This window comes from Nocardia nova (assembly GCF_002933465.1).
GTDB classification, from domain to species: Bacteria; Actinomycetota; Actinomycetes; order Mycobacteriales; family Mycobacteriaceae; genus Nocardia; species Nocardia nova_B.
Genome location: NZ_PSZE01000014.1, coordinates 57007 through 159854, shown reverse-complemented (window position 1 = coordinate 159854; position 102848 = coordinate 57007). Strand labels below are relative to the sequence as shown.

The 102848-nt window shown below is 68.3% G+C and carries 96 protein-coding genes, 1 tRNA gene and 3 pseudogenes (1 of these 100 running past the window's edge); 67 read left to right on the top strand and 33 right to left on the bottom strand.

The features are described from left to right. Positions 1 to 893: 893 nt before the first annotated feature. The 4 genes from C5E41_RS18590 to C5E41_RS18575 all read left to right on the top strand — a co-directional run bounded on the left by C5E41_RS18590 (position 894) and on the right by C5E41_RS18575 (position 4371). Positions 894 to 2042, top strand: coding sequence for an 8-amino-7-oxononanoate synthase (locus tag C5E41_RS18590; protein ID WP_104377053.1), 1149 nt, complete (start codon positions 894 to 896; stop codon positions 2040 to 2042). A gap of 32 nt (positions 2043 to 2074) precedes the next feature. Further along, the gene (bioD, locus tag C5E41_RS18585) at positions 2075 to 2755 is read left to right on the top strand and encodes a dethiobiotin synthase (protein WP_030514668.1); all 681 of its coding nucleotides are present in this window, start codon (positions 2075 to 2077) and stop codon (positions 2753 to 2755) included. Positions 2756 to 2813: 58 nt separating this feature from the next. Beyond that, a complete protein-coding gene (locus C5E41_RS18580; RefSeq protein ID WP_104377052.1) occupies positions 2814 to 3152 on the top strand; it encodes an MmcQ/YjbR family DNA-binding protein in 339 nt (112 codons plus the stop codon). A 73-nt stretch (positions 3153 to 3225) separates the two neighbouring features. Then, positions 3226 to 4371 (top strand): alpha/beta fold hydrolase, encoded by a 1146-nt coding sequence (locus tag C5E41_RS18575; RefSeq protein WP_104377082.1) that lies wholly within the window; start codon positions 3226 to 3228, stop codon positions 4369 to 4371. Between the two features lie 10 nt (positions 4372 to 4381). Here the strand turns inward: C5E41_RS18575 and C5E41_RS18570 are convergent, their stop codons facing one another. From C5E41_RS18570 to C5E41_RS18555, 4 genes are all read right to left on the bottom strand, one after another. After that, positions 4382 to 5404 (bottom strand): ABC transporter substrate-binding protein, encoded by a 1023-nt coding sequence (locus C5E41_RS18570; RefSeq protein WP_104377081.1) that lies wholly within the window; start codon positions 5402 to 5404, stop codon positions 4382 to 4384. Between the two features lie 225 nt (positions 5405 to 5629). Next, the gene (locus tag C5E41_RS18565) at positions 5630 to 6457 is read right to left on the bottom strand and encodes an ABC transporter ATP-binding protein (protein ID WP_258081055.1); all 828 of its coding nucleotides are present in this window, start codon (positions 6455 to 6457) and stop codon (positions 5630 to 5632) included. Between the two features lie 32 nt (positions 6458 to 6489). Further along, entirely contained in the window at positions 6490 to 7521 is a 1032-nt protein-coding gene (locus C5E41_RS18560; RefSeq protein ID WP_104377051.1) for a FecCD family ABC transporter permease, read from the bottom strand. A gap of 186 nt (positions 7522 to 7707) precedes the next feature. Then, complete coding sequence (locus C5E41_RS18555; protein WP_104377050.1) at positions 7708 to 8292, bottom strand: TetR family transcriptional regulator; 585 nt, start codon at positions 8290 to 8292, stop codon at positions 7708 to 7710. 173 nt (positions 8293 to 8465) lie between these two features. Here C5E41_RS18555 and bioB point away from each other — a divergent pair, with 173 nt between their 5' ends. The 4 genes from bioB to C5E41_RS33940 all read left to right on the top strand — a co-directional run bounded on the left by bioB (position 8466) and on the right by C5E41_RS33940 (position 10733). Beyond that, complete coding sequence (gene bioB, locus C5E41_RS18550) at positions 8466 to 9479, top strand: biotin synthase BioB (RefSeq protein ID WP_030514661.1); 1014 nt, start codon at positions 8466 to 8468, stop codon at positions 9477 to 9479. Between the two features lie 83 nt (positions 9480 to 9562). After that, positions 9563 to 9787 (top strand): biotin synthase auxiliary protein BsaP, encoded by a 225-nt coding sequence (gene bsaP / locus C5E41_RS18545; RefSeq protein WP_258081054.1) that lies wholly within the window; start codon positions 9563 to 9565, stop codon positions 9785 to 9787. After that, positions 9787 to 10413, top strand: coding sequence for a DUF2567 domain-containing protein (locus C5E41_RS18540; protein ID WP_104377048.1), 627 nt, complete (start codon positions 9787 to 9789; stop codon positions 10411 to 10413). Before bsaP ends, C5E41_RS18540 begins: the two co-directional genes overlap by 1 nt. A 143-nt stretch (positions 10414 to 10556) precedes the next feature. Beyond that, the gene (locus C5E41_RS33940; protein WP_181063295.1) at positions 10557 to 10733 is read left to right on the top strand and encodes a hypothetical protein; all 177 of its coding nucleotides are present in this window, start codon (positions 10557 to 10559) and stop codon (positions 10731 to 10733) included. A gap of 16 nt (positions 10734 to 10749) precedes the next feature. Here C5E41_RS33940 and C5E41_RS18535 read toward each other — a convergent pair whose 3' ends face one another. Together C5E41_RS18535 and C5E41_RS18530 are read right to left on the bottom strand one after the other, a co-directional pair. Further along, positions 10750 to 11394 (bottom strand): DedA family protein, encoded by a 645-nt coding sequence (locus C5E41_RS18535; protein WP_104377047.1) that lies wholly within the window; start codon positions 11392 to 11394, stop codon positions 10750 to 10752. Between the two features lie 123 nt (positions 11395 to 11517). Then, complete coding sequence (locus tag C5E41_RS18530; RefSeq protein ID WP_104377046.1) at positions 11518 to 12294, bottom strand: NUDIX hydrolase; 777 nt, start codon at positions 12292 to 12294, stop codon at positions 11518 to 11520. Between the two features lie 94 nt (positions 12295 to 12388). Between C5E41_RS18530 and nadA the strand changes: the two genes are divergently transcribed. From nadA to nadC, 3 genes are read left to right on the top strand one after another with little or no spacing between them, the layout of a single operon-like run. Next, the gene (gene nadA / locus C5E41_RS18525; RefSeq protein ID WP_104377045.1) at positions 12389 to 13420 is read left to right on the top strand and encodes a quinolinate synthase NadA; all 1032 of its coding nucleotides are present in this window, start codon (positions 12389 to 12391) and stop codon (positions 13418 to 13420) included. Positions 13421 to 13464: 44 nt separating this feature from the next. Further along, positions 13465 to 15210, top strand: coding sequence for an L-aspartate oxidase (locus C5E41_RS18520; RefSeq protein ID WP_104377079.1), 1746 nt, complete (start codon positions 13465 to 13467; stop codon positions 15208 to 15210). 34 nt (positions 15211 to 15244) lie between these two features. After that, positions 15245 to 16105, top strand: a complete 861-nt coding sequence (nadC, locus tag C5E41_RS18515) for a carboxylating nicotinate-nucleotide diphosphorylase (RefSeq protein WP_181063300.1) — start codon at positions 15245 to 15247, stop codon at positions 16103 to 16105. 6 nt (positions 16106 to 16111) lie between these two features. Here the strand turns inward: nadC and C5E41_RS18510 are convergent, their stop codons facing one another. Next, on the bottom strand, positions 16112 to 17284 hold the full coding sequence (locus C5E41_RS18510) for a winged helix DNA-binding domain-containing protein (protein WP_104377043.1): 1173 nt from the start codon (positions 17282 to 17284) through the stop codon (positions 16112 to 16114). 243 nt (positions 17285 to 17527) lie between these two features. Between C5E41_RS18510 and C5E41_RS18505 the strand changes: the two genes are divergently transcribed. From C5E41_RS18505 to hisH, 7 genes are all read left to right on the top strand, one after another. After that, positions 17528 to 18394 carry an arylamine N-acetyltransferase family protein gene (locus C5E41_RS18505; protein WP_104377078.1) on the top strand — a complete coding sequence of 289 codons (867 nt, stop codon included), beginning with the start codon at positions 17528 to 17530 and terminating at the stop codon, positions 18392 to 18394. Positions 18395 to 18458: 64 nt separating this feature from the next. Further along, positions 18459 to 20228 (top strand): penicillin-binding transpeptidase domain-containing protein, encoded by a 1770-nt coding sequence (locus tag C5E41_RS18500; RefSeq protein WP_181063293.1) that lies wholly within the window; start codon positions 18459 to 18461, stop codon positions 20226 to 20228. A gap of 230 nt (positions 20229 to 20458) precedes the next feature. Then, complete coding sequence (locus C5E41_RS18495; protein ID WP_104377042.1) at positions 20459 to 22024, top strand: serine/threonine-protein kinase; 1566 nt, start codon at positions 20459 to 20461, stop codon at positions 22022 to 22024. A gap of 208 nt (positions 22025 to 22232) precedes the next feature. Next, entirely contained in the window at positions 22233 to 23570 is a 1338-nt protein-coding gene (hisD, locus tag C5E41_RS18490) for a histidinol dehydrogenase (RefSeq protein ID WP_104377041.1), read from the top strand. After that, complete coding sequence (locus tag C5E41_RS18485; protein WP_104377040.1) at positions 23567 to 24700, top strand: histidinol-phosphate transaminase; 1134 nt, start codon at positions 23567 to 23569, stop codon at positions 24698 to 24700. The genes hisD and C5E41_RS18485 overlap by 4 nt, the downstream gene beginning before the upstream one ends. Next, a complete protein-coding gene (gene hisB, locus C5E41_RS18480) occupies positions 24697 to 25329 on the top strand; it encodes an imidazoleglycerol-phosphate dehydratase HisB (protein ID WP_104377039.1) in 633 nt (210 codons plus the stop codon). Before C5E41_RS18485 ends, hisB begins: the two co-directional genes overlap by 4 nt. Continuing rightward, positions 25326 to 25955 carry an imidazole glycerol phosphate synthase subunit HisH gene (gene hisH, locus C5E41_RS18475; RefSeq protein WP_030514644.1) on the top strand — a complete coding sequence of 210 codons (630 nt, stop codon included), beginning with the start codon at positions 25326 to 25328 and terminating at the stop codon, positions 25953 to 25955. The genes hisB and hisH overlap by 4 nt, the downstream gene beginning before the upstream one ends. Before the next feature lie 3 nt (positions 25956 to 25958). On the opposite strand, the gene C5E41_RS18470 is transcribed toward hisH, so the two are convergent. Continuing rightward, positions 25959 to 26450 (bottom strand): hypothetical protein, encoded by a 492-nt coding sequence (locus C5E41_RS18470; protein WP_146097597.1) that lies wholly within the window; start codon positions 26448 to 26450, stop codon positions 25959 to 25961. Positions 26451 to 26681: 231 nt separating this feature from the next. Here C5E41_RS18470 and priA point away from each other — a divergent pair, with 231 nt between their 5' ends. The 4 genes from priA to hisI all read left to right on the top strand — a co-directional run bounded on the left by priA (position 26682) and on the right by hisI (position 29437). Beyond that, positions 26682 to 27413: a bifunctional 1-(5-phosphoribosyl)-5-((5-phosphoribosylamino)methylideneamino)imidazole-4-carboxamide isomerase/phosphoribosylanthranilate isomerase PriA gene (gene priA / locus C5E41_RS18460; RefSeq protein WP_104377036.1), complete on the top strand. Its 732-nt coding sequence runs from the start codon at positions 26682 to 26684 to the stop codon at positions 27411 to 27413. Between the two features lies 1 nt (position 27414). Beyond that, positions 27415 to 28257: an inositol monophosphatase family protein gene (locus tag C5E41_RS18455; RefSeq protein WP_104377035.1), complete on the top strand. Its 843-nt coding sequence runs from the start codon at positions 27415 to 27417 to the stop codon at positions 28255 to 28257. Further along, complete coding sequence (gene hisF, locus C5E41_RS18450) at positions 28254 to 29027, top strand: imidazole glycerol phosphate synthase subunit HisF (RefSeq protein ID WP_104377034.1); 774 nt, start codon at positions 28254 to 28256, stop codon at positions 29025 to 29027. The genes C5E41_RS18455 and hisF overlap by 4 nt, the downstream gene beginning before the upstream one ends. 62 nt (positions 29028 to 29089) lie before the next feature. After that, positions 29090 to 29437 carry a phosphoribosyl-AMP cyclohydrolase gene (gene hisI, locus C5E41_RS18445; RefSeq protein ID WP_030514639.1) on the top strand — a complete coding sequence of 116 codons (348 nt, stop codon included), beginning with the start codon at positions 29090 to 29092 and terminating at the stop codon, positions 29435 to 29437. 6 nt (positions 29438 to 29443) lie between these two features. Here the strand turns inward: hisI and C5E41_RS18440 are convergent, their stop codons facing one another. The 3 genes from C5E41_RS18440 to C5E41_RS18430 form a co-directional block, all read right to left on the bottom strand. Further along, positions 29444 to 29968 (bottom strand): MarR family winged helix-turn-helix transcriptional regulator, encoded by a 525-nt coding sequence (locus C5E41_RS18440; protein WP_258081053.1) that lies wholly within the window; start codon positions 29966 to 29968, stop codon positions 29444 to 29446. A gap of 176 nt (positions 29969 to 30144) precedes the next feature. Further along, complete coding sequence (locus C5E41_RS18435; RefSeq protein WP_104377033.1) at positions 30145 to 30741, bottom strand: permease; 597 nt, start codon at positions 30739 to 30741, stop codon at positions 30145 to 30147. Positions 30742 to 30870: 129 nt separating this feature from the next. After that, entirely contained in the window at positions 30871 to 31347 is a 477-nt protein-coding gene (locus C5E41_RS18430; RefSeq protein WP_104377032.1) for a peroxiredoxin, read from the bottom strand. A gap of 96 nt (positions 31348 to 31443) precedes the next feature. Between C5E41_RS18430 and C5E41_RS18425 the strand changes: the two genes are divergently transcribed. The 9 genes and pseudogenes from C5E41_RS18425 to C5E41_RS18385 all read left to right on the top strand — a co-directional run bounded on the left by C5E41_RS18425 (position 31444) and on the right by C5E41_RS18385 (position 41301). Continuing rightward, on the top strand, positions 31444 to 33021 hold the full coding sequence (locus C5E41_RS18425) for an anthranilate synthase component I (RefSeq protein WP_439956380.1): 1578 nt from the start codon (positions 31444 to 31446) through the stop codon (positions 33019 to 33021). Further along, complete coding sequence (locus C5E41_RS18420; protein WP_104377031.1) at positions 33018 to 33902, top strand: TIGR02234 family membrane protein; 885 nt, start codon at positions 33018 to 33020, stop codon at positions 33900 to 33902. The genes C5E41_RS18425 and C5E41_RS18420 overlap by 4 nt, the downstream gene beginning before the upstream one ends. 151 nt (positions 33903 to 34053) lie before the next feature. Continuing rightward, positions 34054 to 34878 (top strand): indole-3-glycerol phosphate synthase TrpC, encoded by an 825-nt coding sequence (trpC, locus tag C5E41_RS18415; RefSeq protein WP_030514633.1) that lies wholly within the window; start codon positions 34054 to 34056, stop codon positions 34876 to 34878. Beyond that, positions 34875 to 36149: a tryptophan synthase subunit beta gene (gene trpB / locus C5E41_RS18410; RefSeq protein WP_104377030.1), complete on the top strand. Its 1275-nt coding sequence runs from the start codon at positions 34875 to 34877 to the stop codon at positions 36147 to 36149. The genes trpC and trpB overlap by 4 nt, the downstream gene beginning before the upstream one ends. Beyond that, positions 36146 to 36937 (top strand): tryptophan synthase subunit alpha, encoded by a 792-nt coding sequence (gene trpA / locus C5E41_RS18405; RefSeq protein WP_104377029.1) that lies wholly within the window; start codon positions 36146 to 36148, stop codon positions 36935 to 36937. Before trpB ends, trpA begins: the two co-directional genes overlap by 4 nt. Positions 36938 to 37020: 83 nt before the next feature. Continuing rightward, a pseudogene (lgt, locus tag C5E41_RS35170) lies at positions 37021 to 37867 on the top strand (prolipoprotein diacylglyceryl transferase); the annotation flags it as partial. Between the two features lie 516 nt (positions 37868 to 38383). Then, positions 38384 to 38869 carry a TM2 domain-containing protein gene (locus tag C5E41_RS35750; protein WP_308706038.1) on the top strand — a complete coding sequence of 162 codons (486 nt, stop codon included), beginning with the start codon at positions 38384 to 38386 and terminating at the stop codon, positions 38867 to 38869. 103 nt (positions 38870 to 38972) lie between these two features. After that, positions 38973 to 40394, top strand: a complete 1422-nt coding sequence (gene pyk / locus C5E41_RS18390; protein WP_104377026.1) for a pyruvate kinase — start codon at positions 38973 to 38975, stop codon at positions 40392 to 40394. Position 40395: 1 nt separating this feature from the next. Continuing rightward, positions 40396 to 41301, top strand: coding sequence for an acyl-CoA thioesterase (locus C5E41_RS18385; RefSeq protein WP_258081052.1), 906 nt, complete (start codon positions 40396 to 40398; stop codon positions 41299 to 41301). Between the two features lie 22 nt (positions 41302 to 41323). Here C5E41_RS18385 and C5E41_RS18380 read toward each other — a convergent pair whose 3' ends face one another. The 4 genes from C5E41_RS18380 to C5E41_RS18365 form a co-directional block, all read right to left on the bottom strand. Beyond that, complete coding sequence (locus C5E41_RS18380) at positions 41324 to 41728, bottom strand: hypothetical protein (protein ID WP_104377025.1); 405 nt, start codon at positions 41726 to 41728, stop codon at positions 41324 to 41326. Positions 41729 to 41835: 107 nt separating this feature from the next. Next, complete coding sequence (locus tag C5E41_RS18375; protein ID WP_104377024.1) at positions 41836 to 42465, bottom strand: arsenate reductase/protein-tyrosine-phosphatase family protein; 630 nt, start codon at positions 42463 to 42465, stop codon at positions 41836 to 41838. Positions 42466 to 42612: 147 nt separating this feature from the next. Further along, a complete protein-coding gene (locus C5E41_RS18370; protein ID WP_104377023.1) occupies positions 42613 to 43194 on the bottom strand; it encodes a phenylacetaldoxime dehydratase family protein in 582 nt (193 codons plus the stop codon). Positions 43195 to 43308: 114 nt separating this feature from the next. Further along, a tRNA-Leu gene (locus tag C5E41_RS18365) sits at positions 43309 to 43395 on the bottom strand. A 196-nt stretch (positions 43396 to 43591) separates the two neighbouring features. Here C5E41_RS18365 and C5E41_RS18360 point away from each other — a divergent pair. The 4 genes from C5E41_RS18360 to C5E41_RS18345 all read left to right on the top strand — a co-directional run bounded on the left by C5E41_RS18360 (position 43592) and on the right by C5E41_RS18345 (position 49016). Beyond that, the gene (locus C5E41_RS18360) at positions 43592 to 44218 is read left to right on the top strand and encodes an ANTAR domain-containing response regulator (protein WP_030514623.1); all 627 of its coding nucleotides are present in this window, start codon (positions 43592 to 43594) and stop codon (positions 44216 to 44218) included. Positions 44219 to 44530: 312 nt separating this feature from the next. Further along, positions 44531 to 47311, top strand: a complete 2781-nt coding sequence (gene polA / locus C5E41_RS18355; protein WP_439956540.1) for a DNA polymerase I — start codon at positions 44531 to 44533, stop codon at positions 47309 to 47311. A gap of 221 nt (positions 47312 to 47532) precedes the next feature. Beyond that, positions 47533 to 48177, top strand: coding sequence for a class I SAM-dependent methyltransferase (locus C5E41_RS18350; RefSeq protein ID WP_104377022.1), 645 nt, complete (start codon positions 47533 to 47535; stop codon positions 48175 to 48177). Positions 48178 to 48584: 407 nt separating this feature from the next. Next, positions 48585 to 49016, top strand: coding sequence for an alpha-isopropylmalate synthase regulatory domain-containing protein (locus C5E41_RS18345; protein WP_104377021.1), 432 nt, complete (start codon positions 48585 to 48587; stop codon positions 49014 to 49016). A 123-nt stretch (positions 49017 to 49139) separates the two neighbouring features. Here C5E41_RS18345 and trxA read toward each other — a convergent pair whose 3' ends face one another. Both trxA and C5E41_RS18335 read right to left on the bottom strand, forming a co-directional pair. Beyond that, positions 49140 to 49505: a thioredoxin gene (gene trxA, locus C5E41_RS18340; RefSeq protein WP_030514619.1), complete on the bottom strand. Its 366-nt coding sequence runs from the start codon at positions 49503 to 49505 to the stop codon at positions 49140 to 49142. Positions 49506 to 49581: 76 nt separating this feature from the next. Beyond that, positions 49582 to 50103, bottom strand: coding sequence for a 2'-5' RNA ligase family protein (locus C5E41_RS18335; RefSeq protein ID WP_104377020.1), 522 nt, complete (start codon positions 50101 to 50103; stop codon positions 49582 to 49584). Between the two features lie 164 nt (positions 50104 to 50267). Here C5E41_RS18335 and C5E41_RS18330 point away from each other — a divergent pair, with 164 nt between their 5' ends. From C5E41_RS18330 to C5E41_RS18315, 4 genes are all read left to right on the top strand, one after another. After that, on the top strand, positions 50268 to 51350 hold the full coding sequence (locus C5E41_RS18330) for an isocitrate/isopropylmalate dehydrogenase family protein (protein WP_104377072.1): 1083 nt from the start codon (positions 50268 to 50270) through the stop codon (positions 51348 to 51350). Between the two features lie 119 nt (positions 51351 to 51469). Further along, positions 51470 to 52411 (top strand): ABC transporter substrate-binding protein, encoded by a 942-nt coding sequence (locus tag C5E41_RS18325; protein ID WP_104377019.1) that lies wholly within the window; start codon positions 51470 to 51472, stop codon positions 52409 to 52411. A gap of 6 nt (positions 52412 to 52417) precedes the next feature. Continuing rightward, positions 52418 to 53368 carry an amino acid ABC transporter permease gene (locus tag C5E41_RS18320; RefSeq protein WP_104377071.1) on the top strand — a complete coding sequence of 317 codons (951 nt, stop codon included), beginning with the start codon at positions 52418 to 52420 and terminating at the stop codon, positions 53366 to 53368. Then, the gene (locus C5E41_RS18315) at positions 53365 to 54153 is read left to right on the top strand and encodes an amino acid ABC transporter ATP-binding protein (RefSeq protein WP_104377018.1); all 789 of its coding nucleotides are present in this window, start codon (positions 53365 to 53367) and stop codon (positions 54151 to 54153) included. The genes C5E41_RS18320 and C5E41_RS18315 overlap by 4 nt, the downstream gene beginning before the upstream one ends. Before the next feature lie 244 nt (positions 54154 to 54397). Here the strand turns inward: C5E41_RS18315 and C5E41_RS18305 are convergent, their stop codons facing one another. Beyond that, a complete protein-coding gene (locus C5E41_RS18305) occupies positions 54398 to 55309 on the bottom strand; it encodes a LysR family transcriptional regulator (protein ID WP_104377017.1) in 912 nt (303 codons plus the stop codon). Positions 55310 to 55380: 71 nt separating this feature from the next. On the opposite strand from C5E41_RS18305, the gene C5E41_RS18300 reads away from it, so the two are divergent. From C5E41_RS18300 to C5E41_RS18290, 4 genes and pseudogenes are all read left to right on the top strand, one after another. Next, positions 55381 to 56745, top strand: coding sequence for an FAD-binding oxidoreductase (locus tag C5E41_RS18300; protein ID WP_104377016.1), 1365 nt, complete (start codon positions 55381 to 55383; stop codon positions 56743 to 56745). Positions 56746 to 56758: 13 nt separating this feature from the next. Next, positions 56759 to 56904 (top strand): annotated as a pseudogene (locus tag C5E41_RS36220) (SPFH domain-containing protein); the annotation flags it as partial. Between the two features lie 78 nt (positions 56905 to 56982). After that, positions 56983 to 57090, top strand: a pseudogene (locus tag C5E41_RS36215) (SPFH domain-containing protein); the annotation flags it as partial. Positions 57091 to 57299: 209 nt separating this feature from the next. Next, positions 57300 to 58202, top strand: coding sequence for a hypothetical protein (locus C5E41_RS18290; RefSeq protein WP_181063292.1), 903 nt, complete (start codon positions 57300 to 57302; stop codon positions 58200 to 58202). On the opposite strand, the gene C5E41_RS18285 is transcribed toward C5E41_RS18290, so the two are convergent. Continuing rightward, a complete protein-coding gene (locus C5E41_RS18285) occupies positions 58177 to 59058 on the bottom strand; it encodes a class I SAM-dependent methyltransferase (RefSeq protein ID WP_104377070.1) in 882 nt (293 codons plus the stop codon). The genes C5E41_RS18290 and C5E41_RS18285 overlap by 26 nt on opposite strands. A 473-nt stretch (positions 59059 to 59531) precedes the next feature. Here C5E41_RS18285 and rpsA point away from each other — a divergent pair, with 473 nt between their 5' ends. Together rpsA and C5E41_RS18275 are read left to right on the top strand one after the other, a co-directional pair. Further along, positions 59532 to 61001, top strand: a complete 1470-nt coding sequence (gene rpsA, locus C5E41_RS18280) for a 30S ribosomal protein S1 (RefSeq protein ID WP_039777576.1) — start codon at positions 59532 to 59534, stop codon at positions 60999 to 61001. A 239-nt stretch (positions 61002 to 61240) separates the two neighbouring features. Beyond that, positions 61241 to 62770, top strand: coding sequence for a phospholipase C (locus C5E41_RS18275; RefSeq protein WP_104377014.1), 1530 nt, complete (start codon positions 61241 to 61243; stop codon positions 62768 to 62770). Positions 62771 to 62824: 54 nt separating this feature from the next. Here the strand turns inward: C5E41_RS18275 and C5E41_RS33355 are convergent, their stop codons facing one another. Then, positions 62825 to 63031, bottom strand: coding sequence for a hypothetical protein (locus tag C5E41_RS33355; RefSeq protein ID WP_146097596.1), 207 nt, complete (start codon positions 63029 to 63031; stop codon positions 62825 to 62827). A gap of 290 nt (positions 63032 to 63321) precedes the next feature. Here C5E41_RS33355 and coaE point away from each other — a divergent pair, with 290 nt between their 5' ends. Further along, positions 63322 to 64518 carry a dephospho-CoA kinase gene (coaE, locus tag C5E41_RS18270; protein WP_104377013.1) on the top strand — a complete coding sequence of 399 codons (1197 nt, stop codon included), beginning with the start codon at positions 63322 to 63324 and terminating at the stop codon, positions 64516 to 64518. Between the two features lie 64 nt (positions 64519 to 64582). Here coaE and C5E41_RS18265 read toward each other — a convergent pair whose 3' ends face one another. From C5E41_RS18265 to C5E41_RS18255, 3 genes are all read right to left on the bottom strand, one after another. Next, positions 64583 to 65545, bottom strand: a complete 963-nt coding sequence (locus tag C5E41_RS18265; RefSeq protein WP_104377012.1) for an aldo/keto reductase — start codon at positions 65543 to 65545, stop codon at positions 64583 to 64585. A gap of 125 nt (positions 65546 to 65670) precedes the next feature. Continuing rightward, positions 65671 to 66195 carry a DUF402 domain-containing protein gene (locus C5E41_RS18260; RefSeq protein WP_104377011.1) on the bottom strand — a complete coding sequence of 175 codons (525 nt, stop codon included), beginning with the start codon at positions 66193 to 66195 and terminating at the stop codon, positions 65671 to 65673. Positions 66196 to 66281: 86 nt separating this feature from the next. Continuing rightward, complete coding sequence (locus tag C5E41_RS18255) at positions 66282 to 66845, bottom strand: hypothetical protein (RefSeq protein WP_104377069.1); 564 nt, start codon at positions 66843 to 66845, stop codon at positions 66282 to 66284. 857 nt (positions 66846 to 67702) lie between these two features. On the opposite strand from C5E41_RS18255, the gene uvrB reads away from it, so the two are divergent. Further along, positions 67703 to 69886, top strand: a complete 2184-nt coding sequence (uvrB, locus tag C5E41_RS18250; RefSeq protein WP_104377010.1) for an excinuclease ABC subunit UvrB — start codon at positions 67703 to 67705, stop codon at positions 69884 to 69886. Between the two features lie 71 nt (positions 69887 to 69957). On the opposite strand, the gene C5E41_RS18245 is transcribed toward uvrB, so the two are convergent. Next, positions 69958 to 70428, bottom strand: a complete 471-nt coding sequence (locus C5E41_RS18245) for a VOC family protein (RefSeq protein ID WP_104377009.1) — start codon at positions 70426 to 70428, stop codon at positions 69958 to 69960. 142 nt (positions 70429 to 70570) lie between these two features. Here C5E41_RS18245 and C5E41_RS18240 point away from each other — a divergent pair, with 142 nt between their 5' ends. The 3 genes from C5E41_RS18240 to C5E41_RS18230 all read left to right on the top strand — a co-directional run bounded on the left by C5E41_RS18240 (position 70571) and on the right by C5E41_RS18230 (position 72818). Beyond that, a complete protein-coding gene (locus C5E41_RS18240) occupies positions 70571 to 71410 on the top strand; it encodes an AraC family transcriptional regulator (RefSeq protein WP_258081051.1) in 840 nt (279 codons plus the stop codon). A 104-nt stretch (positions 71411 to 71514) separates the two neighbouring features. Then, complete coding sequence (locus tag C5E41_RS18235; protein WP_104377008.1) at positions 71515 to 71931, top strand: DoxX family protein; 417 nt, start codon at positions 71515 to 71517, stop codon at positions 71929 to 71931. A 434-nt stretch (positions 71932 to 72365) separates the two neighbouring features. After that, positions 72366 to 72818 (top strand): universal stress protein, encoded by a 453-nt coding sequence (locus C5E41_RS18230; RefSeq protein WP_104377007.1) that lies wholly within the window; start codon positions 72366 to 72368, stop codon positions 72816 to 72818. 27 nt (positions 72819 to 72845) lie between these two features. Here C5E41_RS18230 and C5E41_RS18225 read toward each other — a convergent pair whose 3' ends face one another. Together C5E41_RS18225 and C5E41_RS18220 are read right to left on the bottom strand one after the other, a co-directional pair. Then, positions 72846 to 75224, bottom strand: a complete 2379-nt coding sequence (locus tag C5E41_RS18225) for a HelD family protein (protein WP_439956379.1) — start codon at positions 75222 to 75224, stop codon at positions 72846 to 72848. A 199-nt stretch (positions 75225 to 75423) separates the two neighbouring features. Continuing rightward, complete coding sequence (locus C5E41_RS18220) at positions 75424 to 76764, bottom strand: diguanylate cyclase domain-containing protein (RefSeq protein ID WP_308706037.1); 1341 nt, start codon at positions 76762 to 76764, stop codon at positions 75424 to 75426. A 306-nt stretch (positions 76765 to 77070) separates the two neighbouring features. Here C5E41_RS18220 and C5E41_RS18215 point away from each other — a divergent pair, with 306 nt between their 5' ends. Beyond that, positions 77071 to 78213: a beta-ketoacyl synthase N-terminal-like domain-containing protein gene (locus C5E41_RS18215; RefSeq protein WP_104377005.1), complete on the top strand. Its 1143-nt coding sequence runs from the start codon at positions 77071 to 77073 to the stop codon at positions 78211 to 78213. Positions 78214 to 78318: 105 nt separating this feature from the next. Next, the gene (gene uvrA / locus C5E41_RS18210) at positions 78319 to 81282 is read left to right on the top strand and encodes an excinuclease ABC subunit UvrA (protein WP_104377004.1); all 2964 of its coding nucleotides are present in this window, start codon (positions 78319 to 78321) and stop codon (positions 81280 to 81282) included. Positions 81283 to 81425: 143 nt separating this feature from the next. Here the strand turns inward: uvrA and C5E41_RS18205 are convergent, their stop codons facing one another. Next, complete coding sequence (locus tag C5E41_RS18205) at positions 81426 to 81701, bottom strand: hypothetical protein (RefSeq protein ID WP_104377003.1); 276 nt, start codon at positions 81699 to 81701, stop codon at positions 81426 to 81428. A gap of 315 nt (positions 81702 to 82016) precedes the next feature. Between C5E41_RS18205 and C5E41_RS18200 the strand changes: the two genes are divergently transcribed. After that, positions 82017 to 82985, top strand: a complete 969-nt coding sequence (locus tag C5E41_RS18200) for an NAD(P)H-dependent flavin oxidoreductase (RefSeq protein ID WP_104377066.1) — start codon at positions 82017 to 82019, stop codon at positions 82983 to 82985. Between the two features lie 342 nt (positions 82986 to 83327). Here C5E41_RS18200 and C5E41_RS18195 read toward each other — a convergent pair whose 3' ends face one another. After that, the gene (locus C5E41_RS18195) at positions 83328 to 83702 is read right to left on the bottom strand and encodes a DUF1844 domain-containing protein (RefSeq protein ID WP_030518933.1); all 375 of its coding nucleotides are present in this window, start codon (positions 83700 to 83702) and stop codon (positions 83328 to 83330) included. Positions 83703 to 84078: 376 nt separating this feature from the next. Here C5E41_RS18195 and infC point away from each other — a divergent pair, with 376 nt between their 5' ends. The 4 genes from infC to C5E41_RS18175 all read left to right on the top strand — a co-directional run bounded on the left by infC (position 84079) and on the right by C5E41_RS18175 (position 86413). Further along, entirely contained in the window at positions 84079 to 84759 is a 681-nt protein-coding gene (gene infC / locus C5E41_RS18190; RefSeq protein ID WP_036500642.1) for a translation initiation factor IF-3, read from the top strand. A gap of 66 nt (positions 84760 to 84825) precedes the next feature. Beyond that, positions 84826 to 85020 (top strand): 50S ribosomal protein L35, encoded by a 195-nt coding sequence (gene rpmI, locus C5E41_RS18185; protein WP_030518931.1) that lies wholly within the window; start codon positions 84826 to 84828, stop codon positions 85018 to 85020. 71 nt (positions 85021 to 85091) lie between these two features. Then, complete coding sequence (rplT, locus tag C5E41_RS18180) at positions 85092 to 85472, top strand: 50S ribosomal protein L20 (protein WP_025348785.1); 381 nt, start codon at positions 85092 to 85094, stop codon at positions 85470 to 85472. A 71-nt stretch (positions 85473 to 85543) separates the two neighbouring features. Continuing rightward, entirely contained in the window at positions 85544 to 86413 is an 870-nt protein-coding gene (locus tag C5E41_RS18175; protein ID WP_104377065.1) for a TrmH family RNA methyltransferase, read from the top strand. A gap of 42 nt (positions 86414 to 86455) precedes the next feature. Here the strand turns inward: C5E41_RS18175 and C5E41_RS18170 are convergent, their stop codons facing one another. The 3 genes from C5E41_RS18170 to C5E41_RS18160 form a co-directional block, all read right to left on the bottom strand. Continuing rightward, positions 86456 to 87001 (bottom strand): SMI1/KNR4 family protein, encoded by a 546-nt coding sequence (locus C5E41_RS18170; RefSeq protein WP_104377002.1) that lies wholly within the window; start codon positions 86999 to 87001, stop codon positions 86456 to 86458. A gap of 95 nt (positions 87002 to 87096) precedes the next feature. Then, a complete protein-coding gene (locus C5E41_RS18165) occupies positions 87097 to 89511 on the bottom strand; it encodes an MFS transporter (RefSeq protein ID WP_219823190.1) in 2415 nt (804 codons plus the stop codon). Between the two features lie 187 nt (positions 89512 to 89698). Then, positions 89699 to 90271, bottom strand: a complete 573-nt coding sequence (locus tag C5E41_RS18160; protein WP_104377000.1) for a TetR/AcrR family transcriptional regulator — start codon at positions 90269 to 90271, stop codon at positions 89699 to 89701. Between the two features lie 144 nt (positions 90272 to 90415). Here C5E41_RS18160 and C5E41_RS18155 point away from each other — a divergent pair, with 144 nt between their 5' ends. From C5E41_RS18155 to C5E41_RS18120, 8 genes are all read left to right on the top strand, one after another. Continuing rightward, positions 90416 to 91897 carry an MFS transporter gene (locus C5E41_RS18155; RefSeq protein ID WP_104376999.1) on the top strand — a complete coding sequence of 494 codons (1482 nt, stop codon included), beginning with the start codon at positions 90416 to 90418 and terminating at the stop codon, positions 91895 to 91897. Positions 91898 to 92305: 408 nt separating this feature from the next. Beyond that, positions 92306 to 93454: a phenylalanine--tRNA ligase subunit alpha gene (gene pheS, locus C5E41_RS18150; RefSeq protein WP_104376998.1), complete on the top strand. Its 1149-nt coding sequence runs from the start codon at positions 92306 to 92308 to the stop codon at positions 93452 to 93454. A 54-nt stretch (positions 93455 to 93508) separates the two neighbouring features. Then, complete coding sequence (pheT, locus tag C5E41_RS18145; RefSeq protein ID WP_104376997.1) at positions 93509 to 96010, top strand: phenylalanine--tRNA ligase subunit beta; 2502 nt, start codon at positions 93509 to 93511, stop codon at positions 96008 to 96010. 49 nt (positions 96011 to 96059) lie between these two features. Further along, complete coding sequence (locus C5E41_RS18140) at positions 96060 to 96272, top strand: ribbon-helix-helix protein, CopG family (RefSeq protein WP_104376996.1); 213 nt, start codon at positions 96060 to 96062, stop codon at positions 96270 to 96272. Next, positions 96272 to 96616, top strand: coding sequence for a type II toxin-antitoxin system PemK/MazF family toxin (locus C5E41_RS18135; protein ID WP_104376995.1), 345 nt, complete (start codon positions 96272 to 96274; stop codon positions 96614 to 96616). Before C5E41_RS18140 ends, C5E41_RS18135 begins: the two co-directional genes overlap by 1 nt. Positions 96617 to 96666: 50 nt before the next feature. Beyond that, on the top strand, positions 96667 to 97449 hold the full coding sequence (locus tag C5E41_RS18130; protein ID WP_104376994.1) for an alpha/beta hydrolase: 783 nt from the start codon (positions 96667 to 96669) through the stop codon (positions 97447 to 97449). A 39-nt stretch (positions 97450 to 97488) separates the two neighbouring features. Further along, positions 97489 to 97986 carry a hypothetical protein gene (locus C5E41_RS18125; protein ID WP_104376993.1) on the top strand — a complete coding sequence of 166 codons (498 nt, stop codon included), beginning with the start codon at positions 97489 to 97491 and terminating at the stop codon, positions 97984 to 97986. 41 nt (positions 97987 to 98027) lie between these two features. Then, positions 98028 to 99068: a hypothetical protein gene (locus tag C5E41_RS18120; RefSeq protein WP_104376992.1), complete on the top strand. Its 1041-nt coding sequence runs from the start codon at positions 98028 to 98030 to the stop codon at positions 99066 to 99068. A gap of 70 nt (positions 99069 to 99138) precedes the next feature. Here C5E41_RS18120 and C5E41_RS18115 read toward each other — a convergent pair whose 3' ends face one another. Continuing rightward, positions 99139 to 99624, bottom strand: coding sequence for a carboxymuconolactone decarboxylase family protein (locus C5E41_RS18115; protein WP_104377064.1), 486 nt, complete (start codon positions 99622 to 99624; stop codon positions 99139 to 99141). Between the two features lie 478 nt (positions 99625 to 100102). Between C5E41_RS18115 and C5E41_RS18110 the strand changes: the two genes are divergently transcribed. Beyond that, positions 100103 to 101659 (top strand): amino acid permease, encoded by a 1557-nt coding sequence (locus tag C5E41_RS18110; protein ID WP_104376991.1) that lies wholly within the window; start codon positions 100103 to 100105, stop codon positions 101657 to 101659. Positions 101660 to 101743: 84 nt separating this feature from the next. Further along, positions 101744 to 102391: a hypothetical protein gene (locus tag C5E41_RS18105; RefSeq protein WP_104376990.1), complete on the top strand. Its 648-nt coding sequence runs from the start codon at positions 101744 to 101746 to the stop codon at positions 102389 to 102391. Between the two features lie 29 nt (positions 102392 to 102420). Here the strand turns inward: C5E41_RS18105 and C5E41_RS18100 are convergent, their stop codons facing one another. Beyond that, positions 102421 to 102848: the 3' end of a Fic family protein gene (locus tag C5E41_RS18100; RefSeq protein ID WP_104376989.1), read on the bottom strand. 763 nt of this gene lie beyond the right edge of the window; 428 of the gene's 1191 nt are visible here — the last part of the coding sequence; the start codon falls outside the window, past its right edge — the gene reads right to left on this strand; it ends in the stop codon at positions 102421 to 102423.

Below are 102848 nucleotides of genomic sequence, written 5' to 3'. Positions count from 1 at the left end.
GAGATCTACACCTATTAAGTCGTCGGCAGCGTCAGATGTGTATAAGAGACAGGCCCCAGCGCGCGACGGGCGAACATGGCGGGCGGGGAGCGCGGGTTCTGTATGCCGGGGGAGCGGAGACCGCGGATCTCGTGATCGGGGCCGACGGCCTGCGCAGTGTCGTGCGTGCTGCGGTCTGTCCGCGCGCCCGCCCGCCCCGCTATGCCGGATACACCGCGTGGCGGATGGTCACCGCACCGCGGCCCGAGCTTCGCCAGGGTGGGCAGATATGGGGCAGCGGTGAAATCTTCGGCATCGTCCCGCTGTCCGACCATCGGGTGTACATGTTCGGCGCGGCGAACGCCGCCGAGGGTGAGCGCGGGGTCGACGGCGAATTCGCGGAAGTGCACCGGCGTTTCGGCGAGTGGCCGGATCCGGTTCCGCGGCTGCTGGCGGCGGTATCGCCGGAATCCGTGCTGCGCCACGACATCTACGAGCTTCCCGACCTGCCGACATTCGTCCGCGGTCCCCTCGCGCTGCTCGGCGACGCCGCGCACGCGATGACGCCGAATATGGGGCAGGGCGCCAATCTCGCCCTCGAGGATGCGGCCACCCTGGCCGCGCTGCTCGACGACCGTGGCGTCGACGACGCACTGCGCAGCTACGACTCGCTGCGCCGCCCGCGCACCCGCGCGCTCGCGCATCGCTCGCGGCGGATCGGGACGGTCGCGCAGTGGTCGTGGCCGCCCGCCGTCCGGGCTCGCGACACCGCGCTGCGGCTGATGCCCGGCTGGGCCATGCCGCGCGCCTTCGATCGGGCCCTCGGCTGGCAGCCGCCGCGCTGACCTGTGCGGGTGCCGTCGACGGCCCCCGCCGCAACCGTCCTGAACGGCGTTCAAGTATGCTTCCGAGCTGTGAACGAGGATCCCTTGAGCTGGTTGGACGAGCGTGCGGGTGACCGGGTGCGCGCCGGATTGCGGCGGCAGCTGCGGGCGCGACTGGCGCACAGCGATCTCATCGACCTCGCCTCCAACGATTACCTGGGTCTGTCGCGCCACCCCGAGGTGATCGCGGGCGCGGTCGAGGCGGTCCGGACCTGGGGCGCCGGCGCTACCGGATCACGGCTGGTCACCGGCACCACGGTCGCGCACGAGGAATTCGAGGCCGATCTGGCCGACTTCGTGGGGGCGCGGGCGGGCCTGGTCTTCGCCTCCGGCTACGCCGCCAACCTCGGCATCGTCACCGCATTGGCCGGGCGTGGCGCGCTGGTGGTCTCCGATGCCGGTAGCCACGCGTCCCTGGTCGACGCGTGCCGGCTCTCGCGGGCGCGGGTGGAGATCGCGCCGCATCGCGATGTCGAGGCGGTCGACCGGTTGCTGTCGCAGCGCACGGAGGACCGCGCGCTGGTGCTCACCGACTCGGTGTTCAGCGCCGACGGCGACCTCGCGCCGCTGGCCGACCTGCATCGGGTGGTCCGCGCGAACGGCGCGGTGCTGATCGTCGACGAGGCGCACGGCATCGGCGTGCGCGGCGACGGTGGCCGCGGTCTGGTGCAGGAGTGCGGCCTGGCCGGGCAACCGGATCTGATCGTGACCGCCACCTTGTCGAAAGCTCTTGCCGCGCAGGGCGGAATCGTGCTGTGCGACGAGCGGGTACGTGCCCACCTCATCGATACCGCGCGCACCTTCATCTTCGACACCGGATTGGCGCCCGCCGCGGTAGGCGCCGCGCATGCGGCCCTGCGGCTGCTGCGCAAGGAACCGGAGCTGGGCGTGCGGGTGCTCACCCGGGCCACCGATATCGCGCGCATCGCCGGTGTGCCGCAACCGGATTCGGCGGTCGTCTCGGTGGTGCTGGGGCAGGCGCAGGTCGCCTACGACGCCGCGCAGCAGTGCCGGGAGCGCGGTCTGAGCGTGGGTTGTTTCCGGCCGCCGTCGGTGCCGGAAGGGACCTCGCGGCTGCGGCTGACCGCGCGTGCCGACCTTACCGATGCCGAGATGGAGACCATCGCCACGGTGCTGGACGAGGTGCTGACCGCGGCGCGGGATCAGCAGGCCGCCTGAGAGTGATGCCAGGAACGGAGGAGCACGACGGTATGAGCAGGTTGATCGTCACGGGGACCTCGACCGATGTCGGGAAGACCGTCGTCACGGCCGCGCTGGCCGCGGCGGCGCGATCGGCCGGGCGCACGGTCGCGGTATGCAAACCCGCACAGACCGGCGTGGCTCCGGACGAACCCGGCGACCTCGCGGTGATCGAGCGGCTGTCGGGCGTGACCCGCACCCTCGAACTGGCCCGCTATCCCGAACCGCTGGCCCCCGACACCGCCGCCCGCCGCTGCGGGCAACCGTTGCTCACTCTCGGTGAAACGGTGGCCGGAATCGACTCGCTGGCCGATGCCGACCTCACGCTGATCGAGGGCGCGGGCGGATTGCTGGTTCGCGTCGGGGAGTTCACGCTGCTGGAACTGGCACAGAAACTGGACGCACCGGTGCTGGTGGTGGCGGCCGCGGGACTGGGCACCCTCAACCACAGCGAACTCACCACCCGAGCCCTCGCCGCCGCCGGCGTGCGCTGCGCGGGACTGGTGATCGGATCCTGGCCGAGCGCACCGGATCTCGCCTCCGAATGCAATCGCACCGACCTGCCGGAGGTCACCGGTGTCGAGGTCGTCGGGGTGATTCCCGAGGGCGCCGGACAGTGGCTGCCCGAGCGATTCGCCGACACCGCCTCCGGCTGGTTCCACGCGGACTGGATGCGCCGATACCTCGGCTGAGCCGCCCGCTCGCCGCGACACCCCGTTCGTGTCGGTGGGGCCTGGCAGGATGCGGGGCATGAGCGCAACCGGGGAGGATGCCCGCGACTATGCCCTGTCGCTGCCGGAGACGTCGGAGCAATTCACCTGGGGGATGCCCACTTTCCGGGTCGCGGGCAAGCTGTTTCTGACGCTGCCGGAGGCGGAGACCTCGATGGCGGTGCGCTGCCCGATCGTCGATCGCGACGAACTGGTCGTGGCCGAGCCCGCGAAATTCTGGATCGCCGCGCACGAGGCCGGTAACGCGTGGGTGCGCGCCCGGCTGGCGGCCCTGGACGACCGGGCCGAACTGGAGGCGATCATCTTCGATTCGTGGCGCCAGGCCGCACCCCGCCACCTTCTCGACGACCAGCGGTAATCGATATCGGGTATCGCCGCGCCGCGGCGCGGAACGGATGCGTCTGTCGCGAACGCCCTTACAGTGGGTGGGGATGTCCATGCGAGATCGGCACCCTTCCACGGTCGCGGATTACGACGATGCGCGACGGCGGGCCCGGCTGGCCGAAACCCGTGTGGGGCACCGCTGGCGGACGCTGGGGCGGACGCGGCGTGTGCTGCTGCGGGCGGCGCTGGTCCCGATCGTCGTACTGGTCGTTTTCGCGCAGTACTGGCATTACGACGTTTCCCCCGAGCAGGCACGGCTGGCGCGCACCGACCCCGCGGTGCTGCCCATCTCCGGCCCGGCCGCGGCGAGCGACCGCGATACCGCGGTGTTCGACCTCGTCGGCCTGGGTTCGCTCGATGCCTCCGATACCGCGCGCGCCCTGCCGTCACTGCGGCAACTGGGTTCGGTGTGGGCGGTGCGATACGACAACACCGGTATCGACACCAAGGTCATCAGCGATCTGATCATCCGCGTCACCGAGGCCGCCCGCATCCACAAGGTGGTGCTGGTCGGCCACAGCATGGGCGGGGTGATCGCCCTCGAGATCGCCAAACACATCCACACCCACAGCACCCGGACCCTGTCGGGGGTGATCCTGGACTGCACGCCGGTCAACCTGGCCGCGGTGCGGCCGGAAAGCCGCGACCAGGGCGAGGACCTGCTGCGCTGGTTCGGCTGGTTTCCGGGCGCGCGGGAGAGTCGAGGGCTGCGACTGCTGGCGGAAACCTATTCCCGGCGTGACCAATTCGTCGACTACGGCTCCAGTCCGCCCGGTATCCGGATGGCTTCGCTGCGCCGCACCGTCACCGATGTGCTGCGGCAGAAGATCTTCAACACCGCCGCCGCCAGCAACGGCCTCATCGAAGATCAGTTCAAGGCCATCGTCGCCAGCGGCGCGCTCGACGACCTGCGGGCGCTGGCGAAACCGGCGGCCGGCAAACCGCGCCCGGCCGTCGTCTTCATCCGCCCGCACAATCCGTACCGCGATTCCGTCGTGGACGACGAATACACCCATCGCGCACTGATCGACACCGTCGGCGGTGTCGACGGCACGCTCCTGGTGGTACTGACCCGCAGCACGGGGCACGCCGATCCGCGGCAGCATCCCCGCGAATACAACACGGTGATCGCGCAGCAGATCGTGCCGTTCATCGGGCTGGTGCACTCCGAGCAGACCATGGGCATGCCCTGAGCCGGTGGGTTCAGCGCACGGCGTCGTCGAAGGCCGGGCGAATTCCCGAGGGCGGCATCATGTTCCACCGCTCGAGGTGGGCCCGCACCTGCTCGGCGGCATCGATATTGAGCGGGCTCGACGTCCACAGCACATAGGGCAGATTGAGGAACCGCTGTTGTGTGACCGCGCGCAGCCGGTTGATTCCGGGTTTGGCGCGCAGCGCTTCCACCTTCTGGGCGAAGCTCTGCCCCGGATAGTCGACGAAGACGATGGCGTCCGGGTCGGCGGCGGCCAGGCGTTCCCACGACACCGTCGTCCACGTATCGGCCACATCGTCGAGTGCGTTGCGGGCACCCGCGGCCTCGAGTACGGCCTGGGGTCCGCCGAATCTGCCGCTGGAGAAGATGGTGTCGCTCGCGCTGTCGAAGACGAAGAGGGTCGGCGGTGTCGCGGCCCGAGGTGCGGTACGCAACCGCTCGAGGCGGGTATCGATGTCGGCGACGAGTGCGGTGGCCCGATCGGGACGGCCGGTGATCGCGCCCAGGTTCGACAGATCCGCGCGCAGCGCCGCCCACGGCTCGACGGTGCCGCGCTGTCGCTGACCGGCGTGCGGTCGGCAGCTCTCGGTGAGGATGTAGGGCGCGATACCGTGGGCGCGCAGCGTATCCGGGGTGAGGTCGGTGGCCTCGCTGTAGCCGTAGTTCCAGCCCGCCACCATCACATCGGGGCGGTGGGCGAGCACCGTCTCCCGCGACGGTGAGGTCGGCGCGACATTGTTCAGGCGATCGACCACGTCACCGTAGTGGCGGCGCAGGGTCGCGACGTCTTGTTGCAGACCGGCCACCGCGGCGACCGAATCCTGTGCGCCCAACGCCAGCGTCATCGCGACCATATTGGTGTCGTTGACGAACATCCGCTGTGCCGGAGCCGGAAAGCGTGCCTGTTCACCGCAATTGGTGAGGGTCAGGTTGCCGTCCGAGGGATGCGCGGGGCCGCACGCCACCACGGACGCGACGGTCGAGCCGACGGCGAGCCAACGCAGAAATTGCATATCGTCCACCTCCAACGGTTTCCGGGACTACAGCTACCGGGTTCGCGGCGGACACCGGCAAGTTCGTGAAGGGTGGACGGCCGGCATCGGCGCCGCCGTTGGCGGACGGCGGTGAGCCGGGCGGTGCCGGAATCACGATGGCCGACGTCCGCGAGCGGCGGGTGGCCCGGACCGGCGCGAGGCGGCGGTGCGGTCGACTCGGGTCACCGCGGCGATGCCGGTACCTCATTCCGCAGCCTCCGAATGCGGTTCCAGCAGAAGATGTGTCCTGCCTGTCTCCGGATGCCGCACGCGCGCCGCCCGCACACCGAAGACGGTGGCGAGGACCTCGGCGCTCAACGCCTCCCGGGGTGGACGCAGCTCCGAAGTGGATCCGTCGTGCACGACCAGAACCCGGTCGCAGTAACGGTCGGCCAAGGTCAGATCGTGCAGGGCGACCACGACGGTGCGGCCCAGTCCGCGAACCAGATCCAGCAGCGCGAGCCGGTGGGTGATGTCCAGGTGATTGGTCGGCTCGTCGAGCAACAGCAGCGGACTCGCCTGCGCCAGCGCCCGGGCCAGCAGCACCCGCTGCCGCTCACCGCCGGACATCCGCCGCACCGGGCGCTCGGCGAAGTCGTCGAGATCGACCGCCGCCAAGGCGTCGCCGACCGCGCGGCGCTCGGCCGGACTGCCGGCGCCCCACGGCGGCAGATACGGCGTGCGCCCCAAGGCGACCACCTCACCGGCGCACAGATCCGCCGGCGGCTGGTCGTCCTGTCCCACCATGGCGACCAGTCGAGCGCGCCGTCGCGGCGACATCGCGTGCAGCGCCTCGCCGTTCACCAGGACCCGGCCCTGGCGTGGGCGCAGCAGTCCGCCCAGCGTGCGCAGCAGCGTGGATTTCCCGGCGCCGTTCGGCCCGACGATGCCGACCACTTCGCCGGGCTCGACGCCGAAATCGACGGCTGTCAGCACGTCCCGGTGGCGGGGCCCGCATGCCAGTTGCCGGACCCGGAGAACAGCGGCCGCGGACTCCGCCACCTTCGCAGCGGGCAGTAGCGTTCCGTCCACAGGTTCGGGCTCGCGGGACCGGTGACGACGGTTCACGCGGCACCGAACCGGTAATGCCGGCGCCCCATCAGCAGCAGGAATACCGGCGCGCCGATCAGCCCGGTGAGCACGCCGACCGGAATTTCGGTGGGCCGCACCAGGACTCGTGCCGCCGCGTCGGCCACGACCAGGAACAGCGCACCGCACAGCGCGGCGACCGGCAGTAATCGCCGATGGGTGGAGCCCACCAATATCCGCGCCGCATGCGGCACCACCAAACCCACGAAACCGATCCCGCCGGACACCGCCACCAGGACGCCGACCAGAATCGCCAGTCCGGCGAACAGCCCGTAGCGCACGGCCCGCACCGGCACTCCCACCGACGCGGCGGTATCGGCGCCCACGCTCAACGCGTCGAGCCAGCCGTGCACGGCGAGCAGCGCTGCGCCGGCGACCGCGACCACCGTGGCGGGCACCGCGATTCGGGTCCAATCCGCTCCGGCCAGGCTGCCGAGTAACCAGAACAGCACCGACTGCGCGGCCTTCGGATCGGCGCTGCGGAAGATGAGATAGCTGCTCAGCGCCGAAAACGCCGATCCCAGCACCGTTCCGGTCAAGACAAGACGCAGCGGTGTCAATCCGCCCTGCGCCATCGCGATCGCGAAAACCGTTGCCGCCGCGATCAAGGCGCCGACGAGCGCGCCGCCCGACAGCGCCCAGATCCCCGCCCCGGCGAACAGCCCCGACGTGATCACGGCCGCGGCGCCCACCCCCGCCCCCGAGGACACGCCCAGCAGATACGGGTCGGCCAGGGGATTGCGCACCAATGTCTGCATCGCGGCCCCGGCGAGCGCCAGTCCCGCACCGACCACGGCGGCCAGTATCGTACGCGGCACCCGCAACTGCCACACGATGGTGTCGAAGGCGGAATCGACCGCACCGGCACCGCCCAAATGTCCGCCCAGCACCTCGACCACCGCTCGAATCGGAAGTGGTTCGGCACCGCACGCGGTCGCCACGACCATGGCGACGAGCAGCGACGCCAGGGTCACGGGGACGACGATCGTTGTCCGGGCGCGGTTCATCGCCGGAACTCCACAGGCATCACGCGACCTTTTCAGAGCAGTGCCCGGCGACCGAGGTCTGACTCCCGCACCGGTCCGCATCTCAGCGTCCGCCGCGGTCACAGTGGCGCGACCGTCCCGGATTCCCACCGGATTCCCGCGCCGCCGGGGATGACGGTCCCGAATACTACCGTCCGGATTGTCCGGCTAGCGCACTCGGTTCCCGAGGAGATGCAGTACCCCGCCCACGAACAGCTGCAATCCGAAGTCGAACCGCTCGGTGGCCGAGGTGTTCTCGTAGAGCGGGGAATCCTCCTCCGCCAGTGCGCCCGCGGAATCCATCTGCATCCGAGACTGTTCGTCCACCGTCTCGCCGAGTACGTAGTACAGCAGCGTGTAGGCGGCCAGATCGGCCTCCTCGCGCGTCATGCCGCCGCGAATCATCGCACTGGCCAAGCGTTCCCGGCCCTTGCTAGTGGTCAGCCGGGAAGCGTAGGTGGCCGAGACCACCTCCGCGCCGTCGCGATACGCCAGCAGGCACGAACGCAGCCGATGTGCCAGTTCGGTGATCTGGCCCGGCCAGTCCTCGGCGGCGACGGGTTCGTCCATCGGGGTGAGGATGCGGTCGGCGACCGCGCCGAGCAGCGCCTGTTTGTTCGGGAAATGCCAGTACAGCGCCCCCGGCTGCACGTGCAGAGCGGTGGCGAGGCGGCGCATGGTCAGATCGGCGAGCCCGTACTGATCGAGGATGGCGATGGCGCCGTCAATCACATCCGCCCGATGTAGCTGCACTTCTACCCCTCGCATGTTTTGACTCGCTGACCCCGTTACCCTAGCCTGAACACCGTTCAAGTTGCACGGCATGGACGCGCAGGCCCGGAAGCGGCAGCCCGCGTAACCACGGAGGGTCCAGTCCATGTCGCGATGGGCACGGCCGCACCCGGCCGGGAGAAGGGATTCGTGCTGTGACGCAGGCACCCGTGAAGACCGACATTCTGGCCACCGCGCGTGAGCAGGTGCTCGAACGTGGCGTCGGACTGACTCAGGAGCAGACCCTCGAGGTGCTGCGTCTGGGCGACGACCAGCTCGAGGCGCTGCTGGAGCTCGCGCACGAGGTACGCATGAAGTGGTGCGGCCCCGAGGTCGAGGTCGAGGGCATCATCTCACTCAAGACCGGCGGCTGCCCCGAGGACTGCCACTTCTGCTCGCAGTCGGGCCTGTTCCAATCGCCGGTGCGGGCCGCCTGGCTCGACATCCCGAGCCTGGTCGAGGCCGCGAAGCAGACCGCCAAGACCGGCGCCACCGAATTCTGCATCGTCGCCGCCGTGCGCGGGCCGGACGAGCGGCTGATGGCGCAGGTCGCCGCCGGCGTCGAGGCCATTCGCAACGAGGTCGACATCCAGGTCGCCTGCTCGCTGGGCATGCTCAACCAGGAACAGGTCGATCAGCTCGCCGCCATGGGCGTGCACCGCTACAACCACAACCTCGAGACCTCCCGCTCGCACTTCCCGAACGTGGTCACCACCCACACCTGGGAGGAGCGCTGGGACACCCTGCGCATGGTGCGTGAGGCCGGTATGGAGGTGTGCTGCGGCGGCATCCTCGGTATGGGCGAAACCCTCGAGCAGCGGGCCGAATTCGCTGCCAATCTGGCCGAATTGGAGCCCGACGAGGTTCCGTTGAATTTCCTCAACCCGCGCCCGGGCACCCCCTTCGGTGACCTCGAGGTGCTGCCCGCGGCCGACGCGCTGCGCGCCGTCGCCGCGTTCCGGCTCGCGCTGCCGCGCACCATCCTGCGCTTCGCCGGCGGCCGCGAGATCACCCTGGGCGACCTCGGCGCCAAGCAGGGCATCCTGGGCGGGATCAACGCCGTCATCGTCGGCAACTACCTGACCACGCTCGGCCGTCCGGCCGAGGCGGACCTGGACCTGCTCACCGATCTGAAGATGCCGATCAAGGCGCTCAACGAGACCCTCTGAGCGCCCGCGGCCGCGGCGGTTCGGGTATTGTCGAGCAGCTGGAGAGCTGCACTTCATAAGGGGTTTCGCGAATGGTGGTCCAGATGCCACAGCCTGATATGCAAGAGCGCTACAACCCGTACACCGGGAAGCGGATCGTCGTGGGTCTCGACGATCCGGTGCCGGCGGCCGCGGCCCTGGGCCTGGAACCGCCGCGCTACTGCGAGCAATGCGGCCGCCGGATGATCGTGCAGGTGAGTCCGGACGGCTGGTGGGCGAAATGCTCCCGGCACGGGGTGATCGATTCCCACAGCCTGGACCATCGCTGATGACCTTCCGCGGCGCCGCCGCAGCCTCTCCCGCACCGCGCGAGCTGCGCGCGGCGCTGGGAATCGTCGCGGCGGTGCTGGTGGTCAGCATCATCGGGGGCGGAGTGTGGGCCATGCTCGCCCCGACCGAGAAGGTTTTCGTCGTCGAACCGGGTAGCGGTATGGCGCTCACCGGTGAAAGCGCGCACCGCTTCGACGCGGTCGCGATCTTCGCCTGCGTCAGCTTCGTGGCCGGCTTGCTCAGCGCCGCCGCGGTGTGGCGCTGGCGCGCGATGCGGGGGCCGATCATGCTGGTGAGTCTGTTGATCGGTTCGCTGGCCGGGGCCTGGGTGATGTCGTGGTTCGGCGAACAGGTCGCGCGCTGGATCCACCCCCGCTCACACAACCCGCCCGTGCACACCGTCGTGGAGCTCGCGCCCACCGTCGAAGGCTGGACGGCTCTTCTGCTGCAACCGCTGATCGCCGGACTGGTCATTCTCCTGCTGTCGGCGCTGAGCACCGCCGAGGACCTCGGGAGCGGCCGCGGCGAAACGTCGGAACCCGCACGGCGCACGCCACTCTCCGAGGTGACCTACGGGCCCTACCATCGCCCCGGGTCCTATCAGAACGCCGATTCGCAGCGCTGAACCGCGCCGACGGCGTTGTGCCACCGGCCGATTCCGTGGTGTGAGTGACCTCTATCGCAGCCCGGATCGCCGATTATTCGATGGCGATCCGGGCTCGCGGTCGTTACTGTTGCGCCGGATCAGCCAGGAGGGGAGGTGTAGGAATGGCAGGAATGAAGGCGCGATTCGGAAGTGGTTGCGCAGCAACCGGGGCACAGGAGCGGCCCGATCTCGCCGCATGGCGGCGTCGGCACGAACTTCGCCGATCCGCTGCGGCGCGGCCGGTGGTGAACAAGCGCGGCTATCGGCGCACGGTCAAGCATCGGGATCGGCAGTGGTGAGCCGGCGGTAGGGGAGTCACCGTCCGTCGTGGGTGGCGTGGTATTCGGACTCGATCTTCTTATCCTGACGTCGTTCGCGCAGCTTCCACACGATCAAGGAGACGACGACGATCACCACGACCGCGATCGCCATATCGCGGCCGACGGTTTTCGCCACCTTCTCGTAGGAATTGCCGGCGACGTAGCCGAGGACCACGAAGGTCGTTCCCCAGATGATGCCGCCGGAGGCGTTGAACGACAGGAACCTCGGGTAGGGCATGCGGGAGGCACCCACCAGGGCCGGCATCACCGCGCGGAAGAAGGCGGTGAAGCGGCCGAGGAAGACCGCCCAGCCGCCGCGGCGAGCGAGGAAATCCTGAGCGTTGTCCAGGCGGCCGCGGTGCTTGTCCAGATAGGAGGTGGCGAGCAGACGGCTGCCGAAATGTTTGCCCACCTCGTACCCCACCGAGTCGCCGATGATCGCGGCGGCCACCACCAGCAGGATCATCACCCACAGCAGGACCTGCCCCTGGCTGGCCGCGACGCCGCCGAGGACGGCCGCTGTCTCGCCCGGAATCACGAAGCCGACGAAGATCGCGTCCTCGGCGAAGACGAGCAGGCCCACCGTCAGGTAGATCCACACCGGCGCGATATCGAGAATCCGGTGCATCAGCGATTCCATACCGCCGACGCTACCGTGCGCGGACCGCAGGCATCCGGCAGCGGTCGGGGCACACCGTTCGCAGCGCCCCTGCTGCCCGCGCGCCGACGACGTGCGGCGAGCTCGCACAGCCGCGGAGGCCGCTCACCCCGGGGGCCGCAACGCCGCGAATTCGTCGGTGACCCGAATCTCGTCGTCGGTGAACCGATAGACCGCCGCGGGCCGCCCGCCCGACTTACCCGGCGCGGCGGTCTCCCCGGTCGGTGTAATCACTTTGCGGCGGCTCAACACTCGCTGCAGATTCGTGGTGTCGACGTCGTAACCGAGTGCGGTGCAATAGATTTCACGCAGCGTCGACATGGTGAACGTCGAAGGCGCCAGGGCGAAGGCGATATTGGTGTACGACAGCTTCGCCGCCAGCCGGTTGCGGGCGTGGTGGACGACGGTGCCGTGGTCGAACGACATGTTCGGCAGCGCGGAAACCGGATGCCAGCGGGTGTCGGCGGGTAGTTGCGGATCCGCGGTCAGCGGCACCAGACCCAGGTAGGCCGAGGCGATGCGGCGCACTCCGGGCACGCGATGCGGATCACTGAAGACCGACAGCTGCTCGATGTGCCACAGCTCACGCACGTCGACCTTCTCGGCCAGTTGACGGCGAGCGGAGGTGTCGAGATCCTCGTCGTCGCGCAGCCGGCCGCCGGGCAGCGACCAGGTGCCGGTCTGCGGTTCCATCGCCCGCTGCCACAGCAGCACCCCGAGTTCGGTGCGCAGCCCGTGATTGCAGCGCGGACTCTGCGGATCCACCGGTTCGCTCGCAATTACCGAGCGATCACCCCCGGGACCTGCGGTGACGGTGTCCATGAAGCGACGAACCTGGAACACCGCGGTGAGCGATTCGTGAATGGTGCTACTATGGGCCACGTTTTCGATTGTAAGTCGAAAACCGGGTTGAAGCTAATCGGCCCGGGGTGATGCGGCCGGTGAGGGTGCCGGGCGCATGAGGAAGGAGCATGCCATGGCGTCAACGACGCAGGCATTCGCAGCGCAGGTCGTCGACGGTCCGGCCGGTTACGGCGGAGTCGAGGCCACACCGGAATGGGCGGCCGAGATCAAGCGACTCGCGCGCGAGCGCAACGCCACCATCCTGGCGCACAACTACGAACTACCGGAGATCCAGGATGTCGCCGATCACGTCGGCGATTCCCTCGCACTGTCGCGGATCGCCGCCGACGTCCCCGAGGACACCATCGTGTTCTGCGGTGTGCACTTCATGGCCGAGACCGCGAAGATCCTGAGCCCGGACAAGACCGTGCTGATTCCGGATCAGCGCGCCGGATGCTCGCTGGCCGACTCCATCACCGCCGACGAGCTGCGCGCGTGGAAGGCCGAGCATCCCGGCGCCGTGGTGGTGTCGTACGTGAACACCACCGCCGCGGTGAAGGCGCTCACCGACATCTGCTGCACCTCGTCCAACGCCGTCGACGTGGTCGCGTCGATCGACCCCGGCCGCGAGGTGCTGTTCCTGCCCGACCAGTTTCTCGGCGCGCACGTCAAGCGCGTCACCGGTCGCGAGAACATGCACATCTGGGCCGGTGAATGTCACGTGCACGCGGGGATCAACGGCGATGAGCTCACCGAACAGGCCCGCACCCATCCCGATGCGGAACTGTTCGTGCACCCCGAATGCGGGTGTGCCACGTCGGCTCTCTACCTCGCCGGCGAGGGTGCCTTCCCGGCCGAGCGGGTGCACATCCTGTCCACCGGCGGCATGATCGACGCCGCCAAGAACGCGCAATCGAAGCAGGTGCTGGTCGCGACCGAGGTCGGCATGCTGCATCAGCTGCGCAAGGCCGCGCCGGACATCGACTTCCAGGCGGTCAACGATCGCGCCGCCTGCAAGTACATGAAGATGATCACCCCCGCGGCGCTGTGGCGATGCCTGACCGACAATGTCGACGAGGTGCACGTCGATCCGGAAACAGCCGCGCTGGCCCGTAAGTCGGTGCAGCGCATGATCGCCATCGGCAATCCCGGCGGCGGCGAATAGCACCGGCACCCGCCTCCGGGCGGGCCGGAAAGGTTCGATCGATGATGATGACGCCTTCGATCGGCTGGGAAGCCGAAGCTGATCTGGTGGTGATCGGTGGCGGTGTCGCGGGTTTGACCGCGGCCCGCACCGCCTCGCTGCGGGGGTTGCGGGTCCTGACCCTGAGCAAGGGCGGCCCGACGGATACGTCCACGCAATACGCACAGGGTGGGATCGCGGTCGTCGCGCCGGACGGCGACACCGTCGACTCGCACGTCGCCGACACCGTCGACGCCGGGGCGGGACTGTGCGATGCACAGGCGGTGCGCTCCATCGTGGCGGGCGGCCGGGATGCCATCGCGGCGCTGACCGACCTGGGCGCGGTCTTCGATCTCGGCCGCGACGGCCAGGTGTCGCGCACCCGCGAGGGCGGGCACAGCACGCGCCGTATCATCCACGCCGGTGGTGACGCCACCGGCGCCGAGGTGCAGCGCGCGCTGAATGCCGCCGGCCTGCCGGTGCTGTTCGGCACCGCGGCGCTCGACCTCGTCACCGGGCCCGCCGGTGTGCGCGGTGTGATCGTGGTGTCGGACCAGGGTTTCGGCGTGGTGCACACCCCGGCCGTCCTGCTGGCCACCGGTGGCCTCGGCCAGCTCTACGCCTGCAGCACCAATCCGCCCGGGGCCACGGCAGACGGCATCGCGCTGGCGCTGCGAGCCGGTGCGCTGGTCGCCGATCTGGAATTCGTGCAATTCCACCCCACCGTGCTGTTCAGTCCCGGCGGGCTGGGCAGGCGGCCGCTGATCAGCGAGGCGGTGCGCGGCGAGGGCGCGGTGCTGGTCGACTCGGACGGTGATTCCGTGACCGCCGGTGTCGATCCGCGGGGCGATCTAGCGCCGCGCGATATCGTCTCCAAAGCCATCGCCGCCCGGATGCGACAGCTCGGCACCGATCACGTATATCTCGACGCCCGCGCGATCGACGGTTTCGCACAACGATTTCCGACGATCACGACCTCGTGCCGCGCCGCGGGCCTGGATCCGCGCAGCGACCTGATCCCGGTCGCGCCGGCCGCGCATTTCCAGTGCGGCGGGGTCGTCACCGATACGCACGGGCGCACCGCCGTCCCCGGCCTGTACGCGGCCGGCGAGGTGGCGCGCACCGGTCTGCACGGCGCCAACCGGCTGGCATCGAACAGCCTGCTCGAGGGCCTGGTCGTCGGCGAGCGGGTGGGGGCCGCCGCGGCCGAGCGGGTCGCCGCCGCTGCGGAGGTGACCGCGGTGCCGGAGATGACGTTGCCGCGCATCGATCGCTCCGCCCTCCAGCAGTTGATGTCGGCACACGCCGGCGTGGTGCGCGACGGTGACGGACTGCGTGGGGCGATGCTGCGTGTCCTGCATCTGCGCGGGGGCGGATCCGCGAAATCCGAGACCACGGATGCTATGGAAGGCGCTGCGGCACAACGGTTTCCCGACGCGGTGCCGTCCGATTCCGCGGCCGGCGGCAGCGGATGCGAGCCCGCGGCGCCGGAAACGGCCACGCCGCACGCGGTGTCGCGACTCCACGGCGAGCAGGCCGGCGTGCTGGCCGCGGTGGAGGACGCCGCCCTGACCCTGACCGCACGGACCCTGCTCCTGGCGGCCACCGCCCGCGCCGAAAGCCGCGGCTGCCATACCCGATCCGATTACCCCGATCCGCGCGAGGAGTTGCGACGCAGCGTCGCGATCCGGCTCGGCGCCGACGGCCGACCGCAGGTGGTCGCCGATCCGCTCCCCGTCGCGGACCCGCTACCGGCGGTGAGCACTCGATGACCGCCGCCACGCACCACCTGCTGAGGAGTAGATGATGGCACTGGACCCGCGACTCGACCCCGGGGAACTGCGCACCCTGATCCGCACCGCCCTCGACGAGGATCTGCGCTACGGGCCCGACATCACCTCGGCCGCAACGGTTCCCGCCGAGGCGACCGTCAAGGCCGCGATGGTCTCGAGGCAGCTGGGCACGGTGGCCGGCATCGATGTCGGGCTGCTGGTACTCGACGAGGTGATCGGCGCCGGGAATTACGAGGTGACCGATCGCGTCGCCGACGGTACCCGGGTCGGTCCCGGCGACGCGGTGCTGACCGTCGTCGCGCCGACCCGCCAGCTGCTGACCGCCGAACGCACCATGCTCAACCTGGTCACGCACATGTCCGGAATCGCCACCGCCACCGCCGCCTGGGTGGACGCGGTCGAGGGCACCGACTGCCGCATCCGCGACAGCCGCAAAACCCTGCCGGGACTGCGTGCGCTGCAGAAGTATGCGGTGCGCGTCGGCGGTGGCGTCAACCACCGGATGGGCCTCGGCGACGCCGCCCTGATCAAGGACAACCACGTCGTGGCCGCCGGATCGGTGGTCGCCGCGCTGCGTGCGGTGCGCGAACTGGATCCCGATATCGAATGTGAGGTCGAGGTCGACAGCCTCGACCAGCTCGACGCCGTCCTCGCCGAGGATGTGGAACTGGTGCTGCTGGACAACTTCCCGCTGTGGGCCACCCAGGCCGCCGTCCAGCGCCGCAACAGCCGCTCGCCGCGCACGAAACTCGAATCCTCCGGCGGGCTCTCCCTCGAGTCCGCCGCCGACTACGCGCGCACCGGCGTCGACTACCTGGCGGTCGGCGCCCTCACCCATTCGGTGCGGGTGCTGGACCTCGGCCTGGATATGTGAGGCGGATCAGCTGGTGAGTTCGCGCTCCAGCGGAGTCCGGAAGCGGGGGACGGCGCGCACGTCGCCGTACCAGGCGGCGGTGCGCTCGACCTCGGCATCGATCAGCGCCTTCGCGTCGGCGCCGACGTCTTCCATCAGCCGCCATGCGATCTCACCGTCGGCGCGCTGAGCCCAGCCCCCGACGATGCGGCCGTCCACCCAGATGCTCGGGCCGATATTGCCATTGGTGTCGAACAGGGCCGGGGCGTGCGGGCCGAGGAACCAGTCGCGCGACTGCCAGCCCATCGGAGTCGGGTCCAGGGCCGGCAGTAGCGCCGCCCACGGTTCGGTCTCGGGTTCGGGATCCGTATCGTCGGACAGGATCACTCCGGGCCTGCCGTCGAGGTCGACTTCCGTGAGGTCGAGACTCGAAAGCGTTTTGCGCACATCCGTTTTCGTCCACCCGGTCCACCAGGTCAGATCGTCGACGGGAGCCGGTCCGAAGGTGCGCAGCCAGCGGCGTGCCAGTTCGGCGCGCGCCGCGTCCAGTGCGATCGGCACGGAATCGGCGGGTAGCCACGCCTCCCGCGGCGCCCAGGTGTACTGGCTGCTGGTCCAGCCGCCGTTGGGACGGCCGCGCACGATCAACCCGTCGCAGCCGAGGATGACCAGCACCCAAGTGGTGATGTTGGTGGGTTTCGAATACGGCTTGCCAGGTGCGGTGTCGACCTGGGTGCGCAGCCGGGGCACGGCGGCCGACAGTTGCGCGCCGGTGGCACTGCCTCGGGCCAGCAGTTCGCGATGGGTCTCCTCGGCCACGTCGGCCAGCCAGGCATCGATATCGCCCTCGACGGCCTGGGCCAGATACTTCCCGTAGGTCCGGCGCTGCTTCACCGCGAGCGCGTCGGCCACCGCGGCCTGCAGGACGGGAACCAGGCCGACCGGCACGACGAACATGGTCCGGCGCATCGCCAGCAGCCGTAGCAGCGACCGATCGTCGTAGAGGGCGCGCTCCACGTCCCCGGGAGTCAGGTCCCGAGTGCGGGCGCAGACCGAGAGGTATACCGTCGCGGGATCGGTAGCGTGCAGGGCGACCATCGAATCGGCGATATCAGCGGGATTGGTACCTCGGGATTCGTAGGCGAGGCGATGGCGGCGCGCGAGCCGCGCACGTCGCTGAGCGACCGTGATCGAACGCATGGTCGAATCCTAACCTGCCTGTCCGTCACGAATGGGTTGACCGAGAAACTGCTGAGCCCGGACGGGATCGGGCCGGCAAGCCCGCGGGGGCAGCTGCCTCGAGGCCGGGTAGCGGCGGTGGTGGGAAGGATGGGAGGCGCGCGGTGGTTGATCATCGGAGTGAACGACGGCGACGCCCGGGCCGTTACCTGTCCCAGGAGTGGCCGTGCGACATCCGCCCGCGAGATCACACAGGAGAAGGTCATGACGGAACCTCCGGCCCCGGTCGCGAACTGGGACGGTGCGGCACTGGATCTGCCGGCGTATCTGGCCCGCATCGGCTTCACCGGAGAGCCGGCGCCGACCCTGGACACCCTGCGCGCCCTGCAGTACGCGCACACCACCACCATCCCGTTCGAGAACATCGAGCCGGTGTTGAAACGTCCAGTGCTGCTGGATCTTCCGTCGCTACAGGACAAGATCGTCCGATCGCGCCGCGGCGGCTACTGCTACGAGAACGTGGGCCTGTTCGCCGCCGCGCTGGAACGGATCGGCTTCGGCGTCACCGGTTTACACGGGCGCGTGAGTATGGGTGCGCGCGGTGAGATCCGCCCGGCGACGCACGCGCTGCTGCGCGTGACCACCGCCGACGACGAGCGGGTCTGGCTGTGCGATGTCGGTTTCGGTTCCGGGCCGCTGGCCCCGCTCGAGCTGAATCCGGATGCGGCGGAGGTGCGCGCCGGCGACTGGCGATTCCGGCTGGAACGCGCACGCGGCGAACTCGATTCGCAACTGTGGGTGCTGCACCACTTCGCCCGCGACGGCTGGATCGACCGCTACAGCTTCACCATGAATCCGCAGTACCGCATCGATTACGCGGTCGGCAATCACTTCGTCTCCACGTCCGCGCGCTCGCCGTTCGTGACCCGGCCGTATGTGCAGCGGTTCCGGCCGGACCGGCACGACATCGTCGACAACACCACCTGGATCACCGAATATCCGGACGGCACCTCGCACAGCCGCGATCTGCCGCCGGCCGATCTGCCGAAGATCCTGGCGGCCGAATTCGATATCGAACTCGTGGACGAGGACGCGGCGACACTGGCGGCGGGGGACTGGCTGCGCCGCTGACCGGTGGCCCGCGCGAGGCGGCGATTACCGCACCACGGCGGCGCGCGACGGTAGTCTCGGCCGCGTGCGCACCGGATCGAAGTTGTTCGCCCTGCTCGCCGCCCCGATTCTCGCTGCCGCCGCCTGTTCCGGAGACAGTTCCGCCGACCGGCTCGACCGCAGCGTGCACACCTTCGTCGAGGCGTTGAACCACGGCGACCCGGCCGCCGCGGCCGCCGTGACAAGCGATCCGGCGCAGGCCACGGCCACCCTCGGCGCACTCTTCGACAGCCTCGGCAAGAAGGTGCGCGTCGACGTGCACTCGGTGGACCGGTCCGACCACCACGCGATGTTCAGCCTCGCCACCACCTGGACTTTCGGCACGGCGGGAAATCAGTGGACCTACACCACCACCGGTGCCGCCGACGAATCCGGCGACGAGTGGAAGGTCAGGTGGAATCCGGCCACCGTGGCGCCCGGCCTCGAGACCGGGCCGCTGTCCTACGACACCGTGGCCCCGCAACCGGCCGCGCGCGTGCTCGACCGCGACGGTGCGGAATTGATGACCCAGCAGGTCGTCACCCTGGTGCAGCTGACGCCCGGCGCCGACCCGAATGCCGTTGCGGCCGTACTGGGACCGATCGATCCGAGCATCACCGCGGCGAGCCTGCGCGAGGACATGGACAGGGCCCAGGGCAAACCCGTCACCGCGATCGCGTTGCGGGCCGGTGATCTCGCCCCGGTGCAGGACCGACTCGCCGCGCTGCCGAACGTCACGCTGGCACCGCAGACCCGGCTGCTCACCGTCGACAAGACACTGACCTCACCGGCCCTGTCCGGCGTGAGCGACCTGTGGCAGCACAGTACCGATGCCGCGGCCGGCTGGGCCGTGCGCGCGCAGGCCGCCGCCGGCGCCCACACCGTGGGCGGCCAGGACCCGAAACCCGTCGCCGACATCAGGACCACGCTCGACAACGGAATGCTGCGCCGTGCCGAGGCCGCGCTCGCGCCGATCCCGACTCCGGCCGCGATGGTGGTGCTGCGACCGTCCACGGGTGACGTTCTGGCCGTGGGGCAGAACGCGGCCGCCGACGCGCAGGGGCCGATCGCGCTGACCGGCCTGTACCCACCGGGTTCGACCTTCAAGACGGTCACCGTGTCGGCCGCGTTGCAGGCCGGGCAGGTCACCGCCGACACCATGGTCGCCTGCCCCGGCACCGAGAACATCGAAGGCCGGCAGATCCCCAACGACAACAACTTCGACCTCGGCACTGTCGCCTTGCACACCGCTTTCGCGCGGTCCTGCAACACCACCATGCGACGGCTCGCGGTGAACCTGCCGCCCGATGGGCTGACCCGCGCGGCCGCGCAGCTCGGACTCGGCGTGGATTTCACCGCTCCCGGTATGACCACGGTGACCGGAAAGGTGCCTACCGCAGACACTTCCGCGCTGCGAGTCGAGGAGGGCATCGGCCAGGGCCGGGTGACCGCGTCGCCGTTCGGCATGGCGTTGGTCGCCGCGACCGTCGCCCGCGGTTCGGTGCCGGCGCCCACCATCGTGGCGGGCTCGCCGGGGACAGCGGATCGGACGCCGCAGCCTGTGCCCGCGCCGGTGCTCGATCAGGTGAAATCCATGATGCGCGAGACGATTACGAACGGCACGGCCACCAGTCTCGCCGACATTCCCGGCATGCTCGGCAAGACGGGCACGGCCGAATACATCGATGACACCCACGCGCACGGCTGGTTTGTCGGCATCGACGGCGATCTGGCACTGGCGGTGTTCGTCGGCGATGCCGGCAGCTCGACGCCGGCGGTCGAAGCGGCCGGACGTTTCCTGCGGAATCAGCAGTAGCACGCCGTGTGAGTAAGTGAAGTTCGTCACAGATACACCCGCTGTATAGCGGAGTGATCTCGACCGCATCGCACGGTGGTCACACATATTCGGCACAGATCTCGCTCCGGCGTCAAAGCGGCCCGTCACGCCCGCTACACTCGTCCGGGAACACGCGCGGGACCTGACCCCGCGCGCGGTAAGTCACGGATCGCGGAGAAACTCGGAGTAGTGCCATCGAAACCGGCCAAGTGATCGCAGGGCATTACCGCCTGGTCGAGCGGATTGGTAGCGGCGGCACAGGCGTCGTCTGGCGTGCCGTCGACGAACGACTCGAACGGTCGGTGGCGATCAAGCAGATCCTCACCCAGCCCAGTCTGCCGCCGGGTGAGAAAGAGATCGTGCGTCAGCGCGCGTCTCGGGAGGCCCGCAACGCGGCACGCTTCCAACACCCCAACGCGATCGTGGTCTTCGATATCACCGACCACGAGGGCGATCCCTGCCTGATCATGGAGTATCTGCCGTCGCAGAGCCTGGCCGTGGTGCTGTCCTCGCAGGGGACGCTGCCGCTGCCGCAGGTCGCACGCATCGGCGAGCAGATCGCCTCGGCGCTGGTGGCCGCCCATCGCGCCGGCATCGTGCACCGAGACATCAAGCCCGGCAACGTATTGCTCGGCGACAACGGCACCGTGAAGATCACCGACTTCGGTATCTCGAAGGCCAAGGGTGATGTCACCCTCACCGCCACCGGCCTGATCTCCGGCACCGCCGCCTATCTGGCCCCCGAGGTCGCCCGCGGTGCGGAACCCAGCCCGGCCGCCGATGTATTCGCCCTGGGCGCAACGCTTTTCCATGCCCTCGAGGGCGAACCGCCCTACGGCACCAATCCGAACCCCCTGGCGCTGCTGTACGCCGCGGCCAACGGTCAGCTGAGCCAGCCGCGCAACGCCGGCCCGCTCACCGATCTACTGCTGGATCTGCTGAGCTTCGAGCCGGAGGACCGGCCGAGCATGACCGACGTGCGCGATCAGCTGGCCGATTTCGCGGATCGGGCCGTCGACGCCGAATCGACCCGGATGCTGGCCACCCACCGCGGCGGTGGTCGCCGGCAGGCCACCCGCACACTGGATCGCCGTGCGGCACAGGCGGATATCTCCACCGCCGAGATGATGGCGACGCGGGCGGCGCTCTCCGAGCCGGAGATGCAGCCGGTGCGGCCCGCCGCGGCCGCCGCGCATCCGACCCGCTCCAATCCGGTGCCCGCCACCGAACCCGCACCGACCCGCAATGCGAAGCCGTGGGTCTTCGCCGGTGGTTTCGCCGCCGGTCTGGTGATCGTCGCCGCGGCGCTGTATCTGATGTTCGGCGGCGCCAAGACGGAATCGCCGGGCTCGCAGGCGAATTCGCCATCGGCGACCGCCACCGCGCAGCCGGGTCCCTCGACGCAGAGCGTCGCGGCCGTGGGACAGACCAAGAGCGCCGGGAAGACCGACGTCGGCTCGGCGGCCGGTGTCATTCAGAACTTCTACGACGCCCTCGTCGACCAGAACTCCGGCACCGCGTGGAATCTGCTCACTCCCGCGGCGCAGCAGGTGTACGGCAGCCAGCAGGCGTTCGCGACCTACTGGAAGCAGAACCAGATCACGGCGTACAACACCATCGAAGGCGCACGCGGCGGCGGCAGCAGCGCCAATTCCGACGGCTCGGTGGATATGTCGGTCGCCAGCATCACCTACGGCGGTCAGTCCAAGTCGATCGAACTCCGCGTCGTGGTGGGTGGCAGCGGGAAGCTGCTGATCGACAGCGATACGCACTGATTCGGCCGCACGCGGTGTCTCCGCCCACGGGCAGACGCTGAACACCGACCGTGTCAGCGGTATCGCCCGGCGGCCGAATGAGTCGCCGTGGCCGGGCGGCGGATATCGACTGGCGCCGACCCGATAGGCTGGGAGGCGGTCCGGAGCTTTCGCTTCGATGTGATGACCAGCACAGACCCGGCCGGACAGACAAGGATTTCACACCGCTATGACTAGCCGCATCGAGCTCGCCCGCGTGGATCTGCGCGGACGTACGCCCTCCGCTGCCGAACTGCGCGCGGCCCTGCCGCGTGGGGGAGTGGACGTGGACTCGGTGCTGCATCATGTGCGGCCGGTGGTGCAGGCGATCCGTGATCGTGGCGTCGAGGCGGCGCAGGAGTTCAGCGCGAAATTCGACGGCATCGCCCCGGTGAGCGTGCGCGTCCCGGCCGCTGAACTCGACAAGGCCCTCGCCGAGCTGGATCCGGCCGTGCGCGCGGCGCTCGAGGTGGCCATCGAACGCACCCGCACGGTGCACGCCGACCAGCGCCGCACCGACACCACCACCGAGGTGGTGCCCGGCGGTACCGTCACCGAACGCTGGGTGCCGGTCGAGCGGGTCGGGCTCTACGTGCCCGGCGGCAATGCCGTCTACCCGTCCAGTGTCGTCATGAACGTCGTCCCCGCGCAGGCCGCGGGCGTGGATTCGCTGGTGGTGGCCTCGCCGCCGCAGGCGCAGTTCGGCGGACTGCCGCATCCGACGATTCTCGCCGCGGCGAAACTGCTCGGCGTCGAGGAGGTGTGGGCCGTCGGCGGCGCCCAGGCGGTCGCGTTGCTGTCCTACGGCGGCACCGACACCGACGGCGCGCAGCTCGCGCCCGTCGACATGATCACCGGTCCGGGCAACATCTACGTCACCGCCGCCAAGCGGCTGTGCCGCGGCTTGGTCGGCATCGACGCCGAAGCCGGCCCGACCGAGATCGCGATTCTGGCCGACGCCACCGCCGATCCGGCGCACGTGGCCGCCGATCTGATCTCCCAGGCCGAACACGATGTGCTGGCCGCCAGCGTGCTCGTCACCGACAGCGCGGCGCTGGCCGATGCGGTCGACGCCGCGATCACGACCCAGCTCGCGGTGGTCAAGCACCGGCAGCGGGTGTCGGAGGCGTTGTCCGGCAAGCAGTCCGGCGTCGTGCTCGTCGACGATGTCGAGCAGGGGCTGCGGGTGGTCAACGCCTACGCCGCCGAACACCTCGAGATCCAGACCGCGGACGCGGCCGCGGTCGCCGGACGGGTCCGGAGCGCGGGTGCGGTGTTCGTCGGCGCGTGGTCGCCGGTGAGCCTCGGCGACTACTGCGCCGGCTCGAATCATGTCCTGCCCACCGCCGGTTGCGCGCGCCACTCCTCGGGACTGAGCGTGCAGACTTTCCTGCGCGGCATCCACGTCGTCGAATACAGCGAGGCCGCGCTGAAAGACGTTGCCGGACATGTGGTCTCCCTGGCCAATGCGGAGGACCTGCCTGCCCACGGCCAGGCTGTGCAGGTTCGTTTCGAGGCCCTGTCATGACCGCGACCGCCGATATCCCGGGCGCCGCGGCGACCCTCGACGATCTGCCGCTGCGCGAGAACCTGCGTGGCAAGAGCCCCTACGGCGCACCGCAACTGGCGGTGCCGGTACAGCTGAACACCAACGAGAATCCGCATCCGCCGAGCCGCGTGCTGATCGACGACGTGGCCGAATCCATTCGCGCCGCCGCCGCCGACCTGCACCGCTACCCCGATCGCGACGCGGTCGCGCTGCGCACCGACCTGGCCGTGTATCTGACCCGTCAGACCGGCGTCACCGTGCAGACGGCGAACGTATGGGCGGCCAACGGATCCAACGAGATTCTGCAGCAGCTGCTGCAGGCTTTCGGCGGGCCCGGCCGCAGCGCACTGGGCTTCGTGCCCTCGTATTCGATGCACCCGATCATCTCCGAGGGCATCGACACCGAGTGGATCGAGGCCAAGCGCAACAGCGACTTCTCCCTCGACATCGACTACGCGGCCGCGGTGATCGCCGGCCGCCGCCCCGATGTGGTGTTCGTGACCAGCCCGAACAACCCGACCGGGCATTCGATCGCCCTCGCCGATCTGGAGCGTCTGCTCGCGGCGGCGCCGGGCATCGTGGTGGTCGACGAGGCGTACGGCGAGTTCTCCGCGGCGCCCAGTGCGCTCGCGCTCATCGACCGGTATCCGGCGAAGCTGGTGGTCAGCCGCACCATGAGCAAGGCCTTCGCCTTCGCCGGTGGGCGGCTCGGCTATCTGGTCGCCGCGCCCGCGGTGATCGAGGCGATGTTGCTCGTGCGGCTGCCGTATCACCTGTCGGTGGTCACCCAGGCCGCCGCCCGCGCCGCGCTGCGCCACGCCGACGAAACCCTGGCCAGTGTCGCCGAACTCGCCGCGCAGCGGGAACGGGTGGCGAAGGCGTTGCGCGAGATGGGGTTCGAGGTGGTGACCTCCGATGCGAATTTCCTGCTGTTCGGGTACTTCGCCGACGCGCCCCGCACCTGGCAGCGTTACCTGAACGAGGGCGTGCTGATCCGTGACGTCGGCATTCCCGGCTATCTGCGCACCACGATCGGACTGGCCGCCGAGAACGACGAATTCCTGCGAGTGAGCGAGATGCTGGTGCCCACCGAGGTGATCTCCCGATGAGTACGGAAGCCAGTATGGATCGAACCGCCCGGGTGGAACGGACCACTCGCGAATCCAGCATCGTGGTCGAGTTGAATCTCGACGGCACCGGCCGGACCGACATCTCCACCGGCGTCCCGTTCTACGACCACATGCTCACCGCCTTCGGCCAGCACGGCAGCTTCGATCTGACAGTGCAGGCCAAGGGCGATATCGAGATCGAGGCGCATCACACCGTCGAGGACACCGCGATCGTCATCGGACAGGCGCTCGGCGAGGCGCTGGGCGACAAGAAGGGCATCCGCCGCTTCGGCGACTGCTACATCCCGATGGACGAAACCCTCGCCCACGCCGTCGTCGACGTGTCCGGCCGCCCGTACTGCGTACACGACGGCGAGCCGGAGCGGCTGCTGCACACCGTGATTCCCAGCGCCGGTCCCGGTGCGTCGTATTCCACGGTGCTGAACCGGCACGTCTTCGAATCGATGGCCCTCAACGCCCGGATCGCACTGCACGTGCGCGTGCTGTACGGCCGCGACCAGCACCACATCACCGAGGCCGAATTCAAGGCTGTCGCACGGGCTTTGCGTGCCGCGGTCGAACCGGACCCCCGGGTCACCGGTGTGCCGTCGACGAAGGGAACGCTGTGAAATCGGTTGTGCTGCTCGACTACGGCTCCGGCAATCTGCATTCGGCGGCGCGCGCGCTGGCCCGCACCGGCGCGGAGGTCACCGTCACCGCCGATCCGCAGGCCGCGCTCGACGCCGACGGTCTGGTCGTGCCCGGTGTCGGCGCCTTCGCCGCGTGTATGGCCGGACTGACGCAGGTGCGCGGGGAGCGGATCATCGGTACCCGCCTCGCCGGCGGCCGTCCGGTGCTCGGCATCTGCGTGGGCATGCAGATCATGTTCGAGCGCGGCGTCGAGTTCGGGGTCGAGTCCGAGGGCTGCGGGCAGTGGCCGGGCACGGTGGAACGGCTTCCGGCGCAGGTACTTCCGCATATGGGCTGGAACACCGTGCAGGCTCCCGCCGACAGTGTGCTGTTCGCCGGGATGGATCCCGAGACGCGCTTCTATTTCGTGCACTCCTATGCCGCGCAGAAGTGGGAATGGGACGACAACGGCACCATCGCGCCGGCGAAGCTGATCTGGGCCGAACACGGCGGGCCGTTCCTCGCCGCGGTGGAGAACGGGCCGCTGTGCGCCACCCAGTTCCACCCGGAGAAGTCCGGTGACGCGGGTGCGCAGCTGCTGCGCAACTGGGTCGGCTCGCTGTAGGGGCTATGTCTGCGGGGGCAGCGTATCGACTCGCCCGGCGAGCCAGCGGCCGTCGACGTTGTCGAGGAACACCCGCAGCTGGGACCGCTCGGGGCGGGGCAGGCCCAGCGTGGCATCGCTGCGTTCGGACCGGTCCACGGTCACCACGACCTGAGAATGCTCGGGGTCGGCCACGTCGGTGCGGCATTCCACCGAATTGGCTTCGGAGCGGACGTGTACCGAGGTCACGTGTGCGCGCCGATCGGGCGCCGACGCGGCGAACTGATCGTGGAACGCGCCGGTGGACAACTCCAGGACCCGGCGGTCGTAGTCGTCGTAGCCGGCCCAATCGTAGGTCGTGAACTGCCGTCCGAAATCGCAGGCCGCCAACTGAATCGGATCGGTGGGGGCGGCCACCGCCCTCGGGGTCATGAGCATCGGGGTCGTGAGCATCGCGGCGCCCGCCGCTCCGTACGACAACGCGAACATAATGGGCCGCAACGTGATCCGCGACATGGGTGAAGATCCTCTTCGTCGACAACGATGGCAGTACGTGCCCCCGACCCAGGGTACGTACGCGGAGACCGCCGGTCTGGACCTCCTGCGCACAGTGACACACGCAGTCTTCGGATTGCCCGTCGTCGTCCAGCTCAAACGTGTGATGCTCGTCCCCGCAGGCAGTGACCGCCGTCCCATTGGCGCCATCCCGGCACCGCGACGCCAACCGGTAGCCAGTAGGCTGCACACGTGAGTCTTGTGCTGCTACCCGCCGTCGATGTCGCCAATGGTGAGGCCGTGCGCCTGGTTCAGGGGGAGGCCGGCAGCGAAACCAGCTACGGCGCCCCCCGCGATGCCGCGCTGGCCTGGCAGGAGGCGGGTGCCGAGTGGGTGCATCTGGTGGATCTGGACGCGGCCTTCGGGCGCGGATCCAACCGCGAACTGCTCGCCGAGGTCGTCGGTGAGCTGGATGTGCAGGTTGAGCTGTCCGGCGGCATTCGCGACGACGACTCGCTCGAGGCCGCGATGGCCACCGGCTGCGCCCGGGTCAACCTGGGCACCGCGGCACTCGAGGATCCGCAGTGGTGCGCCCGCGCCATCGCCGAATACGGCGATCGGGTGGCGGTCGGGCTGGACGTGCGGATCATCGACGGCGACTACCGGTTGCGGGGCCGTGGCTGGGTCAGCGACGGCGGTGACCTGTGGGAGGTGCTCGAACGCCTGGAGCGTGACGGCTGTGCCCGCTACGTGGTCACCGACGTGAGCAAGGACGGCACTCTGCAGGGGCCCAACCTCGACATCCTGCGGCAGGTGTGCGCGGCCACCGAGGCGCCGGTGATCGCCTCGGGCGGTGTCTCCACCCTCGACGATCTGCGCGCCATCTCCGGGCTGGTGTCCGACGGGGTGGAAGGTGCGATCGTCGGAAAAGCCTTGTACGCCGGGCGTTTCACGCTGCCCGAGGCGCTGGACGCGGTTCGCTGACGTGACCGCCGCCGCCTCCGACCCGGCCGCGCTGCTCGCGACGGCGAGCGAGATATTGGACGGTGCGGCACCGCGTTTCGTCGAAGGGTTGGGGGCACCGAGCGCGGTCCAGAAGGGCCGCGGCGACTTCGCCACCGCACTGGATCTGGAACTCGAGCGCACCCTGTCGCAGCAGCTGGCCGACCGCACCGGAATCCCGGTACACGGCGAGGAATTCGGTGGGCCGGAACTGAGCTCGGGCACCGCGTGGGTGCTCGATCCCATCGACGGCACCTTCAACTACTCTGCGGGCCATCCGCTTTCGGCGATGCTCCTGGCGCTGGTGGCCGACGGGCAGCCCGTTCTCGGTCTGACCTGGCTGCCGCTGCTGGACCGCCGGTACGCCGCGGCGGCCGGCGGGCCGCTGCTGCTCAACGGAAAACCCTTGCCGCCCTTGGAACACGGTCGCCTCGCGGAGGCGATGATCGGCTTCGGCGCGTTCAACATCGACGCCCACGGCCGGATCCCGGGCCGGTTCCGCTTCGACCTGCTCGGCGCACTGAGCCGGCTGTCGAGCCGGGTGCGCATGCACGGATCCACCGGCATCGACCTGGCCTACACCGCGTCCGGGGTGCTCGGCGGCGCGGTCGTCTTCGGGCACCATCCGTGGGACAACGCCGCCGGAGTGGCGCTGGTACGCGCCGCGGGCGGTGTGGTGACCGATCTGCGCGGCGACGAATGGTCGATCACCTCGCGCTCGGTGCTGGCCGCCGCGCCCGGGGTGCACGAAGAACTACTGGACATGATCGACAGCGCCGTCGACCGCGCCTACGAGTGCAACGAGAATTCGGAAGGGACGCAATGACACTGGCGGTACGCGTTATTCCGTGCCTGGACGTCGACGCCGGCCGGGTGGTCAAGGGCGTGAACTTCGAGAATCTGCGCGATGCGGGCGACCCGGTGGAACTGGCCGCCGCCTACGACGCCCAGGGCGCCGACGAGCTCACCTTCCTCGACGTCACGGCCTCGAGCGGTGATCGCGGCACCATGATCGACGTGGTGACCCGCACCGCCGAGCAGATCTTCATCCCGCTCACCGTGGGCGGTGGGGTGCGCACCGTCGAGGATGTGGACCGGCTGCTGCGCGCGGGCGCGGACAAGGTGTCGGTGAACACCGCGGCGATCGCGAACCCGGAGATCCTGCGCGAGATGTCACAGCGCTTCGGCTCGCAGTGCATCGTGCTGTCGGTGGATGCTCGCCGCGTGCCCGATACCGGCTCGCCCACCCCGTCGGGCTGGGAGGTGACCACCCACGGCGGCAAACGCGGCACCGGAATCGATGCGGTGGAGTGGGCGGTGCGCGGTGCCGAACTCGGTATCGGCGAGATCCTGCTCAACTCGATGGACGCCGACGGCACCAAGGGCGGTTTCGACCTGCCGATGATCAGTGCGGTGCGCGCCGCGGTATCGGTGCCGATCATCGCCAGCGGCGGCGCCGGCGAGGTCGATCATTTCGCACCCGCGGTGCGGACGGGCGCCGACGCGGTCCTGGCCGCGAGCGTCTTCCACTTCGGCGATCTGACGATTCCCCAGGTCAAATCCGCTATGCGGGCCGAGGGCATCACCGTCCGCTGAGACCGGCCGGCATCCTCCCGCCGAGGACGAACAGCTCCGACAGGACAGGTATAACGATGGGTATGAGTTTGGATCCCGCCGTCGCCGCCCGGCTCAAGCGCAACGAGGCGGGCCTGGTCGCGGCGATCGCGCAGGAACGCGGCACCGGCGATGTGCTGATGATGGCGTGGATGGACGACGAGGCCCTGGCCCGCACCCTCGCCACCCGCAAGGCCACCTACTATTCGCGCTCGCGGCAGCAGTACTGGGTCAAGGGCGAAACCTCGGGACATACGCAGTACGTGCACGAGGTGCGGCTGGACTGTGACGGCGATGCCGTGCTGCTGATCGTCGACCAACAGGGCGCGGCCTGCCATACCGGCACTCACACCTGCTGGGATGGGGATCTACTGCTCGCCGACGCGAGCTGAACCGGGTCAGTGGGCGGCGCCGGCCGTCGCCTCGGTGGCCGGCGGGTCGGGCAGTCCGTCGGCGCGCCCGATACCCCGGGACAGGCCCGCGTCGAGCTGCGCTACCAGTGCCTCACCGAGGGTGAGCAGCTGTTCGACCTGCTCGTCGTCGATGCCGTCGAACACCAGCCCCCGCACCCCTTCCAGGTAGGCGGGGGTGGCTTGCTGCACCCGTTCGAAACCCACGTCGGTCAGCACCGCATAGGCGCCGCGGCGGCCGCGCACCACGTCGCGGCGCGCCCAGCCCAACCGTTCCAGCTTCGTCACCACATGCGACAACCGCGATAGCGAAGCATTTGCCCTACTTGCGAGCTCGCTGAGCTGCAGGCGATGTCCGGGCTCCTCGGACAGCAGTGCCATCAGCAAATACTCGAAATGCGTCATACCGGCTTCGCGTTGCAGCTGGGTATCCATTGCCGCCGGTAATCGAGTTGTCAGCGCGACCAGAGTCCGCCACGCTCGCCGTTCGGTGGGATTGAGCCATTCCGTCACTTCGCGCCCTCTCTTGCAGCCCAGTGACGTAGTCGTTGTCAAAGCTAACGACCATTGAAACTTCAATTCACCGTCACTTGCGACCAACAAGTTTGCCACGACTTCGCTCGCTGGTCAGCACTGTTGCCGGTGACGTGACAGCTATCACGCCGGAGCGCGATTGCGACGCTGTCGGTTCACTTCCTGATATCGCCTGGTGGTCGCGTGTCGTTAGCAGTGTCCGGCGCGGTGACCACGCCGGCTTCGGCACGGCGGGCCGAGCGTGCCCGCCATTGTTTGCGTAGCAGTAGCACGAGCAGAACCGCGACGATCGCGGCCGCCACGATGGCGCCGACCAGCGAGGCGCCGCGGAAGCCGGGCGCATCGACGTCGAGCACCCGTTCCCCGGCGTGCGCGGCGCTGCTGCCGCCCAGCACGATGGTCAGCGTCATCAGATTGGGCAGGGCCACGATCAGCGCCAGCACGGCCGCGGCGCCGGCGGCGAATTTGCCCGCGCGGGTGCGCCACACCCGCACCGCACCCAGCAGGAGCAGCAGGGGGATCAGCGTGCACAGGAACCCGATCGCCAGGCCCGACCAGATGCCCTGGGCGAAGCTGCCGTGCCCGGACATCCCGGCGATCCGCTGCGCCCACCAGCGCGGAATGAAGGCCGACAGCACGAAATAGGCGACGACCAGCACGATGATGACCGCGAGCAGGCCGAGGGCTCGATTCCGCCACACGGTGGCTCGGGGTTTGGTCCCGGAGTTCGTGAGGGAGCTCGTCGATGTCATGAATCCAGCGTATGCGCGAGGCGCGCGCCTACGCCGGGAGAACCGCGCCGCGTCAAGGCGTCAGTGCGCTCTCACCCGGCAAAGGCAGTGCGCACCCGGAGGCGGCCCGGGGTGTGTGCAGCGGTCGGCTCAGGCCCGATGCTCGCGCAGGGCGGCCAGCGCGGCGTCGGCGTGGACGTTCGCGCGCAGTTCGCCCGAGATCACCGCGAGTACCGTGCGGTCGGTGTCGATCACGAAGGTCTGCCGCTTCACCGGCAGGAAGTTGCCGAGCAGACCGCCGATCGCCCCGGAACGCTTGACGCCGAACCGTTCCGCCACCGCGCCGTCGCGATCGGACAGCAGCGGATAGCCGAGGGACTGCGCCTGTGCGAAACCGGCTTGGGTGTCGACCGAATCGGTGCTGATTCCCGCGCAACTCGCGCCCAGGGCCGCGAATTCGCTTGTCAGATCTCGGAAATGACAGGCCTCGGCGGTGCACACGGGAGTATTGGCGGCGGGGAAGAAGAACAGCGTCAACGGTCCGTCGGCCAGCAACGAATCGAGCGACCGGACGGTGCCGGTCTGATCGGGAAGTTCGAACCCGGGTGCGCGCTGGCCTTTTTTCACAGTCGCGAGGGTACCGGGCGGCAGGCTTGCCCGGTACCCGCCGCCGATCGTGTGGGTCGCGGCGGGGCCAGGAAATCTCGGTTGCGGCCGACTGGAATGATGAGCGATATGCACGGCGCCGCATTCGACCGTCCGGAAACCGCGACCACCACCACTCGGGACCAGTTCCGCGTACTCGCGGCCGCGCACCGCGTGGTGCCGGTGACGCGCAAGGTGCTGGCCGATTCGGAGACCCCGTTGTCCGCCTACCGGAAGCTGGCCGCGGACCGGCCGGGCACCTTCCTGCTGGAGTCGGCCGAGAACGGTCGTTCGTGGTCGCGCTGGTCGTTCATCGGCGCCGGCAGCCCCACCGCGCTGACGGTCGTCGACGGCCAGGCGGCGTGGCTGGGCGCCACCCCCGCCGACGCCCCGGCCGGTGGCGACCCGCTGGTGGCGCTGCACGACACCCTGGAACTGCTGCGCACCGAGCGCTTGCCCGGCCTGCCCCCGCTGACCGGTGGGTTGGTCGGTTATCTGGGCTACGACATCGTGCGCCGCATCGAACGGCTGCCGGAGCTGACCACCGACGATCTGCGGGTCCCGGAGATGGTGCTGCTGCTGGCCGCGGATCTGGCCGCCTTCGACCATCACGAAGGCGCCATCACGCTGATCGCCAACGCGGTGAACTGGAACGGCACCGACGAGCGCGTCGACGAGGCCTACGACGACGCCGTCGCCCGGCTCGACCGGATGACCGCGGCGCTGGCCGCGCCCGCCGAATCGACCGTGTCCGTCTTCGACCGTCCCGAACCGGACTACATCCGCCGCCGCACCAGCGAGGACTTCGGTGCGGGCGTGCGGCGGCTGGTCGGCGAGATCGAGGCCGGCGAGGCGTTCCAGGTGGTGTTGTCGCAGCGGTTCGAGATGGACTTCGACGGCGAACCGCGCGATGTGTACCGGATGCTACGCGCCTCGAATCCGAGCCCGTACATGTATCTGATGCACATTCCCGACGGTGCGGGCGGCACCGCCTTCTCCATCGTCGGATCGAGTCCGGAATCGCTGGTGACCGTGAAAGACGGTGTGGCGACGACACATCCGATCGCCGGCACCCGGTGGCGCGGCGCCACCGAGGAGGACGATGTGCTGCTCGAGAAGGATCTGCTCTCCGACGAGAAGGAGAACGCCGAACACCTCATGCTCGTCGACCTGGGCCGCAACGATCTGGGCCGGGTGTGCGAGCCGGGCACCGTCCGCGTCACCGAATACCGCCACATCGAGCGCTACAGCCACGTGATGCATCTGGTGTCGACGGTGACCGGGCGGCTGGCGGCCGGTCGCATCGCCCTCGACGCCGTGCGCGCCTGCTTCCCGGCCGGCACGCTCTCCGGTGCGCCGAAGGTGCGGGCCATGGAGTTGATCGAGGAGAACGAGCCCACCCGCCGCGGCGTCTACGCCGGAGTCGTCGGTTACCTCGACTTCGCCGGCGACGCCGATACCGCGATCGCGATCCGCACCGCGCTGCTCAAGGACGGCGTCGCCTATGTGCAGGCCGGTGCCGGCATCGTCGCCGATTCCCAGCCCGACTACGAGGACGAGGAGTCGCGCAACAAGGCGATGGCCGTGCTCAAGGCCGTTGCCGCCGCCCGCACGGTACGCACCTTCACTCCCGAACCCGACAGCACCCTGCTATGAGTAGCCCGGACCCCGACTCAGCCGAACGACATTCGGCGAACGAACCGGCCGGCAAGTCCACGCCGGGCGCGCCGATTCCGAGCGTCCCCGAGGCGGAGATTCCGAGCGTCCCCGAGGCGGATACGAGCGGCGACTCCGAGGGCACATCTGTGAAACGTGCCCGCCCGGTGCTGCCTGTCCTGCTGCTGGCCGTCGGCGCGGCGGCGCTGTGGGGCTCCTCGCGCATGACCTGGGTGACCCTGCGATCCTCCGACGGCCTGACCGAACCGCGCACCCAGCATCTCAACGGCGGCCTCTGGTTCGGCGCGCTGACTCCGCTGGCGCTGGTGCTGCTGGCCTCGATCGCGGCCGTCTTCGCCACCAAGGGCTGGCTGCGCCGGCTGATCGGGGTAGTGGTGGCGCTGGTCGCCGCCGTGGCCGCGGTGCCCGGCCTGGCCCTGCTGACCCAACACGGCAAGATCGCCGAACGGGCCGCCCGGCTCGCCGAACTGCCCGCCCGCGCGCACGTCGATGCCGCCACGGCGGCCACGTTCCCGGCCGCACTCAGCGTCGTCGGTGCGCTCGCCGCCTTCGCCGCCGGAGTGCTGCTGGCCCGCATGCCCGAAACGACCGCGCGCATGTCGGGTAAGTACGACAACCCGGTGTTCCGCCGGGCCGCGGCCGCCGAACACGTCGCCGAAGTGCGCCGCACGGGTGATGCCGAATTGCGCCGCACGGGTGATACGGAATCGGCCACCGAGGCCACCGACGCACCGCGGACGGCGACGCCGAAGTCCTCGCCGCACACCCCGGAGCCGGAGTCGGGCGAACTCTCGCAGCGCGTGCTGTGGGACGCACTCGATGCGGGCGCCGACCCGACCGACGACGAGCCGGGCCGATGAGCGCCCTGCCACGGCACGCCGGGCGGCGGGCGTCACACCCCGCCGTCTGCTCGGCTTACCCTTCCATTTACTCTTTATCAGCATCGGTGAGACAGCACCTGGGGGGATTCTCAGGTAGCAAGTCCGTCTCCCCAGAAAGGATTCGAGCCAGATGACGGTACTCGACTCGATTCTCGACGGGGTCCGTGCGGATGTGGCCGCTCGGGAAGCCCTCCTGGATTTCCAGGCCGTCAAGAAGGCCGCCGCCGCGGCACCCTCGCCGCGCGATGCGCTCGCCGCTCTGCACGCGGACGGGATCGGAGTCATCGCCGAGGTCAAGCGGGCCAGCCCCTCGAAGGGGGAGCTCGCCGACATCCCGGACCCGGCCAGCCTGGCGAAGTCCTACGAGGACGGTGGCGCGCGCATCATCAGCGTGCTCACCGAGGGCCGCCGCTTCCACGGCTCGCTCGATGATCTGGACGCGGTCCGCGCGGTCGTCGACGTGCCGATCCTGCGCAAGGACTTCGTTGTCGGCCCCTACCAGATCCACGAGGCCCGTGCCCACGGCGCGGATGTGATCCTGCTGATCGTGGCCGCCCTGGAACAGGACGTCCTGGCCTCGCTGATCGATCGCACCGAATCGCTGGGCATGACCGCGCTGGTCGAGGTGCACACCGAGGAGGAGGCCGATCGGGCACTGACCGCCGGCGCCTCGGTCATCGGCGTGAACGCCCGCAACCTGAAGACGCTCGAGGTCGATCGCGACGTCTTCGCCCGCATCGCGCCCGGACTACCCACCGAGGTCATCCGGGTCGCCGAATCCGGCGTCAGCGGCACTGCCGACCTGCTCGCCTACGCCGGCGCCGGAGCCGACGCGGTTCTGGTCGGTGAGAGCCTGGTGACCAGCGGCGATCCGCGTGCCGCTGTCTCCGAGCTGGTGACCGCGGGTACCCATCCGTCCTGCCCGCGTCCGCTGCGGCGGGGTGTCACCCGATGACCGGCGTGCACGAGCCGCTGCCCCAGGCCAGCGAGGGCGTCACCCACCGCAGCCACGAACCGGATCTCGGCGGTCACTTCGGCGTCTACGGTGGCCGGCACGTCCCCGAGGCGCTGATGGCGGTGATCGAAGAGGTCTCCGCCGAATACGACAAGTCCCGACTGGATCCCGATTTCCTGGCCGAACTCGACCGGCTGCAGCGCGATTACGCGGGCCGGCCCTCGCCGGTCTTCGAATGCAAGCGGCTCTCGGAGCACGCCGGCGGCGCCCGCATCCTGCTCAAGCGCGAGGATCTGAACCACACCGGTTCGCACAAGATCAACAATGTGCTGGGCCAGGCGCTGCTCGCCCAGCGGATGGGCAAGACCCGGGTGATCGCCGAAACCGGTGCCGGTCAGCACGGTGTCGCGACCGCCACCGCCTGTGCGCTGCTCGGCCTCGAGTGCGTGATCTACATGGGCGCGGTCGACACCGCGCGCCAGGCGCTCAACGTCGCGCGGATGCGGCTGCTCGGCGCCGAGGTGGTGTCGGTGACCACCGGCTCGCAGACGTTGAAGGACGCGATCAACGAGGCGCTGCGCGACTGGGTCACCAACGCCTCGGAAACCTACTACTGCTTCGGCACCGCGGCGGGCCCGCATCCGTTCCCGCTGATGGTGCGCGATTTCCAGCGCGTCGTCGGCCTCGAGGCGCGGGTGCAGGTGCAGGCGCAAACCGGTCGGCTGCCCGATGCCGTCGTGGCGTGTGTGGGCGGCGGATCGAACGCGATCGGCATCTTCCACCCGTTCCTCGACGACGAGGGCGTACGGCTGATCGGCTACGAGGCGGCCGGCGACGGCGTCGAAACCGGCAGGCACGCAGCCACGTTCGCTGGCGGCCGGCCGGGTGCGTTCCAGGGCGCCTACTCGTACCTGCTGCAGGACGAAGACGGCCAGACCATCGAATCGCATTCCATCTCGGCCGGTCTGGACTATCCCGGCGTCGGACCCGAACACGCCTACCTGAAGGACATCGGCCGCGCCGAGTACCGGCCGATCACCGACACCGAGGCGATGGACGCGCTGCTGCTGCTCTCGCGCACCGAGGGCATCATCCCGGCCATCGAATCGGCGCACGCGGTGGCCGGTGCGTTGCAGCTGGGCCGCGAATTGGGTTCCGGCGCAATCATTCTGGTGAATCTGTCCGGACGCGGCGACAAGGACATGGATACCGCGGCGCGCTGGTTCGGCCTGTTCGACGACGCCGCCGCCCCGGAGGAGAATCGCTCGTGAGCCGTCTGGAATCGACGTTCGCGGCCAGCCGCGGCGAGGGCCGCGCCGCGTTGATCGGATATCTGCCCGCCGGCTACCCGGACCTGGCCGGTTCCATCGAGGTGTGCACCGCGATGGTCGAATCCGGTTGCGACATCATCGAAGTCGGTATCGCCTATTCCGATCCGGTGATGGACGGTCCCACCATTCAGGCCGCCAGCGAGCAGGCCCTGCGCGGTGGCGTACGGGTGCGTGACGTCTTCGGCGTCGTCGAGGCGATCACCGCCGCCGGGGGCAATGCCGTGGTGATGACCTACTGGAATCCGGTGCTGCAGTACGGCGTCGATCGTTTCTCCCGCGATCTGGCCGCGGCCGGTGGTCTCGGGCTGATCACCCCCAACCTGATTCCCGAGGAGGCGGGGGAGTGGTTCGAGGCCTCCCGCGCCCACGATCTGGACCGCATCTTCCTGGTCGCTCCCTCCTCCACCGAGGAGCGCCTGGTCAAGACCATCGAGGCCAGTAGTGGATTCCTCTACGCCGCCTCCACAATGGGCGTTACCGGCGCGCGCGACGCGGTGTCCTCGGCCGCGCCGGAACTGTGCGCGCGGGTGCGTGCCCACTCCGATATCCCGGTCGGTGTCGGCCTGGGCGTGCGCAGCGGTGCGCAAGCGGCCGAAATCGCGTCCTACGCCGATGGAGTGATCGTCGGCTCGGCGCTGGTCACGGCCGCGGGGCAGGGGCTGGATCAGGTCCGTGAGCTCACCGCGGAACTGGCCGAGGGCGTGCGTTCGGCGACTGTCACCAGCTGATCGGAGACGCGAACTGGGCGGCGCGGGCCCCCTCCGTTACGGTGGGGCCCGTGACTTTTCCAGTCCTGGCAGACGGCGTCGATGTGCACGGTGGGGCAATACTGGCCTATGTTCCCAGTCCGCCGCGAGGCGTATGGGAGGTGGGGCCGTTCCCGCTGCGTGCCTATGCGATCTGCATCATCATCGGCATCATCGTCGCGATCTGGTGGGGTGAGCGGCGCTGGCGCGAGCGCGGCGGCGAGCAGGGCAAGGTGCTCGACGTGGCGATGTTCGCGGTGCCGTTCGGACTCGTCGGCGGCCGGCTCTATCACGTGGCCACCGACTGGGAGAAGTATTTCGGTGCCGGCGGGCATCCGATCAACGCGCTGAAAATCTGGGAGGGCGGTCTCGGTATCTGGGGCGCGGTGCTGCTCGGCGGCGTCGGCGCCTGGATCGGCTGCCGGGTGTATCGAATTCCGTTGCCCGCCTTCGGCGATGCCATCGCCCCAGCGATTCTGCTCGCTCAGGCCATCGGCCGCCTCGGCAACTACTTCAATCAGGAACTCTACGGCCGCAAGACCGATCTGCCCTGGGGCCTCGAGATCTATCTGCGGTTCGATTCCGACGGCCAGCTGGACATGATGAACGGTGTTTCCACCGGCGTGGTGGAGAAGGTCGTGCAGCCGACCTTCCTCTACGAGCTGATCTGGAATCTGCTCGGCGTCCTGGTGCTGGTGGCGGTCGACAAACGCTGGCGGATCGGCCACGGCCGCCTGTTCGCCCTGTACGTGGCGATCTACACCTTCGGCCGCTTCTGGGTCGAGCTGCTGCGCGACGACGAGGCCACCCACATCTTCGGCATCCGGGTCAACTCCTACACCTCGGCGATCGTATTCCTCTGCGCGCTGGCGTATTTCGCCCTCGCCAGCAAGGGCCGCGAAACCGCCGCACAGCTCGCCGCCGGCGGTGAGCGCCCCTGGCCCTGGCAATGGGGTGCGCTGCGCCGGTACGGCGCCGCCGGACAGGACGCCGCCGCGGCCGAGAACTCGGGCGACTCCCGGAAGCCCGCGGACGACGAGAACGCGGAGAAGGGTGATTCGGCGGGGGAGACCGCCACGGCTGCCGAGGGCGAGTCCGAGAAAGGGGCATCGCCCGCGCAGCGGGATAAGCCGCTATCGCCCGCGCAGCGGGATAAGCCGCTATCGCCCGCGCAGCGGGATAAGCCGGCTGACGCCGAATCCGCGGCCGAGACTCCCGCATCGGGCGAATCGGACAGCCCCTCCGCCCGCCCCTCCGATTCGGCGGCGACCGGCAACGAACTGGATCCGCCCGCCGATGACAGGGATGCGGCCGGTGTCACCACCGCCGGGAACAGCGAGCAGCGGGCCGAAGGCGAGTCGGGTAAGCCGGGCCGAAAGAAGGCGGATAAGAGCTGAGCGGGCCGACCGCTCGAATCAGGAGGACTTCGTGACAGACCCCTATCAGCCGCAGCCCGGCTACGGCCCGCAGTACGGGGCTCCGGGCACCGGGCCGGGAAATCCGGGCGGTTACGGCCAATCCGGCCCGTATGGCGTCGGGCAACCGGGCCCCTATGGGCCGGCTGGCTACAGCCAGCCTTACGGCCAGCCTGCCGACCCGTACGCCCAGCCGTACGCCGCCGGCCCCGGCTACCCGCCCGCGCCCTACGGCATGGACCCGGAGGCGCCGTACGGGCGCAACATGTACGGCGAACCGTTCTCGGACAAATCGAAGCTGACCGCCGGGCTGTTGCAACTGTTCGTCGGTGGCCTCGGCATCGGCCGGTTCTATCTCGGCTACACCGGCATCGGCGTCGCACAGCTCCTGGTCACGCTGCTCACCTGTGGTCTGGGTGGAATCTGGCCGTTCATCGACGCGATTCTGATCCTCACCGGCAAAGTTCGCGATCCGTACAACCGTCCCTTGCAGGAGTGACGACCATGCCGGTCAACTATGTGATGTGCGTCATATTTTCGTCGATTGCCGGTGAGGGGTGTGCCGATCAGCATCACTGCGGCGGCAGGACTAGGCTCGGTTCGTGATGCGACGGACAAAGATTGTGTGCACCCTCGGGCCGGCCACCGCCACCGAGGACCGGATCCGTGAACTTGTCGACAGCGGCATGGACGTGGCCCGGTTGAATTTCAGTCACGGAGAACACGCCGATCACGCCGAGAACTATCACAGGGTGCGGCACGCCGCCGAGCAGATGGGTCGTGCGGTCGGCATTCTGGCCGACCTGCAGGGGCCCAAGATTCGCTTGGGCCGGTTCATCGAGGGCCGCACCGTGTGGGCGACGGGCGAGGAGGTGCGGATCACGGTCGACGACGTGGAAGGCACCCACGATCGCGTCTCCACCACCTACAAACAACTATCCGAGGACGCCAAGGCCGGCGACCGGCTGCTCGTCGACGACGGCAAGGTCGGGCTGACCGTGGTCCGCGTCGAGGGCAGCGACGTGGTGTGCCGCGTCACCGAAGGCGGTCCGGTCTCCAACAACAAGGGCGTCTCGCTGCCGGGCATGGACGTGTCCGTTCCGGCCTTGTCCGACAAGGACATCGAGGATCTGGAATTCGCCCTGCGGCTCGGCGTGGACTTCATCGCCCTGTCGTTCGTGCGGTCGCCCTCCGACGTCGAGTTGGTGCACGACGTCATGGACCGCGTCGGCCGCCGGGTGCCGGTGATCGGCAAACTCGAAAAGCCCGAAGCCATCGACAATCTCGAGGCGATCGTGCTCGCCTTCGACGCGATCATGGTGGCCCGCGGCGACCTCGGCGTCGAACTGCCGCTCGAGCAGGTGCCGCTGGTGCAGAAGCGGTCGATCCAGATGGCGAGGGAGAACGCCAAACCCGTCATCGTCGCGACTCAGATGCTGGAGTCGATGATCGGCAACTCCCGCCCGACCCGCGCCGAGGCCTCCGATGTCGCCAACGCGGTGCTCGACGGTGCCGACGCGGTCATGCTCTCCGGTGAGACCTCGGTCGGCCAGTATCCGATCGAAACGGTGCGGACGATGGCACGCATCGTGCACGCTGTGGAATCGGAATCCTCGACCCGGGTGCCGCCGCTGACCCACGTCCCGCGGACCAAGCGCGGCGTGATCTCCTACGCGGCCCGCGATATCGGCGAGCGGCTCAACGCCAAGGCGCTGGTGGCTTTCACCCAGTCGGGCGACACCGTGCGCCGGCTGGCCCGCCTGCACACCACGCTGCCGCTGCTGGCGTTCACCCCGCTGCCGGAGGTCCGCAGCCAGCTGGCGCTGACCTGGGGTGTGGAAACCTTCATCGTCCCGCCGGTCGGTACCACCGACGAGATGATCGGCCAGGTCGACAAGGAACTGCTGTCGCTGAATCGCTACGCCAAGGGCGATCTCGTGGTGATCGTGGCCGGCTCCCCGCCGGGTACCGTCGGCTCCACGAACCTGATCCACGTGCATCGCATCGGCGAGGAGGACCACTGAGGTGAGCGCCTCACTGGGCGAATCGGTCGGCACCGGCCGTGAGAACGGCGGCGATCTCGCCGTTTTGCTCGGCCTGCTCGAGCTCGATGAGATCGGCGAGGACGTCTTCCTCGGTCACCATCCGGAGAAGGTGTCGAGTCGCACCTTCGGCGGCCAGCTGGTGGCGCAGGCGATCATCGCGGCCGGCCGCACAGTTGGACCGGGGCGCCCGGTGCATGCGGTCAACGCTCATTTCGTGCGCGGTGGCGATGTGCGCAAACCGATCGAATACCGGGTCGAACGCCATCGGGACGGGCGTGCCTTCGCCAACCGCACGGTGACGGCGTATCAGGACGATCAGGAACTGTTCGTGATGCTGGCGGCGTTCCAGGACTGGGCCAAGGGCCTGGAACACGCCAGTCCGCAGCCGCAGGTGCCCGATCCGGACGGTCTGCCCCGGGTGGAGGAGTCGTTCTCCGGGTTCGAGGACAAACTGCAGATGTTCGTGCAGGCGCCGCGTCCGATCGATCTGCGCTACACCAACGATCCGGCCTGGGTCCTGAAGGGCACCGGCGGCACCCTCAACCACAACCGGGTGTGGATGAAGGCCGACGGCGAACTGCCCGACGATCCGCTGATCCACGTGGCGACGCTGGGTTATTCGTCCGACACCACGGTGCTGGATTCGATCCTCACCACGCACGGACTGTCGTGGGGCCACGACCGGATCGTGGCCGCCACGGTGAATCATTCGATCTGGTTCCACCGTCCGTTCCGCTTCGACGACTGGGCCCTGTACGCGACGCAGTCACCGGTGGCCGCCGGTTCGCGCGGCCTGGCCACCGGCCACTTCTATTCGCGGGCCGGCGAGCTGCTGGCCACCGTGGTGCAGGAGTGCGTGATCAGGCACTTCCCGGCGCGCAAGTAGCGCTGTGCGCCGGGAGCGCCGGTCAGAGTCGTTCGCGGTTCTCGTCGAAGTCGTAGCTGTCGCGATGGAGCGCGTGAATCGTGTAGGGGACGGCGTCGGCGGTGGTGGCGATCCCGAGGACCAGTCGATGTTCGAGTGCGGCGAGGCCGGATTCGGTCAGCTGATCGGGATCGCCCACCAGGCTGAGCGCTATCTCGTAGGTGCGCCGCGAGCCGGGGTCGCGGTGGGGATGTTCCAGGCGCCACTGGGTCTCCAGGACCGTATGGCCGGGTTGATCGGGGTCGACGGGCAGGGTGAAGCGCCAGGCGAAAACATCGTGCTCGGCGAGGTGGTCGTCGACCACGCAGCGCACGGTGTGCACGACGCGGTCGAGCGTTTCCGGTGTGACGTAAACATGGAGTGAAACATCCGAAATTCGTTTCGGCATGTCTGTGTCCTGTTCCGGTGTCGAACCATCGGCGTCGGCAGTTACCGCGGGGAGTCTAACCCCGGATCCCGATCCGCGGGAGGGCGGCATGCCCGGCGCCGGATTGTTCAGGCGTGGCGGCCGATTCGCACGGGCTCGATACCCCACGGCGGGGTTTCGATACGTCCCCCGGGCAGCAGCACCAGCCGGGGCCGGCCGGACTCCGTGCGGCCCGCGTCGCGAGGGGCGTGCAGGGCGAGCAGCAGCGGGACCAGCGTTTCGGCGATTCGATCGCCGACAGCACAGTACTTTTCGCTCGACAATCCCACCGGGTCGGCGATGTTTTCCCGGCCCACCAGTGCGAGATCGTTTCGCGCACTGTCGATCTGCGCGATCGTGCGGGCACCGGAGACCTTCGTCACCCGGTAGGCCTCGAGCAGTGTGAAGGTCCGCGGCCGGGCGGCTGGAACCAGGTCGATGATGTGGTCGCGGATCTGCTCGGTCATCGCCAGCACGAGGTCCGCGCGCGAGACCATCTCCGGCTTCAATTTGCGTGCTGAGAAGTTGCTAGGATCCGCACCGAGGCCCGTGATGGTCTGTGCCGCAAGGGGATCGACGCCGAAGCCGACGAGCGCGCGGGTGCCGGCGCTCTCGGCGGTCAGGTCGTCGAGACCGTGTTCGGCCGCGACGGCGCGGGTCAGACGTTCGGCGATCACCGAGCGGCAGACGTTGCCGGAGCAGACGAACAGGACGTGCATGACCGCTACGGTAGGTGGCCGCGGCCCCCGGCAGAAGCCGAGGACGGCCGAAATCCGCTTATTTCACGCGATGTTCAGCTGCCGGTAGCGCGTCGCGTCCGACCGTTTGCCGAATTTTCGCTGACCGGCTGGGCGAAGGGTGTGGCGCTACGGCCGCCGGTCCGCCTCGGAACCGTCGGGGCCGTAAGCGTTTCCATAGTAGGAGGCTTCCTCGACGACCGGGGCGACCGTCGGTTCCGTGCCGAGATGAGCGCTGTCCGCCCCGGCCCGCGTGGCGTTGTCCCGGGCCCGGCCGCGCGTACTGAACAGCGTTCCGCGCATGGATCGGGTCGGAGCGAAGGCGCCCAGGCCGGTGGGCGCGGTCATATCGTCGTACATGGTGTCGATGCCGCCGCGCAGGAAATAGGCCTCGTGCCAGAACCCGGTGCCGCCGGAGTCGCGCAGAAACCGCTGCCACCAGTCGCGATGCGGCTGAGAACGGGTCCAGCGCTCCAGGCTGTCCAGGTCACGCCAATATTGGCGGGCGCCCCAGTGCGGCGGGAGCAGCGACCAGATGATGTCCTCGTGCCGCAACAGCCCATCGGGCCGATCGTGATGGGAGCGATACAGTTTCGGTCCCAGACCGAGCAGACGCAGCATTCCCCGTGGGGTTCGCACCCGCATCCCCAGATAGATCACCACCAGATCGGGATATCCCGAAAGATCCGCGGTGAGCCGATTCACCCGCATACGCGCGACCTCTTCCTGTCAGGGGTCGTGTGGCCCCACCCTACGCGTATGCACGGGACACCCTGCCGATTCGGTTCGAATACGACAAAAGCGGCCCGATCGGGCCGCCGGTAATGGTGCCGAGTGTGGGACTCGAACCCACACGTCCGTGAGGACAACGGTTTTTGAGACCGTCGCGTCTGCCAGTTCCGCCAACTCGGCGCACCGGGAAGAAATGATAGCCGGTGGGTGCCCAGGTTACCGAATCGGTGCCGCGCGGGCGGGTTCCCGCTGGGTAGATGGGTTGTGAGCGGAGTTGAACGGTACGCTTTAGGACACTCGGGGTGCGTGGCCGGTGACAGGGTGGGACCGGAGGCGCACATCGGGTGTCGGCATCGGAATATCGAGGGGTCTGTCTATGGGAACGAATGCAGGGGGCGCGGGCGCGAAGCAGGACGCGCCCGCTGCCGCGAAGCGTGTCGTGGTGGCCGAGGACGAGGCGCTCATCCGGATGGACCTTGTGGAGATGCTCTCCGAGGAGGGCTACCAGGTGGTGGGTGAGGCCGGCGACGGCCAGCAGGCGGTCGATCTGGCCGTGGAACTGCGCCCCGATCTGGTCATCATGGATGTGAAGATGCCGCGGCGCGACGGTATCGATGCCGCGGGCGAAATCGCCTCCAAACGTGTTGCGCCCGTAGTGATTCTGACCGCGTTCAGCCAGCGTGACCTGGTCGAGCGGGCGCGCGACGCGGGTGCGATGGCCTATCTGGTGAAGCCGTTCACGAAATCGGATCTGGTCCCCGCGATCGAGTTGGCGGCCAGCCGTTTTCACGAGATATCGGCGCTGGAACAGGAGGTCGCGAATCTGTCCGACCGCCTGGAGACCCGCAAACTGGTCGAGCGCGCCAAGGGCGTGCTGATGCAGACGCAGGGACTGTCGGAACCGCAGGCGTTCAAGTGGATCCAGCGCACCGCGATGGATCGCCGCACCACCATGAAGGCGGTCGCGGAGGTCGTCCTGGAAAATCTCGCGCCGAAGTCCTGATCGCCCCGCTCGGTCGCGCAGACCCCGCGGGTGGCAGGGCTCCCGATCGGGCGGAGGTCCGCCGAATCGGGCGGGCCGACGTCGTGCGCCGGCCACACGATGGTCGAGCGCACCGGCGACGCCCTCGACGATGCGACGTCGGGCATCGAAGGCCGCGTGGTCGTTCGACACCCGTTCGGTGTGTGCAGACGGGGCGGGTGTGGTCGGTGTGAAAGCGGGCGACCGTTGCCGCCCGTACGGATTCTCGGGCGACACATGCCGGTCCGTGCCCGGTGGCCGGGGATGTCGGTGGATATCCCTAGACTCTGTGCCGTGACTCCAGCCTCCACCGATCAGCGTCAGGGCAGTGTGTCGTCCTCCACCGCCGCAGCGGCCGCGCCGAAAGCCGGGAGTACGGCAGCGGGTGCTTCCGGCGAGCGGCCCACGCTGTTGTTGCTGGACGGCCATTCCCTGGCCTACCGCGCCTTCTACGCGCTACCGGCGGAGAACTTCAAAACCGTCACCGGGCAGACCACCAACGCCGTCTACGGCTTCACCGCCATGCTGATCAACCTGCTGCGCGACGAACGGCCCACCCATGTGGCGGCCGCGTTCGACGTCAGCCGGAAGACCTTCCGGGTCGAGGCATACCCGGAGTACAAGGCCAACCGCATCACCACCCCCGACGAATTCCGCGGGCAGGTGGAGATCACCCAGGAGGTGCTGGGCGCGCTCGGCATCCCGGTGATGGCCATCGAAGGCTACGAGGCCGACGACATCATCGCCACCCTCGCGACTCAGGCTGTGCCGCAAGGTTTCCGGGTGCTCATCGTCACCGGCGACCGGGATTCGCTGCAGCTGGTCAACTCCGATGTCACCGTGCTGTACCCGAAGAAGGGTGTCTCCGAACTCACCCGTTTCACGCCGGAGGCCGTGGAGGAGAAGTACGGCCTGACCCCGGCCCAGTACCCGGACTTCGCGGCCCTGCGCGGCGACCCGAGCGACAATCTGCCCGGCATCCCGGGCGTGGGGGAGAAGACCGCCACCAAGTGGATTCGCGAATTCGGCGATCTGCCCACCCTGGTCGAGCGGGTCGACGAGGTGCGCGGCAAGGTCGGCGACGCGCTGCGCGCGAACCTGTCCAGCGTGGTGCTCAACCGGCAGCTCACCGAGATGGTCAAGGATGTTCCGCTGCCGTACACCCCGGAGCAGCTGGCGCAGCAGCCGTGGGACCGCGACAAGATCCACCGCCTGTTCGATGATCTCGAATTCCGGGTGCTGCGGGACCGGCTGTTCGAGACGCTGGCGCCGCCGGAGCCGGAGGCCGAGAGCGGTTTCGAGATCAGCGGCGGCCCGGTCGCGCCCGGCGCCGCCGCGGACTGGCTGGCCGAACACGCGAAATCCGGTGCGCGCCACGGCGTGTCGATCGTCGGCACCACCACGCCCGTACAGGGTGACGTGAAGGCAATCGCGATCGCCGCCGCCGACGGGGAGGGCGGCTACTTCGATGTGGTCGCGCTGACCCCCGAGGACGAGCTCGCCCTGGGCCGCTGGCTCGCCGACGCCGGCACCCCGAAGGCGGTACACGAGGCCAAGGCGGCCATCCACGCTCTGCGCGGGCGCGGCTGGCGGTTGGCCGGGCTTACCAGCGACACCGCGCTCGCGGCCTATTTGGTCCGCCCCGGACAGCGCACCTTCAACCTCGACGATCTGTCGCTGCGGTACCTGTCGCGGGAGTTGCGGGTAGACGCCGCGGAGGATGCCCAGCTGTCGCTGCTCGACGACGAAGACCAGGTCGACACCGAACTGGCCCAGGCCGAGATCCTGCGCGCCCGCGCGGTGGCCGATCTGGCCGAGGCGTTCGACGCCGAACTCGACCGCATCGAATCCGTGCCGCTGCTCACCGAGATGGAACTGCCGCTGCTGGGCGTGCTGGCCGAACTCGAGCACGCCGGCATCGCCGTCGACACCGGCGAATTGGACCAGCTGCAGCGCGAATTCGCCGACCGGGTGGCCTCGGCCGCGGAAGCGGCCTACGAGGTGATCGGTGAGCAGATCAACCTCGGATCGCCGAAGCAACTGCAGGTGGTGCTGTTCGACAAACTGGACATGCCCAAGACGAAGCGGACCAAGACCGGCTACACCACCGACGCCGACGCGCTCGAGTCGCTGTTCGAGAAGACCCAGCATCCCTTCCTCGAACATCTGCTCGCGCACCGCGACGCCACCCGCCTCAAGGTCACCGTGGACGGACTGCTGAAGTCGGTGGCCGACGACGGTCGTATCCACACCACGTTCAACCAGACCATCGCCGCCACCGGCCGGTTGTCCTCCACCGAGCCGAATCTGCAGAACATCCCGATCCGCACCGACACCGGCCGGCGCATCCGCGATACCTTCGTCGTCGGCCCCGGCTACGAGTCGCTGATGACGGCGGACTACAGCCAGATCGAGATGCGGATCATGGCGCACCTGTCCAAGGACGCCGGGCTGATCGAGGCGTTCAATTCCGGCGAGGACCTGCACACCTTCGTCGCGTCCAAGGCGTTCGACATCCCGATCGCCGACGTGCACCCGGAGATGCGCCGCCGCATCAAGGCGATGTCCTACGGGCTGGCCTACGGCCTGTCCGCCTATGGACTCTCGCAGCAGCTGCGGATCAGTGCCGAAGAGGCGAAGGCGCAGATGGAGGTCTACTTCTCCCGCTTCGGCGCGATTCGCGACTATCTGCGTGACGCGGTGGATCAGGCGCGCAAGGTGGGCTACACCGAGACCTTGTTCGGTCGCCGCCGCTACCTGCCCGATCTGGATTCCAGCAATCGCCAGCGCCGCGAGGCCGCCGAGCGGATGGCGCTCAACGCGCCCATCCAGGGCACCGCTGCCGACATCATCAAGGTCGCGATGATCAACACCCAGCGCGCGATCGCCGACGCCGGGCTGCGGTCCCGGATGTTGCTCCAGATCCACGACGAACTCGTCTTCGAAGTCGCCGCAGGCGAGCGGGAAGCACTGGAATCGCTGGCCCGCGAACAAATGTCGAATGCGATCGCCCTGTCGGTGCCGCTCGAGGTCTCGGTGGGCGTGGGCCGCAGTTGGGATTCGGCGGCGCACTGACCGGGGCGCCGAAGGGGCCGACCGGGCCCGGTCTCGCGTGACATATCGCGCCACAGGCGAGGATGTCCCGCGGACGGAGCGGAAAATCGCTCCCTCGCGGACCTCGGAGCCTCGAAAGACTGCCGCTGTGCTCGAAGCCGTGTGGAGGTAAAAGATCGGTGAGCGCCGCCGTATCGGAGCGATCGGTGCGCGGTCGAACGGCTACATCGTAAGGTGGCGCGATGGGTGCCTGGGACTGGGATCACAACGCCTTCTATCACCGGACGCTGCTGCGGCAGCTGCCACAGCATTGTGGGCGGATCCTCGAAGTCGGTTGCGGGGCGGGCACTTTGGCAGCCAGGCTGGCGCGGCGGGCCGACCGGATCGACGCGGTGGACCGGTCGCCGGAGATGATCGAGGCGGCCCGGCGTGTGGTCCCGGGCAACGTCGAATGCACGCGGGCCGACATTCTCGAGCATCCGCTGCCGAAAGCCGCCTACGACGCCGTCGTGTCGCTCACCACCCTCCATCACCTGCCCCTGGAACGGGTGTTGCCGCGGCTCGCGCATACGCTGCGGCCGGGCGGGGTGCTCGCGGTGATCGCGCTGCCGCGGGCCGATCCACTGCGGGAACTGCCCGCGGAGATCGCGGGCGTGCTCGGCCATCGCGTCTTCGGCGCTACGTTCGCGACGCTGCGCGCAACGGGTCGTGGCGCCTGGTACGCGCACGAAGCCACGCATGCGGCGATGCCGGTGGTGCTCGATCCGCCACTGACTACGCGCGAGGTCGCGCGACGGGCGGGCGACATCCTGCCGGGCGCGCGTGTGCGGCGGCTGGTGTTCTGGCGCTATCTGTTGCGGTGGGACAAACCCGCGCAACCCCGGTGACGACACGCCGAACATGTCCGGGGCACATCCTGTGGACCGGCTGTGGCCTGCGCAAATGCGGCGTTCACCACGGCACTGTCCGTTGGTATGCCGTTCACTCGAAAATGTGACGAAGTTACTCGTTGGTTCCGCCACAATATTGTTGCCATCGACGCGGTGAGTCCATATTCTCGAAGCCGTGCCGAATCCCGCCGCAAGCCACAGCGCCACGCGCAACGTCGCCGACCGCGACCGTGTGGTGCTCCTTCCGCTTACCGCGATGGTGGCTGCGGCGCGACTTCTCGTAGTACCTCGCCGTAGCGGGAGCTGATTCGGACCGGCCCCCTCGCTGCGGCCGTTGGAAAAGTGTTTGCGCTGGTCCCCTCTGTCATCCGGCCAACGACAAAGCTTCGGGAAGACCTAGTCCAATGACGATTACTATCGATACACATGCCTTCATCGCGGCCGCGCCCAAGGGGCTGCGCGCCGAATCCGCCGACCTGACGCCCGCGGAGTTCTACGACCGCTACTGCGCGCACACCGGCCCGGTCAAGCTCAGCGACTGGGCACGGGCCGAACAGCGGGCGACGACCTATACCGCGACCATCGAGCTGGCCGGACACGCGCGGACCGTGGTGTCCGCGGGCAGCCCGGTCGCCGCACTGACCTCGGCGCTCTACGACGAGGGCTACCCGGTGGAGATTCTGCAGTTCCACCAGCGGCGTACCGGCGCCGGCACCGCCACCTTCGTGCAGTGCGAATGCAATGGCCGCCGAGGCTGGGGCGCCGCGCTCGCCGGGGACGGACCGGAGTCGACCGTTCGCGCCATGATCGCCGGCATCAACAAACTCGGGAACTGAGCCGGCTCGGCAACCGAGCCGACACGCGAAAACCACAGTGTCACGAAAACCACAGTGTCACGAAAACCACAGTGCCGCATCCCGTTACGTGAAGAATCGGGATGCGGCACCGGTTCGTGCGGGTCAGCCCTGCTGCTGTTCGGCGAGCTGCTTGCGCACCTCTTCCATATCGAGCGCCTTCACCTGGGAGACCAGATCTTCCAGCGCGGCCGGCGGCAGTGCGCCCGGCTGCGCGAAGACCAGGACACCCTCGCGGAAGGCCATGATCGTGGGGATGGAGCGGATGTTGGCGGCGGCGGCGAGGCTCTGCTCTGCTTCGGTGTCGACCTTGCCGTGGACGACATCGGGATGTTGTTCCGAGGATGCCTCGAAGGTGGGCGCGAACGCCTTACAGGGCCCGCACCAATCGGCCCAGAAATCGACGAGGACGACGTCGTTTCCGGTCACGATCTCGTCGAAGTTCTGCGCGGTCAGGGTCTGGGTGGCCATGGGTTCCTCTCGTGTCGTTGTCTGCGGTGCAACGCGGGACGCTGTGCATATCTTCCGCGTGGCCGGCGTCCGCGGCTCAACCGTGGACTCCACCCCCTGGGGCGATCGGCCACTCGATTCGCCGATCACCGTCCCACCGCCGAATACCCACCACGGTAGCCGCAAAATCCCGCTCGGCGGCTGCCGCTTCGATCGCCGCGGGCCAGTGCTCCGGTTTCAGCCGCCGTGCCAGCGTGACGTGCGGGGTCCATGCGTCCGGGCACATGTTCGCCGGAACGCCCGGGCACGCGTCGACGACCGCAGCGATGCGCCGTTGCATCGTCAGCAGGTCTTCGGTGGGCACCACCAGCCGTACCAGAATCGGATGGCGGGCGCCGAATATCAGCAGCCCGCCCAGCCGGATCGGGAGCGGCCGGAACGGCAGCGCGGCCAGCGTCTTGTCCAGCCGGGGCCAGATCTCGCGGGCGACCGCGACGGTGATGTGCGGCCGGTGTTCCGGTGTGGGACTGTGCGTTCCGGCCGCGGCCAGCGCACGCCACTGCCGGCGAACCTCGGCCTCCGCCGCCTCGTCGAGTACCAGTTCCACCGACTGCACCATGGTTCAGGCCAACTTACGCGCGCGGGCGGCCCGGTGCGCCTATACGCGAGTTCCCGGGCAGGCCGGGCCCGCGGTCGGCTCGGTGACCCGGTACCCAATAGGGTGACCCGGTGTGCCGGGCCGCGGACCGGCCGGGACGGGGTGCGAGCAGAGGAGTGAGCGCGGTGGATGCGCGGCGGGCGGTGCGGCTCGGGCTGATCGAGGGCGACGGCATCGGGCCGGAGGTGGTGCGGGCGACCCGGACCGTGGTGGACGAAGCTCTCGCCGCGGCCGGTGCGGCGGCGCCGGAATGGGTCGAGCTCCCGATCGGGCATGCGGCCATCGCCGAATGCGGGGAACCGCTGCCGGAGACCACGCTGACCGCCCTCGCTGATCTCGATGCCTGGATTCTCGGTCCGCACGACAACGCCTCCTACGCCCCGCATCATCGCATCGGGGCCCCGCCGGGCGGGGCGATCCGCAAACGCTTCGGCCTGTACGCGAATATCCGCCCGGCTCGGACCTTTCCGGGCGTCCGGGCGGCGGCGAAGGACATCGATCTGGTGATCGTGCGCGAGAACAGCGAGGGCTTCTACGCCGATCGCAACATGTTCGCCGGCTCGGGCGAATTCCGGCCCACCGCCGATGTGGCGATGGCCGTGGCCGTGATCACCCGGGCCGCCTGCGAACGCATCGCGCATCAGGCCTGCGCGCTCGCGGCCGCGCGGCGCGGCCGGTTGACGATCGTGCACAAGGCGAATGTGCTGCCGATGACGATGGGACTGTTCCGCGAGGTCTGCTTGGACGTCGCCGCGCGATATTCGGGGATCGAGGTCGACGACGAACATGTCGACGCCGCCGCGGCCCATCTGGTCCGCGCGCCCGGTGACTACGACGTCCTGGTGACCGAGAACCTGTTCGGCGACATCCTCTCCGACCTCGCGGGGGAACTCGCCGGGTCGCTGGGCTTGGCGGCCTCGCTGAACTGCTCGGACGACAAGGCGATGGCTCAGGCGGTGCACGGCGCGGCTCCCACGCTGGCGGGGCGCAACCGAGCGAATCCGGGCGCGCTGCAACTGTCGGCCGCGATGCTGTTGCGCTGGCTGGGCACCCGCGACGACGATCCGGCGCTGCTGGGCGCCGCCGACCGGATCGACCGCGCGGTGGCGGCGACCCTGGCGGCCGGTATCGCCACCGCCGACCTCGGCGGACTGGCCTCGACCAGTGAATTCACCGAGCAGGTCCGGGCTCGCGTGCATCGCCGGTGAATCGGCGTGTACCCCTGCCGCCGGTCGTGGCGCGCATTAACCTTCGGTAACCGACCGGCGCATCTCGTGCCGATCGCCTAGATTTTCGAATGGCTGCATTGCTACACGGCGACCCGATCATGGTGGCGGGTCGCGCGAATACGGAGGGCCGCGTGTCAGTTCGACTCGGCGCCCGCGGGTACATCCTGCGAGCCGCGTGCGTGATCGTCGGTGCGGCGGCGCTGGCAGCGGGATGTGCGGACAACACCGAGGACGAATCGCCCAAGGTACCCAAGGTGCCGGTGACGAAGGTGGAGTCGATCGCCGCGCAGCTGCCGCCGACGATCGCGCAGGCGGGACGGCTCGCGGTCGGTGTGAACGTTCCGTATCAGCCCAACGAGTACCGGGATCCGCATACCGGGCAGATCATCGGATTCGACGTCGATCTGATGGATGCGGTCGCCGCCGTGCTCGGCGTCCGCGCCGACTATCAGGAAGCCGACTTCGAGAAAATCATCCCCGCGATCGAGGCCGGCACGGTTGACGTGGGAATGTCGTCGTTCACCGACAATCTGACGCGGGAGAAGACCGTCGACTTCGTGGACTACTTCTCCGCCGGCGTTCAGTGGGCGCAGCGCAAGGGCCGTCCGATCGACCCGAACAACGCCTGCGGCAAGAAGGTCGCTGTGCAGCGCACCACGACCGAGGACATCGACGAGATCCCCGCGAAGTCGAAGGCCTGCAGCGAGGCCGGCAAGCCCGAGATTCATAAGATGTCCTACGACGAACAGAGTGCGGCGGCCACGGCCCTGGTCCTCGGCCAGGTCGACGCCATGTCCGCCGATTCCCCGGTCACCGCGTATGCGATCAAGCGCAATCCCGACACCATCGAGGCCGCGGGCGCGGTGTTCGAGGCCGAACCCTACGGCTGGCCGGTACCGAAGGGTTCGCCGCTGGCCCCGGTACTGCAAGCGGCGCTGCAGCATCTGATCGATTCCGGCGTCTATCGCACCATCGCCGAGAACTGGGGCGTGGCGGCCGGTGCGATCACCACCTCGGTCATCAACGGCGCGAAAGGCTGAGTGCACATGTCCGCGCAACCCCCCGCCGGCTCGCAGGCCGCCCCGCCCCAGGCATCCATGCCGGAGCCGATCGAGGCCGTACCGCTGCGGCGGCCCGGACGCTGGCTCGCCGCGGCGGTGCTGCTGATCCTGCTCGGGCTGTTCGTCTACGGTGCCGCCACCAACCCGGCCTATCGCTGGGACACCTACTGGAAGTATCTGTTCGATCGGCGGATCTCCGAGGGTGCGGCGGTCACCCTCGAACTGACCGTGCTGGCGATGGCGATCGGCGTCGTCCTGGGTGTGATCCTCGCGGTGATGCGGCTGTCGCCGAATCCGGTGCTGCGGTCGGTGTCGTGGGTGTATCTGTGGGTCTTCCGCGGCACCCCGGTGTACATCCAGCTCGTCTTCTGGGGCCTGTTCCCCGCGCTGTACAAATCGATTCAGCTCGGAATCCCGTTCGGCGGGCCCAGTTTCGTGCAGTGGGATGTGCAGGATTGGTCGCAGCCGTTCATCTTCGCCATGATCGGCCTGGGTCTGAACGAGGCCGCCTATATGGCCGAGATCGTGCGTGCCGGAGTGAATTCGGTGGGCGAGGGGCAGCGCGAGGCATCGGTGGCGCTGGGCATGTCGTGGGGACAGACCATGCGGCGCACGGTGTTACCGCAGGCGATGCGGGTGATCATCCCACCCACGGGCAACGAACTGATCTCGATGTTGAAGACCACCTCACTGGTCACCGCGATCCCGCTCACCACCGATCTGTACGGCCGCGCCCGCGACATCTACGGCATCAACTTCCAGCCGATCCCGCTGCTACTGGTCAGCGCGACCTGGTATCTGGCGATCACCAGCGTGCTGATGGTCGGCCAGTTCTATCTCGAGCGGTATTACTCGCGGGGCGTGACGCGGCAGTTGACCGGCCGCCAGCTGCGCGCACTGGCCACCGCACAGCAGACGATGGAGGTCGGCAAATGAGCAGCGCCACGGCGGCCTCGGCCGATGTTCCGATGATCCGGGCCGAGCGGGTGTGCAAGAACTTCGGCGCGTTGCAGGTGTTGCAGGGGGTGTCGCTCGAGGTCGCGCGTGGGCAGGTGATGTGCCTGATCGGCCCGTCCGGATCCGGAAAGTCGACCTTTCTGCGCTGCATCAACCATCTGGAACGGGTGAACGCCGGGCGGCTCTATGTCGACGGCGATCTGGTCGGCTATCGCGAGCGCGGGGGCAAACTCTACGAACTGCGTCCGAGGGAGTCGGCTCGCCAGCGCCGCGACGTCGGCATGGTGTTCCAGCACTTCAACCTGTTCCCGCACCGCACCGCGCTGGCGAATGTTATCGAGGCGCCGATCCATGTGAAGAAGATGTCCCGCGCCAAGGCGGTCGCCCGGGCGCGGGAACTGCTCGATCGAGTCGGCTTGGCGGACAAGGCCGATACCTATCCGGCGCAGCTGTCGGGTGGTCAGCAGCAGCGGGTCGCGATCGCCCGCGCCCTGGCGATGGATCCGAAACTGATGCTGTTCGACGAGCCCACCTCCGCCCTGGATCCCGAGCTGGTCGGCGAAGTTCTCACGGTCATGCGCGAATTGGCGCATTCGGGCATGACGATGGTGGTCGTCACGCACGAAATGGGTTTCGCCCGCGAGGTCGCCGACCAGCTGGTGTTCATGGACGGGGGCGTGGTGGTGGAGGCCGGGGATCCGCGCGAGGTGCTGGCGAATCCGCAACACGAGCGAACCCAGGCCTTCCTGTCCCGAATCCTGTAGAACGCGATCGAGGCTCAGTTCTCGTCGAAGGCCGTTGCGCGCGAGATCTTCTCCCACCCGCCGAATTCGGCGCGCACGGCGTGGAGGTGGCCGAGCAGGGTGTCGACCGAATCGCTGCCCAACGGCAGCCGCAGCCGAGGTCCCGTTCATCTCCCAGCCCGCGCTGTCGAAATTCGCGGCTGTATCGAGGCGTGCCGCCTGGCGGTCGGCAGTCGATAGCAAGCACGTGGTCCGGCGGCGGCATTCATCGGTGCGCTGCCCTCCGGGGGCCCAGCGCGATCCGCAACTGCCCGAGCAGTACCTTCGCGGCCGGTGCCGCCGGCCGATCCGACCGCCAGACCAGGGCGAGCTGTCCGTACAGCTCGGGATCGGTGATCTCGATCATCCGGACTCCCGCGGCCTCGGCTTGGGCGGCGCCGAGGGCCGGCACCACGGCGATACCCAGTCCGCCGGCGGCGAGCTGAACGAGCAGCGGCGGCGCCGCGGCCTCGAACTCGATCATCGGAGTGAATCCCACAGCGGCACAGCAACGTTCGAGCACGCCGCGGATTCCGGTGCCTCGCGGCAGGCAGATCAGGGAGCGCTCGCGCAACTCGTCCAGTGTGATCCGGGAGCCGAACGCGTGGTCGTCGCGCGCCACGGCCGCGGCCAGGCGCGCCTCGAAGACGATGTCAGCGGCCAAGCGTTCGTCGAGTTTCTCACCGGTCAGCCCGACCAAGGCGATATCGAGTTCGCCGTGGGTCAGCGCGGCGAGCATGCGGGCGGTGGTGTCCTCGGTGAGGGTGATGCCGACCTGCGGGTGATCGCGGTGGAAGGCCGACAGGACCGTTGCGACGTCGAACTCCTCGGTCGCCGCCCCGGAGATCAGGCCGATACGGACCTGTCCTCGCAACAATCCGGTGAACTCGTCGACGGTGAAGGAAACCTGTTGTGCCGCTTCCAATGCCGCCCGTGCGTGCGGCAGCACGGCGGCACCGGCAGCGGTCAGTGTCACGGTGCGTCCGGACCGGTCGAGCAGCGGCTGACCCAATTCGCGCTCCAGCTGCCGGATCTGCGCCGAGAGACCGGGCTGGGCCAGATGCAGCCGCTGGGCCGCCCGAGTGAAATTGGCCTCCTCGGCGACGGTGACGAAGTAGCGCAACTGCCGCAGTTCCATAACTGTTCATTCTAGTACCGAGAAGAACTATCTGTTTTACTTCTCAATTGCCCGGCGGCAGAGTTCAGGACATGACGAACTCGAACTTCCCCGCCGAACTGCCCACCGTCACCGGCCCCGTCTTCCCCCCGGGTGACGCCGGCTACGACGCCGAGGTCTCCGGCTTCCAGACCGCCTACACACACCGGCCCGATCTGGTCGTCGGTGCGCTCCACGCCGAGGATGTGCGCGCGGCCGTGGAATTCGCCGCCCGGCACCGGTTGCCCGTCGCCGTGCAGGCGACCGGGCACGGGCTTTCGGTGCCGGCCGTGGGCGGCGTGTTGATCAGCACGCGCCGGATGACTCAGGTGCGCGTCGACCCGGGCGCCCGCACCGCCTGGGTGGCCGCCGGTGTGCAGGCCGAGGCGCTGATCGCCGCGGCGGTGGCGCACGGTCTGGCGCCGCTGAACGGCTCCTCGCCCTCGGTCGGCGTGATCGGCTATCACCTGGGCGGCGGGCTCGGCATCCTGGCGCGCACCTTCGGCTACGCCGCCGACCGGGTCCGCGTCCTGGAACTGGTGACGGCCGACGGTCGCTTGCGCCGCCTCACCCCCGATGACGAATTGTTCGGCGCCGCACTGGGTTCCGGTGGCAACTTCGGTGTGGTCACCGGCATGGAAATCGAACTGTTCCCGATCACCGAGGTCTACGGCGGACAGCTCACCTTCGACACCCCGCTGGTGGAACCCGCCCTCGAGGCGTGGCGGCAGTGGACCGGCGAGGTCCCCGAGGAGATGACCTCGGCGATCACCATGATGACGATGCCCGACGTCGCGGCGATTCCGGAGCCGCTGCGCGGGCGCTATCTGGCTACCGTCAACGTCGCCTTCACCGGGTCGGCGGCCGACGGTGAGCGGCTGGTGCGGCCCCTGCGCGAGGTGGGCGCCCGGATCGCCGACGATCTGCGAACGATGCCCTACAGCGACACTCACGGCATCTACCGCGACCCGAATTTCCCGCACGCCTACACCGCGACCAACGCACTGCTGTCGGATCTGACCGCCGACGCGGCCTCGGCCTTTCTCGATGTCACCGGCCCCGAGGCGCCGGTCGCGGCGGTGGCGGGCTTCCGGCATCTCGGGGGTGCGCTGCGCCGCCCGGGTCCGGCGGGGATCGCGATGGATCACCGGGAGGCCGAATACAACGCGCGCGTCATCACGATGCCGGACTCGGACGGCCCCGATCTGCGGGGTTACCACGACTTGATCGCGAAGACGTTGGCGCCGTGGACGATCGGCCACAACCTGAACTTCCTCTACGGCGCCGGCGAGTGGGCCGATGAGAACCAGACCCGGGCCGGCTACGCGGCGCGGACCTATGCGCGGTTGCAGGCGCTGAAGTCCGAGTACGACCCGGCCAACCTGTTCCGTTTCAACCGCAACATCCGGCCCGCCTGAGCAGAGTCCCGCCGGCCGGGCACCCCGGATCGCGGCCGTAGTGGTCTATCGGGTCGTGGACAGCTTCCCATCCGCCTTTGCCGTCGACGACTGCGAAGGAGTACGTGCAGACCCAATCCGAGGCCGCGGTCCGGCACCTTGGCCACGGTGCACCCCTACGACGCCGCCCCCGACGTGGTGCCGCGACCGTGGCGATGACGCCGGCCCTCTCCGGAGCCGACGGCCCGGCACCGCACGGTGAGCATGGCGCTGCAGCGGCTGACCGAGGAGCGAATGGTCGACCTGGACGAGGAGCGGCGGGCCTCGATGGTGTCGAATCTGCTGGTGGTGCCGTGCGGCGACCGACGACCTGCGCAGCATCAACGCTCAGATCGAGTTCACCCCGCGAATGGCGCTCGACCAGGTGGGGCGCTCCCCATGGCGGCCCGGGGAGACCCCCGAATGAAAACAAACCTGACACCCGTTTCGTCCGGTATTTATTACCAGGTGGTCACGCCTTGAACACAAAACGCCACAGGAAGTGCGAAAAGGTCACAGATGGGTAGCTTGGTTGCGTGCCAATCGTGTTCGAAACCGGGGGACTGCAGCAGCTTGACCAGACCACGTGGGGGAATCCGGCCACCCGTGACATCATCACGCTGAGCTATATCGATCTGGTACCGGACTTACCCGCCCCGCTGTCCGACATCGACACGTTGCGCCGCCGCCTCACCGAATTGCAGGCCGAGTTCGGCTGCCTGATCGAGGCACATGCCATCACCGTGGATTCCCAGCCGGCCCTGCTGCGCCTGGAGAAGTTCCCGCTGGCCGATCAGGCAACCGGACTGGGCTTCACCGCCGGAATCGTCGTGCCCAAGGCCGGATGCAGCGCGATCGTGAAGATCATGTGTCCCGAAACCGGCCGCTCCGGCGTCCGGGAGGCCGCGGTGGTGCCGAAGGTCGGCTTCGCGAACATGTTCCCGCCGCATCCGTACGCGCCCGAGGTCAAGGGCAAGCTGCCCTACAACGTCGCCGACGACGCGCGCTGGGATCCGCAGTTCCCGGACCATCCGCTGACCCGCGCACGGCGCTGGATCACCCACGTCAGCCGGACCGCGCGCATCGACCCGAGGTTCGCGGCGCTGCCGCCGTTCCCGGGCCCGGCCGGTGCGGAATCGCCGGCCGGTAAGTCAGCGCCCACCGGTAAGTCAGCGCCCACCAGTAAGGCAGCGCCCACCGGTAAGACAGCGCCCACCGGTAAGACAGCGCCCACCGGTAAGACAGCGCCCACCGGTAAGACAGCGCCCACCGATAAGGCGGAGTCCGCCGCCGCTCCCGCCGTGCCGGTGGCCAAACCCGATCCGGGTAAGACCACGCCCATCCCCGCACAGACCACGGTGTCCGACGGGAAGGCAGCGGTGGCGCCGCCGCCGCTGCCCCGGGCCGCGCGGGCTAATGCCGCGGCGGCTTCTCAGTAACGAAAATGGCTGTGCCGGGGAAGATCTCACCGCGCAACGGGCTCCACTGACCCCATTCGCGCTCGAGCCACTCCGGCCACTCGGGTTCGACGATGTCGAGCAGGATCAGGCCCGCGCCGACGATGTCGCGGACCCGATCGCCGATCGTGCGGTGATGTTCGACGTAGATCGGTTCATCGTCGGCGTCGACCTCGACGTAGGGCGTGCGGTCGAAATAGGGGATCGTGGCGCGCAGTCCGTCCGGGCCTGGGTCGTCGGGAAAGATCCACCGCATCGGATGATTCACCGAGAACACCCAGCGCCCGCCCGGCCGCAGCACCCGGGCCACCTCTCGCATCACCCGGGCGGCATCGGCGACGAACGGAATCGCACCGAACGCCGAACACGCCAGATCGAACGATTCGGCCGCGAACGGCAGCGCCTCGGCGCCGGCCTGTACCAGCGGCACCCGCGGTCCGCCGCGTGCCATGGCCACGAGACCGCGATCGAGCATCGCGCGCGACAGATCCAGTCCGACGGGATGCGCTCCCTGGGCGGCCAGCCAACGTGAACACGGCGCCGATCCGCAGCCGATCTCCAGCACTCGCCGCCCGGCGACCTCGCCCAGCAGGTGCCAGTCGCCCTCGTGCAACCCCTCCGGGCACCAGACGAATTCTCCGGCCTCGGAGTCGACGCCCAGGAAGTCGGCGTGGGTGTCGTGGTACTGCGCGGCATCGGCATCCCACCAGCGCCGGTTGGCGCGCTCGCTGGCCGCCGACCCGACGGTCGCGCGGGTCACCCGCGCGGTGCCGAGCAGGGCGTTGGCCTGGGCGTGGCGCTCGTCGTCGAGGAGGGCCGGATGCGGGTCGTCGGACATGGTTCGCAGCGTATGGCACGGCCCGGTCCGCGCCCCCGCGGACGCCGTCTCCGATCCGGCCGGCGCGTGCGCGCCCGGGGTGATCACATCTCGGCCGTGACGGGTACCACCCTGTGCGGGAACGGTGTTCGGTGCTGGACGTATGATCATGGTGCGGGTGGGGACCCGTGTTTGCTTGGCGTAACTCACGTCGCGTACTCTGTTTCCCGCGAGTGTCTTCGGCATTTGCGTAGCCGCTGTCGGTACTGTAGCGCTCGGTACCGGGCGCAGGGGTTACGGATTTCGGAAGTTGCCCGCGGGCTGTGATTTCGCAGCCGATGCTGTGAGTTTCTGCAGTGAGTACAGCGTTGTGCTGTGTCGCAGCGATGTGCTGTGCATGGCCGTCAACGTAGTTCCACCGCTGTGACTTCACAGCAAAACCGAGAGTTCCAATGTCCACTACCGACCACAATCCGTCCGGAGCAACCCAACATATGCCCACCACCGTCACCTCGCCGCAGGTAGCCGTCAACGACATCGGCTCCGCCGAGGACTTCCTCGCCGCCATCGACAAGACGATCAAGTACTTCAACGACGGAGACATCGTCGAAGGCACGATCGTCAAGGTCGACCGCGACGAGGTTCTGCTCGACATCGGTTACAAGACCGAAGGCGTCATCCCTTCCCGCGAACTGTCCATCAAACACGATGTCGACCCGGCCGAGGTCGTTTCCGTGGGCGATGAGGTCGAGGCCCTCGTTCTCACCAAGGAGGACAAGGAAGGCCGCCTGATCCTGTCGAAGAAGCGGGCTCAGTACGAGCGGGCGTGGGGCACCATCGAGGAGCTCAAGGAGAAGGACGAGGCCGTCAAGGGCACCGTCATCGAGGTCGTCAAGGGTGGTCTGATCCTGGACATCGGCCTGCGTGGCTTCCTCCCGGCGTCCCTGGTCGAGATGCGCCGCGTCCGCGATCTGCAGCCGTACGTCGGCAAGGAGATCGAGGCCAAGATCATCGAGCTGGACAAGAACCGCAACAACGTGGTGCTGTCCCGCCGCGCCTGGCTGGAGCAGACCCAGTCCGAGGTGCGCAGCGAGTTCCTGCATCAGCTGCAGAAGGGCCAGGTCCGAAAGGGCGTCGTGTCCTCGATCGTCAACTTCGGTGCGTTCGTCGATCTCGGCGGCGTCGACGGTCTGGTGCACGTCTCCGAGCTGTCCTGGAAGCACATCGACCATCCGTCCGAGGTGGTCGAGGTCGGCATGGAGGTCACCGTCGAGGTTCTCGACGTCGACCTCGACCGCGAGCGGGTTTCGCTGTCGCTCAAGGCGACCCAGGAAGACCCGTGGCGTCAGTTCGCCCGCACCCACGCCATCGGCCAGATCGTGCCCGGCAAGGTCACCAAGCTGGTTCCGTTCGGTGCGTTCGTGCGCGTCGAAGAGGGCATCGAGGGCCTGGTGCACATCTCCGAGCTGGCCGAGCGCCACGTCGAGGTGCCGGACCAGGTTGTCGCCGTGGGCGACGACGCGATGGTCAAGGTCATCGACATCGACCTGGAGCGTCGCCGGATCTCGCTGTCGCTGAAGCAGGCGAACGAGGACTACCACGCCGAGTTCGACCCGTCGAAGTACGGCATGGCCGACAGCTACGACGAGCAGGGCAACTACATCTTCCCCGAGGGCTTCGACCCCGAGACCAACGAATGGCTCGAGGGCTTCGACAAGCAGCGGGAAGAGTGGGAAGGCCGCTACGCCGAGGCCGAGCGTCGCCACAAGATGCACACCGCTCAGATGGAGAAGATGGCGGCCGACGCCGCCGCCGAGGCCGCCAACGGTGGTGCCTCCGGTAACTACTCCTCCGAGAGCGGCGCGCAGAGCTCGTCCTCCAGCTCCTCGGAGCCGGCCGGCGGTTCGCTGGCCAGCGACGCGCAGCTCGCGGCGCTGCGTGAGAAGCTGTCCGGCAACGCGTAATTCGCTGAGCTGAAACGAAGGCCCCGGTCCGATGGACCGGGGCCTTCGCCTATCTCCGGGCTACCCATTCAGCCCGTCGTCACCGCGTCGATACCGCCGATCCATTGTTCTCGGCGAGGATCTGCCACTGTCCTCTGTCAGCCGGCCCGGTCTTGTCAGCTGGCACTATCCTGTCAACCGGCACTGTCCTGTCAACCGGCACTGTTCATTTCACCGACGCGGAAGGTCTCGGCACCGGCATGGGTCTGTTCGACGGCATCAACAGGCGTGATTTTCTGGCGAAGGCCATGGCGGCCGGTGGAGCGGGGGCCCTGGCCACCTGGGCGAATCCGATCATCGAGCGCGCGCACGCGGCCGACCCGGCGGGGATGGGCGGGCTCGGCGATATCGAGCATTTCGTCCTGCTCATGCAGGAGAACCGCTCGTTCGATCACTACTTCGGAACCCTTTCCGGCGTAAGAGGTTTCGACGACCCCTCGACGGTGTGGAAGCAGTACGGCTACGCACCCGGCGTCGGGCCCACCGCCGACGGGTTCATCGTCCCGTTCCGGCTCGATACCACCCGCGGCGCGACCCTCGACGGCGAGTGCGTCAACGATCCCGATCATTCCTGGGCCGGTATGCACGAGGCGTGGAACGGCGGCCGCAACGACCGCTGGATGCCGATGTCGGTGGCCAGCGTCGGCGCTGCCAACGGTCCGGCGGCCATGGGGTACTACACCCGCGCCGATATTCCGGTTCACCACGAGCTGGCCGATGCGTTCACCCTCTGCGACCACTACCACTGCTCGGTACTCGGCCCGACCGACCCGAACCGGCTGTACTGGGTCTCCGCCACCATCGACCCCGACGGTCTGGCCGGCGGGCCGATGGTGGAGACGCCGACGCTGATCCCGCAGAACGCCTACAGCTGGCGCACCTATCCGGAGAACCTCTCGGAGGCCGGCGTCGACTGGAAGATCTACAACAACCGCGATGTCGGCCCGATCTCGTCGGTGATCCTCGACGGCATGATGGGGTGCTTCAAACAGGCCGCGGACCCGAATTCCGAACTCGCCAAGCGCGGCAAAGCCCCGGTGTATCCGCAGGATTTCGCCGCGGACGTGGCCGCCGATCGCCTCCCCTCGGTGTCGTGGGTGATCCCGCCGCTGTTCAACTGCGAACATCCCGCGCTGCCACCGGCGTTGGGGGCGGTGGGCATCATGCAGGTGCTCGATATCCTCACCTCCAATCCGAAGGTGTGGGAGAAGACCGCGCTCATCGTGAGCTACGACGAGAACGGTGGCTTCTTCGATCACGTCACCCCGCCGACCCCGCCTCCCGGCACACCGGGGGAGTACCTGACGGTGGATCTCGGCCAGGTATCGGCGGCCAACGGTGTCGCGGGTCCGATCGGATTGGGTTACCGCGTCCCGTGCTTCGTCATCTCGCCATATTCACGCGGCGGGCTGGTCGCCTCGCAGACCTTCGACCACACCTCGCAATTGCGTTTGCTGGAACGCCGTTTCGGCGTGGAGGTTCCGAATGTGACCGCCTGGCGGCGCAGCGTCACCGGCGATATGACCTCGGCATTCGATTTCGGTTCGACGCCCGATTCCGTGCCGCCGCGAATTACCGATCCGAAACCGAAATCGGGTTCCGCACTCGCGCAATGTGGGCCGAATGTCGCGCTCGGTACCGCCGGTAAGGGAATTCCCTATCCGGTGCCGCCGAATGCGATGCCGAGCCAGGAATCGGGCTCGCGTCGAAGCCCGAGCGGCCTGGTGTGAAAAACGGGCGGCCCACCGAATCCGCGGTGGGCCGCCGAACGTTCGATGTACTGGTCAGCTCGCCGTGGCGGGAATCCAGCGGGTGGCGCCGCCGCGGCTGCGCATGGCCGCGAAGCTGTGCCGCGCCGGGCTGAGGAGGGCGGTCAACCACGAACGGCGATGTTCGGCCAGTGCTGCCGCAACCGCGGGAATCCGAATGCAGTGCACGGTGCCTGCCATACCCAGCCGGTGGCGACCCGACTGGATGTTTGTGGTGCCCAATGATCTTCCTTCGCTAGCTCGGATGGCCTGGATCGCCCGCGGCGAAACAGTAGCGGAACAAAAGTGTGGGGTTGCGGATTTTGCGTGACTTCGACCCCGGCGTGTCGGAAAGTTGCCGACCACCGGTCGGTATCGGGCGGAAAAAGTTGCGAATCGATATCACCGGCGTCACGGAATGGGCAATACCGCGTGGATGAGGTGGAAAGGATTCACGCGGTGGGTAATCATCCCGATCGCCCCGCGGCCGGGGTGCGGGCGCGGACCCCGTGGTGGGATGCGAGACTGGGGAAATGTTGCGTATCGGTCTCACCGGAGGCATGGGAGCGGGTAAGTCGACGGTGGCGCGGCTGCTGGTGGAACACGGAGCTGTTCTGGTCGACAGCGACGCCATCGCCCGCGAGGTCGTCGAGCCCGGCACCGAGGGTCTCGCCGCACTGGTCGCGGCGTTCGGCCCGGAAATCCTGGCCGAGGACGGCAGTTTGAACCGACCCGCGCTCGCGGCGGTCGCCTTCGCCGACGAGCAGTCACGCACGACGCTGAACGCGATCACCCATCCGCTGGTCGGCCGGCGCACGACCGAGCTGATCGCCGCCGCGCCGGCGGATGCGATTGTGGTGCAGGATGTTCCGCTCCTGGTCGAGAACAATCTCGGCGCGATGATGAATCTCGTCGTGGTGGTGATGGCCGACGAGCAGACTCGCGTGCACCGGCTCGAGCAGTTCCGCGGCGTGAGCCGCGCGGACGCGCTGGCGCGGATCAAGGCACAGGCAAGTGACGACCAGCGGCGTGCGGCCGCGGATGTCCTGCTGGACAACAACTCCGACGCCGAGGCGCTGGCGCCGCAGGTGCGGGCGTTGTGGGAGCAGCGCCTGGTGCCGTTCGAACACAATGTGCGCACCCGGACCCCGGCGCGCTCGACCGGGGCGGTGCGACTGGTCGAGCCGGATCCGCGGTGGCCGGCACAGGCGCAGCGGTTGATCGGCCGGCTGTGGCTGGCCTGCGGTGGCGACGCGCGCCGCATCGATCACGTCGGTTCCACCGCCGTGCCCGGGCTGCCCGCCAAGGATGTGATCGACATCCAGATCACGGTCGCCGACCTCGCGACGGCCGACGCGCTGCGAGACCGGCTGGCGGCCGCCGGTTTTCCCCCGATCGACTCGGTCACCGGGGACAACCCCAAACCGACGCCGCAGGACCCCGCGGGCACCGATACCGAACTGTGGGCGAAACGTCTGCACGGCAATGCCGATCCCGGGCGGCTCGCGAATATCCATGTGCGCGTGGACGGTTCGCCGGGGCAGCGGTTCGCCTCGGACTTCCGCGACTGGCTGCGCGCGGACGCCGACGCCCGTGCCGAATATCTGGAGATCAAGCGCCGCGCGGAGGCGGAGGCGACGGGCAAGGTGGGCGGCGAGGCCGTTGCGGCGTACCTGTCGGTGAAGGAGCCCTGGTTCGACAAGGTCTACGAGCGAGTTCCCCGCGCCTGACACCGGCACCCCCGCGATCGGGCGCACCGGCAGAACGCATTTCGGCCGGGCGCCCGTACCTCGGTCAGTGCGATACGGAGGTGATCCGGTCGATCTCCGCGAGGTCCTCGGCGGTGGGCTGCCACTGCCCGGCCCGGACATTGGCCTCGACCTGTTCGGGTGAGGTGGCGCCGGCGATCACCGAACTCACCGCGGGCCGCGCGGCGAGACCGCCGATGGCGACGTCGAGCAGGGTGATCGAACGCTGCGCCGCGAAGTCCTCCAGCTGTTCCACGATGTCGAACACCGCGTCCGTGAGTGCGGATTCCCGGCCCCACGCCTGGATCCTGCTGCCTTCGGGGGCAGGCACGCCGCGCTTGTACTTACCGGTGAGCAGACCGCTCGCCAGTGGGAAGTAGGGGAGCAGCCCGATCCCGTAGTGCTCGAGCGCCGGCACCAGGTCGGCCTCGATCCCACGCTGCAGCAGGCTGTATTCGTTCTGCGCGCTGATGAATCGCTCGAGATTGCGGGTGCGTGCGGTCCATTCGGCGTCCGCGGTCTGCCAGCCGGTGAAGTTCGAATGGCCCAGGTACCGGATCTTGCCCTCGTGGACGAGATCGTCCAGCGCCGACAGCGTCTCCTCGATCGGTGTCGCCAGATCCGGGCGATGAAGCTGGTAGAGGTCGATCCAGTCCGTGCGCAGCCGGCGCAGCGACTGCTCGACCGCCCGGCGAATGTAGCGGCGTGAGCCACGCGCGCCCCAGTCCTCGCCGTTGTCCCCGCCGAGGCGGCGCACGTCGTTGCCGAACTTGGTCGCGATGACGACGTCGTCGCGTTTGCCCTGCAGGATCTCGCCGATTCGCCGCTCCGATTCCCCATAGGAGTCGGCGGTATCGATCAGGTTGATGCCGTGGTCGAGCGCCGCGTGCAGCACCGCCCTGCTCTGCTCGAGATCGAGCTTCATCCCGAAGTTGTTGGTGCCCAGTCCGACGACCGACACCGCGAGCCCCGAACTCCCGACCCGACGTAGCGAAGACGAATCAGCCATAACTCTCCTGGTTCCAGAGGGATGCGGACAACTGGTTGGACCCTATTGCCGCGGACCGGCGGGGAAAAGGGTTCGGCGCAGCCCGACTCGTTGTCTCCTCTGCCACGCCGGACTCGGGGCTGCCTTCAGCGCCAGCGGAGCGTGATGCCGCGTGAGCGCAGCCAGGCTTCGAAATCATGCCCGTGCGCGGCGATTCCGTCGATGGCGGTGGTCGCGGCCTCGATCGCCTGCTGCGTCTGCGACGGGCTCAGATATCCGGCGGCGTGGGCGGCCAGGAGCTCGTCGACGTCGAGCAGAATCGCCTCGCGGCCGGTGCGGACCACGATGTCGAGGTAGTGATCGACCGACTTCCACAGGTGCGGTCCTGCCGCGGCGAAATCGCCGATATCGAGGTAAAAGTCCTGGTCGCGGGGGTGGGTGGGGCGGAAGTGGAAGATGGTAGCGCGCAGCGACAGCTCCGGCAGCAGCCAGGATTCGAGGTAGTGGAATTCCGGATGATCGGCGGGGCGGGCCATGTAGAGCCCCCACGATTCGGTCCGATACGTCTCGACCGGCCGCACGAAGCCTTTCGGATCGGTGTTGGTGGACCCGGCGAGGTCGAAGTATTCGATCTTCGGCCGATGCAGATCGACCACATGCCCCTGCGTCATGCCCCGAATCTACCGCCGCGGACTCGCGAAACACCGGCTCGCGCCGCGATCCGGATGATCATCGGCGCGAGCGGGCGGTGATGCGGCTACAGCCAGTGCAGGGTGATGCCCTGGGTGGTGAGCCAGCGTTCGAAGTTGTGATCGTGCGAGGCGATACCGTCGACGACAGCGGTGGCCTGCTCGAACGCGTGCTGAGCCGTCTCGGCCGATACGTGACCGGCCGCGTGCGCGGCGAACAGTTCGTCGACTCCGTGCAGTTCGCAGACGTGGCCGTTGCGGGCGACGATGTCGATGTAGTGGTACTCGGCCCGCCAGCGCTTCGGCTCGATCCTGGCGAAGTTGCCGATATAGATGTGATAGATCGGGTCGCGATCGTGCGCCGCGTTGACGTGATGCATGGTGACGCGGATCGACTGCCTCGGCAGCAGCCAGGTCTCGGTGTAGCGGTAGGGCGGGGTATCGGCGGCCCGGACCAGATACAGTCCCCACGGCTCGGCGTGATAACTGTCGACCGAATGGACGAAACCGCGGGAATCGGTTCTGGTGAGATCGGCGATATCGAAATATTCGACGTGCGGTCTGTGTGCCGTACCCGATGGTGGCACCGGAATCGGTGCTTTTCGGCCCGGAATGTTGCGATTCGACGGCATTGGGCTGACTCCATTGGGCGCGGCAGTGCGCAGAGTCCGGGTGACACGTTCAGCGAGGAAACCGGCCATAACACTTGCCCTTCTCGACTTCCGACCGGATCAGCGTACACCCGGGCAACCTCCTCCGGCGGGGTGAAAACGACACGGAATTCGGCTGATTCGGCCGTGCCGTGATCATCGAGGCAGCTTGTGCTACCGGACATTTCGGGCATCTGGTCGGTTGGTCCAATGCCGCGCGCGCGGTTGCCGGAGCAATGCTCCCGCTGCCCCGGCAAACCTCCGGCCAGGTCTGCCGCAATGGTCGCCCGGCGGCGCCGGTGGGCGGCGTGCGGCCGCACGTTGGGTGAATTGTCGAATTATCGTGCGGGATAGTGTTTTCGGCCCGCAGTGGCCGAAATGTGGTGGCGTATTTCGAATTGTTCGAAATGTCCGAACAGGTCGACGGGGGAATTGCGCTGCCGGTAGCGGGGACCGGGGCGAAATGATTGGCATACGGCATGTTCCGAGGGAGGGAACGACCTCCGCACGCCCGCCGGGTTTGTCGACGTCCGATCCGGAGGTTCCGGCTCACGGTGAACGATGCCGAGCGGTGCGGGTTCGGGGTCGCATGGCGGGCCGTCTTATCGAGAGGCCGGGGTGTCGCGGGTTTTGCCGTGCGGTTGCCCCGGGCGGGCCGGCGCGCACGCCGGGTGGTCGCGCCGGGTGGTCGCGCCGGCCGGGGCGGTGTCAGGGCCGTGCGCCGGTGGGCCTGCTGCCGCCGATACACAGTCGTGGCCGAAAAATGATCACCGGGCGGGTGGCTGTGCCCGCGGTCACGGCGCCGGAACTTGTCGGTGCCGCGGCTTACCCTGGTGACCATGGCTTTCGCAACGGAGATCCCCGCGGATTCGGACGCACCCGGTGGGCAGCCGCTGGCGCATTCGGAATTCCGGCCGATCGGGGCGATCGAACGCTCCGACGGGCGGTTCGAGGTCGTCAGCGAGCATCGGCCCGCCGGTGACCAGCCCGCCGCGATCGCCGAGCTGGAGCGGCGGTTGCGTGGCGGCGAGAAGGACGTGGTGCTGCTCGGCGCCACCGGCACCGGCAAGTCGGCCACCGCGGCCTGGCTGATCGAGCGGGTGCAACGCCCGACCCTGGTCATGGCGCCGAACAAGACCCTGGCGGCCCAGCTGGCCAACGAACTGCGCGAGATGCTGCCGCACAACGCGGTGGAGTACTTCGTCTCCTACTACGACTACTACCAACCCGAGGCCTACATCGCGCAGACCGATACCTATATCGAGAAGGACTCCTCGATCAACGACGACGTGGAGCGGTTGCGCCATTCGGCGACCTCGAGCCTGCTCTCGCGGCGCGATGTCGTGGTGGTCGCCTCGGTCTCGTGTATCTACGGTCTGGGCACGCCGCAGTCCTATCTGGACCGCTCGGTGCAGCTCGAGGTCGGCACCGAGGTCGAACGCGATCGGCTGCTGCGCCTGCTGGTCGATGTCCAGTACACGCGCAACGACATGGCCTTCACCCGCGGTTCGTTCCGGGTGCGCGGCGACACCGTCGAGATCATTCCCTCCTACGAGGAGCTCGCGGTCCGGATCGAATTCTTCGGCGACGAGATCGAGGCGCTGTACTACCTGCATCCGCTCACCGGCGATGTGGTGCGTCAGGTCGACACCCTGCGCATCTTCCCGGCCACCCACTACGTGGCCGGGCCGGAGCGGATGGAGCGCGCGGTTGCCGATATCGAGACCGAACTCGAACAGCGGCTGGCGGATCTGGAGCGGCAGGGCAAACTGCTCGAGGCACAGCGACTGCGCATGCGCACCCAATACGACCTGGAGATGATCCGGCAGGTCGGGTTCTGCTCCGGTATCGAGAACTATTCGCGGCATATCGACGGCCGTCCGGCGGGGTCTGCGCCGGCGACGCTGCTGGACTACTTCCCCGAGGACTTCCTGCTGATCATCGACGAGTCGCACGTGACCGTCCCCCAGATCGGCGGCATGTACGAAGGCGATATGTCGCGCAAGCGCAACCTCGTCGAGTACGGCTTCCGGCTGCCCTCGGCGGTCGACAACCGCCCGCTCACCTGGGAGGAGTTCGCCGACCGGATCGGCCAGACCGTCTACATGTCGGCGACGCCCGGCTCGTACGAGCTGGGCAGCACCGGCGGTGAATTCGTCGAGCAGGTGATCCGTCCGACCGGTCTGGTCGACCCGCAGGTGGTGGTCAAACCGACCAAGGGCCAGATCGACGATCTGGTGCACGAGATCCGCACCCGCACCGAGCGCGACGAACGCGTACTGGTCACCACCTTGACCAAGAAGATGGCCGAGGACCTCACCGACTATCTGCTGGGCATGGGTGTGCGGGTGCGCTACCTGCATTCGGAGATCGACACGCTGCGTCGCGTCGAACTGCTGCGGCAGCTGCGGCTGGGTGAGTACGACGTGCTGGTCGGCATCAACCTGCTGCGTGAGGGCCTCGACCTGCCGGAGGTGTCGCTGGTCGCGATCCTGGACGCCGACAAGGAAGGCTTCCTGCGCAGCGCCACCAGCCTCATCCAGACGATCGGGCGCGCCGCGCGCAATGTCTCCGGCGAAGTGCACATGTACGCCGACAAGGTGACCGATTCGATGCGCCAGGCCATCGACGAGACCGAACGCCGGCGGGCCAAGCAGATCGCCTACAACGAAGCCAACGGCATCGATCCGAAACCGCTGCGCAAGAAGATCGCAGACATCCTCGATCAGGTCTATCGCGAGGCCGACGAGACCGAGGTCGAGGTCGGCGGGTCCGGACGCAATGCCAGCCGCGGACGCCGTGCCCAGGGCGAACCCGGCCGCGCGGTGAGCGCCGGTGTGTACGAGGGCCGCGATATCGCGAATATGCCGCGCGCGGAACTGGCGGATCTGGTGTCCCAGCTGACCGATCAGATGATGAACGCCGCCCGCGAATTGCAGTTCGAACTGGCCGGGCGATTGCGCGACGAGATCGCCGACCTGAAGAAGGAGCTGCGGGGTATGGACGCTGCCGGGCTGAAATGAGTTCCCGCACAGCATCTTTCCCGTGCACGCGGCGGTGCCCCGGCTGGACCGGGGCACCCGCGCGGCCCGCTTCAGCTCTGCGTGGCCATCCACTCGTTGACCCGGCGCTCGCCCTCCTCGCGCGAGACGTCCTCGACCCGGGTCATGACCACCCAGCGGTGTCCGAACGGATCCATCACCAGCCCGTAGCGGTCGCCGGTGACGAATGTCTGCGGCTCCTCGACCCGGGCGGCGCCGTGTTCGGTAGCGCGGGCGACGACCGCGTCGACATCGGGGCAGTAGTGCACGATGCTGGTGTGCACCCAGCCCGATTCGGGTGCGCGCACCCCGTGGTCGGGGATGGGCATACCCATCTGGATGGTGGAATCGCCGATCGCCAGTTCGGCGTGCGCCGGTTGGCCGTCGGGAAGATCGTTGCGGCTGAGCACCTTCGCGCCGAAGACCGCGGAGTAGAACTCGATGGCCTTGTTGCCGTCGGGTACGGCCAGGAAACAGTTGATGGAGTGATAACCCTCGGGAATGGGATTGACGTCGTTGCTCATAGGGGCAACTCTCGGCCATCGCGGGGAGAAGATCTTGTAAGAACGCGACAGTCTCGTCCGCGCCGGGAGACGGGCCGTGCCGACCGGTGACGCGCGCGCGAAAGGCGCTGCGCTGCATCCGGTTCCGGTACCTCCACCGGAAGTGACCAAGGGCATTTTGCATCCCCGCGAGCAGGCGCGTCACCGCCGGCTGATCCGTTTGCCGGCCGGTCCGCGGACCGCCGAATTCGTCGAATGGTATTGGTCGGTCTCCTGGGATCTGCGTGGCCGGCCGGCCTATCAGGCGCAGGTGCTGCCGTTCCCCTCGGTCAACGTCAGCTTCGAGCGGTCCGCCACCCGGACCGGCGGGTTCATCACCGGTGTGACCACCGGCAAGTTCGTCCGCGAACTGGTGGGGGAGGGCGAGACCTTCGCCGCGAAGTTCCGTCCCGGCGGCTTCGGCGCCTTCGCCGGGATCGATGTGGGCGCCCTGCGCGATACGGCGATCGAACTGACCGAGGTGCTGCCGGAGGCCGCGGGCCTGACCGAACGCGTGCTGGCGGCCGACAGCGCCGACGAACGCCGCGACATCGTCGACGCCTACTTCGCCCGCGCCGCGCGCCGCCGCGCGCCCGACGACAACTACCTCTTGGTGCTGCGGATCATCGCCGCGATGGAAGCCGATCCGGACCTGACTCGGGTCGACCAGGTCACCGCCCGTTTCGACATCCCGATCCGCACCCTGCAACGCCTGTTCCGCCGCTATGTCGGAGCGGGGCCGAAGTGGGTGCTGCGCCGTTACCGGCTTCAAGACGGTGCGCAACTGCTGGCACAGGGCCGCATCGACGATTTGGCGACGCTGGCCCTGGAACTCGGCTATTTCGATCAAGCCCATTTCAGTCGCGAATTCGCGAGCGAGATCGGAATGGCGCCGCTGGAATACGCGCGCGCGTCGCTACTCTCACACCACGCCTCACCGCGGGACTCGGCGCCGGATCGCTGATTCGTTTCGGCCGAACCGGTTCCGGGAATAGCTGAACACATAAGTAGTTGAATGCTGTACTACTAGCCTGGCGGCGGTGCTGCCGGCCGACAGAGGAGTGGGCGATGAGTGTTCTGGTGCTGATCGGGCGCATTCTGTTCGTCATATTGTTCGCGAGTTCGGCGATCGGGCACCTGACCCAGGCCGATGCGATGACCGGCTACGCCCGTAGCAAGGGTGTTCCGATGGCGAAGGAGGCCGTGCTGGGTTCGGGGGTGGTGCTGCTGCTCGGGGCCGCGAGCGTGCTGCTCGGGGTGTGGGCCGATCTGGGGTCGCTGCTGCTGTTCGTATTCCTGGTCCCGACCGCATTCCTCATGCATCCCTTCTGGAAGGAATCCGACGCTCAGGCCAAACAGGGCGAGATGATTCATTTCAACAAGGACCTGGCATTGGGCGGCGCGGCACTCATGCTGTTCGCCTTCTTCGCTCATGTCGACGATCTCGGTGCCACAATCACAGGACCGCTATTCCACCTCGGATGATCGCGAAACGGCCACATTCGGTATTCCGTTTATTACCACGCATATCCGGTAAGCGCCGGAATCGGTTCCCGTCGCGAATTGTGACTTCTCACCATCGCGCCCGGGTGTCGTCCGTGTATCCGCGCAATACCGGTCGGCGCAATTGGTGAATACCGCTTCTGTGACGAAAATCCCAGGGACACAAGCGGGTTCGCAACTGCGACGACGATCGCAGCGAGACGCGCCTGTGGCCGGATCCGCGCTGGTGAGGCGGGTCGTACGGCCATCGGGCCGGCTAATGTGGCCCGGGGTTCGCAGGGCGCACCGATGTGATGTATTGCGATTGTCGATGATTCCGGCACGACAACGGTTATGGTCTAGCGCAGTTGCCACGCGCGGGTTTCTGCTCCGGAATTGCGCGCAGGCATCCGCCCACTTGGACGTTTGGAGGAAAGATGACCGCCTACCGGTCCATTGTCGTCGGTACCGATGGCTCGGATTCGTCGTATGTCGCTGTCGAGAAGGCTGCCGCGCTGGCCGGCGACGCGGGCGCCACCCTGTACGTCGCATGCGCGTATTACCCGACCGACGACCGTGATGTGGCCGCTGCGGCCGATGTCCTCAAGGACGAGGCCTACCAGGTGCGCGGCTCGGCCCCCACCAACGAGATCCTGCGGGTCGCGCGGGACAAGGCCGTCGCCGCCGGTGCGACCGACATCGTGGAGCGGGCCGTCGTGGGCGAACCCGTCGAATCGCTGCTGAATCTGGTCAAGGAGGTGGACGCCGATCTGCTGGTCGTCGGTAACCGCGGCCTCAACACCCTGACCGGGCGGCTGCTCGGCTCGGTGCCCTCCGACGTCGCGCGCAAGTCGCGCAGCGACGTCCTGATCGTGCACACCGTCCGCTGACGTGCGCCCGACCTGCTGCCCGCGGCCTCAGCGCAGTGCGCCGAGGACCTCGGGCAGCGTGCCGGTGTGAACCACCGATAATCGCTGTGTGGCACGGGTGAGTGCCACGTAGAGATCGTTGAGTCCGCGCGGCGACTCGTCCAGGATGGCCTGCGGTTCCACCAACACGACCGCGTCGAACTCCAGGCCCTTCACCTCCGCCACCGTCAGCACCTGCACGGAATCGCCCGCCAGCGAGGCGAATTCGCTCACCGTCGCATGCGGGGCGAGCACGGCGGTGATTCCGGGCTTGCCGGCCTCGGCGGCGACGAGTTCGGTGACCGCGGCCAGCGAGCCGCCGGCCGCGACCTGCATGGCCCGCGGTGGAGAGCCGGATTCTCGGACGGAGCGGGGAATGGTCGCCTCCGGGTCGATCGCCGCCAGCACATCGGCGGCCACCGCCATGATCTCGGCGGGCGTGCGATAGTTGACCGTCAGCTCGGTGAGCTTCCAGCGCTGCGCGACATAGGGTTCCAGCATGCGCTGCCAGGACGAAGCGCCCGCCGGATCTCCGGTCTGCGCGACATCGCCGACCACCGTCACCCAGCGATTCGGAATGCGCCGCATCACCATTCGCCACGCCATCTCCGACAGTTCCTGCGCCTCGTCGATGATCACGTGCCCGTAGGTCCAGCTGCGATCGCCGGCAGCCCGTTCGGCGGTCGTCTGACGGTTGCGCACATGCTGGCGTTCGGCGAGCTGTCCGGCGTCGATCAGGTCGTAGGCCATGAGGATTTCGGGATCCAGATCGTCCTCGAGATCCTGCGGCGCCGAACCGGTCAGGATGTCGAGCGCCTCCTGCGCCTCGGCCAGCTGCGCGCGCCACCGCCGCCGCGAGCGTTCCCGCTCCTCCGCGTCGTCGATGCCCAGCAATTCGGCCAGCTCGTCGAGCAGCGGCGCGTCCGCGGCCGCGAACGCGGGCCCGCGCTCCGGGGCGAGCGCGCGGAACAGCTCCTTGCGGTCCTCGGCGCTGAGCCGGTCCGCGGCATGCGCCAGCCGCTCCGGCTCGGCCCACAGGTCGGCGAGCACCTGCTGCGGGGTCAGGATCGGCCACAACTGCGCGATCGCGCGCTGAATGCCGGCGTCGGCACGCATCTCGTCGCGAATCTCGGTGAGGTCGGCCTGGCTCAGCAGAGTGCGCCCGGAACTCGAGGGCCGCCGGCCCGCGGCGGCATCCGCCTCGTCGACGGTGTCGGCGAACTGGTCCTTGCCGATGATCTGTGCCAGCTGGTCGGTCAGCGCGTCGACCACCGAGGCGGCGAAGATCGGGCGGGCGAGGTTGTGCGGGCGGCGCGAGGAGCGCGCCCGGCCGCGGGCACGGGTGGCGATCTTGCGATCCAGCGTCAGCTCGTACCCGTCGAAGTCGAGGCGGACCGGGTCGCGCGGCACCTCCTGCCGGTCGCGCACCGCCTTCTTCAGCACATCGATCATGTCCAGCGAACCCTTGAGTTCGCCCGCGCGCAGCGAATCCTCCAGTGTCGCTTCGACTCCCGGATACAGATTGCCGATCGTGGACAGCAGGACGCCGGTCTCGCCCAGCGACGGCAGCACCTGGCCGATGTAGTCGAGGAAGGTGGAGTTGGGGCCGACGATCAGCACGCCGGCCTTGTCGAGCTGCTGGCGGTAGGTGTAGAGCAGATACGCCGCACGATGCAGCGCGACCGCGGTCTTCCCGGTACCCGGACCGCCCTGGACCACCAGCACGCTGCGGTGTTCGGAGCGGATGATGGCGTCCTGCTCGCTCTGGATGGTCTCGACGATATCGGTCATGTGGCCGGTGCGCGCCGCGTTCAACGCGGTGAGCAGGGCGCTCTCACTGCCGACGCCGCCGTCGTCGGTGCCGATCGCGCCGGCCCGCCGTGCCATCTCCAGATCGAGGTATTCGTCGCTGATACCGGTTACCTGGCGATTGCGTGAGCGGATGTGCCGCCGACGGGTCACGCCGTCGGGGGCGGCGGTGGTGGCGAGGTAGAACGGGCGTGCCAGCGGGGCCCGCCAGTCCAGGAGCAGGGTGTTGTAGTCGTCGTCCTCGTCGAGGATGCCGAGACGGCCGATGTAGCGGTACTCGCCCTCGGCGCCCTCTTCGCCGGTGTTCTCCGCGGCCAGATCGATCCGCCCGAAGCACAGCCCGTTCTCGGCGGCGTCGTATTTGGCGAGGTCTTCGGAGTAGAGCTGGGTGAACGACTCGCGTTCGCTGCGGGCCTGCGGGGTGCCGCCCGTCTCGAGCAGCACCGTCTTCAATCGGCGCTGCGCGTACTCCCGCATACCGTCGAGCCGCTGATACAGCAGGGTGAGATAGCTCTGCTCCCGCTCCAGTTCGGCGGCGCGATCGGTGGCGGGGCGATCCTCAGTGAGGCGGTCGGGCAAAACGGAACTCCTTGTCACCACAGGGGCCGAGCGGGCCGCACGCGAAGAGAACGGAATCGTCGAGTCTAGTTCGGGTTCGCCGGACTCGCCGTAGCCGCAGGTGGTCAGAGGGCGCGCCTGCTCGAATGCCATCTCGAATTCGGCCGTGCGACCGGGCCGGACGGGTAGCAGCGCGTGTTCGAGGATCATCGCGGATCTTTCAGGAGGCGTGAGTGTTGTTCGGCCGCCGTCCCAGGGCGTTGCTCTCGGAGGTCGCCGGTTTGGCACGGTACATCGCCAGATCCGCGTCGTGCAGCACCGCCTCGGGAGTGCGCGGATCACCCGGGCGCAGCGCGGTGACGCCGATCGATGCCTCGATGTGGATGCGGTGGCCGCGGGCGATGATCGGCTCGGCCATGGTCTGGCGCAGCCGGGTGATCAGGCCGTCCAGGTCGTCCGGCTGGGTGCGGCCGGACAGCAGTACCAGGAATTCGTCGCCGCCGATGCGGCCCACCACATCGTCGGTGCGCAGGCCGCGCTGTAGTCGCTGGGCCACGATCTGCAGCACGGTATCGCCGATCGCGTGGCCCAGGGTGTCGTTGATCGCCTTGAAACCGTCGAGGTCGACGAACAACACGTTCGACACCGGCGACTGTTCGTCGATGCCCAGCGCGGTCGCCAGCCGCGAGAGCACCAGCGATCGGTTGGCCAGCCCGGTGAGCGGATCATGGGTCGCCTGATACTCCAATTGCCTTCGGCTGGCGCGGAATTCGGTGACGTCGTTGAACGAGGAGACGGCCGGCGAGTCGGCCGCGCCGGGGTTGAGCAACCGGCTCGAACCCGACAGCCAGCGCCGCTGCCCGTCCGGGCGGTCTACGCCGAACACGTAGCGGGAGATGGTTTCCCCGGTCGCCAGGGTCCGAGCCACCGGGTGATGGCTCGGGGCCAGCGGCTGGGCGTTCGCGTCGAGCAGCGCCAATGGCAGCGAATCGATGCGGCGGCCGACCAGATCGTCGTCTTCGTGGCCGAAGATACGCAGCGCCGCCGGGTTGATCGATTCGATCCGGCCCCCGCGGTCGATGACGACCACACCCTCCTCGAGTTGTGACACCACGGCCGTGAAATGGTGTTCGGCCCGGCGCTGTGCGGCCTCGGCGCGGCGCTGAGCGGTGAGGTCGTGGATCACCACCTGATAGGCGAGCCGGTTCTGCCAGACGGTGAGCACCGAGACCGTCTCGACGTCGACCGCCTGGCCGTCGCTGCGAATCAGGGTCATTTCCGCTGTCTCGGACGCGTCGCCGGTCTCGTGCAGCCGATCGATGCGCTCGAGCATCGCCGGCACATCGCGATGCGCCACGAACTGGGTGAGCGGATGTCCGACCACCTCGTCCACTCCGGGGGCGGCCAGCAGCCGTACGATCGCCGGATTGGCATACACGACGATGCCGTCCTCGTGCACGACCACGCCGTCGGGACTGTGCTCGACCAGGGTGCGGTACCGCTGGGCGAGCTGTTCGGCGTCCATCACGGCCTCGGGCCGGTTCTCACCTGCCTCAACCACATGTAACCCCCTGATCATGGTCTGTTCAGGTCAATTGGCGCACGGGACCATTCTGATGGTGACGTACCGCGGATCACAGCGCGGACCGTATTGGTTCGGTCACAGTTCAGGTTCTTGTCGGGCCTGTGAGTGATCATGACAGGTGCCCGTTCCCACGGTATCGGCGGAGGGTACGCTGTCGGGCTCGGGTTCGGTCCGGTCGGGGGACCGGACCGGGTGTTACGCCGGAGGCAGCTGCCCAGGCCGGGTGTAGGAGCGCGAATGCCGAACACAACCCCGATGTCAACTCGAGAATATCAAGATCGTATGCCGATCGCAGGTATCGGCGTCGTCAGCGGTTACGGCTGGGGCAGGGAAACGCTGTGGCGCGGCCTGTGCGCCGGTAAGGCGGCGGCCGGGCTCTATCCCGGCTACGGTGCCGACCGCGATCAATACGCGTGGATCGCCCTGGTACCCGACGGCGGCGACGAGTCGCTGAGCCCGAGCCGCTACGCCCGAGCGGTTCAGGAGGCCGCGCGCGAGGCGATAGCCGATGCGACGGAACGAGGCTGGCGTCCGGGCCGCACGGTCGGGGTGATCCACGCGATCGTGCTCGGCGACGTCCGGGACTGGGAGGACTTCTACCTGGCCGACGGCGGCCGCCGCCGCTCCCGCGACTATCTGCGGCTGCTGCCGTCGACTCCGATCTCGCTGCTGATGCAGGAATTCGGCTTTCACGGCCCCTCGATGAACGTCTCGGCGGCCTGCAGTTCGGCCAACGTCGCGCTGATCACGGCGCAGATGTGGCTGGATCAGGGTTTCGCCGACGACGTGGTCTGCGTGACCACCGACTTGTCGGCGACCCCCGATATGGTCCACCACTTCGTGCAGATGGGTGCGGCCGTGATCGACGCCGATCCGCTGGAGTCGTGCCGGCCGTTCCAGGAGGGCAGTCGTGGATTCAGCTTCGGCGAGGCGTCGGTGGCGTTCGTGGTCTCCCGGCAGGTGGAGCGGCCGTACTGCGCGATCCTGGGCGGGGCGATGACCAATGACGCTTATCACGTCGTGTCCGTCGACCCCGGTCTGGAGCGGATACTGGACTGTACGCACCAGGCCCTGGACCGGGCCGGGGTGCGCCCCGGCGACGTGAGCTACTACAACGCCCACGGACCCGGTACCCGGCAGTGCGATGTGGCCGAACGGGCCGTGCTGGCGCGGATCTTCGACGACCGTCCGCGGGTCTATTCGATCAAACCGCTGACCGGACATTGCATGGGTGCGGCGGCCGGCGTCGAGATCGCGGCGGCGGCGCTGGGCTACGAACGCGGCGTCGTGGTGGCGCCGCCGATCGTGGCCGAGGCGCATCCTCGCCTGCTGGACGGACCCACCCCGTTCGAGGGCGGATTCACGGTGAAGACCTCGCTCGGAATGGGCGGGCACAACTCCGTGGTGGTGCTCGGACCGGCGTGAGAGCCGGGACCGCTCGCGGTCGTGACCGAACTTGTCGGTGGGTGTGCTTAGCATGGCGTCTGGGGAGATTCTGGACGCCGAAATTCGATCGAGAAGGGACAGCCGGTGGCGGATCTGTTGACCGTGCGCGGAGCTCGGGAGCACAACCTGAAGGGAGTGGACCTCGATCTGCCACGCGACAGCCTCATCGTGTTCACCGGACTGTCCGGGTCCGGTAAATCCAGCCTCGCCTTCGACACCATCTTCGCCGAGGGCCAGCGCCGCTACGTCGAATCGCTGTCGGCGTACGCCCGCCAGTTCCTGGGGCAGATGGACAAGCCCGATGTGGATTTCATCGAGGGACTCTCTCCGGCGGTGTCGATCGACCAGAAGTCGACCAACCGCAATCCGCGCTCGACCGTCGGCACCATCACCGAGGTCTACGACTATCTGCGCCTGCTCTACGCCCGCGCCGGAACCCCGCACTGCCCGGTCTGCGGTGAACTGATCGCCAAGCAGACCCCGCAGCAGATCGTGGATCAGGTGCTGGAGATGGAGCCCGGCACCCGCTTCCAGGTGCTGGCCCCGGTGGTGCGGACCCGCAAGGGCGAATTCGTGGACCTGTTCGACCAGCTCAACACCCAGGGCTACTCCCGGGTGCGGGTCGACGGTGTGGTGTATCCGCTCACCGAGCCGCCGAAGCTGAAGAAGCAGGAGAAGCACGACATCGAGGTCGTGATCGACCGGCTGGCCGTCAAGCCGACTTCCAAACAGCGACTGACGGACTCGATCGAGACGGCGCTGCGGCTGGCCGACGGCATCGTGGTCCTGGACTTCGTCGACCGCGACGAACACGCACACGACCGCGAGCGGCGGTTCTCGGAGAAACTGGCCTGCCCCAACGGTCATCCGCTGGATATCGAGGACCTGGAACCGCGTTCGTTCTCCTTCAACTCGCCCTACGGCGCCTGCCCGGACTGCACCGGTCTCGGCATTCGCAAAGAGGTCGATCCGGATCTTGTGGTGCCCGATCCCGAACTGAGCCTCAACGACGGCGCGATCGCTCCGTGGTCGCGCGGACAGACCGCCGAGTACTTCAACCGGCTGCTGTCCGGGCTGTCCGAGGCGATCGGCTTCTCGATGGACGCGCCGTGGAATTCCTTGCCGCTCAAGGCCCGTAAGGCGGTGCTCGAGGGCAGCTCCGATCAGGTGCACGTGTCCTACACCAACCGCTACGGCCGCAAGCGGTCCTACTACGCCGATTTCGAGGGCGTGATGCCGTTCCTGCAGCGGCGGCTGGAGAGCACCGAGTCCGAGCAGATGAAGGAGCACTACGACGGGTACATGCGCGATGTGCCGTGCCCGGTCTGTAGCGGTGCGCGGCTGCGCCCGGAGATCCTGGCCGTCACTCTGAACGCCGAAGGCGGGCACCGTTCCATCGCCGAGGTGTGTGATCTCTCGATCCGCGACTGCTCGCGCTTCCTGAACTCGCTCGAGCTGGGGGAACGGGAGGCTGCGATCGCCGGTCAGGTGCTCAAGGAGATTCAGGCCCGGCTGGGCTTCCTGCTCGACGTGGGCCTGGAGTATCTGACGCTGTCGCGGGCGGCGGCGACGCTGTCCGGCGGTGAAGCGCAGCGAATCCGGCTGGCCACCCAGATCGGTTCGGGACTGGTCGGTGTGCTCTACGTGCTCGACGAGCCGTCGATCGGCCTGCATCAGCGCGACAATCGGCGCCTGATCGAAACCCTCACGCGGCTGCGCAATCTCGGCAACACGCTGATCGTGGTCGAACACGACGAGGACACCATCCACTCCTCGGATTGGGTGGTCGACATCGGCCCGCTGGCCGGTGAGCACGGCGGCCAGGTCGTCTACAGCGGCCCGTACCCGGGTCTGCTCGAGGATCCGAATTCGCTGACCGGCGCCTATCTTTCGGGCCGCGAAGTGATCGAGGTGCCGCTGGTACGCCGGCCGGTGTCGAAGAAGAAGCAGCTCACCGTGGTCGGCGCGAGCGAGCACAATCTGCGCGGCATCGATGTGGCCTTCCCGCTCGGCGTGCTGACCTCTGTCACGGGCGTCTCCGGTTCCGGGAAGTCGACGCTGGTCAACGACATTCTGGCGACCGTGCTGGCGAACAAGCTCAACGGTGCGCGGCAGGTGCCCGGCCGGCACACCCGGATCAACGGACTCGACCACCTCGACAAGCTGGTGCAGGTCGACCAGTCCCCGATCGGGCGCACCCCGCGCTCGAACCCGGCCACCTACACCGGCGTCTTCGACAAGATCCGCACCCTGTTCGCGGCCACCACCGAGGCCAAGGTGCGCGGCTATCAGCCGGGCCGGTTCTCCTTCAATGTCAAGGGCGGTCGGTGCGAGGCGTGTTCCGGTGACGGCACGTTGAAGATCGAGATGAACTTCCTGCCGGATGTGTACGTGCCCTGCGAGGTCTGTCACGGCGCCCGGTACAACCGGGAAACCCTCGAGGTGCACTACAAGGGCAAGACCATCGCCGAGGTGCTCGACATGTCGATCGAGGAGGCGGCCGAATTCTTCGAGCCGGTCACCTCCATCCACCGGTACCTCAAGACCCTGGTCGATGTGGGCTTGGGGTATGTGCGGCTGGGGCAGAGCGCCCCGACGTTGTCCGGTGGTGAGGCGCAGCGTGTGAAGCTGGCCGCCGAACTGCAGAAGCGCTCGACCGGGCGCACGGTCTACATCCTCGACGAGCCGACCACCGGCCTGCACTTCGAGGACATTCGCAAACTCCTGGCGGTGATCAACGGATTGGTCGACAAGGGCAATACGGTGATCGTCATCGAACACAACCTGGACGTCATCAAGACCTCCGATTGGGTGATCGATATGGGTCCCGAGGGCGGCTCCGGCGGGGGCACCGTGATCGCACAGGGCACCCCGGAAGACGTTGCGGCCGTTGCCGACAGCTATACCGGCCAGTTCCTGCGTGAGGTTCTCGACAAGCCGGCCGCACCGGCGAAGACGACCAAGGCGAAGAAGACGACAGCCACCAAGACGACGACCAAGGCGGCGGCTGCGAAGCCGGCCGGGCGTCGGAAGGCTGCCGTCGGCTGAGCATCGCGCGACGGACCTGCCGGTTCTCCAGCGGGTCCGTCGCGCCTCGATCGACGCTCCGCATGGGTGACAGTTGTGCCGCAGCCCTGTGCGCGCGATCAGATGGGGCGAATGCTTTTGTCTCTCAACGACTTCGATCGGTATCAGCGGCGCCGGTAGTTCCCGGCTCGTTCAGCCGGCATCCCAACTGTCGGTTCCGCGGCGGCGGCCGAGCTGCCGGCGCCGGAAGAAGACTCTTCCGCCGAGACCGAACTGGCAGCCACCGCGCCGGCCACCGTGGTCAGGGCGGGTGGACGCAGGGTGTCGAAGAAGACGGCCAGATCGCGCACCGCCCGAGCGTGGATCGCGGTCGTCACCAGATTGCACAGCACGGCGTGCGTCCCTACGCCCAGCACGAATTCCCCCGTCGGCGACGACATCGGAATCGCAGCGAGCGAAGATCGACAACGCGGCCAGCCGCGACTCCGGCGACCCGTGCAGATCGGCCCGCCGAGTTCGCGGTCCAGATCTCTTCTGGCGGTCATGCTGCACCCCGGTATCGTCACGTCTTCCGCTGGAACCTACCCATGAAGACATCCGGCGAATCATAGAAGCCGGCTATCGCGCGGCGCGGGCGAAAGTGCCCGCATTGGGGTAAGTCACCGCGAAAAGCGGCGAGTGCTCGAGCGCGACAACGACCGACAAGTCCGCACGCCGCCGTCGTGTCCGCTGCGCACACCTGCGACGATCGGGGCATGGCGATCCCGACCGCATTCACCGAAATCTTCTCCGTCCGCCACCCCATCGTGTCCGCGCCCATGGGGGGCGAAGCGGGCGGGGCGCTGGCCGCCGCGGTCTCCGTGGGCGGCGGTCTCGGGCTCGTCGGTGGTGGCCGCGGCGACCGGGAATGGGTCGAGCGCGAACTGCGACTGGCGCGCGAGAACACCACCGCGCCATGGGGAGTCGGCTTCCTGAGCTGGGCGATCGACCGAGCCGTGCTCGACCACGCGCTGTCGTTCGACCCGGCTGCCGTGGTGCTGTCGTTCGGCGATCCGATGCCGCTCGCGGCCACTGTCCGGGATGCGGGTGCGGTGTTGATCGTCCAGGTCACCGATGCCGACGAGGCGCGGCGGGCGCTGGACGCCGGCGCGGACGTGCTGGTTGCGCAGGGCAGCGACGCCGGTGGCCACTGTGCCGCCCAGGGCATCGGGACGCTGTCGTTCGTGCCGACGGTCGTCGATCTGGCTGGTGCGGTGCCGGTGCTCGCGGCCGGTGGCATCGCCGACGGTCGTGCGATCGCGGCCGCTCTGGCGCTCGGTGCGGCCGGAGCGATGGTGGGCACCCGCTTTCAGGCGACCCACGAGGCTCTGGTGCCCGCCGAGGTGAGCAAGGCCCTGGTGGATGCCGCCGGCGCCGATACCGAGGTGAACTGGACACTCGACATCGCTCGCGGCGCACCGTGGCCGGAGAAATATCCGGCCCGTACCCTGCGCAACACCTTCATCGACCACTGGCGCGGCCGCGACGAAGAGCTCCGGACCGACGAGGCCGCTTTGCGGGATTACCGTCACGCCGCCGCCCGCAACGACCTCACCGCCATCCCGGTGTGGGCGGGCCAGGCAGTCGACCGGATCACCTCGATCGCTTCGGCCACCGAACTGGTGGGTGTGCTCGCCGCCGAAACCGAAGCGGCTGTGCGTCGAATCACGGTGCGCGCGGACTGATTTCGACAAGGCCGCCGCCGTACTGGTCGGCATCTGCCACGACGCGGTGCTGTCGTCGTTGCTGTCGGGAACGCCACGTCCGTTCGCGCCCCCCGGTCGATGCCGTCGTCGCCACCCTGCTGTCGGGATCGCCGTGCGGTGATCGGCGCGGCGCACGCACGTGCCGGCATCAGCCGGTGGGTGCGTGCGCCCACCACGCCCGGCGCTGCCCGTTGTCCCCCGCGCCCGGTGTGCCGCAATACGATTTTCGGCGGCGGCGTCGCGGGCCGACGCCAGGGAAGTGCGGTCGCGCTCGGCGTCTGCGGGACACCCGCGGAGGCGGCTCGCAGGGAGAACCCCAGCTCAGTAAACCGGCCCGGTGTACTTCTCGCCCGGTCCCGCGCCCGGCGCATCCGGATGCGCCGACGACTCCCGGAACGCGCGCTGCAGCGACTGCAGACCCTCACGGATGGGTCCGGCGTGCGGGCCCAGATACTCGACCGAAGCCGTCACCAGACCGGCGAGGGCTGTGATCACGCGCCGGGCCTCGTCCAGGTCGCGCCGCGGACTGGAATCGGGGTCCTCGTCGGCGAGGCCGAGCTTCTCGGCGGCTGAGCTCATCAGCATCACCGCGGCCCGGCTGATCACCTCGACGGCGGGGATATCGGCCAGCTCCCGCACCGTTTCCGGATCCGCGGACTCACTCAGGGCCGACGGGTCGCCGGCATGCTCGCTCATATCCGTAGCATGTCATCGAGTTCGCGTCGCCGGGTTGCGGGGGCGGCCGATTGGGAGTAGGGGCGCCTCCGGTGTTAAAGTGGTCGACGACGACCGCCCCGGTCCCGTGCTGGAACCGATCCAGCGCACCGGCTCGGGGCTGTAAGTGGAGCCCGACTCCCACCATCGGCCGGCCTGCGCGCCAGGTTCGATGGTCCGGTCGCCCGCCGTATGCGGCGGGTTCTCGCTCGGATCCGTCCGGGGCGAGGTCGAGGTGGCAGTCCTGTTGATGGACGCCCGCGGCGACCGGTCGACATTCGGGCCCCGTGGCGGTGAAATACCGCGACGGGGCTTTCGTGTTGGGTATGGGGTTGCAGTTGTTGCTCGCGGTCGTTGGATGACACCGCTTGACCTAGGAGGCCCCATCAGCACTGAGACCCGCATCAACGATCGCATCCGCGTACCCGAGGTCCGACTCATCGGACCGGGGGGTGAGCAGGTGGGGATCGTGCGTGTTGAAGATGCACTACGCGTCGCCCAAGAGGCTGACCTCGACCTCGTCGAGGTCGCACCGGACGCGCGTCCACCGGTCTGCAAGATCATGGACTACGGCAAGTTCAAGTACGAGACCGCGCAGAAGGCGCGCGAGTCCCGCAAGAACCAGCAGCAGACCGTGATCAAGGAGCAGAAGCTCCGTCCGAAGATCGATGACCACGACTACGCGACCAAGCGGGGACACGTGATGCGGTTCCTCGAGGCCGGGTCGAAGGTCAAGGTCACCATCATGTTCCGTGGTCGCGAGCAGTCGCGTCCCGAACTCGGTTTCCGGCTGCTGCAGCGGCTGGCCTCCGACGTCGCCGACCTCGGCTTCGTGGAGACCTCCGCCAAGCAGGACGGCCGGAACATGACGATGGTCCTCGCACCTCACAAGGGCGCGAAGACCCGGGTCAAGGCGCAGACCGCCGCGCAGCAGACCGCGCAGCGTGGTTCGGCGCCCGGCAGTTCCGCGCCCGCTGGGGGCGACGCTGCGGCAGGTTCGGCGCCCGCGCCGGAAGCCGAAGCGGCCAGCCCGCAGTAAACCGATACAGCACCGGCGGTATCGCACGATGCGATGCCGCCGGAACGAGACAAGATTGAGGAATCCATGCCGAAGATGAAGAGCCACAGCGGCACCTCGAAGCGATTCAAGGTGTCCGGTCGCGGCAAGCTGCTGCGCCAGCAGGCGAACCGTCGCCACCTGCTCGAGCACAAGTCCAGCCGCCGGACTCGTCGTCTGGACGGCACGGAGGTCGTCGCGCCCGCTGACGTCCGTCGCGTGAAGAAGCTGCTCGGTATCTGAGCGCTCGCGCACCGTTCCCTCTCCCAACCTGTGGGCGCCGCCGCGCCCCTCGATCGAACAAGGACTGACCAGTGGCACGCGTCAAAAGGGCCGTCAACGCTCAGAAGAAGCGCCGTTCCGTGCTCGAGGCCTCCAAGGGCTACCGTGGGCAGCGCTCGCGGCTGTACCGCAAGGCCAAGGAACAGCAGCTGCACTCGCTCACCTACGCCTACCGGGACCGGCGGGCGCGTAAGGGTGACTTCCGCAAGCTGTGGATCGCGCGCATCAACGCCGCGGCGCGGCTCAACGACATCACCTACAACCGCTTCATCCAGGGTCTGAAGGCCGCGGGTGTCGAGGTCGACCGCAAGATCCTCGCCGAGCTCGCCGTCTCCGACGCCGAGGCGTTCGCCGGCCTGGTGGCGGTGGCCAAGGCCGCCCTGCCGGAGGATGTCAACGCTCCGGCCGCCTGAGCTGCGACCAGTTGGCCAACACGTCGAAACGACCCGCGGAGCGCGGCTCCGACGACCGGACGAATCCGGAACTGTCGGAACGCAATCCGCGGGTCGTTTCCGCTGTCAAACTGCACCGCTCCGCTGCCCGCCGCAAGACCGGTCTCTTCCTGGCCGAGGGCGCCAATTCCGTGGCCGCGGCGCTGGATACCGAGCGGGCCGAGGAGCTGTTCTACTCCGATCGCGCCGCCGAACGCGACCACGAACTGGTGGCCACGGCCGCCGCGCTCGGGGTCCGTACCACGCTGGTGAGCGAGCGCGCCGCCGAACATCTGGGTGAGACGGTCACCCCGCCCGGATTGGTCGCGGTCTGCCGCCTCGTCGATCGGCCACTGGCACAGGTTGTTTCGCCGCGCGGCGAGGCACTGGGTGCGCAGGCGGCCGCGGAGTCCGGGCCTGCTCCCGGAGAGGTTGCCTCGGGTTCCCGCCTGCTCGCCGTCCCGGTCGAGATCGCCGACCCGGGCAATGCCGGCACCTTGATTCGCGTGGCCGACGCGGTCGGCGCCGATGGTGTGGTGCTGGCCGGTGATTCGGTGGATCCGCACAACGGCAAATGTGTGCGCGCCTGTGCGGGCAGCCTGTTCCACGTCCCGATCGCGCGCGACCGCGATATCGACGCCGTGCTGAACGCGTTGCGCGACAACGACATCACCGTGCTCGCGACCACCGCGCGTGGTGAAGTCGATCTCGACGACGCCGACGACCTGCTGCGTACCGCGGGCGAATCCGGCGGCACCGCATGGCTTTTCGGCAACGAGGCGCACGGCCTGGACCCCGCCGTCGCGGCGCGCGCCGACCACCGTATCCGCATCCCCATCCACGGCCGCGCGGAAAGCCTCAATCTCGCCGCCGCCGCCGCGATCTGCCTCTACGCCGACGCCCGGCTGCGCCACCGCCCATAGCGCCCGGTCAGGCCGCGGCATCCGGAATCGTCGGCGCATGTCTCATCCCCGGCTCGCGCGCATCTCATGGAATTCCGCGTACAGGCTTTCCATGAGGGCGACGAAGGATGGAAAGCGAGTGGGCGGCTCGGCTCGCCACGAGAACAGGCTGAATGCTGCCCATTCACCGGCATCGTCGACGTCGCCGGGATCGAGGAACAGGATTCCGGAGTCTGCCTCCGCCGAAATCAGTAGTCCGCGAACGAACCGGTTGCCGGCGGCCGACTCCGAGGCATCGTCGAACGGATCCAGATCGTCCCATTCCATCCAGTAGGGCTCCAGGTCGCGAAGCCAGCCCACGTCGGTGGTGCCGCGCAGCCGGGACACGAAATATCCTGCCTCGCGCCAGCCGTCGGTGGTCAGCAGGAATTTCCGGTACGAGGGCGGCAGCGCCGACCCGATCCGGGATTCGGCCGCAGCGACGGCTTCCTCGGTGGCCGGAGGGAAGCCGAGCCGACCGTCCCGCAACACCTCCGCATCGAGGTCGGCGGGCTCGTTGCTGCCGATCCATTCCTCGCTCCATCTCGACAACCACGGTGCCCAGTCCATGACGCAGATTGTTTCAGGCCGGTACGACATGTCGAAGGGCCCTGAATACGACTGTGGGCGCCGGATAGTCGATCCGGCGCCCACAGTCACGTGGATCAGTCGCGCGGGTGCGCCAGCTCGATCACGTGGTTGTCACCGGAGCCCGGGGCCAGGGTCAGCGTGGAGGTGGTCGCCGGGTAGCCGGAGGCCACCACCGTGTAGTCGCCGACCGCGAGATTGTCGAACAGGTAACTGCCGTCGGCGTCGGTGGTAGTGCTGTCGATCACCGCACCCGCCGCGTCGACGAGCGTCACCCGGGCATCGCGCACCGGCCCGTGCGCACCGTGTACGACACCGCGCAGTTGCGCGCCGCGCGAGAGCACCACGTCGAGCTGGGTGATGCCCTGTCCGGCGACCTCCGCCGGCAACGCCACCGGCTGGAACGTGGCGGCGTTGACCGCGACGGTCACCGGTCCGGGAACCAGTTCGGTCAGCGCGTAGTCGCCCTCGGGTCCGGACGCGCCCGCCGCCAGTACGTCGCCGCGGCTGTCGGTGACGATCACCAGCGCATCGGCCACCGGCGTGCCGTCGTCGGCCGCCCGCACGGTGCCGGCCAATCCGCTCATACCGCTCAGCCGCACATCGTGTTCCAGCGGTCGCGTGCCCACGGTGATCGGCGTGGCCTGCGGCTGGAATCCGTCGGCCGAGGCGATCAGCACATACGAACCGGGTTCCGGGGCGTCGAGCGCGTAGCGCCCGTCGCCGCGGGCGATGGCACGGCCGATCTGGCGGCCGGTGGGGGAGATCAGCGTGAGCGCGGTACGCGTCACCGGCGTGCCGTCACCGGCCCGGACGCGGCCGTGGACCATGATCCCGGTGCTCACGAACTCCTCCGGGATCAGGCCGGAGGCATCCTCGGCCATGATCTGGGCCGAGAGCACCGGTTCCGGCCCCGACTCGGCGGCCTGTTCCAGCGCGCCGGTGGTCCGCAGTGGGACCTCCTTGATGAACAGCGTCACCAGGAAGGCGACGAGCGCGATGGGCGCCGCGATGAGGAACACGTCGGCGATGCCGTGACCGTAGCCGGCCTCGACGACCGTGCGGACCGGACCGGGCAGGGCGGAGATGTCCGGGATGTGGTTGCTGCCGCCCATGGCCTGCGCCGCAGCCGGGTTCAGGTGGCTCAGACCGTCGCTGATGTAGTGCTTCACCCGCTCGGCCATCACCGCGCCGAGCGCCGACACGCCGATCGCGCCGCCGAGGCTGCGGAAGAACGTCACCAGGGAGCTGGTCGCGCCGAGTTCGTGCGGCGCCACCTGGTTCTGAGTGCACAGCACCAGGTTCTGCATCGTCATGCCGATGCCCAGGCCCATCATCGCCATGTAGATCGCGACCAGCCAGTAGTTGGTGTCGTAGCGGATGGTGCCGAGCAGGCCCAGGCCGGCGGTCACCAGCAGGCCACCGGTGACCAGCCACGCCTTCCACCGGCCGGTACGGGTGATGATCTGGCCCGACACCGTGGAGGAGATGAACAGGCCGCCGATCATCGGGATGGTCATAATGCCCGACATCGTGGGTGACTTGCCGCGCGCCAGCTGGAAGTACTGGCTGAAGAACACGGTGCCCACGAACATCGCGACACCGATGAACAGCGAGGCGGCCGAGGCGAGGCTGATGGTGCGGTTGGCGAACAGGTGCATCGGCACGATCGGTTCGGCGGCCCGCAGTTCGACGAAGACGAACAGCACGGCCAGCACGACGGCGCCGAGCACCATCACCAGGGTCTGCCAGGACGCCCACGCGTACTTGTCGCCGGCGAAGGTGACCCACACCAGCAGCAGGCACACCGCCGCGGTGACCAGGAAGGCGCCCAGCCAGTCGACCTTCACCTCGCGCCGGGTGACGGGCAGACGCAGCGTGCGCTGCAGCACGATCAGCGCGACCACCGCGAACGGCACACCGACGTAGAAGCACCAGCGCCAGCCCAGCCAGCTGGTGTCGGTGATGACACCGCCGAGCAGCGGGCCGCCGACGGTTCCCACCGCGAATACCGCGCCCAGATAGCCGCTGTAGCGGCCGCGTTCGCGCGGGGAGATCATCGCGGCCATCACGATCTGGGCCAGGGCGGACAGACCGCCCGCGCCGATGCCCTGCACCGCGCGGCAGGCGATCAGCATGCCCGGATTCTGCGACAGACCCGCGACCACCGAACCGGCCACGTAGATCAGCAGAGCGATCTGGACGAGTGCCTTCTTACTGAACAGGTCGGCGAGTTTGCCCCACAGCGGGGTGGTGGCCGTCATCGCGAGCAGGGAGGCGGTGACGACCCAGGTGTAGGCGGACTGTCCGCCGCCCAGCGTGCCGATGATCTTCGGCAGCGCGTTGGTCACGATCGTGGAGGAGATGATCGCGACGAACATGCCCAGCAGCAGACCGGACAGGGCCTCCATGATCTGCCGGTGCGTCATCGCCGCCGTTTCACCCGATTCTGGGGATCTGCGCGCGGCGTCGTTCGCAGAGGTGATTGTCATCGTTCTCTTTCCGGAAGCGGTCGATGCGGCGGTCGGCCGGTCGCCGATGTCGCCGCATCAAGAGGTGTTCGGGGGATATCAAACAAGTTGATTAACGAAAGTAACTATAATCCTGTCAGGGCGCTCCGCAAAGGGCGAACACCCGGTGTGTTCGATCACATCCGGGCGCGGCGGGCGAAAAGGCTGGTCAGTCCTCCTCGAGGCAGGCGTTGATTTCCTCGGCCCAGCGGGTCGGCACCGCGCCGGGGCCGATCACCTGCATGGCCGTCATCACGGTGATGAGCATCCCGGTGGCAATGAACTGGCGGGCATCGTCGGTGCCGGCGCCGGTGAGTTCGCGGACCAGGTCGTAGATGCGCCCGAAACGCTCGCGGACGGGGTCGCCGATCGCCGGATCGGCGCTGGCGGAGAAGCCGTGCAGCAGCAGGAGCAGCAGTTCCCGTTCGGCGAGAAAGACCTTGTAGCCCTTGCCGAGCGCCTTCAGCGCTTCCTGTGGGGTCGCGTTCGCCGGTGCGTCGGCGCGCGCCGCGCGAAAGACCTGTTCGATCCGCGCGCAGGACTGGTTGACCGCGGCGACGAACAATCGTTCCTTGGTGCCGAACAGCCGAATCACGTAGGGCTGCGACACGCCGGCGAGGCGGGCTATCTCATCGGTTTTCGTTGCGGCGTAACCGGTTTCGGCGAATGCGGTGACCGCAGCGGCCAGTACCTGCTCGCTGCGCTCGGCTGCGGTCAGCCGCGTGCGGGTCGAGTCCGCCATGGTCCTCCTCGCGATCGTCCGACGGTCACGGTAGCGCGGTGCGGGCGGGAATCGAGCCTGGCGTCGCTACCTGTTGACATGTTATCAGCGGATGCATACTCTTTTGCCGTCAAGTTATCAGTCGATAACAACAAAGGACCTGCGATGACCTCCACCCTCGAAACCATCCCCCGTGCCGGCGGGTCCGGCTCCCTCCGCCGACCGCTGGGCGCGGTCCTGGCCGCCGTCGGCATCCCGATGTTCATGGTCGCCCTGGACAACCTGGTCGTCACCAACGCGCTGCCGGTGATCCGCACCGAATTGAACGCCTCGCTGAGCGACCTGCAATGGTTCGTCAACGCGTATACGCTGTCCTTCGCGTCGCTGCTGCTCACGGCCTCCGCACTCGGCGACCGCTTCGGCCGGCGCCGGATATTCCTCGCCGGAATCGCGCTGTTCACCGCCGCGTCCGCGGCCTGCGCCCTGGCCACCGAGCCGTGGATGCTGGTGGCCGCCCGTGCGATTCAGGGGTTCGGCGGCGCGGCGGTCATGCCGCTGTCGCTGACGCTGCTGTCCGACGCGGTGCCGGAGAAGATGCGCAGTGCCGCGATCGGCATCTGGGGCGGCATCTCCGGGCTGGGCATCGCGGTGGGACCGGTGGTCGGCGGCGCTGTCGTCGGCGGCCTGAGCTGGCAGTGGATCTTCTGGCTGAACGTGCCGATCGGCATCGCGGTGCTGCCCTTCGCGGCCCGGGTGCTCGGTGAATCCTTCGGCGGCGCAAGGCGTTTCGACCCGCTCGGACTGGTGTTGTCGGCGGGCGGGGTGCTGGCGGTCGTGTGGGCGGTCGTGCACGGCGCCGACGACGGCTGGACCTCCGCGCCGGTGCTGAGCGGACTGCTCGGCGGGTCCGCGCTGCTGGCCGTCTTCATCGCCTGGGAGATGCGAACCCCGGCGCCGATGCTGCCGCTGCGACTGTTCCGGTCGCGTGCCTTCCGGGTCAGCAACATCACCAGCTTCACCTTCGCGGTCGGCGTCTTCGGTGCGATCTTCCTGATCTCGCAGTACTTCCAGGTGGTGCGCGGCTACAGCCCGTTCGAATCCGGTCTGCGCACGCTTCCGTGGACCGCCGCGCCGATGGTCGTGGCGCCACTGGCGGGCCTCGTCGTCGGCCGGATCGGCGCCCGCCCCCTGCTGGTGGCCGGGCAGGCGATGCTCGCCGCGGCGCTGGCTTGGATGGCGACGGTGAGCTCGGTCGACGCCGGCTACGGCTCGTTCGTCGGCGCCATGGTGCTCGGCGGCGTCGGCATGGGCTTGACCTTCGCGCCCAGCGCGACCGTCGTCATGGCGAGTGCCGCCGCCGAGGATCGGGCCATGGCCTCGGGAACGAACAACACCGTGCGCGAAGTGGGCGTCGCGATCGGTGTGGCGATTCTGGCCTCGATCTTCGCCTCCCACGGGTCGTATGCGAGTCCGCGGGGATTCGTCGACGGGCTGGTTCCGGCCGTGTGGACCGGCGCGGTGATCGTGGCGGCCGGGGCCGTGATCGTTCTGCTGCGGTTGCCGCGGCACCTCGTCGCGATCGAGGCGCCGGCGAGTGCGCGGGACTCGGACCACGACGACGCTCCGACCGTATCGGCCGACACATGACATCGGGTCCGGCACGCCGTCGGTGATCAGGCGGCCCGGTCCGCATCGATCGGCGAGGCGGGGCCGGACGCCGGGAATGTGCGCCCCATGTCGCTGTCGGCTCGCAGGATGTCCCGCCCAGGCGCGTCGCCCGGATCTCGGGCGGCGCGCCTTTCCTTATCGCCGCCTTTCCTTATCGCCGCCTCCGATGCCCCGATTGCCGGTGTTCGGGTCGATGACGCAGGACATCCGAACGCCGGAAATATGCGTGTGAGGCGGGCTGCCGACATCGCCTACGATTCGACCAGCGACAATGTTGTGTTGTCACTACTGGACAATGTGTTGTCACTGCTTGACGAAGGTGGAACAACCCGACGTCACGCAGCCGGACACAACGACCCGACCAGCCCAGGGGAGAGACGAACCATCGTGGCCGACGAGAAGGATGCAGCCGAGCAGTCAGCGACGCCGGCGGAGGCGCTCAGCGAAGAGGCTCTCTCCGCTGCTGCCGCCGCCGCGGAGAAGGCGTTCGCGGCCGCGGCCGACCTGGATGCGCTCGCCACCGCCAAGACCGAGCATATGGGCGGCAAATCGCCGATCGCCCTGGCTCAGCGGGCGATGGGCGGGCTGCCCAAGCAGGACAAGGCCGACGCCGGTAAGCGGGTGAACGTGGCCCGCGGCCGGGTTTCGGACGCCTTCGAGGCCCGCCGTGCCCAGCTGCTCGCCGAACGCGACGCCGCCGTCCTGGTCGCCGAGGCGATCGACGTGACGCTGCCGGCCCGGCGCGCCGCGGTCGGCGCGCGCCATCCGATCACGGTCATCTCCGAGCAGATCGAGGACGTCTTCGTCGGCATGGGCTGGGAGGTCGCCGAGGGCCCCGAGGTCGAGACCGAGCACTTCAACTTCGACGCGCTGAACTTCTTGCCCGACCACCCGGCCCGCACCATGCAGGACACCTTCCATGTGGCGCGGTATATATCGGCGTCCGAGGCTGGGCCTGCGGGGTCACGCTCCGCTACCGCCTCCGGCCCTGACGCCTCGGACGCGGAAGGCTCCCGCCAGGTCCTGCGCACTCACACCTCCCCGGTCCAGGTGCGCTCGATGCTGTCGCGCGAGCTGCCGATCTACGTCGTCTGCCCGGGCCGCACCTTCCGCACCGACGAACTCGACGCCACCCACACCCCGGTCTTCTCCCAGGTGGAGGGTCTGGCCGTGGACAAGGGCCTGACCATGGCGCATCTGCGCGGCACCCTGGACGCGTTCGCGCGGGCGCTGTTCGGGCCCGACACGCGAACCCGCATGCGGCCCAACTACTTCCCGTTCACCGAGCCCTCCGCCGAGGTCGACGTGTGGTTCCCGGACAAGAAGGGCGGCGCCGGCTGGGTCGAATGGGGCGGCTGTGGCATGGTCAACCCGAAGGTGCTGATCGCCAGCGGTATCGATCCCGAGGTCTACAGCGGATTCGCCTTCGGTATGGGACTCGAACGCACCCTGCAGTTCCGCAACGGCATTCCGGATATGCGCGACATCGTCGAGGGCGATGTGCGCTTCACGTTGCCCTTCGGTATTCGCGCCTGAGACCGGCCCACATCCACCACCCGAGAACCTTCATACGAGGAAGCGAAACGTCACGTGCGAGTAGCGCAGTCCTGGCTGACGGAAACCCTGCAGCGGACCACCCCCGGCTGGTCGCTGACCCCCGAGGAGCTCGACGCCGGTTTCGTCCGCGTGGGCCTCGAGGTCGAGGAACTCGACACCCTCGCGCCGGTCACCGGCGATATCGAGCACCCGCTGGTGGTCGGCCGAGTCGCCGAGATCACCGAGCTGACCGAGTTCAAGAAGCCGATCCGCTTCTGCAAGGTCGATATCGGCAAGCCGGAACTGCAGGAGATCGTCTGCGGCGCCCGCAATTTCGCGGTCGGTGACCTCGTCGTGGTGGTCCTGCCGGGCGGTGTGCTGCCGGGCGGATTCGCCATCAGTTCGCGCAAGACCTACGGCCACATCTCCAACGGCATGATCTGCTCGGTCGCCGAACTCGGTATCGGCAAGGACCATTCGGGCATTCTGGTGCTGGAGCCTGGCACCGCCGAACCGGGCGCCGACGCCAACGAACTGCTGGGCCTCGACGACACGGTGATCGAACTCAACATCACTCCGGACCGTGGCTACTGCTTCTCGGTGCGTGGCTTGGCGCGCGAACTCGCCTGCGGTTTCGACCTCGACTACGCCGATCCCGCGGTGCGCACGCTGCCCGACGACGAGGCCGACGCGTATTCGGTGACCATCGAACCGGGATCCGGCTGCACCCGGTTCGCGGTGCGCAAGGTCACCGGCGTCGATCCGAACGCGGTGAGCCCGTGGTGGTTGCAGCGGCGGCTGCTGCTGGCGGGTGTGCGGCCGATCTCGCCCGCGGTGGACGTCACCAACTACGTCATGCTCGAACTGGGCCAGCCGCTGCACGCCTTCGACGCGGCGAAAGTGACCGGGCCGCTGGTGATCCGGCGCGCGCACACCGGTGAGACGTTGCGCACCCTCGACGAGGTCGAGCGCGTGCTCAACGCCGAAGATGTCGTCATCACCGACGATTCGGGCGTGATCTCGCTGGCCGGCATCATGGGCGGCGCGAGCACCGAGGTCGGCGGCGCCACCACCGACATCCTGCTGGAGGCGGCGACCTGGAATCCGCTGGCGGTCTACCGCACCGCGCGCCGGCACAAGCTGGTCTCCGAGGCGGGTAAACGCTACGAGCGCGTCGTCGATCCGGAGATCAACGTCGCCGCGCTCGACCGCGCCGCCACTCTGCTGGCCCAAATCGCCGGTGGCACAGTGGAATCCGCACTGACCGACGTGCGGCTCCCGGTGCCTGCCATGAAGCCGATCCGGATGGATATCGATCTGGCCGACCGTACCGCGGGCGTGGTGTATCCGACCGGCACCTCGGCGCGCCGGCTCGCGCAGATCGGCTGCGCGGTCGAGGTGAGTGTCAGCGAGACCGGCCACGGCCAGCTGGTCGTGACCCCGCCGAGCTGGCGGCCCGATCTCGCCCAGCCCGCCGATCTGGTGGAGGAGGTGCTGCGGCTCGAGGGGCTGGAGCAGATTCCGTCGGTGCTGCCGACCGCTCCGGCCGGGCGCGGCCTCACCGCCGTGCAGCGCCGCCGCCGGGCCGTCAGCCGTGCGCTCGCCTTCTCCGGATGTGTGGAGGTGCCCGCGCCGATCTTCATGACCGCCGGGGTCTTCGACACCTGGGGGCTGGACGCCGACGATCCCCGCCGCGACACCATGCGCGTGCTGAATCCGCTCGATGTGGAGAAGGCGGAACTGGCGACCACGCTGTTGCCCGCCCTGCTCGAGGTCGCCGCCCGCAATATCTCCCGGGGTGAGCGCGATCTGTCGATCTACGGCATCGCCCAGGTCGTCCTGCCCGGTCCGGACACCCGCGCCGTGGCCGAACTGCCGGTCGACCGCCGTCCCACCGACGAGCAGATTCGCGAGCTGATCGAGTCGCTGCCCGCCCAGCCTGTACATGTCGCGGCGGTCCTGACCGGCCGGCGTGAACCGCGTGGCCCGTGGGGGCCCGGCCGGGTCGCCGAGGCGGCCGACGCGTTCGCGCTCGCCGATGCCGTGGCCGATGCCGCCGGAGTAACGATCGAGCGCCGCGCCGCCGCCTACCTGCCGTTCCATCCGGGCCGCTGCGCGGAACTGCTGGTCGACGGCACGGTGGTGGGTCATGCCGGCGAACTGCATCCGGCTGTCCTCGAGCGCAGCGGTCTGCCGCCGCGCACCTGTGCGCTGGAACTGGATCTGGACGCGCTGCCGCTGCGCGAATCCCGTCCCGCCCCTGTGGTTTCCGCCTTCCCCGCGGTCCTGCAGGACGTGTCGGTGAGTGTCGAGAAGTCCGTGGGCGCGGCCCAGGTCGAATCGGCGCTGCGCACCGGTGCGGGCGACCTGCTCGAGGACATCGCACTGTTCGACGTCTACGAGGGCGCCCAGGCGGGCGAGGGCCGCAAGTCCCTCACCTACGCCCTGCGCTTCCGCGCGAGCGACCGCACCCTCACCGAGGACGAGGCCAGCGCGGCCCGCGATTCCGCGGTCACGGCGGCGGCCGATGCCGTAGGCGCGGTTCTGCGCGGATAGTGCGAACCACATTCCTACCCGGCATTCCTACCCAGGTAGCATTACGGGTATGAAGCTGAGTGTGAGTCTGTCGGAGGAGGACCTGGCGACGATCGACGAGGAAGTATGTCGGTCGGCTTTGCCCGGTCGGTCCGCCGCTGTGCACAAAGCCATCGAGCTGCTGCGTGCCCGCGCCCTGGAAGATGCCTATGAACAGGCGTGGGAAGAGTGGGAAGAAGCGGGCGAGGAAGCTGCCTGGTCGGTCGCGACCGGTGACCTGTAGTGCGGCGCGGGGACGTCGTGCTGGTTGACCTCGACCCGGTTCGAGGAAACGAGGTGGCGAAGACTCGTCCCGCCGTCGTCGTCAGCAACGACGGCGCCAACCGGCGTGCGGTACAGCTCGGCCGCGGTGTCGTCACCGTGGTGCCGGTGACAAGCAACACGGATAGAATCTTTCCGTTCCAGGTGCTCTTGGAAGATGTTCCAGGGTTGCGGGTGGCGTCGAAAGCGCAGGCCGAACAGGTTCGTTCGGTGTCTGTGGAACGGGTAGGGCGGGTGCTCGGCAGTGTGCCACCCGCGCTGATCAAGGAGCTGGACCGGGCGCTACGCCTGCATCTGAACCTGTGAATTCAGCGGCCGGGTGGAGACTTGGTGGTAGTTGGCGCTAAGAAGGGGCTATGCGACATCCGGCCGAGGGCGTGCTCAACGCGCTGACGTTCCATCCCGAACGTCGGATCACGATGACGCCCGAGCGTTTCGGCTTCGCCCACGAGGACCTGTGGCTCACCGCGGCCGACGGGGCCCGGATCAACGCCTGGTTCGTGCGCGCCGAGAAGCCGATCGCCCACCTGCTCTACGCCCACGGCAACGGCGGCAATATCGGGGATCGCTCGCCGATCCTGGCATTGCTGGCCGCCGCGGGCTTGAACGTGCTGACCTTCGACTATCGCGGTTACGGTCGCAGTCCGGGGCGGCCGAGTGAACGCGGACTGTATCTGGACGCCCGGGCCGCTCGTCAGGCGCTGCTGGAACAGTCCGGCGTGGACCCGAAACGCGTTGTCTATCTCGGTAAATCGCTCGGCGGCGCGGTCGTCACGGAGCTGGCGACCGAATATCCGCCCGCCGCGATGATCCTGATGTCCACCTTTACCGGTCTGCGCGACACGGCCCGCGCGGTCTATCCCTTCATTCCGAAAGCCTTGGTGCCGAACGCGTTTCCGACGCTGCAGCGACTCCGCACCCTGCGCGTGCCGACGTTCGTCATGCACGGCGCCGCCGACGAACTGCTCCCGGTCGAGATGGGCCGGACGCTGCACGCTGCGGCTGCCGACCCCAAGCGGCTGCTGATCTACCCGAACGCCGGTCACAACACCCTGGTCTCGATTCCCGGGTGGTCGGGAACCGTATCGGCGTGGGTTCGCGACGTTCTCGCGGGCGTGGAGTCGGTGACCGGCGAGTGAAGCCGGCCGGACCGTGCTCGCGATGCGTAGCCTGGGAGCATGTCCGAAACCGGTGATATGGCGGTCCTGCTCGCCGCGATGCAGGATGAGGATCTGCTCGAGGTCGTGGTCACCGCGACCACGGGCCGGCCGGGTCTGGCGAAGTTGCATCTGAGCGCGGTCGAACTCTCGGCTCGCCCCACTCCTGCCGAAACTCATGCCGAACCCGTGGCCGATATGAGTTCGGACACTCCCGGTGCGGCCGCCGCCGTGCCGCCGCCGATCTCCGGCGGGTTCGGCCAGGTCGCGGTGGGCTCGGGCGTGCCGCTGCCGCCGGAGGGCTTCGGGGTACCCGGCGGATACTCCGAATCCGGAGTCCCTACTTTCGAGTCAGTTCGCGATAAGGTCGAGCAGCGCTACGGCACCGCCCAGGGGTTGGGGGAACTCGACCGGCAGACACCGGCGGGCCGCAGCGCCGACGAACAATGGCAGGCGCGGGAGAAGGCCGCGCGGGAACGCCTGGACGAGATCCGGAAGTCGCTGCGCGACGACGTGTGATTCCGGCTGCTCCGGCGGTCCGGACAGCTGAAGGGGAACCGATGACCGCAGCACAGGACATCGCCGCGAAACTGCTCGACGCACAGGTGGACTACCTGCTCGCGGAGGTGACGGGCGATCGGTTCGCCGAGGTCGTCGCCCGCGATGTCGACGATGTGCTGGCGGTCGCCGACACCGTCGTCTTCCGCGATGTGGTCTCGGTCGAGGACGCACGCGAGACGGTCCGCACCGTCGTGAACCGCCTCGGCGGCAGCCCGGTCCTGCGGGACTCGGTGGCGGTGTTCGCCGACGCCATCTACGACAACATCGCCGAGAACAACGACTACACCCTCGGCGACGTCGTGGACCGCGAGCCCGTGGAAGCGTTGCTGGAGAAGATCTTCGGCATGCACCAGGCCCAGGAGCGCCTGCTCGAGCGGCTGACCGAAAGCCCCCTGGTGGCGACGGCGGCGTCCAAATTCGTCGACAAGCTGATCGACGACTTCATGGAGTCGAATCGGCAGATGGCCAGCAAGGTGCCGGGTGTCGGATCGCTGGTGTCGTTCGGCACCAACGCGGCCAAGTCCGCCCGCAAGGCCGCCGAGAAGGCCAGCAGCGGCACCTTCATCGGCGATATGGCCGGTAAGGGCGCGATGTTCGCCCTCAAGCGCACCAACAACGCGATCCGGGAAATGCTGCGCGACGCACCGGTGCACGGCGCGGCGATGGAGTTCTGGGATCTGCACGCCGGTGAGCCGGTCAGCGGCCTGCGCGACTATCTGACCCAGGCCGACCTGCGCGAACTCGCCCTGCTGGTGCACCGCATCGTCGTCACCACCCGCGACAAGGAGTACGTGGGTGTCCTTCTCGACGAATGTGTCGACGTGTTCTTCACCAAATACGGCGACCACACCCTCGGCGCGCTGCTGCCCGAACTCGGCCTGTCCGCCGACGACATCCGCACCGAGATCCTGCGCTACGGACCCGCGGTGGTCGAGGCGGCGAAACGAAACGGCGTGCTGGCCAAGCTGATTCGCGAACGGCTCGAACCGTTCTACACCTCGGAGCCGGTGCTGGCGATCCTGACCGAGGCCACGCAGTAGACCGGCACGCACGAACCGCGGCAACGGCCCGGCCCAAGGCGACTGCCCTGAGCCGGACCGCGCTCGCTGATCAGCCGTCGATATCGGCGAACATGCCGGGCTCGTACGCGCCGCCCTGCTGGCGCACGATCACGCCGAGCCGGTTCGCCGCGTTGATCTGAGCGACCAGCCCGACCAGTGCGGCGATCTGGTCGTCGTCGTAGTGCTTGCGCACCTGCGCCCAGGTCTCGTCCGATACTCCCTGATGGGCGTCGGCGAGACGGGTGCCCTCCTCGGCCAGCGCCAGCGCGGCCCGCTCGGCCTCGCTGAACACCGACGCCTCGCGCCACGCGGCCACCAGGTTGATGCGCACCGCGGGCTCGCCGGCTGCGGCGAGATCCTTGCTGTGCACGTCGGTGCACCAGCCGCAGCCGTTGATCTGGCTGACGCGCAGCATCATCAGGTCCTGGGTGGCCTTGGGCAGCGTCGACTGGAGGATGACCATGCTGGTATTGCCGAATCGCTTGGCGAACTTGACGCCGAGTGCACTGTCGGTGAGGCTGAAACGGGATTTCATGACGTCGTCCTTGCTGTCGTGATCGTTGTCGGGAACGACCACAAGATGCCGCCCGCACGATCGATGTGACGGTGCGGAAAGGTGATGTGCGGCACAAGTATTCGGTGTCACAAACAGTGGTTGCCCGGCGTCGGGCTCGCCGCGCCCCGACCGGGTGCCGGTAGGCCGGCATCAGCGCAGCCGTCCCATGTCGTTCACGAGACCAGCGTGGGCCGCGGTGCGAATGCCCACAATTCCCTGCGGGGTATGGCCGGGTGCCGGTATCGCGGTCGCCGGACCCGACCGGCAACGATTCGGCGACATCGAATTGCCCTCGCGGAATTCGATTATGCACGTTTGAATTTTCTGCCCAGAGGGTAAGGGTGCCCATTTTCTGAGAACCGACCGCGCGGTATATGAGTGTTCCCACTACTGAATGTACCGACGCCCGGCGCTACGTTGTTTGAAGTTTCAATGTTGTCCACCGGAAGGTCCGGTCATGAGCACAGACCATCGACCCGTCGAATTGTCGGCTCTGGCCGCGGCGTTGCATACCGAGCAGGACGGCTACCGAAAGTCGTTACGCAACCGTCAGTTGCAGATGATCGCGATCGGCGGAGTGATCGGCACCGGGCTGTTCCTCGGTGCGGGTGGGCGTCTCGCGGATGCGGGTCCGGGGCTTTTTCTGGTCTACGCGGTCTGCGGTGTCTTCGTCTTCTTCGTGCTGCGGGCGCTGGGCGAGTTGGTGCTGTATCGCCCGTCGTCCGGGTCGTTCGTATCCTACGCGCGCGAATTTTATGGCGAGAAACTCGCATTCGCCGTCGGCTGGATGTATTTCTTTCACTGGTGTATGACCGGCATCGTCGACATCACCGCGATCGCGACATATGTTCGATATTGGGATGCGTTCACGGTGGTGCCGCAGTGGGTGATCGCACTGGTGGCGCTGGTCGCGGTCGTCGGCACGAATTTGATCTCGGTGCGATGGTTCGGAGAGCTCGAATTCTGGGTGGCGCTGGTGAAAGTCGTCGCCCTCATCGGATTTCTGATCGTGGGCTCGGTCTTTCTCGCCGGCCGGTTCGCCATCCGGGGCGAAGTCGCGGGGGTCGGCGTGATCGCTCATCACGGTGGACTGTTCCCGACCGGTGTGCTGCCGCTCGTCACGGTCACCACGGGCGTCGTATTCGCCTATGCGGCAGTGGAGTTGGTCGGTATCGCGGCGGGGGAGACCGAGAACCCGCACGAGGTGATGCCGCGCGCCATCAATTCGGTCATCGCCCGCATCGGGGTGTTCTATGTCGGCTCACTCGTCCTGCTCGGACTGTTGCTGCCCTACACTGCCTTTCGTGACGGCGAGAGCCCGTTCGTCACCTTCTTCGCCCGCGTCGGCGTTCCCGCTGCCGGGTCGATGATGAATCTGATCGTGCTCACCGCCGCGTTCTCCAGTCTCAACGCCGGCCTGTATTCCACCGGCCGCATCCTGCGCTCGATGTCGGCGAACGGCAGCGCCCCCGCCGTCGCCGGCCGCATGTCCCGCACCGGCGTGCCCTACATCGGCATCCTGGCCACCGGCGTGATCGCGCTGATCGGCGTCGGGCTCGACGCGGTGGTGCCGGACAAGGCCTTCGAAATCGTGCTCAACGTCTCGGCTCTCGGCACGATCGTCTCGTGGATGGTGGTTCTGCTCTGCCAGTTGCGCCTGTGGCGACGCTGGTGGGACGGCATCTCCCACCGCCCCGCGTACCGCATGATCGGCGCCCCCTACACCGGTATCGCCACCCTCGTATTCCTGGTGGCCGTGGTGGCACTGATGGCCTGCAGCAGCGACCCGGTCCAACGCTGGGCGGTCGTGGCGACGGTCTGTGTGATGGGCCCCGTCCTCGTCGGGGGATGGTTCCTGACGCGCCGGAAAGTGTTGCGGATAGCGGCGATTCGCCACGACCACACCGGCCAGTTCCCGGTGGTCGCCGAGCGCCCGTGGCCGGGGCGGCCGGCGGAGCCGGAAGTGATCGTGCAGGAACCGAAGCGCGACCCACGTGAAGGTCATCCTCTCTGAGAATGTAGTCGGACGGAGGACGCTGCCGGTGTGGTGTGATGCGGTGCGCGATGGTCGAGAACTCGGTCGGGTAGGCTTCCCGAAATGCCAATCCTGTTCGATACCAGTGGGTTACAGCAGTCCGGTGAAGATATCTGGGACTCACCTGTCACGGGCGATCGGATCATCCGCCAGTACACCCCTGGAGTGCCGACGATTCCCGCCCCGCTGGAAGATCTACCGGCCCTGCGGCGCGACCTCGCCGAAGCGAGTGCAGGCGGCGGCTGCTTGATCGAGGCGCACGTCGTGTCCTTCGCGGACCTGCCTGCACTGCTGCGTTTCGAAAAGATGCGGCATTGGAATCGCCCTAACAGCCTGATCTACACCGCATCGATCATCGTGCCCCGAGCGATCGGCGCCGCGACCGTGCTCGTCCTGTGCGCCGACAACGGTCCCATCGGCCTCCGCGATGCCATGGTGGCGGCGAAGCTGGGAATCGAGGCAATGACTCCGCCGCATCCGTACGCTCCGCACGTTCGCGGCGCCCTGCCCTACAGTGCATCCGATGACGCGCGATGGGATGCCGAATTCCCTGATCACGCCCTGACCCGAGCCCGTCGATGGTTCGCCGAACTCTCCCGAACCGCGCGGGCCGACCCGCAATTCGCGGCCCTGCCGCCCTTCACCGGCCCGATCCCGGATTTTCCGAGCATGACCCCGCTGAACGATCCGCCGCCGTCATGGCTTCGGTAGCGACTGCCGCTTGCTGACGGGCTCGCCAACTAGCCACTGTGCAAAGCTCGTTTCCCGATCGCGGCGCTCAGCGCGTCCAACTCCGCGATCACGTCGACCGCGGCCCAGACGCGGCTGCGTCTGCTCTCGGAAAGCACCTCCAGGATGCCGGCGGCGGTCAGTCGATCCAGCGCCCGGTACGTGCTGGCTTCGGTTGTGCCGGTGAGGTTTTGCGCGATCTCCACATTGAGGATCGGATTGTCGAGGAGAGCTTCGAGCAGGGCCTCATCCGCCGACCTCGCCCGCGGTCGGGCGACAGCGGCCCAACGCTGCGGTAGTCCGCTCAAGGCGAGGGCAGACTCTTCAGCCGCCGAGCTGGAATGGATCGCGGCGTGAGCGAAGTATTCGACCAGTTCGTCGGCTCGTCCCGAACGATAGCCGTCGAGGTGAGCGAAATAGCGGTGGGTGTCGGCAAGCA

Coding starts and splice junctions, on each gene's coding strand:
- C5E41_RS18575 (WP_104377082.1), top strand. CDS start 3,226: ATGTCCATGCGAGATCGGCACCCTTCCACGGTCGCGGATTACGACGAT.
- C5E41_RS18505 (WP_104377078.1), top strand. CDS start 17,528: ATGACGGAACCTCCGGCCCCGGTCGCGAACTGGGACGGTGCGGCACTG.
- C5E41_RS18230 (WP_104377007.1), top strand. CDS start 72,366: ATGACCGCCTACCGGTCCATTGTCGTCGGTACCGATGGCTCGGATTCG.
- C5E41_RS18265 (WP_104377012.1), bottom strand. CDS start 65,545: ATGGCTGATTCGTCTTCGCTACGTCGGGTCGGGAGTTCGGGGCTCGCG.
- C5E41_RS18570 (WP_104377081.1), bottom strand. CDS start 5,404: ATGCAATTTCTGCGTTGGCTCGCCGTCGGCTCGACCGTCGCGTCCGTG.
- C5E41_RS18200 (WP_104377066.1), top strand. CDS start 82,017: ATGGCGATCCCGACCGCATTCACCGAAATCTTCTCCGTCCGCCACCCC.
- hisF (WP_104377034.1), top strand. CDS start 28,254: ATGACACTGGCGGTACGCGTTATTCCGTGCCTGGACGTCGACGCCGGC.
- C5E41_RS18375 (WP_104377024.1), bottom strand. CDS start 42,465: ATGCACGTCCTGTTCGTCTGCTCCGGCAACGTCTGCCGCTCGGTGATC.
- C5E41_RS18130 (WP_104376994.1), top strand. CDS start 96,667: ATGCGACATCCGGCCGAGGGCGTGCTCAACGCGCTGACGTTCCATCCC.
- nadC (WP_181063300.1), top strand. CDS start 15,245: ATGGCACTGGACCCGCGACTCGACCCCGGGGAACTGCGCACCCTGATC.
- C5E41_RS18335 (WP_104377020.1), bottom strand. CDS start 50,103: ATGGTGCAGTCGGTGGAACTGGTACTCGACGAGGCGGCGGAGGCCGAG.
- infC (WP_036500642.1), top strand. CDS start 84,079: ATGACACCGCTTGACCTAGGAGGCCCCATCAGCACTGAGACCCGCATC.
- nadA (WP_104377045.1), top strand. CDS start 12,389: ATGGCGTCAACGACGCAGGCATTCGCAGCGCAGGTCGTCGACGGTCCG.
- C5E41_RS18105 (WP_104376990.1), top strand. CDS start 101,744: ATGCCAATCCTGTTCGATACCAGTGGGTTACAGCAGTCCGGTGAAGAT.
- C5E41_RS18245 (WP_104377009.1), bottom strand. CDS start 70,428: ATGAGCAACGACGTCAATCCCATTCCCGAGGGTTATCACTCCATCAAC.
- C5E41_RS18205 (WP_104377003.1), bottom strand. CDS start 81,701: ATGTCGTCGCCGACGGGGGAATTCGTGCTGGGCGTAGGGACGCACGCC.
- C5E41_RS18160 (WP_104377000.1), bottom strand. CDS start 90,271: ATGGCGGACTCGACCCGCACGCGGCTGACCGCAGCCGAGCGCAGCGAG.
- hisI (WP_030514639.1), top strand. CDS start 29,090: ATGAGTTTGGATCCCGCCGTCGCCGCCCGGCTCAAGCGCAACGAGGCG.
- C5E41_RS18155 (WP_104376999.1), top strand. CDS start 90,416: ATGACCTCCACCCTCGAAACCATCCCCCGTGCCGGCGGGTCCGGCTCC.
- C5E41_RS18370 (WP_104377023.1), bottom strand. CDS start 43,194: ATGCGGGTGAATCGGCTCACCGCGGATCTTTCGGGATATCCCGATCTG.
- rpsA (WP_039777576.1), top strand. CDS start 59,532: ATGCCCACCACCGTCACCTCGCCGCAGGTAGCCGTCAACGACATCGGC.
- C5E41_RS18320 (WP_104377071.1), top strand. CDS start 52,418: ATGTCCGCGCAACCCCCCGCCGGCTCGCAGGCCGCCCCGCCCCAGGCA.
- coaE (WP_104377013.1), top strand. CDS start 63,322: ATGTTGCGTATCGGTCTCACCGGAGGCATGGGAGCGGGTAAGTCGACG.
- C5E41_RS18345 (WP_104377021.1), top strand. CDS start 48,585: ATGACGATTACTATCGATACACATGCCTTCATCGCGGCCGCGCCCAAG.
- C5E41_RS18325 (WP_104377019.1), top strand. CDS start 51,470: ATGGTGGCGGGTCGCGCGAATACGGAGGGCCGCGTGTCAGTTCGACTC.
- C5E41_RS18560 (WP_104377051.1), bottom strand. CDS start 7,521: ATGAACCGCGCCCGGACAACGATCGTCGTCCCCGTGACCCTGGCGTCG.
- C5E41_RS18535 (WP_104377047.1), bottom strand. CDS start 11,394: ATGGAATCGCTGATGCACCGGATTCTCGATATCGCGCCGGTGTGGATC.
- C5E41_RS18510 (WP_104377043.1), bottom strand. CDS start 17,284: ATGCGTTCGATCACGGTCGCTCAGCGACGTGCGCGGCTCGCGCGCCGC.
- C5E41_RS18140 (WP_104376996.1), top strand. CDS start 96,060: ATGAAGCTGAGTGTGAGTCTGTCGGAGGAGGACCTGGCGACGATCGAC.
- C5E41_RS18235 (WP_104377008.1), top strand. CDS start 71,515: ATGAGTGTTCTGGTGCTGATCGGGCGCATTCTGTTCGTCATATTGTTC.
- C5E41_RS18195 (WP_030518933.1), bottom strand. CDS start 83,702: ATGAGCGAGCATGCCGGCGACCCGTCGGCCCTGAGTGAGTCCGCGGAT.
- trxA (WP_030514619.1), bottom strand. CDS start 49,505: ATGGCCACCCAGACCCTGACCGCGCAGAACTTCGACGAGATCGTGACC.
- C5E41_RS18420 (WP_104377031.1), top strand. CDS start 33,018: ATGAGTAGCCCGGACCCCGACTCAGCCGAACGACATTCGGCGAACGAA.
- C5E41_RS18215 (WP_104377005.1), top strand. CDS start 77,071: ATGCCGATCGCAGGTATCGGCGTCGTCAGCGGTTACGGCTGGGGCAGG.
- C5E41_RS18170 (WP_104377002.1), bottom strand. CDS start 87,001: ATGGACTGGGCACCGTGGTTGTCGAGATGGAGCGAGGAATGGATCGGC.
- C5E41_RS18520 (WP_104377079.1), top strand. CDS start 13,465: ATGATGACGCCTTCGATCGGCTGGGAAGCCGAAGCTGATCTGGTGGTG.
- C5E41_RS18350 (WP_104377022.1), top strand. CDS start 47,533: ATGGGTGCCTGGGACTGGGATCACAACGCCTTCTATCACCGGACGCTG.
- C5E41_RS18275 (WP_104377014.1), top strand. CDS start 61,241: ATGGGTCTGTTCGACGGCATCAACAGGCGTGATTTTCTGGCGAAGGCC.
- C5E41_RS18540 (WP_104377048.1), top strand. CDS start 9,787: ATGACCTTCCGCGGCGCCGCCGCAGCCTCTCCCGCACCGCGCGAGCTG.
- trpB (WP_104377030.1), top strand. CDS start 34,875: ATGACCGGCGTGCACGAGCCGCTGCCCCAGGCCAGCGAGGGCGTCACC.
- C5E41_RS18470 (WP_146097597.1), bottom strand. CDS start 26,450: ATGTCGCGGATCACGTTGCGGCCCATTATGTTCGCGTTGTCGTACGGA.
- C5E41_RS18255 (WP_104377069.1), bottom strand. CDS start 66,845: ATGCCGTCGAATCGCAACATTCCGGGCCGAAAAGCACCGATTCCGGTG.
- bsaP (WP_258081054.1), top strand. CDS start 9,563: ATGCCACAGCCTGATATGCAAGAGCGCTACAACCCGTACACCGGGAAG.
- trpC (WP_030514633.1), top strand. CDS start 34,054: ATGACGGTACTCGACTCGATTCTCGACGGGGTCCGTGCGGATGTGGCC.
- C5E41_RS18115 (WP_104377064.1), bottom strand. CDS start 99,624: ATGAAATCCCGTTTCAGCCTCACCGACAGTGCACTCGGCGTCAAGTTC.
- bioD (WP_030514668.1), top strand. CDS start 2,075: ATGAGCAGGTTGATCGTCACGGGGACCTCGACCGATGTCGGGAAGACC.
- C5E41_RS18315 (WP_104377018.1), top strand. CDS start 53,365: ATGAGCAGCGCCACGGCGGCCTCGGCCGATGTTCCGATGATCCGGGCC.
- C5E41_RS18380 (WP_104377025.1), bottom strand. CDS start 41,728: ATGCCGAAACGAATTTCGGATGTTTCACTCCATGTTTACGTCACACCG.
- C5E41_RS18125 (WP_104376993.1), top strand. CDS start 97,489: ATGTCCGAAACCGGTGATATGGCGGTCCTGCTCGCCGCGATGCAGGAT.
- uvrB (WP_104377010.1), top strand. CDS start 67,703: ATGGCTTTCGCAACGGAGATCCCCGCGGATTCGGACGCACCCGGTGGG.
- C5E41_RS18285 (WP_104377070.1), bottom strand. CDS start 59,058: ATGTCCGACGACCCGCATCCGGCCCTCCTCGACGACGAGCGCCACGCC.
- C5E41_RS18580 (WP_104377052.1), top strand. CDS start 2,814: ATGAGCGCAACCGGGGAGGATGCCCGCGACTATGCCCTGTCGCTGCCG.
- C5E41_RS18435 (WP_104377033.1), bottom strand. CDS start 30,741: ATGACATCGACGAGCTCCCTCACGAACTCCGGGACCAAACCCCGAGCC.
- C5E41_RS18485 (WP_104377040.1), top strand. CDS start 23,567: ATGACCGCGACCGCCGATATCCCGGGCGCCGCGGCGACCCTCGACGAT.
- hisB (WP_104377039.1), top strand. CDS start 24,697: ATGAGTACGGAAGCCAGTATGGATCGAACCGCCCGGGTGGAACGGACC.
- C5E41_RS18120 (WP_104376992.1), top strand. CDS start 98,028: ATGACCGCAGCACAGGACATCGCCGCGAAACTGCTCGACGCACAGGTG.
- C5E41_RS18425 (WP_439956380.1), top strand. CDS start 31,444: ATGATGAGCGATATGCACGGCGCCGCATTCGACCGTCCGGAAACCGCG.
- C5E41_RS18300 (WP_104377016.1), top strand. CDS start 55,381: ATGACGAACTCGAACTTCCCCGCCGAACTGCCCACCGTCACCGGCCCC.
- C5E41_RS33940 (WP_181063295.1), top strand. CDS start 10,557: ATGGCAGGAATGAAGGCGCGATTCGGAAGTGGTTGCGCAGCAACCGGG.
- C5E41_RS18360 (WP_030514623.1), top strand. CDS start 43,592: ATGGGAACGAATGCAGGGGGCGCGGGCGCGAAGCAGGACGCGCCCGCT.
- C5E41_RS18110 (WP_104376991.1), top strand. CDS start 100,103: ATGAGCACAGACCATCGACCCGTCGAATTGTCGGCTCTGGCCGCGGCG.
- C5E41_RS18260 (WP_104377011.1), bottom strand. CDS start 66,195: ATGACGCAGGGGCATGTGGTCGATCTGCATCGGCCGAAGATCGAATAC.
- hisD (WP_104377041.1), top strand. CDS start 22,233: ATGACTAGCCGCATCGAGCTCGCCCGCGTGGATCTGCGCGGACGTACG.
- rpmI (WP_030518931.1), top strand. CDS start 84,826: ATGCCGAAGATGAAGAGCCACAGCGGCACCTCGAAGCGATTCAAGGTG.
- C5E41_RS18305 (WP_104377017.1), bottom strand. CDS start 55,309: ATGGAACTGCGGCAGTTGCGCTACTTCGTCACCGTCGCCGAGGAGGCC.
- C5E41_RS18165 (WP_219823190.1), bottom strand. CDS start 89,511: ATGACAATCACCTCTGCGAACGACGCCGCGCGCAGATCCCCAGAATCG.